Annotated in this window: 90 protein-coding genes and 1 tRNA gene (2 of these 91 cut by a window edge); 35 read left to right on the forward strand and 56 right to left on the reverse strand. The window is 55.9% G+C overall.

The features are described 5' to 3' along the window. On the forward strand, positions 1-61 hold the end of the coding sequence (locus tag OHL19_RS14515; protein ID WP_263358440.1) for a DUF4097 family beta strand repeat-containing protein. Its footprint begins 1616 nt before the window's first position; 61 of the gene's 1677 nt are visible here — the last part of the coding sequence; its start codon lies off the left edge, out of view; its stop codon occupies positions 59-61. A gap of 87 nt (positions 62-148) precedes the next feature. On the opposite strand, the gene cmk is transcribed toward OHL19_RS14515, so the two are convergent. The 4 genes from cmk to OHL19_RS14535 all read right to left on the reverse strand — a co-directional run bounded on the left by cmk (position 149) and on the right by OHL19_RS14535 (position 5563). Continuing rightward, positions 149-895, reverse strand: coding sequence for a (d)CMP kinase (cmk, locus tag OHL19_RS14520; RefSeq protein WP_317890578.1), 747 nt, complete (start codon positions 893-895; stop codon positions 149-151). A 9-nt stretch (positions 896-904) separates the two neighbouring features. Further along, positions 905-2851, reverse strand: coding sequence for a hypothetical protein (locus tag OHL19_RS14525; protein ID WP_263358441.1), 1947 nt, complete (start codon positions 2849-2851; stop codon positions 905-907). Between the two features lie 193 nt (positions 2852-3044). Further along, positions 3045-5108: a DNA mismatch repair endonuclease MutL gene (mutL, locus tag OHL19_RS14530; RefSeq protein WP_263358442.1), complete on the reverse strand. Its 2064-nt coding sequence runs from the start codon at positions 5106-5108 to the stop codon at positions 3045-3047. 218 nt (positions 5109-5326) lie between these two features. Further along, entirely contained in the window at positions 5327-5563 is a 237-nt protein-coding gene (locus OHL19_RS14535; protein WP_263358443.1) for a hypothetical protein, read from the reverse strand. Positions 5564-5990: 427 nt separating this feature from the next. Between OHL19_RS14535 and OHL19_RS14540 the strand changes: the two genes are divergently transcribed. After that, positions 5991-6779 carry an alpha/beta fold hydrolase gene (locus OHL19_RS14540; RefSeq protein ID WP_263358444.1) on the forward strand — a complete coding sequence of 263 codons (789 nt, stop codon included), beginning with the start codon at positions 5991-5993 and terminating at the stop codon, positions 6777-6779. 52 nt (positions 6780-6831) lie between these two features. Here the strand turns inward: OHL19_RS14540 and OHL19_RS14545 are convergent, their stop codons facing one another. After that, positions 6832-7803 carry an AraC family transcriptional regulator gene (locus tag OHL19_RS14545; protein ID WP_317890583.1) on the reverse strand — a complete coding sequence of 324 codons (972 nt, stop codon included), beginning with the start codon at positions 7801-7803 and terminating at the stop codon, positions 6832-6834. A gap of 299 nt (positions 7804-8102) precedes the next feature. Here OHL19_RS14545 and OHL19_RS14550 point away from each other — a divergent pair, with 299 nt between their 5' ends. Continuing rightward, positions 8103-8891, forward strand: a complete 789-nt coding sequence (locus OHL19_RS14550; protein ID WP_263358445.1) for a hypothetical protein — start codon at positions 8103-8105, stop codon at positions 8889-8891. Positions 8892-9019: 128 nt separating this feature from the next. Here the strand turns inward: OHL19_RS14550 and OHL19_RS14555 are convergent, their stop codons facing one another. From OHL19_RS14555 to OHL19_RS14600, 10 genes are all read right to left on the reverse strand, one after another. Next, complete coding sequence (locus OHL19_RS14555; RefSeq protein ID WP_263358446.1) at positions 9020-9388, reverse strand: VOC family protein; 369 nt, start codon at positions 9386-9388, stop codon at positions 9020-9022. Between the two features lie 61 nt (positions 9389-9449). Continuing rightward, the gene (locus OHL19_RS14560; RefSeq protein ID WP_263358447.1) at positions 9450-10001 is read right to left on the reverse strand and encodes a DUF4199 domain-containing protein; all 552 of its coding nucleotides are present in this window, start codon (positions 9999-10001) and stop codon (positions 9450-9452) included. A gap of 139 nt (positions 10002-10140) precedes the next feature. Next, on the reverse strand, positions 10141-10635 hold the full coding sequence (locus OHL19_RS14565) for a helix-turn-helix transcriptional regulator (protein ID WP_263358448.1): 495 nt from the start codon (positions 10633-10635) through the stop codon (positions 10141-10143). A gap of 220 nt (positions 10636-10855) precedes the next feature. Continuing rightward, positions 10856-12370, reverse strand: a complete 1515-nt coding sequence (gene pyk, locus OHL19_RS14570) for a pyruvate kinase (protein WP_263358449.1) — start codon at positions 12368-12370, stop codon at positions 10856-10858. Positions 12371-12662: 292 nt separating this feature from the next. Continuing rightward, positions 12663-13535, reverse strand: coding sequence for a YihY/virulence factor BrkB family protein (locus tag OHL19_RS14575; RefSeq protein WP_263358450.1), 873 nt, complete (start codon positions 13533-13535; stop codon positions 12663-12665). Positions 13536-13631: 96 nt separating this feature from the next. Beyond that, on the reverse strand, positions 13632-14342 hold the full coding sequence (locus tag OHL19_RS14580) for a site-2 protease family protein (protein ID WP_263358451.1): 711 nt from the start codon (positions 14340-14342) through the stop codon (positions 13632-13634). Positions 14343-14489: 147 nt separating this feature from the next. Then, positions 14490-15233, reverse strand: coding sequence for an acyltransferase (locus OHL19_RS14585; RefSeq protein ID WP_263358452.1), 744 nt, complete (start codon positions 15231-15233; stop codon positions 14490-14492). 106 nt (positions 15234-15339) lie between these two features. Then, positions 15340-17634, reverse strand: coding sequence for an Ig-like domain-containing protein (locus tag OHL19_RS14590; RefSeq protein WP_263358453.1), 2295 nt, complete (start codon positions 17632-17634; stop codon positions 15340-15342). Between the two features lie 379 nt (positions 17635-18013). Beyond that, entirely contained in the window at positions 18014-20164 is a 2151-nt protein-coding gene (locus OHL19_RS14595; protein WP_263358454.1) for a chitinase, read from the reverse strand. A gap of 130 nt (positions 20165-20294) precedes the next feature. Beyond that, positions 20295-21044: an SIMPL domain-containing protein gene (locus OHL19_RS14600; RefSeq protein ID WP_263358455.1), complete on the reverse strand. Its 750-nt coding sequence runs from the start codon at positions 21042-21044 to the stop codon at positions 20295-20297. 175 nt (positions 21045-21219) lie between these two features. On the opposite strand from OHL19_RS14600, the gene bglX reads away from it, so the two are divergent. Further along, positions 21220-23619, forward strand: a complete 2400-nt coding sequence (gene bglX / locus OHL19_RS14605; RefSeq protein WP_263358456.1) for a beta-glucosidase BglX — start codon at positions 21220-21222, stop codon at positions 23617-23619. 121 nt (positions 23620-23740) lie between these two features. Here bglX and OHL19_RS14610 read toward each other — a convergent pair whose 3' ends face one another. Beyond that, the gene (locus tag OHL19_RS14610; protein ID WP_263358457.1) at positions 23741-24916 is read right to left on the reverse strand and encodes an acyltransferase family protein; all 1176 of its coding nucleotides are present in this window, start codon (positions 24914-24916) and stop codon (positions 23741-23743) included. A gap of 261 nt (positions 24917-25177) precedes the next feature. Here OHL19_RS14610 and OHL19_RS14615 point away from each other — a divergent pair, with 261 nt between their 5' ends. Beyond that, complete coding sequence (locus OHL19_RS14615; RefSeq protein WP_396126791.1) at positions 25178-27034, forward strand: CRTAC1 family protein; 1857 nt, start codon at positions 25178-25180, stop codon at positions 27032-27034. 25 nt (positions 27035-27059) lie between these two features. On the opposite strand, the gene cydB is transcribed toward OHL19_RS14615, so the two are convergent. Together cydB and OHL19_RS14625 are read right to left on the reverse strand one after the other, a co-directional pair. After that, positions 27060-28100, reverse strand: a complete 1041-nt coding sequence (cydB, locus tag OHL19_RS14620; RefSeq protein WP_263358459.1) for a cytochrome d ubiquinol oxidase subunit II — start codon at positions 28098-28100, stop codon at positions 27060-27062. Between the two features lie 39 nt (positions 28101-28139). Then, the gene (locus tag OHL19_RS14625) at positions 28140-29489 is read right to left on the reverse strand and encodes a cytochrome ubiquinol oxidase subunit I (RefSeq protein WP_263358460.1); all 1350 of its coding nucleotides are present in this window, start codon (positions 29487-29489) and stop codon (positions 28140-28142) included. A 306-nt stretch (positions 29490-29795) separates the two neighbouring features. Here OHL19_RS14625 and hemG point away from each other — a divergent pair, with 306 nt between their 5' ends. Then, the gene (hemG, locus tag OHL19_RS14630; RefSeq protein WP_263358461.1) at positions 29796-31211 is read left to right on the forward strand and encodes a protoporphyrinogen oxidase; all 1416 of its coding nucleotides are present in this window, start codon (positions 29796-29798) and stop codon (positions 31209-31211) included. Here the strand turns inward: hemG and OHL19_RS14635 are convergent. Further along, a complete protein-coding gene (locus OHL19_RS14635; protein ID WP_263358462.1) occupies positions 31196-32404 on the reverse strand; it encodes a VIT1/CCC1 transporter family protein in 1209 nt (402 codons plus the stop codon). The two genes, hemG and OHL19_RS14635, sit on opposite strands and share 16 nt — an antisense overlap. Before the next feature lie 238 nt (positions 32405-32642). On the opposite strand from OHL19_RS14635, the gene OHL19_RS14640 reads away from it, so the two are divergent. The 6 genes from OHL19_RS14640 (at position 32643) to clpB (ending at position 39875) form a co-directional block, all read left to right on the forward strand. After that, positions 32643-33962, forward strand: coding sequence for a sugar MFS transporter (locus OHL19_RS14640; protein WP_263358463.1), 1320 nt, complete (start codon positions 32643-32645; stop codon positions 33960-33962). Positions 33963-34173: 211 nt separating this feature from the next. Next, positions 34174-35397 (forward strand): PP2C family protein-serine/threonine phosphatase, encoded by a 1224-nt coding sequence (locus OHL19_RS14645; RefSeq protein ID WP_263358464.1) that lies wholly within the window; start codon positions 34174-34176, stop codon positions 35395-35397. Continuing rightward, positions 35394-35843, forward strand: coding sequence for an ATP-binding protein (locus tag OHL19_RS14650; RefSeq protein ID WP_263358465.1), 450 nt, complete (start codon positions 35394-35396; stop codon positions 35841-35843). The genes OHL19_RS14645 and OHL19_RS14650 overlap by 4 nt, the downstream gene beginning before the upstream one ends. Positions 35844-35883: 40 nt before the next feature. Next, the gene (locus tag OHL19_RS14655) at positions 35884-36243 is read left to right on the forward strand and encodes an STAS domain-containing protein (protein WP_263358466.1); all 360 of its coding nucleotides are present in this window, start codon (positions 35884-35886) and stop codon (positions 36241-36243) included. Positions 36244-36600: 357 nt separating this feature from the next. Further along, entirely contained in the window at positions 36601-37092 is a 492-nt protein-coding gene (locus OHL19_RS14660; RefSeq protein WP_263358467.1) for an Hsp20/alpha crystallin family protein, read from the forward strand. A 158-nt stretch (positions 37093-37250) separates the two neighbouring features. Continuing rightward, positions 37251-39875, forward strand: a complete 2625-nt coding sequence (gene clpB / locus OHL19_RS14665) for an ATP-dependent chaperone ClpB (RefSeq protein WP_263358468.1) — start codon at positions 37251-37253, stop codon at positions 39873-39875. Between the two features lie 113 nt (positions 39876-39988). On the opposite strand, the gene prmC is transcribed toward clpB, so the two are convergent. The 4 genes from prmC to OHL19_RS14685 form a co-directional block, all read right to left on the reverse strand. Then, on the reverse strand, positions 39989-40840 hold the full coding sequence (gene prmC / locus OHL19_RS14670) for a peptide chain release factor N(5)-glutamine methyltransferase (RefSeq protein ID WP_263358469.1): 852 nt from the start codon (positions 40838-40840) through the stop codon (positions 39989-39991). Continuing rightward, positions 40840-41916, reverse strand: a complete 1077-nt coding sequence (gene prfA, locus OHL19_RS14675; RefSeq protein ID WP_263358470.1) for a peptide chain release factor 1 — start codon at positions 41914-41916, stop codon at positions 40840-40842. The genes prmC and prfA overlap by 1 nt, the downstream gene beginning before the upstream one ends. A gap of 292 nt (positions 41917-42208) precedes the next feature. Next, on the reverse strand, positions 42209-44344 hold the full coding sequence (locus OHL19_RS14680; RefSeq protein ID WP_263358471.1) for a CocE/NonD family hydrolase: 2136 nt from the start codon (positions 44342-44344) through the stop codon (positions 42209-42211). 65 nt (positions 44345-44409) lie between these two features. Continuing rightward, positions 44410-45336 carry a cation diffusion facilitator family transporter gene (locus OHL19_RS14685; RefSeq protein ID WP_263358472.1) on the reverse strand — a complete coding sequence of 309 codons (927 nt, stop codon included), beginning with the start codon at positions 45334-45336 and terminating at the stop codon, positions 44410-44412. Between the two features lie 246 nt (positions 45337-45582). Here OHL19_RS14685 and OHL19_RS14690 point away from each other — a divergent pair, with 246 nt between their 5' ends. Further along, on the forward strand, positions 45583-46269 hold the full coding sequence (locus OHL19_RS14690) for a dienelactone hydrolase family protein (protein WP_263358933.1): 687 nt from the start codon (positions 45583-45585) through the stop codon (positions 46267-46269). 38 nt (positions 46270-46307) lie between these two features. On the opposite strand, the gene OHL19_RS14695 is transcribed toward OHL19_RS14690, so the two are convergent. Continuing rightward, complete coding sequence (locus OHL19_RS14695) at positions 46308-46775, reverse strand: hypothetical protein (protein ID WP_263358473.1); 468 nt, start codon at positions 46773-46775, stop codon at positions 46308-46310. 435 nt (positions 46776-47210) lie between these two features. Between OHL19_RS14695 and hslV the strand changes: the two genes are divergently transcribed. Further along, positions 47211-47852: an ATP-dependent protease subunit HslV gene (hslV, locus tag OHL19_RS14700; RefSeq protein WP_449701830.1), complete on the forward strand. Its 642-nt coding sequence runs from the start codon at positions 47211-47213 to the stop codon at positions 47850-47852. Between the two features lie 32 nt (positions 47853-47884). Beyond that, the gene (gene hslU / locus OHL19_RS14705; protein ID WP_263358474.1) at positions 47885-49390 is read left to right on the forward strand and encodes an ATP-dependent protease ATPase subunit HslU; all 1506 of its coding nucleotides are present in this window, start codon (positions 47885-47887) and stop codon (positions 49388-49390) included. Positions 49391-49500: 110 nt separating this feature from the next. Here the strand turns inward: hslU and OHL19_RS14710 are convergent, their stop codons facing one another. After that, positions 49501-49944, reverse strand: a complete 444-nt coding sequence (locus OHL19_RS14710; protein ID WP_263358475.1) for a MarR family winged helix-turn-helix transcriptional regulator — start codon at positions 49942-49944, stop codon at positions 49501-49503. Positions 49945-50083: 139 nt separating this feature from the next. Between OHL19_RS14710 and OHL19_RS14715 the strand changes: the two genes are divergently transcribed. Both OHL19_RS14715 and OHL19_RS14720 read left to right on the forward strand, forming a co-directional pair. Continuing rightward, a complete protein-coding gene (locus OHL19_RS14715) occupies positions 50084-51961 on the forward strand; it encodes a TonB-dependent receptor plug domain-containing protein (protein ID WP_263358476.1) in 1878 nt (625 codons plus the stop codon). Positions 51962-52115: 154 nt separating this feature from the next. Then, on the forward strand, positions 52116-52463 hold the full coding sequence (locus tag OHL19_RS14720) for a VOC family protein (protein WP_263358477.1): 348 nt from the start codon (positions 52116-52118) through the stop codon (positions 52461-52463). 158 nt (positions 52464-52621) lie between these two features. On the opposite strand, the gene OHL19_RS14725 is transcribed toward OHL19_RS14720, so the two are convergent. Further along, on the reverse strand, positions 52622-53161 hold the full coding sequence (locus OHL19_RS14725; protein ID WP_263358478.1) for a hypothetical protein: 540 nt from the start codon (positions 53159-53161) through the stop codon (positions 52622-52624). 442 nt (positions 53162-53603) lie between these two features. On the opposite strand from OHL19_RS14725, the gene OHL19_RS14730 reads away from it, so the two are divergent. Next, positions 53604-54512, forward strand: a complete 909-nt coding sequence (locus OHL19_RS14730) for a hypothetical protein (RefSeq protein ID WP_263358479.1) — start codon at positions 53604-53606, stop codon at positions 54510-54512. 117 nt (positions 54513-54629) lie between these two features. Here OHL19_RS14730 and OHL19_RS14735 read toward each other — a convergent pair whose 3' ends face one another. From OHL19_RS14735 to OHL19_RS14750, 4 genes are all read right to left on the reverse strand, one after another. Then, positions 54630-55625, reverse strand: a complete 996-nt coding sequence (locus OHL19_RS14735) for a transaldolase (RefSeq protein ID WP_263358480.1) — start codon at positions 55623-55625, stop codon at positions 54630-54632. 131 nt (positions 55626-55756) lie between these two features. Further along, positions 55757-56566: a fumarylacetoacetate hydrolase family protein gene (locus OHL19_RS14740; RefSeq protein WP_263358481.1), complete on the reverse strand. Its 810-nt coding sequence runs from the start codon at positions 56564-56566 to the stop codon at positions 55757-55759. 44 nt (positions 56567-56610) lie between these two features. Further along, on the reverse strand, positions 56611-57855 hold the full coding sequence (locus tag OHL19_RS14745; protein ID WP_263358482.1) for a fibronectin type III domain-containing protein: 1245 nt from the start codon (positions 57853-57855) through the stop codon (positions 56611-56613). Positions 57856-57928: 73 nt separating this feature from the next. Next, positions 57929-58873: a TIGR01777 family oxidoreductase gene (locus OHL19_RS14750; protein ID WP_263358483.1), complete on the reverse strand. Its 945-nt coding sequence runs from the start codon at positions 58871-58873 to the stop codon at positions 57929-57931. Between the two features lie 143 nt (positions 58874-59016). Between OHL19_RS14750 and OHL19_RS14755 the strand changes: the two genes are divergently transcribed. Further along, positions 59017-59865, forward strand: coding sequence for a helix-turn-helix domain-containing protein (locus OHL19_RS14755; RefSeq protein WP_263358484.1), 849 nt, complete (start codon positions 59017-59019; stop codon positions 59863-59865). Positions 59866-59943: 78 nt separating this feature from the next. Here the strand turns inward: OHL19_RS14755 and OHL19_RS14760 are convergent, their stop codons facing one another. Beyond that, complete coding sequence (locus OHL19_RS14760) at positions 59944-60480, reverse strand: 5' nucleotidase, NT5C type (protein WP_263358485.1); 537 nt, start codon at positions 60478-60480, stop codon at positions 59944-59946. Next, positions 60481-61404 carry a zinc ribbon domain-containing protein gene (locus OHL19_RS14765; protein ID WP_263358486.1) on the reverse strand — a complete coding sequence of 308 codons (924 nt, stop codon included), beginning with the start codon at positions 61402-61404 and terminating at the stop codon, positions 60481-60483. A 61-nt stretch (positions 61405-61465) separates the two neighbouring features. Between OHL19_RS14765 and OHL19_RS14770 the strand changes: the two genes are divergently transcribed. The 3 genes from OHL19_RS14770 to OHL19_RS14780 all read left to right on the forward strand — a co-directional run bounded on the left by OHL19_RS14770 (position 61466) and on the right by OHL19_RS14780 (position 66544). Continuing rightward, on the forward strand, positions 61466-62470 hold the full coding sequence (locus tag OHL19_RS14770) for an amidohydrolase family protein (RefSeq protein ID WP_263358487.1): 1005 nt from the start codon (positions 61466-61468) through the stop codon (positions 62468-62470). 42 nt (positions 62471-62512) lie between these two features. Then, positions 62513-64162, forward strand: coding sequence for a DHA2 family efflux MFS transporter permease subunit (locus OHL19_RS14775; RefSeq protein WP_263358488.1), 1650 nt, complete (start codon positions 62513-62515; stop codon positions 64160-64162). A gap of 132 nt (positions 64163-64294) precedes the next feature. Then, positions 64295-66544 (forward strand): S9 family peptidase, encoded by a 2250-nt coding sequence (locus OHL19_RS14780; protein ID WP_263358489.1) that lies wholly within the window; start codon positions 64295-64297, stop codon positions 66542-66544. A gap of 321 nt (positions 66545-66865) precedes the next feature. Here the strand turns inward: OHL19_RS14780 and OHL19_RS14785 are convergent, their stop codons facing one another. The 3 genes from OHL19_RS14785 to OHL19_RS14795 all read right to left on the reverse strand — a co-directional run bounded on the left by OHL19_RS14785 (position 66866) and on the right by OHL19_RS14795 (position 69680). Continuing rightward, a complete protein-coding gene (locus OHL19_RS14785; protein ID WP_263358490.1) occupies positions 66866-67549 on the reverse strand; it encodes a MarC family protein in 684 nt (227 codons plus the stop codon). Between the two features lie 121 nt (positions 67550-67670). Beyond that, complete coding sequence (locus OHL19_RS14790) at positions 67671-68099, reverse strand: response regulator (RefSeq protein WP_263358491.1); 429 nt, start codon at positions 68097-68099, stop codon at positions 67671-67673. 615 nt (positions 68100-68714) lie between these two features. Then, the gene (locus OHL19_RS14795) at positions 68715-69680 is read right to left on the reverse strand and encodes a PhzF family phenazine biosynthesis protein (RefSeq protein ID WP_263358492.1); all 966 of its coding nucleotides are present in this window, start codon (positions 69678-69680) and stop codon (positions 68715-68717) included. Positions 69681-69961: 281 nt separating this feature from the next. Here OHL19_RS14795 and OHL19_RS14800 point away from each other — a divergent pair. After that, positions 69962-70037 (forward strand) — tRNA-Cys (locus OHL19_RS14800). A gap of 87 nt (positions 70038-70124) precedes the next feature. Here the strand turns inward: OHL19_RS14800 and OHL19_RS14805 are convergent. The 15 genes from OHL19_RS14805 to OHL19_RS14875 all read right to left on the reverse strand — a co-directional run bounded on the left by OHL19_RS14805 (position 70125) and on the right by OHL19_RS14875 (position 92972). Next, positions 70125-71981 (reverse strand): hypothetical protein, encoded by a 1857-nt coding sequence (locus tag OHL19_RS14805; RefSeq protein ID WP_263358493.1) that lies wholly within the window; start codon positions 71979-71981, stop codon positions 70125-70127. Then, the gene (locus OHL19_RS14810) at positions 71968-73356 is read right to left on the reverse strand and encodes an oligosaccharide flippase family protein (protein WP_263358494.1); all 1389 of its coding nucleotides are present in this window, start codon (positions 73354-73356) and stop codon (positions 71968-71970) included. The genes OHL19_RS14805 and OHL19_RS14810 overlap by 14 nt, the downstream gene beginning before the upstream one ends. A gap of 168 nt (positions 73357-73524) precedes the next feature. Then, on the reverse strand, positions 73525-74574 hold the full coding sequence (locus OHL19_RS14815; RefSeq protein ID WP_263358495.1) for a hypothetical protein: 1050 nt from the start codon (positions 74572-74574) through the stop codon (positions 73525-73527). A 315-nt stretch (positions 74575-74889) separates the two neighbouring features. After that, positions 74890-76038 (reverse strand): lactonase family protein, encoded by a 1149-nt coding sequence (locus OHL19_RS14820; protein WP_263358496.1) that lies wholly within the window; start codon positions 76036-76038, stop codon positions 74890-74892. A 51-nt stretch (positions 76039-76089) separates the two neighbouring features. Further along, the gene (locus tag OHL19_RS14825) at positions 76090-77619 is read right to left on the reverse strand and encodes an FAD-dependent oxidoreductase (RefSeq protein ID WP_263358497.1); all 1530 of its coding nucleotides are present in this window, start codon (positions 77617-77619) and stop codon (positions 76090-76092) included. A 59-nt stretch (positions 77620-77678) separates the two neighbouring features. After that, positions 77679-79292 carry an aminotransferase class V-fold PLP-dependent enzyme gene (locus tag OHL19_RS14830; protein WP_263358498.1) on the reverse strand — a complete coding sequence of 538 codons (1614 nt, stop codon included), beginning with the start codon at positions 79290-79292 and terminating at the stop codon, positions 77679-77681. A 112-nt stretch (positions 79293-79404) separates the two neighbouring features. Beyond that, positions 79405-79872 (reverse strand): RidA family protein, encoded by a 468-nt coding sequence (locus tag OHL19_RS14835; protein WP_263358499.1) that lies wholly within the window; start codon positions 79870-79872, stop codon positions 79405-79407. A 233-nt stretch (positions 79873-80105) separates the two neighbouring features. Beyond that, complete coding sequence (locus OHL19_RS14840; RefSeq protein ID WP_263358500.1) at positions 80106-80885, reverse strand: RraA family protein; 780 nt, start codon at positions 80883-80885, stop codon at positions 80106-80108. Between the two features lie 133 nt (positions 80886-81018). Beyond that, the gene (locus OHL19_RS14845) at positions 81019-81642 is read right to left on the reverse strand and encodes a response regulator (RefSeq protein WP_263358501.1); all 624 of its coding nucleotides are present in this window, start codon (positions 81640-81642) and stop codon (positions 81019-81021) included. Further along, the gene (locus OHL19_RS14850) at positions 81639-84647 is read right to left on the reverse strand and encodes a sensor histidine kinase (protein ID WP_263358502.1); all 3009 of its coding nucleotides are present in this window, start codon (positions 84645-84647) and stop codon (positions 81639-81641) included. The genes OHL19_RS14845 and OHL19_RS14850 overlap by 4 nt, the downstream gene beginning before the upstream one ends. A 169-nt stretch (positions 84648-84816) precedes the next feature. Then, a complete protein-coding gene (locus OHL19_RS14855; RefSeq protein WP_263358503.1) occupies positions 84817-86127 on the reverse strand; it encodes an MFS transporter in 1311 nt (436 codons plus the stop codon). Between the two features lie 72 nt (positions 86128-86199). After that, positions 86200-87540 (reverse strand): amidohydrolase/deacetylase family metallohydrolase, encoded by a 1341-nt coding sequence (locus OHL19_RS14860; protein WP_263358504.1) that lies wholly within the window; start codon positions 87538-87540, stop codon positions 86200-86202. Between the two features lie 181 nt (positions 87541-87721). Then, positions 87722-91084, reverse strand: a complete 3363-nt coding sequence (locus OHL19_RS14865) for a TonB-dependent receptor (protein ID WP_263358505.1) — start codon at positions 91082-91084, stop codon at positions 87722-87724. A 365-nt stretch (positions 91085-91449) separates the two neighbouring features. Next, positions 91450-91701 carry a hypothetical protein gene (locus tag OHL19_RS14870; RefSeq protein WP_263358506.1) on the reverse strand — a complete coding sequence of 84 codons (252 nt, stop codon included), beginning with the start codon at positions 91699-91701 and terminating at the stop codon, positions 91450-91452. Between the two features lie 203 nt (positions 91702-91904). Next, the gene (locus OHL19_RS14875; protein ID WP_263358507.1) at positions 91905-92972 is read right to left on the reverse strand and encodes a VWA domain-containing protein; all 1068 of its coding nucleotides are present in this window, start codon (positions 92970-92972) and stop codon (positions 91905-91907) included. A 187-nt stretch (positions 92973-93159) separates the two neighbouring features. On the opposite strand from OHL19_RS14875, the gene OHL19_RS14880 reads away from it, so the two are divergent. Beyond that, positions 93160-94515, forward strand: a complete 1356-nt coding sequence (locus OHL19_RS14880) for a VWA domain-containing protein (protein WP_263358508.1) — start codon at positions 93160-93162, stop codon at positions 94513-94515. A gap of 2 nt (positions 94516-94517) precedes the next feature. After that, entirely contained in the window at positions 94518-95390 is an 873-nt protein-coding gene (locus OHL19_RS14885; RefSeq protein ID WP_263358509.1) for a DMT family transporter, read from the forward strand. A gap of 155 nt (positions 95391-95545) precedes the next feature. Here the strand turns inward: OHL19_RS14885 and tatA are convergent, their stop codons facing one another. Next, positions 95546-95788: a twin-arginine translocase TatA/TatE family subunit gene (gene tatA / locus OHL19_RS14890; protein WP_263358510.1), complete on the reverse strand. Its 243-nt coding sequence runs from the start codon at positions 95786-95788 to the stop codon at positions 95546-95548. A gap of 181 nt (positions 95789-95969) precedes the next feature. After that, the gene (locus OHL19_RS14895; protein WP_263358511.1) at positions 95970-96416 is read right to left on the reverse strand and encodes a hypothetical protein; all 447 of its coding nucleotides are present in this window, start codon (positions 96414-96416) and stop codon (positions 95970-95972) included. A 90-nt stretch (positions 96417-96506) separates the two neighbouring features. Between OHL19_RS14895 and OHL19_RS14900 the strand changes: the two genes are divergently transcribed. The 3 genes from OHL19_RS14900 (at position 96507) to OHL19_RS14910 (ending at position 100189) form a co-directional block, all read left to right on the forward strand. Further along, a complete protein-coding gene (locus OHL19_RS14900) occupies positions 96507-97004 on the forward strand; it encodes a thioredoxin family protein (protein ID WP_263358512.1) in 498 nt (165 codons plus the stop codon). Positions 97005-97082: 78 nt separating this feature from the next. Continuing rightward, a complete protein-coding gene (locus OHL19_RS14905) occupies positions 97083-97448 on the forward strand; it encodes a PadR family transcriptional regulator (RefSeq protein WP_317890579.1) in 366 nt (121 codons plus the stop codon). Positions 97449-97471: 23 nt separating this feature from the next. Next, positions 97472-100189, forward strand: coding sequence for an ABC transporter permease (locus OHL19_RS14910; RefSeq protein ID WP_263358513.1), 2718 nt, complete (start codon positions 97472-97474; stop codon positions 100187-100189). A gap of 13 nt (positions 100190-100202) precedes the next feature. Here OHL19_RS14910 and OHL19_RS14915 read toward each other — a convergent pair whose 3' ends face one another. From OHL19_RS14915 to OHL19_RS14925, 3 genes are read right to left on the reverse strand one after another with little or no spacing between them, the layout of a single operon-like run. Then, a complete protein-coding gene (locus tag OHL19_RS14915; protein ID WP_263358514.1) occupies positions 100203-100988 on the reverse strand; it encodes a hypothetical protein in 786 nt (261 codons plus the stop codon). Then, a complete protein-coding gene (locus tag OHL19_RS14920; protein ID WP_263358515.1) occupies positions 100960-104643 on the reverse strand; it encodes a CHAT domain-containing protein in 3684 nt (1227 codons plus the stop codon). Before OHL19_RS14920 ends, OHL19_RS14915 begins: the two co-directional genes overlap by 29 nt. Positions 104644-104658: 15 nt before the next feature. Then, entirely contained in the window at positions 104659-105282 is a 624-nt protein-coding gene (locus OHL19_RS14925; RefSeq protein ID WP_263358516.1) for a sigma-70 family RNA polymerase sigma factor, read from the reverse strand. 294 nt (positions 105283-105576) lie between these two features. On the opposite strand from OHL19_RS14925, the gene OHL19_RS14930 reads away from it, so the two are divergent. The 5 genes from OHL19_RS14930 (at position 105577) to OHL19_RS14950 (ending at position 111555) form a co-directional block, all read left to right on the forward strand. After that, entirely contained in the window at positions 105577-106680 is a 1104-nt protein-coding gene (locus tag OHL19_RS14930) for a hypothetical protein (protein WP_263358517.1), read from the forward strand. Beyond that, positions 106677-107843 carry a DUF4129 domain-containing protein gene (locus OHL19_RS14935; RefSeq protein WP_263358518.1) on the forward strand — a complete coding sequence of 389 codons (1167 nt, stop codon included), beginning with the start codon at positions 106677-106679 and terminating at the stop codon, positions 107841-107843. Before OHL19_RS14930 ends, OHL19_RS14935 begins: the two co-directional genes overlap by 4 nt. After that, positions 107840-109051 (forward strand): DUF4350 domain-containing protein, encoded by a 1212-nt coding sequence (locus OHL19_RS14940; RefSeq protein ID WP_263358519.1) that lies wholly within the window; start codon positions 107840-107842, stop codon positions 109049-109051. Before OHL19_RS14935 ends, OHL19_RS14940 begins: the two co-directional genes overlap by 4 nt. 62 nt (positions 109052-109113) lie before the next feature. Further along, positions 109114-110145, forward strand: coding sequence for an AAA family ATPase (locus tag OHL19_RS14945; RefSeq protein WP_263358520.1), 1032 nt, complete (start codon positions 109114-109116; stop codon positions 110143-110145). Positions 110146-110151: 6 nt separating this feature from the next. Further along, a complete protein-coding gene (locus tag OHL19_RS14950; RefSeq protein ID WP_263358521.1) occupies positions 110152-111555 on the forward strand; it encodes a DUF58 domain-containing protein in 1404 nt (467 codons plus the stop codon). Between the two features lie 337 nt (positions 111556-111892). Here OHL19_RS14950 and OHL19_RS14955 read toward each other — a convergent pair whose 3' ends face one another. Continuing rightward, positions 111893-112861, reverse strand: a complete 969-nt coding sequence (locus OHL19_RS14955) for a stage II sporulation protein M (RefSeq protein WP_263358522.1) — start codon at positions 112859-112861, stop codon at positions 111893-111895. Here OHL19_RS14955 and OHL19_RS14960 point away from each other — a divergent pair. After that, positions 112860-113705, forward strand: a complete 846-nt coding sequence (locus OHL19_RS14960; protein WP_263358523.1) for an RDD family protein — start codon at positions 112860-112862, stop codon at positions 113703-113705. The genes OHL19_RS14955 and OHL19_RS14960 overlap by 2 nt on opposite strands. 918 nt (positions 113706-114623) lie before the next feature. Continuing rightward, positions 114624-115343, forward strand: the beginning of a protein-coding gene (locus tag OHL19_RS14965) for a TonB-dependent receptor (RefSeq protein WP_263358524.1). 2739 nt of this gene lie beyond the right edge of the window; the window shows 720 of its 3459 coding nt (coding positions 1-720); the start codon lies at positions 114624-114626; its stop codon lies beyond the right edge, outside the window.

Below are 115343 nucleotides of genomic sequence, written 5' to 3' on the forward strand. Positions count from 1 at the left end.
ACCGGGAGTGCCTCATCTCAAAACGCCCAAGGGACAAACCGAACAGCCTGTATCGCAGTAGTTCTAAATGCAAAATAAATGCCGAAGTTTCCCATAGGGGAGACTTCGGCATTTTGTTTTGAAGCGGCTTAAGAGAACTTTATGAGGATCAAGCCCTGGCCTGCAAGTGAATTTTTTCGGTAACGATTTCTTCCGCCCTGGCTACGACTTCGTCCAGTGTCAGGTGCGTTGAATCCAGCAGTACCGCGTCTTCCGCAGGCTTCAGCGGAGAATCGATACGGTTGCGGTCACGTTCGTCGCGTGCGTGCATCTCCTGTACTACTTCGGCAGCAGCTACTGTAACTTCAGTGCCCGTCTGCCCCATCTGGTCATAGCGGCGCAGGCCGCGAACCTCGGGTGCCGCGTCCAGAAAGATCTTCACATCGGCATGGGGAAAGACGACTGTTCCGATGTCGCGCCCTTCCATTACTACGCCGCCAGATGCGCCAAGCTCCTGTTGCAGTCGCACCATCCAGGCGCGAATCTGAGGATGCACACTGACGCGCGAAGCACCATCCGTTACTGCCGGATCGCGTAGTTTACCGGTGACATCCACTCCATCCAGAAAAACGCGGTTGCCTTCTTCTCCGGGTTCCAGATGAATCGTGGTTTTTGTCGATAGCGCCGCGAGACTCGGCAGATCTTCAAGGGAGATGTTTTCGCCAAGGGCTTTAAGCGCGAAGGCACGGTACATCGCACCTGTTTCCAGATTCAGGAGGCCAAAATATTGGGCAATGTGGCGGGCAATTGTGCTTTTACCCGCGCCCGCCGGCCCATCGATTGCGATGATGGGCCGGCGGGTTGTGGTGGTGGCTGGGTTGTCTTCAGGAGCGGGGTTCATTTGCTCAGCAATCACAGGTTTTAGTTATCCCCGCCGCTTTGCTGCAGCAGGCCGTGAAGAAGCGCTTGCCGATCTGGAGCGTGTTGCTGTCTGCGTTTTGGCAGCAGGCTTTGAACCAGCTTTTGCCGCAGGTTTAGGGGCTTGCTTCGCCTGTCCGGTAAAGCTATACCGCTTGGCTGCGCTGGCTTTGGCTCCGTTTGCCGCAGGCTTGGCGTTCTTGGCTGTGCCTGTGCCCCGGGGTGCGCTGTTTCCAGAGCTGAAACCGGAAGCAGACCGTGAGGTTGGCCGGGCTCCGGATTCGCTGCCGGACCGGGCGCTTGGCCTGGTATCGGGTCTGGCAGTTGGACGAGCATTCGCGGGACGTGCTGCAACCGTGCCTCGCGCACCATTGCCTGCCGAGTTATTGCCGGTAGAGCCATTACTGGCAGAGCCGGTCCGGCTGGGTCCATTATTGGAGCGCTGTCCTGCTGCTACCGGCTTGCCATGCGTCGGCTTCCCGTGCGCAGGTTTTCCGTGTCCAGAACCATTGTTGCCATTGAGTGGTTTCGCGAATCGAGCTGCGGTTCCGCTGCCGTTGTGGCTTGGAGCCGGGCGGCCCGAACTCGTTTGAGAGCTATTCGAGCTACGCGGTGCAGCGGCGCTCCGCGAAGCGTTACCGTTCGCTGAAGTTCCGCGTGCCGCTGGGGCCCTGCGACGATCCGCGGGCGCGCTTGAACGGGAGTCGTGAGAATTGCTGCTTCCACCGTGACTACGCTCGCGAGGATGAGGTGCATTTGCACTTCGCGAAGGACGCGGGCGCGGTGCTGGAGATTTGGAAGAAGAAGGATTGCTGCCGGCGGGACGCGTAGCAATGCGAGCCGCAGGGCGAACTATGGATTGGGCTATTGATTGAGCCATTGGCTGAGCTGTTGGTTGCGCTATTGATGGGGTAGCAGGCAGCGGCGGACGAACCGTAGCCGCGGGTGCCTCGGGCAGAGATGCCAAAGGCGCTGCGACTGCAGCTACTTCCTCAACCCGGTTTGACGCCAGGTTGACGACGAAATCTTCTACGGAATCCAGCTCATCTTCATCGCGGACTTGGCCGGGATAGGCTGGGAAGCCGTTGCTGATCTGGTAGCTGAGCGCGGTGGGGAACTCGGGCAGAGTTCCAGCCACGTAGAACATGGGAGAGTGGCCCATGGTGGTGCTGTGGACCTGGCGAGTCGCGGCCAGGCCGCGAACGACTTCGCGAATCTTGCTGCGCGAGGTCAGCGGGGACAGGAACAGTTCGACGTCTTCCATGGAGCCGGCAATCACGGCTTGTAGATAAATCGAAGCGAGGACCGAAATCGCGGTCACCTGCGAGGTCGATGCGCCTTCGGCAATCGCTTTTTGGAAGCGCTGACGCAGGGGCTGCCATAGAGCGGGCTGGCCGACTTCAGGAACAACGGGGATGATGCGCAGTTGTTTCCAGAGTTCATGAAGAGCGCGAAGCACAGCAGATTCAGTTACTTCGCGGCCAAGTGCGTCGCGAATCTGCGCCGCATTCATATTGGCGGAGTCCAACTGTTTGGCTGCGTGTACAGCCAACTGCGAAACCTGCCGTGAACCGGTCAGCTGTGGCGAACGACGCCAGTCGCGGTCCCCTCGCAGAGCATAAATATAGGGCAGAACCCATCCGGCAACCACATAATCGGGCTGATCGCCTGGCAGACCAGCGAGATTGAGCCGAACAGCGACTCCATCTGCTTCCAGACGAACCAAAAGGTTCTCTGCGGTCGTGATCAGTTCCAACGTGGGTTCGGTGGTTCGCTGGCCTGCAACGGCCTCGACAAAGGTAGGAGCGGTAAATCCTGCCTGCGCAGAACGAGGGAGGAAGATACAAAGTCCCGTCTCCTCGATCCAGGTGCGGACATCCTCAAGCGTAATGGCACCATGTCCGTTTTGACGCATCCTTTCGGCGCGCGCTGCTTCCAACTGCTCTACTGTCAAAGACTTACCTCATTTCCAGGCTGAACCGCTTCGGTTGTAATCTGCCTTGCCGATGTACCCGGATAAATCATTTCTCTGAACGGGATCAGCAAAGAAATGCCGGACATCGGTAAAGCGACAACAGAAACGATCTGGCGTACTTGCCGGGCTACCCCTCTCCCTTGGGAGCAGGAGCGCCACCTCTCATGAATCGTTAGATTCTCTGAAAGGCCCGCTGGATCTCTTTCCAAGAATACCTCAAAGCGATTGGACGTCCATGCGGACAACTGGTCGGATGTTCAGTTTTTGATAATTCTTTTAGCAACCAATCCATTTTTTGGGATTCCAGGGGGGTATTTACCTTGATTGCGGAGTGGCAGGCGATCGAAGCGGCGATGCGTCGGCGCAAAGTGGACATGTCCTCCTGGCGCCCGGTAACCTCGGCTTCGCCACCGGCCTGCTCGATTACTTCGGTGAGCATCCGCTCCAATTCGCGGCCTTCCAGACCGACCGGGGCTGCTTTTACGGCCAGGGTGCGTGGTCCAAATGGTTCGGCTTCAAAGCCATTTCGATCCAGTTCGTCGGCGATGTTGGCAAAGACGGCCATTTGCCAGGGTTGCAGATCCACCAGCAACGGCATCAGAAGCCGTTGGCGCTGCACAGATTCAACGTCCCGGCTGGCGAGGATTTTTTCGAAAAGGACGCGTTCGTGAGCCACGTGCTGGTCGATAATCCATAATCCCTCGTCGTTTACGGCCAGGATGAAGGAATCGCGAAGCTGCCCGAGGGGGCGAAGCGTGGACAGGCTGTTCAGGTTCGACTGCTCGCGGTGTACTTCGACGCTGGTGGTAAGTTGCGATGTATCAGACATTTGGGTCTGAGATTGGGTGACATTGTCCTCGCCCTGGGCAGGGATCAGCGCTTCTGCCATTGGGCTGAATAGAGCGGCGGCTGCGGCCTGCCAGTTCTGTTGCTGCGGGTCGAAGCGCCCGGGACTTTCATGGGGTAGAAACGGCAGGTTTCCCATGCCCGGCGAGGGAGCTGGCGGGACGAGCTGGAAGGCCGAATCCGCGGGGTAAATACCTTCAGAATCAAGCTCGGAGGGCTGCGCGAGGGCATCGTCTGGCTGACCCGGCAGGTGCGATATGGGCGGCGGCATCAGGGTTGGTGAGGCAAGCACAGTGTTGTCCAGAGCGGCTAAAAAGCCTGCGGTTGGACGTGATTTCACGAGAGCAGCTCGCAGGCTGTCGCGAACGAAGTCGTGGATCAGGTTTTGCTGGCGAAAGCGGACCTCCGTTTTCGCCGGATGTACGTTGACGTCAACTTCCTCGGGAGGCATTTCCAGAAAGAGCAGAACAACTGGAAAAGAGGTTGGCGGAATGATGTTGCGATAGGCTTCGCTGATGGCGTGCAGCAACAGGCGATCGCGAATAAGCCTTTTATTTATAAAGATATAGATTGAGTTGCGATTGAGCTTTTGCAGCTCTGGTTTGGAGTAAAAGCCGCTGATGCGTAGAAAGCCGGGGTCGCGTTTGGGTTCGTCAGGGTTACGTTTCCAGGGCGGCGGCTCGGGTAATCCGGCTCGCTCCAGCGCGGATTCTGCGGCTACGGGCAGTAATTGGCCGAGCGTTTCTGCGCCGAAGATCTGGTAAATCCGCTCGGCGGGGCGGGCTACGGGCGGGGCCATCAGGAGCGTATGGGTGGCGGAAAAAAGCTCGAAATGCTTCTCCGGATGGACAAGCGCGTAGTGGGTTACGAGAGCTGTTACGTGACTAAGCTCCGTAGATTCAGCGCGAAGAAATTTGCGTCGGGCTGGGGTGTTGAAGAAGAGATCCTGAATGCAGATGCTGGTGCCGACCGGAACGGCTGCGTCTTCGACACGGAGGATTTTGCCTCCGGCGATCTCCAGGCGGGTGCCGGCGGGGTCTTCGACTGTGGCGGTTTCGAGCAGGACCCGGGCGACGGAAGCGATGGATGGAAGAGCCTCGCCGCGGAAACCAAGAGTGGCAATCGAAAGGAGATCGTCTGCAGTTCGGAGCTTGGAGGTGCCGTGGCGTTCGAAGGCAAGCAGGGCGTCATCGCGGTTCATACCGTGGCCGTCATCGGTGATGCGGATCAGTTTGCGGCCACCAGCTTCTACTTCGACGCGGATGCGTGTGGCTCCGGCGTCGAGGGAGTTTTCCAACAGTTCTTTGACTACGGAGGCTGGACGGTCGACCACTTCGCCTGCGGCGATCTGGTTGGCCACGTGGTCGGGGAGAATTCGAATGCGGCCCATAGCATTTCAGAATATCGCAAGGGGAGGCAGATGGAGGATTACGAGGCAATCAACGTTGTTTACCGGATTCCATGCAACGTTGATTGCCTGATTTCTTATCTTGTTTGCGGAACTTAATCTAAATAAATTGCGGGACGGTTTGGATTCATTGCGAGATTTCTAACGTTAATTGCGCACGGCAATGCCTGCGATTTATCGCGCGGGTATTTGGGGCAAATTTAAAAGTGGAAGAATTTTTCGCGCAAAGCGTCTTCGTAAACCTTTTTGGCTTCCCTGGCCTTTTCGCGAGCTTCGTCTTCGGCGTCGGCTGCGTTTTCCCATTCGTCGATCTCGGCGAGGGAGTGATCGGCTATGGATGCGAGTGCTTCTTCGTGCCGGATGGAGGCTACCCATTCATCGACGGCAGCCTTGTAGTTGGTTTGCATCTCGTCCAATTCGGAAATTTCGATGGCCATGAGTTGCTTTGCCCTCCAGCGAATGAGTGTAGGAGCAGAGTGTGAAGGGATGATGTATCGGGGGATTTTTTCTGGGTGTTCAGGTTGGCATTCGTTTGAGTGTCTTTTGCACTTGCTGTTACATGCTTGCCCGCTGAGCCGGTGTAGGAGAGGGGCCGTTGATGATCGCTCATCACATGCTGACTTCCCGGTACTAATCCGTGTGACGTCTCGGTCACACACCGCCGACTCTCAGGCGTCTTCTCTCAATCGCGGAGACTTTTGAATGAAGAGAGGTTTGGCAAATGCGACCAGCCGGAAGAGCGAGATTCGGATTTTCAATCATGAAATCCGGAGCCTGCGGTATGGGCTATTTTCTGCTTGAAGTCTACTTTTGAATTCACAAGCATCGCAATGGTGCCCATAAACAAAAGGATTTTTTCCCGAAATGAAAATACTTATCGCCACTCTTGCTTCATCAATATTCGCCTTTAGCCCGATTGCCAAGGCTGCACAAAAGCCGACCATCGTGCTCGTTCATGGTGCTTTCGAGGATTCGCAGGTTTGGGGTCACGTGACCCCAAAGCTTGAAGCGGATGGCTATAAAGTCGTGGTTGTTGATCTGCCCGGACGCCCGAGTAATCCGATGGCTCCTGACAAGGTCAGCCTCGATCTATACCGGGACACTGTCGTCAAGGTACTGGGCACCACAAAAGGCCCAGCGGTTGTTGTAGGCCATAGCTTCGGCGGCATTGTTATCTCTGCCGCTGCTGAACGAGTACCGAAGAAGGTTAAGACACTTGTCTATCTGGCCGCCTACCTGCCGCAAGACGGAGATTCACTCGTTTCCATGGCGCAGAAAGATGCCGATGCCAAGATCGGTCCGCATCTGCAAATTCAAAAGGAAAAAGGGATCGCCTCGATTGAATATTCCTCACGCGCTGACCTCTTTGCGAACGGCGGTCCCGAGGCGCTGCGGCAGGCGATTCCAGACCTGATTCTCGATGAACCGCTGGCACCGCTCGCGACTCCAGTGAAGGTCACCGCCGCGAACTTTGGCAAAGTGGACAAGGTCTATATCCACACAGCTCTTGATCAGGTAATTAGCCCCTCGTTCCAGGCGCAGATGGTGGCCACCACTCCGGTACGTACGGAGTACACCCTTCAGACGGGGCACACACCCTTCCTCACCGATCCCAATGGCTTGGCCGATGCTATCGAGCGAGCCGCCCAGTAATAAGGCGCTGTCGATCAAACGCAGAAGAAGAGAATCAAAGCAGGCGGAGCTATCATAGCGCCGCCTGCCGTTTTTTTGCTTCGCTCGGGGCATATCCGAAGTGCGCCTTAAATGCTCGGCTGAAAGCCGCATCCGAAGTATAGCCGGTCTTGTATGCCACTTCCGTCACTTTTAAACGACTGCTGCGGAGCAGGTCGGCTGCCAGAGTGAGCCGCCATTGAGACAGGTATCGAAGTGGCGGCTCTCCGACAGCCCTTGTGAAACGTTCGGCAAAGATAGAGCGTGACATTCCTGCGATCTTGGCGAATGCTCGAACTGTCCAGTGACAAAAGGGATCAGCGTGCATGGCGTTCAACACACGTCCAATACCCTCTTCACTCAAGCCTCCGAGCCACCCCACACGATTTGTTTCGGTTGCCGCCCAACTGCGCAATGTTCGTATCACTATCAGGTCAATCAAACGAGAGATCATTAGGGAGGAACCCGGATCAGCCTGTTGTGCCTCTGAAACAAGGAAATGCGATACCGCTTCGAGCCAAGCGGGAGTACCGGCGTCACCGCAAGGGATATGGATAATGGGCGGGAGGGCCGACATCACTACTGGCAGAGGACTGCCTTCAAAACTGAAAAAGCCACCGATTATTTGAGTTGTGTTGCTATCCCCGCCGTGCCTTAATATAAGTTTCTCGCGGTCAAAATGTTCCGCAGCGATGGCTTCAATCTTTTCAACAGGAGAGCCCAGGACGTCTGTAAGAACATGGCCTTTTCCCAGAGGCAATAGAACTAAATCCCCTTCAGAAACTCGTGTCGGCTTTCCACCGGTTGGAGTCACCCACGCAGTTCCTGCCTTGACGAAGTGAAAGTGGGCTGCCCCGGGTTGGAATTGGAGCCCCCACGGCTCACCGAGGAATGCGGTGTACACCAATTCCCCGCGTAGGCGGATCAGGGTCAGCACCTCTGAGAGCAAGTCGTTTCGTGCTGCTGACATGCCGAAGTCTTGTGTTATTCGAGAGGATATAGTCATCGATGCGGAAACCAAATTCTACCCTCTAGCCTGTTTCGAGTCTGCAATATCTCGCTTTCTGGGGCGTGATGGGCGCAGCGCGGCGAGCGGGGTGTACGTCCACACCTGCTCAAAACAATCGTATACGCTGTATCCTGCTCCATCGTTATGTACAGTTACAGCGGCATCTGGATGTACTCTCATGTCAAGTACCAGTGATCATAACCGTAGTTGCCTGAGCACTTGGGCCTGTGGTATCTGTGTTAACTGATTTTAAATGAACAATTCTTTCACTCTCATCCGTGGAGACACTTTGACAGATGGGATACCCCTTGCAAAAGGAGAATAGAATGCGGCTTGTTACGCTAGGAAAAATCCTGTTCTTCGTACTTCTGTTTTTCCCGGCGGAACAGATTTTCACTCAGTCCACGTCCCCGGCTGCTGAAAGCCCAAATTTCGTAAGTGTAAAGATTTCTTCCTATGAGTTTGGAAGACGCGAATTGCAGTGGCTAATGAAACATCCCGAGTTGGCAACACAGGTTGTTGTTACTAGAGGGCAACTCCCGGGTAATAAACAGGTTAGTAGGAGTTACCAATCGACCTATCCTACCCTCGACATATACTCGTCGGCGGGTGTGCCTCTCTATTTCAGCGATTCCTCCGAATTAAATGTGAAGGTGATCGATGCGCTTCCTCAGGTAATCCCAGAACCGGACCTGAACCCCAAATATAAAGTCCGTCCCTCGCTGCGCGAAGCTCTATCCATGATTCCAGATATCCCGCGCAACGATCTGGCTACTCCGGCACAGATCGACTACACAATCTTGGCATTCATTTTGAACCGCACCGGAGATGATCCACTCCAGTCGAAAGATGTTAGCGCCAATCAGGCTCCGAAGAAGGCTATCCAAGTGCAGAACATGAACGCAAGTGGCCCAAAGATTCAAGTGATCAATGTTCCGAGTGAGCACCCAGACTTAGTCTTAGAGGCTGCCCGAAGGAATGCTCTCGCCAATCAAGCTCAGGAGGAAGCCATTCAGCGGCTGAAAACGCGGCTGAATGGATCCAGAATTCGAGTGATTGAAGTTCGTCGCATTATGGAGCAGTGAGATCGTTACGAAATCGGTCCTTTGGCAGTGGACAAAAGGCCGGCGTTTCGGACGGCAGGGGATGATCACTCGATACGAGACGATTTCTGTGGGTCAGTTTCTGAGGAGCAATCTGGGCGGACCAGGCATTATTCCGCTGTGATTGGCTGCCAGAGCTCGATGCGATTTCCTGCCGGGTCGGTGAGCCAGCCGAACTTTCCGAAATCGTAGCTTTCGCGTTTCGGGTCGACTGTGACACCTTCTTCTATCAAACGGTCCAGTACTCCATCGAGGTCGTCCACCTGGAGATTGATCATTGCTTTCTGGGCCGGGGGGAAGTAGGCGTTGTCCTGTTTGAAGAAGGAGAACACAACTTCGGGGTGTTGGGTCGGAGCAGGGAACGAGAAGGAGCCAGCTTCGGACTTTACCAGGCCGAGATGCTGTTCGTACCATTGATACAGCGTTTTTGGATCATCCGTTCGCAAGAATATTCCGCCAAAGCCAGTGATTGAAGCCATGCAATCTCCTATAGGAAACGGTTGTTCAAACCTACGTGTTTGGGGTGGAAGGCCTTTTTGACTATCTCATCATAACTGCGGGAGCGGCGGCGGGTTCAACAGGAATTTTGCGGCGGAGGATGGCAGCGGAGATGAGAGTAATGATCAGGCCGACGGGCAGGGGCTCGATGAAGGTGTAGGCCATGTTGATGAGGGGATTCTGGTAGAGCTGCTGAGAGTGCTGTATGGCAGCGACCTGCGCGGCGGTGGTGGCGGGGTCGAGTCCCGAGGATTGCACCTTGTGAATCTGCGCGGCGAAGTAGCTGTCCATAAAGTGGGGCATGAAGTTGAAGTAGACGATCTCCCACATGGCGACGTAGCAGATGGTGGTGATGAGGGTGATCAGGATGCCGCAGGTGAAGGCGCGGCCGAAGGAGATTTGGCCTGCCAGTGTGTTGTCGCGGTAGCTGCGGATGCCGAAGTAGACGAGCAGGAACGACGCCACCATCATGGTGTAGCCGAGAATCATGCTGTGGCCCGAGCCGATCTTGTCGGCGATGAGAAGTGAGCCGCCCATAAGGACACAGATGATGACGCCAGCGATGAGGCCGAAGGTGAGGACGGTTTTCTTCATTGTGAGGCTCCTGGTACCGATGAGGATGATGTCACGATGCAGTGTAACGGGGCTGGATGTCGTCATCCTTTTGAGTGATTTTGCAGGAATGGAGTGAAAATCCTGCTTTTTGATGACGCTGGCGTGCCGGGCGACGCTGTCAGGGCAAGAGGCCTAGTTCTTTGCTGCGCTGGACGGCCTGGGTGCGCCGGGCTGCTCCTAGCTTGTCGAAGGCGCGGGCGCAGTGTGTCTTGACAGTATTTTCGGAGATGAAAAGCTGCGTGGCGATCTCGCGATTGCTGAAGCCGCCGGCGACCAGGGTGAGGATTTCCAGCTCGCGGGCCGTGATGCCGAGGGTCTGCTGCTGGGCGGTATTGGGTGCGAAGGCGGCATTGGCAATGAATCTAGCGGGGGCATCCGCAGGGGATTCCGTAGGGACGAGTACTTCTTTCACCACGACTGTTTCACGTATAGTTTCGCGACTACGCGTGATGCGGAGGCCGAGCCAGATGCCGAAGGTCGCGAAGAGGATGGCGACGAGCGCGCTGTAGATCTCGACGGAGTGTTCGATGATGACGAAGCGGTATTCGGTGTATTGGAGGGTGGCGATGAGGAGGCCGCCGACGAGGCCGAAGATGAGGACGTGGCGCTTCATGATCTGGATGTGAAGAAGTATACCTTTGCCGCGGTGAGGGCGCTGCAAATATGGAGCGGCAGGTATGGGGCGTCCGCTGATGGGCAACCGCTTTTTGTTTAGGCGGTGGTGAAAATTTGTTATCCCACCCTTCCTGCTGAGGATGCAGGAAGGGTGGATAACCGGGATTTGTTCCAATTTTAGGGAAAGACCGGGGTGGTCTTTCGGATTGCGTTTTCGTTTAGGCGTCTACGGTGGTGGCTTCGGATTCTTCTGTCTGGCGGTAGACGCGGTCGCCTAGTTTATGGAGGCGCAGGAAGTTGGTACTGCCGGATTTGGTGCCGGTGCCGGCGATGATGGCTACGATTTCGCCCTTGGTGGCGTAGTGGTTCTGCTCCAGGAGGGTCTCGGCCAGCTCAACCATTGCTTCAGTCGTGTGGACCTTGGAGCAACGGATGGGGATGACTCCCCAGAGCAGGTTGAGGCGGTTGATGGTTACATCGACGGAGCTGAAGGCGTAGATGGGAGCGGCGGGCTGGTACTTCGACAGCTTGATGGCTGTGGCGCCGGTTTCGGTGAAGATAGCGATACCGCGTAGGTCGAGGTCCTGGGCTGCGTGGGCGGTGGCTTCGCAGATGGTTTCGGCTACGGAGAGCGTCTTGTGGCGCGGGGCGGTGATCAGGGAGCCATCGGATTTGTCGGTAGCGATATTCTGCTCGGCATCGGCGACAATGCGGGCCATCATTTTGACTGCTTCGACGGGATAGGCGCCCATGGCGGATTCGCCGGAGAGCATGACTGCGTCGGAGCCGTCGTAGATGGCGTTGGCAACGTCGGAAACCTCGGCGCGCGTGGGGCGCGGGTTGTCGATCATCGACTCAAGCATGTGGGTGGCGGTGATGACCGGCTTGCGGAGGTCGGCAGCGCGGCGAATGATGTGTTTCTGGATGGCGGGAACTTTTTCGGGAGGAACTTCAACGCCGAGGTCGCCGCGAGCGACCATGATGCCGTCGGTAACGGCGAGGATGGCTTCAAGGTTATCGATGGCCTGGGGCTTTTCGAGTTTGGCGATGATCCAGGTTGCTCCGCCGTAGTAGGCAACGCGCTCGCGGACCAAGGTGATGTCTTCGGCGGTGCGGACGAAGGAGATGGCGACGGCATCGACTCCGGCGCGCAGGGCAAATTCGAGATCGATATCGTCTTTTTCGGTGAGCGCGGGTACGCGGACGGCGACGCCGGGAAGGTTGATTCCTTTGTTCTCGCCGAGCTTGCCGCCGTTGACGATTTCGCAGACGACATCGCCGTCGTTGACTTCATGGACGCGGAGTTCGATGAGCCCGTCGGAGAGCAGGATGCGGGAGCCTTTTTCAACGTTTTCAGCGAGAGTCTTGAAGGTGGTGCCGACGAGGGCTGCGGTGCCATCGACTTCGCGAGGGGTGATGGTGATTTTTTCACCGGCTACAAGCAGGACCGGCTTGTGGTCAACGAGCCTGGAGGTGCGGATCTTGGGGCCTTGCAGGTCGGCGAGGATGCAGAGCGGCTTGTGCTCTTCGCGGCCGACTTTGCGAATCATCTGGATGAGGGAGAGTTTGTCCTCATGGGATCCGTGCGAAAAATTAAGACGGGCTACATCCAGTCCGGCGCGGACCAATTCGCGAAAAACGGGTTCGGTGTTGGATGCGGGGCCGAGGGTGGCGACGATTTTGGCATTTCTGTGAAGCACCGAATCATTAAAACTAAGGTCAGACGTGGACATCAGCAATACTCCAGAATTCAAAAAGCAAGTTGATACAGCATACTGCGCAGAAGAGTGCATTCCACAACTGCTCAGAGTCATTATTGTGCAGGGCAGGGCAGGAATGAGCATGCGCCTGTCCATGCAGAAAAACGGTTTATCGAAGGCTCTTCCGTATTGGCTCCAGCCCGCTCAATTGTACAGGAGCGTGGTCTGCGTCGATGCCGCCCGGACTGCGTTGGTATTCATCCAAATGCAATGTGGGTGGAGGATTCGGACGTGGTTACGGAGGCCGATCGGCGAGGGAATTGGGCTATATGAGGGGCGTTTGTCCGGGGAGTTTCTTGTCCCATACGGCTTGCCGTTCGCGGTAGAGAACGCCGTTAAGTTCGGCTCCGAGCAGGACGCTGAATGAGGTGATGTAGAGCCAGACGAGGGTGGCGATGCCGGTTCCGAGGGAGCCGTAGAGCATGGAATAGTCAGCGATGCGAGTGACGTACCAGCCAAAGGCCAGGGTGGCGGGGAACCAGAGCAGGGTGGCGGCGATGGCGCCGGGGATGATGCAGTGCCAGTGCTCTTTGCTGCGGGTTCCGAAATGGTAGAGGGTTCCGAGAACGGTAATGCTGGTTAGAGCGGCGAGGGTCCAGCGTGCGAAGCGCCAGAACAGCACGACGAGGATGAGTATTTCATGATCGGAATTGTTGATCATCCAGATTTCAAAGGAGTGCCCGAAGATGAGCAGAAGCGTGGCCAGCGAGAGGGGAACGAACGCTATCGGGAGAAGCATGAGGGCGCGGAGCTGTCGTTTCCAGAAGCACCAGGAGTCGCGGGGCAGGCGATAGGCGCGGCGAAAGCCTTCCATGATGGTGAGCATCATGCCGAGTCCGGCCAGGCTGCTGAGGGAGGTTGCGGAGAGCATGACCTGGAGGGAATAGGCTCGGCGGGTGACGAAGTAGGACTGCAACAGGGACATGGTGTCGGCCGGCAGGAACTGTTCGGCGGTGGTGCGGATGACATCCAGAAGAGCGTTGCCTTGCGGGACGAGCGCCAGCAGGGTGGTGAGCACGAGAAAAGCGGGAAACAGCATCAACATGCCGGAGTAGGCGGCGGCCTTCGCGGTATTCACCACGTCGTTTTGCCACGCCTGCCGTACTGCGCTGCGAAGATGTCGGCTGCGGACGCCCATAGTTGTCTCTCGAAGAGTACCGCAGGCGCGGAGGAGCGCACTAGTCGGATTGGCTGACGGGGTAGGAAAAGTAACTGGAACAGGTCTGCCGGAACTCTAGGCGCGCAGAAAAAGGGCGAGCAGGCCGTTCACTACACCCAGTGCCGGACCGATGAAGAAGCTCACTACGATGCGACCGAGGATGAAGATGAGGATGAATCCAAAACGGGCGATGGTGTCGTAGGTATTGAGTGAGTTATAGGGCAGCATGTTGCGGAGGACCGTACCGGCGTCGAGTGGCGGAATTGGCAGAAAATTGAAGAAGAAGAGTGCCAGGTTGACAACGATGGTGAGGTAACCGAGCAGCGCCAGCGCCTGCGGAACCGATGTTGTGCCGAGAATGACGCCGAAATGCATTGCGGCGTAAACGGCGGGTGCGCCGCCTGGAATGAGCTTCATCAGCACGACGAGCAGCAGGAATGCCCCGGCGACGAGAATCAGATTAGCGATTGGGCCAGCGGCGGCGACGAGGTTTTCATCGCGGCGGATGTGTTTGAAATTGCGACTGATGATTGGCGTCGGCTTGGCCCAGCCGAAGACAAGGCCGCCACCGAAGCCGATGAGTGGACCGAAGGCCATGAGCAGGGGAAAGAGAACGGTTCCGAAGGGGTCGATGTGGCGGACGGGGTTCATGGTGATCTGACCCTGCATCCGGGCTGTCTGATCGCCCAGGCGAGAGGCCATCCATCCGTGTGCGCACTCGTGAAACGAAAGTGAAAAAAGAAGAATTACAAACTCGTACAGCGCAATTACAAACTGAATACTCATATTTGCTGCTAATTTCTCCGGTGATCGGGAAAGCTCAGATTAGCACGGTGACACGGGGGCTTTCCTGATTCCAGATGTAATCTTTATGCCGGGCTAATGTGTTCCTATAGCCCGGCTAGCGCTGTGGATGATTACGCGACGATACCGTTACTTCGCAGTGCCGTGTGGACCGACGATTTCGCCGTCGCCCATTTTGGTTCCAGCTAGAACGGTGGTGTGAGCGCCGACGCGGGCGCGGGCGCCGATGGTGGTTTCGGCAAAGATCAGTTTGTCGTAGTCGTCGTTATCGTGGGTGTGGGTGTAGATGCGGGCGTAGTTGCCGATGACTGCTCCCTCGCCGAGGTGAATGGCGGCGCGATCGTCGAGCAGGGCGCGCTGGCGGACGATGACTCCATCGTCGATGGTGAGGTTGTAGCCGTAGGTCAGTTCGACGCCGTGGTCGATGCGTACGCCTTTGCCCATTTTGGCGAAGAGATGATGGCCCAGCATGCAGCGGAAGCGGATGCCCAGCCAGTGATTGAGGCCGATGGGCGAGCGGTCAAACATGATCCAGAACCAGAGCAGGGGCTTGCTGGCGGCAAAGCGCTCCTGATCGACGTCGGGATGGTGCTCGGCTTCGAGGGTGATGTTGCCGGGGTCGAGTGAGAGCTGGAGGACGTTGAGGGGAAGTTCGCTGGTGAGGGTGAAGTTGAGTTTGCCCCCGTGCGGTCGTCCCAGATAGAGCTGGAAGAGCTGGTCGCGGACGATCTCGGCGCGACGCTCTGCCGCCTGATGACGCGTGAACTCTTCATCGAGGTAGCCGAGCCAGCGACGGTAGACCTCCTCTGCTTCGGGGAGAGGTTGTGGGATGCGAGCTTGCTTATCGGTCGGAGCGTTTGTGAGTTCGGCCATACACATACGACGATACACCGGCGGGAAAGGATGCGGGGTGGGCAACTTTGCGGCTTTTCGATACGGCTGGCCTATCTGCATTGTCCGCTTTGGAGCGGACTTTTTGTTATCGGCTGGCGGTTGCGTTTTGGGAGGTGCGGTATGTGGCCACAAACTTGCCCGGAGCTGCGGGAAAGGCGGCGTAGGTCAGGCCTGCGATGGTGCGTGTTCCATGGCGGATTTCATGTCCGTTTAGTGACAGACTGGTTAAATTACCTGCGCTCGATGCCATTGGAAGAAGTACCTGAACGCCGTTGCCTCCGGTGCCTATGGCGGTCGCGAAGCTGAGCTGTCCCTGGCTCCATGTCAGATTTCGAAACGCGGATGCATTGCGGCCATCGAGCCACTTCAGCATTTGTGATGCCGTCACGATGGGTACGTGGCGCGCGAGAGCTGAGGATAGGATGGCGTCTGCTCCTTGAGATTTGGGCCAGTCATTGTGCATGTTCGCGGTGAAAACACCGTAGTATTCCGAGCTTCCCAGGGCATTGGAAAGCAGTGAATCCACAGTGTATGGATATATCTGACTGGACTCATCCGTCATCTGCGTCGTGGCCTGGTAGACATCCACGAGTGTGCCGTCCTGACGGGCGAAGCGCATGGGCATCCCCGATCCGGTAAACATGCCGGGACGATTCTGCACCCATTTCGGCGGCCAGTAATAGTAGTTGGTATCGAAGCGGATGCCGTGGATCAGCTCAACCTGCGGCTGTGTATCGTAGTCTCCCCAGGTGACGCAATCGGTTCTGTTACTCACAGGAGCTGGGACGCCAGGATATTCAGTCGCGAAGCCTTTGAGCTGTTGCGTGTACAGGGCATCCGCAGATTGCCGGATCACACTTCGAGAGATGGTTCCATCGGCTGCGGTGGTTGTCTTCGTGGGCCAGTCTGTGCAGGCGGTGTATACGTGAAGCCCGATTTCAAAGCCTTGTTCGGCGAAGGTGGCGGCTTGTGAGGGCGAGATGGATCCCACGAAGATATTGGACGTTGCGCGAACACATTCCCAGTTCTCGATAGAGCATCCGGGGGGGCTTTTCTTCAGGTAACTTCGAAAGCGGCCGACTGTTCCTCCTTTGCCGTGGTCGTCTCCGGTCATGACGATTACAGCTTTGAGTCCGCGTGGAAGATACCAGAAGTGAGGCAGGGGCTTTTTCTCTGCGTTCGTGAGGGTGATGATGTTTGCGAGCAGGCGCTGCTGCTCGTCTGCCTGAGGAATGGCTATCTGGGCGGGATCGACCCAATCCGGCTGCTGGTCGGTCTTGCTTGCTCCGTAAAAAAGATCGTCGGAGCGGACTGGAGGTATTCCATCGCGATCGATTCCGGACCAGAGTGGATTTCCCTGGCGGGTATAGACAATGGAGCGAGCGAGGTCATAGCTGAAGAGGACGACATTGCCGTGTCCGAAGCTGCGCATACAGGATGCCGGGTATGGGGTGGCAGTCTTTGCGTCGCGATACAGCAGGGCAAGCGGGGTGGCTTCGTGGAGGTCGTACAGATCCGCCGATCCGTGAAATTGAATTGGCTGCTTTACGAGGCCCGCGCCCATCGGTGTTTTCGAGTCGATCTTGATGTACGCGTCGTGTATGGAGGGCGGGAGGGCTGCGGGGTCGGCCAGGCTCAATCCGAAGCTTTCGACGAGCTGTTTCTCGGGGCGCATTGCAATGAGATTGCCTCCTGCGGAGACCCAGTCTGTTAGAAGACGGACCTGCGGCTTCGTGATTGGAAATTCTCCCATCAGGACGAGGTCGTATTTATTCAGCGTGGCGCTGTCGAGATGTGCGATGTCGGTGACGGCGAATTCGTTGAAGCCTTCGTTGCGCAGTATCTCCGCATAGTACTGGCTGAAGCCGTTGGTGGAGCTGGTGACGAGGAGAATGGGACCACCTGGTCCATCGGCTGGCGAGGCTGGGGGGGCGATTCCGGTGGTGAATTTCCAGGTGCGATTGGTTGCGAGTGCATGGCGGCGAATGTCCATCACTCCACCCTGTCCTCCACCCGGTACTCCGCCGGTGAGCGTGATCTGGTAGGTAGAGCCTGGGCTCAGAGCGGTGAGTGGAGACAACACGGCCCTGGGTGGTGAATCCTCATAGGCAACCATCGTGGGGATAATTCGGTTGCGGTCGTCACGAAGCTGGAAGGTCGAGGGATTGATCGTTCCACTCAACATCTTTCGGTTGAAGGTTATCGTGATGCGGGTTGTTGCATCGACACCGGCTTCATCTGCTGTGGGATAGACCGATATAGCAGTCGGCGGGGATAAGTAAGAATGTACGACGAAAGCTATAGCGAGCGCGCAGATGAGCAATCCTGTGGTGAGAGCGAGTGGGGTATTGATCCGGCGTGCTCTTTGAGGCAAGCTCACAGGCTTCTCCTTCAACTCATGGCCGCTAATCGATTACATGCTCTGGGGACGATAGCCATGAACCTGTTGGTGACGACGTTGTCTTGTTGGAGATGCTTCGCTTTAGGCAATCAAATAGAGCAATTTAACAATTCGCTGGTGCTTCCTGTGAGTCGGCGCTGTTCTCGCTCACGAGCCAAATCATGAGGATTGGCTGGTTTTCTGAATTCGACATCCCTTTGGATGCGTATCCTATATCGCAAGTATGTTTTTGGCAAGAAAGTTTGCGGCGCGGCTGAGGCTGCGCCCTTTCAAAACAAAGACTTTTGCAGCAGTAAGATTTTTTTATCGACCTGGGATGTTCATAAGAATTTCTATGAACATCCCAGGTCTTCAAACTTTATTTTGCAGCCGGGTAGTTGTGGAGCTGAGGGCCGACGGTGTTGGAGTACTCGTAGTTGTTGCGACGATCGTCGTCGATGGTCCAGAACATGGCGCCGATCATGCCGGGGTAGCCGTGGGGATTGCGTAGTTTGTAAGTGGTTCCGGCGGGGGCTTTGCCGGTGATGATGTAATCCATTGCCTGGTTGACGATGGTGGGCGTGGTGTCGGGAGTCAGGAAGCCGACAGCTACCTGGCTGGGCGGCAGAGGTGGGAAGAAGTGTTTAGGATCGCCGCCGACATTGAATCCGTGGAGCAGTAGCTCGGTCATGGCGGCGTGATAATTCACCGTACCGGGCTGATAGATTTCGCCATCGAGGCCCTGAAGCGGTGGAGTGTTGTAGTCCTGCACATCGATGAAGGAAAGGATGTCGCGGATGGCGTAAGTGATAGCGAGATAGGAACCGAACTGTCCGCCGTAGCTTGGGTAGCCGGAGGGAATCTGTGTGCCTTCGGGCACGAGGCTGATCATGAAGCTGGGGCCGAAGTGATCGTGAAGCTGATGCAGCGCTGAGATGAGATTCACGATTGACGGCGTGGTCGGATGCTGGAAGTTGGTGTCGCCGGGGTCGATGGAAAGTGAGGGACTTTCAAAGTCGATGTCGATGCCGTCGAAGCCATACTCGGAGACGATCTGGGTCACGGAAGAAACATAGTTCGGAACGCGGTTGGGATCGGCGAGTGTGAAGTGCTGACCTCCGCCACCGAGAGAGATCATGACCTTTTTGCCCTTGCTCTTCAGATAGGCGATATCGGCCTTGAATTGAGTTGGGTCGAGTCCTGCGGGCGTTTGAAATTTCATGGTGCCTTCAGGAGCGTCTTTGTCCGGAGTGGCGAAGGCTACGAGGATGATGTCCCATTGCGGCGATACTTCGCGAAGAGGAAAGGCTGTGCCTGCGCGGCCATAACCGGACCAGTAACCGATGAGCTTGTGACCGTTGCCTGCGGAAGTGAGGCCGCTTGCTGCGACTGCGGGCAGCGGAGCGGCGGGTTCCTCATCGTCTCCTCCTCTGTGTCCGCGTGCGGGGCATGGCTGGGCGGCTTCGGTAAGTGTGTTTGCGTCGGGGAAGCTGAATGTGCTGCCGAGGTCTTGCGAGGCACCTGTGTACCACTGAAGCAGGGCTACATTCTGCAGATGGTACGTAGTGGTGGCGGTATGGGCAAGGAAGCCCTTCGACGCGGGGATATTGTTTTTGGGGTTGGTATTGGTGGGTTCGAGCAGGAAGTAGGAGGAGGCGATATGTGTGCCTCCGCATCGGCCTTGATCGCCAGCAGGGACGTGGGCGAGACGCATCCAGGCGGGAACGATATTGCCCGGGGCGCCGGGGCTGCGATAGCCGCCTTCGAGGAGCGGATCATGGAGCGGGTCGTTGATGAATTCGGCGAGCTGCTGGGTTAGCGGCTGTATGTCGCTGTCTTCGACGACAGAGGGTGCCGCGTGGAGATAAGAGCTGAGGACGAAGGAGTTTCCGGTCGCGGAATCTACGCCATGCGTGCCCCAGGAGCAGCACTCGGTCGCGTCTCCATCGGAATAATACGTGGTGTTATGGGTGACGGCGATGACCAGCTTGCCATCCTGACGGGGAAGCTGCTTGAAGAGTTCCTTCTGAAGAAATTGAACATCGACTACGGCGAGAGATTGGCCGCTTTTCTGCGAGGTGAGAACGTAGCCGAAGCCGATGGGGATGGTGATCTTCAGAGGCTTTACTTCGGGCTTGTCAAGCAGGGTGTGCCACCCGCCCTGCCTGGGAAAGGTGGTGCGCAGCAGGGCGTCGGCATACTGCGTTTTTTCGCCGGGGGTGAAGGCGAATCTGGTGAAGATGGGGGAGCTGAGGATGCCGGGCACGTCGGAGGCTGCGTCCATTGCGAAGGGCTTGCCTGCGGTCTTTTTTGCCTCGAAGGAGAGCGTGATGGGGACGAGCACGGTAGGGATGGCAGTGGTGCCTCCCTGTGCAGGGTCACGGCCTACGAGGGTGTAGGAACTGCTGCCGATAGTGTGCTGAAAGGTGGGCACGGTGCCGGCGTTGGTGCCTTGCTGCGCGTGGGCGGCGGCAAATGTAAGCGGCGACAGGGCGAGGAGAACGAGCAAGCAAAGGGATTTGATTCTCATGGGTGGGTTCGGGACCTCCGCCTGCGATGGCTGGCGTTCTCTGATGGTAAATCGCATTCCCGGGAGTGGGCTGGAATCCCCAGTTTTCGCTGGATTGCAGCGGCAGGAATGGCGGGGCGGGAAACTCAGGTTATTCGATGGCAAAGACGGCGTAGACTGTGGCTTCTTCGCGGATCAACTGGGGGCGAATTTCAAGTGGGAGGGTGTTGGGGATTACAGATGCCATTGATACGCTGGAGTACATCTCCGGAATGTTTCGAGGCCTGGCGAAGAAGATTTTTGCGTTCGGTGTTTCGTTGCTGGCGTAGATGAGCGGGCCAAGTCTGACGTGCAGACCCTCTGCCATTTGAGTGGCGACTGCGCGAGCTTTCACCAGGGCGTTCGCTGCGGCTTTTGCCTGCAGATCTTTGCGTCCGGAGAGACGCCACTCGATGTCGCCGCCCTGATTTGCTCCGGCGGAAACCGCCAGATGAAGAACGTTTGCGGCGTTCTGCGGGCTTACGCTTACCTCCCAGGATTGCTGGAAGTGAAATTGTTTTTTAGCTCGGTCTTCGGCTGTATCCCGTTCGTCAAAGTTGTTATTGCGGTTCAGTGTCTGGGTCTTGCTCTCGATGCTTTTACTATCCACGCCTGCTTTTTTGAGGGCGTCCATGACAGCGTGGGAGATGCGGCTGGCTTCTGCGTAGGCGGTTTGCGAGTCCGGCGAGAAGACTTCAAAGCCGATGTTAACGGCGGCGATGTCTGCAGTTGAAGATGCCTCGTCCGAGGTGTTGATGGCAATCGTCTTGTTTTCCCGATTGATCTGGATTGTCTGTGCGGTGGTCAATCCAGGCAAAAACAGAACGAATGTTGCAACAGCAGCGCAGATTGTTTTCATCATCCCGGCCTCCTGCCCGTGCATTTGTGGGAAGGATAGCATTGCTTCCCTGATCCGGAAACAGATCCCGCGAATTGTCAATTTATGGAATTATGCACAATCGATTGCGTATTGAGAATTCTTTATTTTTTTAGGCGTCTGGTGCGGTCAGGATGTGAGGGTATAGTATGACTTCGCTATGAAAAAAACGATTGACTTCAAATTCCTGACTGTTCTTTTGCTCGGCATGATGACTTTTCCCGCTTCGCTTTGCGTGGCCCAATCGTCTGGAACGCATGATGTGCCGAATGCGCAACTGACGAATCGCGACCTGAATGCGCGGGTTGAGGCGCTGCTGAAGAAGATGACCCTGGAGGAAAAGATCGGCCAGACGGTGCAGTATTCGGCGGGGTTTGCCACCGGACCGGCGGGCGCGAAGGTGAGCTATGACGATCTGACCAGGAATGGCGCGGTGGGGTCGATGCTGAACGTGAATGGCGCGGAGCAGACGAACCACTATCAGCACATTGCGATGGAGAAGTCGCGGCTACACATCCCGATTATTTTTGGCATGGATGTGATTCATGGTGACCATACGACGTTTCCTGTTCCGCTGGGCCTGGCTGCGAGCTGGGACGCGAAGCTGGTAGAGGGCGTGGCGCGGACATCGGCGGTTGAGGCGCGCGCGGATGGTCTTAGCTGGGTGTTCTCTCCGATGGTGGATATTGCGCGGGATGCGCGTTGGGGACGCATTGTCGAGTCCTCTGGTGAAGACCCATATCTCGGTGCGGCGATTGCTCGCGGATGGGTGGCTGGATACCAGCAAGGGGACCTGACCAAGCCGGATTCCGTGGCGGTCAGCGTCAAACATTTTGCCGCGTATGGGGGAGCGATTGCGGGGCGTGATTACAACGCAGTGGACATGAGCGACATCACGCTGAGGCAGGTGTACTTGCAGCCGTACCGTGCTGCGGTTGAGGCAGGCGCGGCGACGATGATGAGTTCGTTCAATTCGTTGAATGGCGTGCCTGCGACGGCGAATCCTTACCTGATGACGCAGATTCTGCGCAAGGAGTGGGGCTTCGATGGGTTTGTGGTTTCGGATTGGGGAGCGGTTGGGGAACTGTTGAATCACGCGATTGGTCCGGATGGTTCCACGGTGGCGCGCAAGGCTCTTGTGGCTGGCGTGGACATGGACATGGAGGGCAATCTCTATGCCACGACAATTGCCGCGCAGGTGCGTTCGGGGAAGATTCCGGAGTCGGTGGTGGATGAAGCGGCTCGACGAATTTTGCGGGTGAAATTTGCACTGGGATTGTTTGAGCATCCGTATACGGCGGTGACTCCGGCATACGAGCCGACTGCCGAGAAACGGGCGCAGGCACGGGCGGTTGCCGATGAGACGATTGTGCTGCTGAAGAACGATCCGGTTGAAGGGCTGGGATCGTTGCTGCCGATTGCCAAGGCTGCGAAGACGGTGGCGCTGATTGGGCCGCTGGCAGATTCGCCGAAGGACATGCTGGGATCGTGGGCGGCTCTGGGCGATCCGAAGTATGCCGTTTCACTGCGCACGGCATTGACGGAACGGCTGGGAGACCGGCTGCTTTATGCGGTGGGATGCGGAGTGCTGACGGGCAAGGATGAAGAAGTGCTGCACCACGCTGCGTTTATCGATCAGCAGGCGGCTTCTGCTGCCAAGGAACAGCCCGCGATTGACGATACAAAGTCGATAGCCGAAGCGGTCGAGACGGCGAAGAAGGCGGACGTGGCGATTCTTGCTCTGGGTGAGAGTGCGGATTGGATGACGGGCGAAGCGTCGAGCCGGGCAGATCTTAACTTGCCAGGTCGGCAGGAGGAGTTGCTGGAGGCTGTAGCGGCTACTGGAAAGCCGGTGATCCTGGTGATGTTTACGGGGCGGCCGAGCACGATCAAGTGGGCTGGAGCGCATGTGCCTGCGATTGTTGAAGCGTGGTTCCCTGGGATGGAAGGCGGCCATGCGGTGGCGGATGTTTTGTTTGGCGATGTGAATCCTTCTGCCAAGCTGCCTGCCGGTTTTCCGCGCTCAGTTGGTCAGGAGCCGCTTTACTACGCACAGATGCCGACGGGTCGGCCTGCACATGGCGATCTGAGTCACTTGCCGACGAATGCGGCTGAAAAGTTCCTGTCACGCTATCTGGATGAGGAAAATTCAGCGCTGTTTCCGTTCGGATGGGGATTGAGCTATACGCGCTTCAGTTATTCGCAGCCAACAGTCAACAAGACGACGGTTACGTTGCACGATGTTGTGGAGGGACATGCTGCTGCGCTCACGGTTGGCGTGGATGTGAGCAATACGGGCAGCGTGGCTGGGACGGAAGTTGTGCAGCTTTATCTGCGTAATACTTCAGCTTCTGTGGAGCAGCCGGTGCGCGAATTGAAGGGCTTTGAGCGCGTTACGCTGAAGCCGGGCGAGACGAAGCATGTTGATTTTCCGCTGGGATTCAAGGAGTTGAGCTTCGTTAACGTGGAGAGCAAATGGACTGTTGAGCCGACTACGTACAAAGCGTTTGTTGGAGGCAGTTCGCTTGCCTCGAAGGAGACGAGCTTCGAGGTTCAGTGAGGAACGTTCAGTAGAAACGTTCAGCAAGGAACGGTTAATCTATTCCGATGCTCTATTCCTAGCAAACAAATCGGGGACTGCGATTCGCAGTCCCCGATTTGTTTTTGTTTGAGATAAGCGCTCAGACTTTGAGGAAGATGCGTTTGCGATACAGGATCCAGATGGGAATGAAGCATACGACGAGATAGGCAAACGAATAGGCAAAGGAGCCGAGTCCACCGTGGCCGATGGGGAGAAACCAATGCGTGTCGACCCACCCGGTAGCGTCGAAGGGCTTGCCATGAATCCAGCCAGCGACAGCGTTGATTGTGGTGCCAAGCAGCTCCGAGATCATGTAGACGGCGATAGCGTTGGAGCCGAGAACGATCCAGGGCCAGATCCATTTGCCGCGCCAGTCTTTGACTTCAATGACCCAGAAAAGCAACGCCAGTGCAGCGGTAGAGATGCCTGCGGCGACGAGGACGTAGGAACTGGTCCAGAGTTTTTTGTTGAGCGGAAACCAGATGGCCCAGAGAGATCCGAGGGCAATCAGCCCGGCGGCAGCACCGGCCAGTCCAGCAGCTTTGCCGGTGAGCGTGTGCTTTGTTCTCATCCACATGCCAGCTAACATGCCAAGCAGGCAGGTACCCATTGCGGGCAGTGTGCTGAGCAGACCTTCGGGGTCGCGCGTGATTTCATAGAGGCGATGTGGGAAGACGTGGCGATCGATCCAGGCGACCAGGTTGGCATCGCGATCGAGGAATGGGATGTCACGGCCGGGAAGACCGAGGCCAGGGACGGGCACCCAGCGCATGAGTATCCAGTAGCCGACCAGTGCGCCGACGATGATGGCAATCTTGTTTGCTGGTTTGCTGTTCCACAGGTAGAGCAAAGAGGCGATCAGGTAGCAGATGGCGATGCGCTGGAGTACGCCGTAGATGCGCCATGTTCCCCACGGGATATGGGGGAAGTGGAAGAGTACTTCTGCGTAGCCATTGATGATGGTTCCGAAGAGGAAGAGGATTGCGGCGCGGCGCAGGGTCTGCCAGGCGAGCTGCGTGCGGGTTGCGCCTTTGGCGAGTCGTGCTTCGAAGGCGAAGACTATGGATGCTCCGACCACAAAAAGAAAAGTGGGGAAGACGAGGTCGGTGGCTGTCATGCCGTTCCAGTCGGCGTGCTTCATAAATGGCCATGCGGTGCGGTCATCGCCGTTGTCGTTGACCATGATCATGAAGGCGATGGTGATGCCACGCAGCGCATCGAGCGATATGAGGCGCCGGACAGGATTCGGCGCAGGTGCTGTGACAGTTGCGGTCATGTAGTTCAGTTCTCCCTTATGTGAAGCGAACGTGGAGTGCTATGTTTGCGCGATTCGTTCTGGGGCGAAGCGGCCTGGCAAGTCTTGCATGTTCTTTGTATGTCAACAAAGCTATCGCCTCTGGGCACTCTTCGCAAGTGCGTTTTGGCTGGAGGGAGCCAGCAATCTAGTCCATACGGTACACTTTGCCACGTGAGAGTTTCGTCGTCGCAGTCTTGCATTCCATATTTACGCCTAGCCGTTTTGAATATCGCCGTGCTGATGATGGCGGCGGTTGGCGGCAGCTTGCATGCCCAGCCAGCGCAGGAGCAGACGAGCGGAGGTATGGGCGGCAACTCGACTGGAGCCGCGGCTAAGGCGGAGTATGACGCACAGCATCGCCCTATTACTGCGGGCGGATTCGTTGCGACAGGCCCGGTCATTTTTGCCGACATTTCGGATAAGTCCGGAGTCTCCAAATGGAAGCATGTCATGGGGACGCTGGAGAAAAAATACATCCTGGATGCGAATGGATCTGGCGTTGGATTGATTGACTACGACGGCGATGGCTGGCTGGATATCTACCTGGTGAACGGGTCGACATTCGATGCGTTGGATGGGAAAGAACCTTCGCCCCATGCCGCGTTATTTCATAACAACCACGACGGGACTTTTACGGATGTTGCGGCCAAGGCTGGAGTAACCAATGACCGCTGGGGCTATGGCGTGGCTGTTGGGGATTTCGATAACGATGGCTGGCCCGACATAGCCGTGGCTAACTATGGGAAGAATCGGCTTTATCGTAACAATCACGATGGAACTTTTACCGATGTTGCGGAGAAGGCCGGGATAACTCTGGGTAACTGGTCTGCGGGAGTTACATGGGGAGATTATGACGGGGATGGCCGCCTGGACTTATTTATCTCAGGTTACATCCATTTTGATCGGAACAATCTACCCGTCAGTGGAAACAAGGCTGTGGGTTATGCGGCGTGCAAGTTTCGCGGGGTGGTGGGTATGTGCGGCCCACGCGGGTTGCAGGGAGAACCGGACCATCTCTTTCATAACAACGGCGATGGGACTTTTACGGATGTAAGTGTGAAGGCTGGTGTTTCCGATTCCGGCCGCGCTTATGGATTTACGTCGATCTTTGTAGATCTCAATGGTGACGGCAAGCCTGACTTGCTGGTTGCGAACGACTCGGTGGCCAATTACTTGTATCTCAATAAGGGAGATGGAACGTTTGAGGATGCGAGTTATGTTTCCGGTTTCGCGGTGAATAAGGATGGTCGCGAGGTTGCTTCGATGGGCCTTGGTGTTGGAGATTACGAGAACAACGGTTTACTGGATATTATCGACACGGATTTTTCTGATGATTACAAGGTGCTTTTTCATAATGATGGAGATGCAAGCTTTACGGATATGAGTTATCGCGCGAATGTTGCGCAGGCGGGTATTCCTTTTCTGGGTTGGGGCGCGGGTTTTCTCGATTATGACAACGATGGTTGGAAAGACCTCATGATGGTGAATGGGCATGTGTATCCGTATGCCGGTGATCATGACTGGGGGACGAGTTATGCTGAGCGGCCTCTGCTCTTTCACAATATAAAAGGCGGCAAGTTTGAGGTTGTGCCGCCGGTAACTGGGACGGGGCTTGCGGATGTGATTCCGGCGCGTGGGGCTGCTTTTGGGGACTTATTCAATGACGGCAAGATCGATGTCGTGATCAATCCTATTGATGGGCCTGCCGTGTTGTTGCGTGACGTCAATGCGGACCATCATCATTGGGTGGAGTTGAAGTTGATTGGCGGGGGCAAGACTGCAACGAGTCCGGGTAGTCCGCGTGATGCTATGTGCGCCACGGTCTATTTAAAGCGGGAAGGCATCAGGCAACGCGAAGATGTGATGAGCAGCGGCAGTTATGTTTCGGCGAACGATCAACGGCTGCATTTTGGTCTTGGCGATGCGACTGACGCGGGCGTGGCGGAAATTCACTGGCCATCGGGCGCTAAGGAGTCAGTGAAGATTCCTGCGGTCGATCAGATTTTTATTATTACGGAAGGCGTGGGTATTACAGCTTCCCTGTGTGAGGGCAAGCCGTGCCCGGTGACATCGGCCGGTACATTGTCGAAGCACTGAGCACGGCTGCAAATATTCTTTAATATCAATGACCCAGCTGGTCCGTTCTGACTTTGCCGCGAAACATCCAGTAGACGAGGGTGAAGTATCCGATGGCGAGAGCCATCCCCAGGCCCCACCAGATCAGTCCTACCTGCAGCGCGTACGGGCCGCTGATGGCTCCGTTCAGAGTGATGTCGCGGCTTGCTCCTGTTGAGGCGGGCAGCAGGGTCGGGAAGAGTCCCCAGCAAGCACCGACAAGCATGAGTGCGAGATATGAGCCGGAGCAGAGAAAGGCACGTAGCGGTTTGCCTGCGCGATTCAAAATCCAGATGCCTGCGAGTGCTGCTAGTACGCCAACGGGTATTAAAAACGTGACTGGATATTTGTAGTAATTGGCGAGACTGGTGGGGCGTACGTGCATGGTGGTGAAGAGACTGACGATGGTGAGTAGAACGAGAACAATCCAAAGTGGCCTTACGATGCGGCGTGCGCGTGCTTCAAGGTCTCCTGAGGTTTTGATCGTGAGCCAGAGTGCGCCGTGAAGTGTGAGCGAGACGCATGCGACGAGGCCGCCGATGACGGTGTACCAGTCGAGAATGCCGGGATGAACACCGGGTTGCCAGTTGGTCCATAGAGGCAGAAAGAAGTATCCGTTAGCGTCTAGCGGCACGCCGCGAACGACGTTGGCGAGTGCTGCTCCGTAGAAGATAGTGAGCAGAAAACTGGAGAGACCGAAGAGGCCGTCGAGCAGGGATCGCCATACGCCGAGATCGAGATGATTGCGAAGTTCAAGGCTGATGCCGCGCAGCATGAGCAGCCAGAGAACGATCATCAGGGGCAGATAGAATCCGCTGAATGCCGAGGCGTAGAGCCAGGGAAATGCGAAGTAGAGTGTGCCGCCCGCTGCCAGAAGCCAGACTTCGTTTCCATCCCACACGGGGCCGATGGAGCGGACGGTGGTTTGCCGCTCCTGCTCGTCGCGTGCGAGGAAGAGATGCAGTATGCCCACGCCTAGATCAAAGCCATCGAGAACAACATAGCCTGTAATCATGATGGCTACAAGCCAGAACCATAGGAAGTTCATTGTATTCATTCCTTTCGACATACGAGATCGGCGTAGACGTCAGCTGGCTAATGCCTCAGCAGCGGCGGTGGGAGCGTGAGCGGGGCCGGTGTTGATTTCGCGATAGATGAGGACGATGAACAGGATCGATAGCAGGGAGTAGAGGCCCATGAAGCCGAGTAGCGTGAAGAGCGCATTGCTGGCGGAGACAGTTGGCGAGAAGCCTTGCTGGGTTCGCAGGAGTCCATAGATGAGCCAGGGCTGCCTGCCGATCTCGGCGGTCATCCACCCGGCGGTGTTGGCGATGTAGGGAAGCGGAAAGCTGAGTAACAGTGCCCAGAGAATCCATGTAGCGCGATATAACTTTTTTCTCCAAAGAAGAAATGCTGCGATAGCCATTACCAGCACGAAGTAAGTGCCTAGCCCAGCCATGATGTGGTATGCGTAGAACAACAACGGCAAGGTGGTTGGCCATTGATCGCGGGGGAACTGATCGAGTCCTTTGACCTCAGCCTTGGTGGTGCCGTAGATGAGGAAGCTTAAGACATCATTGACCACGATTGGATTGTCGATGAGGCCGGTATCTTCGTTGGGCTGACCCATGAGTACGATGCCTGCTCCACTCTCGGTTTTGAATTGTCCTTCCATGGCGGCCATAGTTGCGGGTTGATTGCGCGCGAGGTATTTGCCGTGCAGATCGCCGGTGGGAAAGATGATGGCGATTGAGGCTAACAGGCCTACGATAACTCCTACTTTGACGTAGATGCGCGCGTAGTGCTCGAAGCGTTTTTCGAGCAGATAGAATGCGCCAGTTGCAGTCATGACGAAAGCGCCGGTGATCACTGCTCCGCACATGTTATGCATGTATTGCAGAAGCGCCCAGGGGTTGAGGAGCAATCCGGTAAAGCTGGTGACTTCGTAGTGGCCTTGCTGTGTGAGGGTGTAAGCGACGGGATGCTGCATCCACGCGTCGGTGACGATGATGAAGAAACCGGAGAGCCATGAGCCGAGGAAGACGAGCAGCGCGGAGAACCAGTGCATGACTTTCGAGAGCCGCTTTTCGCCGTAGAGAAAGAGACCGAGAAAGGCGGATTCGAGAAAGAAAGAGAAGACGCCTTCCATGGCAAGAGGCTGGCCGATGACTCCGCCGGAGACACGCGAAAACTGCGCCCAGTTCGTGCCGAATTCAAACTCCATAGGGATGCCGGTGACGACGCCGAAGACGAAGTTAATGCCGAAAACACGGCCCCAGAAACGGGCTGCCTGATCCCAATATTGGTCACCGGTGCGCAGGGCAACTGTCTTGAGAATTACGATCAGCAGAGCCAGGCCCATGGTGAGTTGCGGAAAGAGATAGTGATAGGTGATGGTGAAGGCGAACTGGATGCGGTGCATGACTTCCTGATTCATAGGCCCCCTTGTCAGTGACTCGTTCGTAGCCGCGATGACTTAGTGTTCGGATAGCGGGTGGGCGTTGGCGGCAACGTGCGACTGCATCTGAGTTTTGCTTACTGAAGATCTTGCAGCGTGGTGATGCTGCACTCTTCGTACCACTCTCCGGTATCAATTTCCGTAACAGGCGGAAGGATCATTATGGACCTTATTGCGAGAGATTCATGTGATGCCAGTCACAATATGGGATGTAAGTCGAAGCGTTCCATGATGTAGTAATTTGAGGCGGTCGCTTACACTTAGGAAGTGAGGGCTGAGGTTTCGATGCGCATTGCAATCATTGGCGGCGGTATTGCGGGGTTATCTGCTGCTTATGATCTGGCGCAGGCGAAACAGGCTGGCGCTGCTGTTGAGTACGAGTTATACGAGGCAGATTCGCGGCTGGGTGGCGTGCTTTCTTCCGAGGCGATTGATGGCACGGTGCTGGAGCATGGGCCGGATTCGTTTTTGACGGAGAAGCCTGCGGCTGCGCAGTTATGCCGCGAGCTTGGGCTTGAGGCGGATCTTATCAGTTCGAATGATGCTTCGCGCAAGACGTTTATCCTGGTGCGCAATCGGCTAGTTGCTCTGCCAGATGGGCTGATGTTTCTTATTCCTACAAAGCTGATTCCTACTGCGCTGACGGGGCTATTCAGCCTGGGCACAAAGCTACGTATGGCACGGGAGTTACTGCTGCAGCCTAAGTCGCATAGTGAGGATGAATCCGTGGCGGCTCTGGTGAAGCGGCATTATGGGCAGGAGACGGTAGACAGGCTTGCCGATCCGCTGCTCTCTGGAATTTATGGAGGAGATGCCAGCCAGCTAAGTGCGCAATCGGTGTTGCCGCGCCTGGTGGAGATGGAGGCACGCTATGGTTCACTTACGCGGGCCATGCTGGCAGGGCGACGCGCGATGCGTGCGGCGCAGGGAAAATCCGGTGGTGCGAAGCCGATCTTTACGACGCTTCGGCACGGTTTGCAGCAGATGGTAGATGCGATGACTGCGAGGCTGGAATCGGACAGGCTGCATGTGAAGAGCCCTATCGTCGCGGTTGAGCGCGAGGGCGATGGTTGGCTGGTAAAGAGCCTGGACAGATCAGAGAGATTTGACGCGGTCATTGTTGCTACTCCGGCGTGGGCTTCGGCGATATTGTTGAAGCCGATCGATAGAGAGCTGGGCAGGGAGCTGGGCGAGATTCCATACACTTCGTCGATCACGGTCAATCTTGTTTATGACGAAGTAGAACTCGGGCGGCTTCCGAAAGGTTTCGGGTTTCTCGTGCCAGCGGTGGAGAAGCGTGCGCTGCTCGCTTGTACTTTTGTTCACCGCAAATTTTCCGGGCGTACTGCACCGGGGAAAGCTGTATTGCGGGCTTTTCTGGGCGGAGCTCACAACGAGGAACTGCTAGCGGAATCGGATGAGGCGCTGGGTAACCTGGTGCGCGAGGAGTTGCGCCAGATTCTAAGCATTACGGCTGTGCCGGAGCTGGTGCAGGTGCGGCGTTGGCGTCGGGCGATGGCTCAATACGCAGTGGGGCACAAGGCGCGATTGCGGCGTATTCGAGTACGCCTGGACGAGCTGCCGGGGCTGCATCTTGTGGGCAATGCTTATGACGGGATCGGAATTTCGGACTGCATTCGGCTGGGGCGACAGGCGGCGACAGAGCTGGTCGCTGCCTGCGAAAATTACGCGCCCAGATGACCCAGCCATAATCCAATCGCGTAGGTGACTGCGCCTTCGACGGCACCAACTGCGGTCATTTCAAATCCGCTGGCCCACCAGGAGCGGACGGTGATGAGGGATTTTGCTGCACCGACGGCGAAGTGCGCAATCAGCGAGATGATAGCTGCGGTGATCACGGCCGGCGTGCCGCTCATGAAGAAGAACGGGATTACGGGGATGATAGCTCCGACGGCGGTGGAGAGTGCGCCGGAGGTTGCGGAGACCCAGGGGACTTTCAGGCCTTCTTCGCTGGTGTTGAGGCGCTCGGCGGCCAGCGCTTTGAGTAACTGGTTGGTGTCTCCAGCAATGTGTTCGACTACGCGCTGAGAGTCTTCTTCGGGCAGGCCTTTGACCTGGTAGTAGAGTGAGAGCAGCTCGCGGGCTTCAGAGGGATTCATGGCGATGGCTTCGCGTTCGCGGATGACTTCAGCTTCGTATATTTCGCGTTCGCTTTTGGCTGCGAGGTAGGCGCCGGAGCCCATCGAAAGTGCGCTGGCGATCATGCCTGCGAGGCCTGCCAGCAGCACGTATTTCCCATTGCCAGCGGTAGCGCCGGAGACGCCGGAGACGATGCCGAAGATGGCGCCGAGACCGTCATTGACGCCGTAGATGGCGTCGCCGATCCAACTGCCTCCGATGGCGCGGCCTTTGTCGCGTTTGGCGAGCAGCTCTTCCAGCATCCCCTTGGCGTCGACGATCTGCTTGCCACCCTGGATGGCGTGGGAGCGGCCGCGGAGCAGTGAGCCCAGTTCGCGATAGTGATGTTTTTCGTCTTCGATGACGTGTTCGAGGATGGAGATGGAGGCTTCGTCGCCGAGGTCTTTCAGTTGGGTGCCATAGTTGGCTATGTGGCGGCTCTCTTCGATTTCGAGTCGGCGCAGGGCCATGAGCGGTCCACCGGCGCGGCTGGCGAGGGAGTCGGCGTTGCCGTGCGGGTTTCCGGTGTAGACGGGCTGCTTGCCGCCCAGCTCGGTCAACCGTTGTCCCCAGAGCGCGGCGTGTTCGAGCTCGGCGCTGGCGAGGTGGCGAAGTACTTGCGCGCGTACCGCGTCGTTTTCGCGGTCGGCGAGGGCGAGGTAGGTGTAGTAGCCCTCCATTTCGGCCTGCCAGTTGCCTTCGAGTGCTGCCAGCACCTTGCGGGCGCGGATGTTCTTTCGGGGATCGAGCGCCACGGTTCCTCCTGATTCTTCCTTGCAGCATAGCTGAAATCGGGCTGTATCCGTTAGAAGCTCAAAAGAGGAGTGTCCGCGCATTTCCCCCCGGTGATCTTTAACGTATAGTGTTCTGTGCAGTCAGTAGATAGGCGGTAGTCTTTCGTTTCGACGCAGGGGCCGCCTGACTCGCTAGACTAGTCAAGCAACCTGTTTTTTTTAGGCACACTTTTTCTTAGAAGCGGAGAACCGACTCACCATGGTCACAAAATCGCCCACGCAAACGGTGGCAAGCAGCGCTCCGAGTTATGTCGGTCCGTTTATTACCATTACGATTCTGTATTTCATCTTCGGGTTCATTACCAACCTGAATATGTCTCTGGTGCCGCATCTCAAGTCAGTTTTCGATTTGCCCTGGCTGGAAGCGGCGTTTGCTACGGGAGCATTCTTCACAGCGTATTTCGTCTTTTCGACGCCGACCTCGATGCTGATCGAGCGGATCGGCTACAAGCGGACGATTGTTGTTTCGTTGCTGTTGCAGGTGGTGGGCGCGCTGCTTTTCCTTCCAGCGGCTTCGAGTGCGAGCTTTCCGCTGTTCCTGACGGCGGTATTTGTGGTGGGTGCGGGCGTCGCGGCCTTGCAGACTTCGGCTAATCCTTATGTGTCGGCGCTTGGGCCGGAGCATTCGGCGCCAATTCGCCAGAATCTTGCCCAGGCATTTAACTCGACGGGCGGCATGATTGCTCCGCTGATCGCGGGCGAGTTCATTCTGAAGCACAAGACGCTGCATTCCTCCGCCGAGGTTGCGCTCATGTCGGCGCAGCAGCAGATGGCCTACAAGGTCAGCATTGCCGAGACGGTACGTTTGCCGTACATCATTATTGCTGCGGCTCTGGTGCTGCTGGCGATTGCGGTTTCGTTTGCGAATCTGCCGGCGATCACTGCGACGCGGGATTTTCGACCGGCGAAGGATGGGGATGCGCTGCTGAATCGCAGCATCTGGTCGTACCGGCATACGGTGCTGGCGGCTATCGGGATCTTTGTTTACGTGGGCGTGGAGGTTGGTCTGGCCAGCTTTATGGTCGGCTACTTCGGTTTGCAGGCTGTGGGTGGGCTCTCCTTTGCGGAAGCTTCCAAGTTGACGACGTTCTACTGGCTTGGGGCGCTCATTGGACGTCTGTTGGGTGCGTGGATCATGACCAAGGTCAAGGCCGGCAAGCTGCTGGGCATCTTTGGCATCGCTGCGACGATCTGCCTGTTGATCTCGATGAACACCACCGGGCAGGTCGCTATCTGGAGCCTGATTCTGTGCGGATTCTGGAACTCGATCATGTTCCCGAATATCTTTGCGCTGGGTATTACCGGACTTGGGCCGATGACGAGCAAGGGGTCTGGTCTGATCATGACGGCGGTTGTTGGAGGCGCGATTCTGCCAGTAGTGCTTAGCGGCCTGATCGACAAGTACGGCTTCTACGTCGCGGCGGCGCTGCCTGTTGTCTGCTATCTGTATATCGCCTTTTATGGGCTTGTCGGACACAAGCCTACGGGTAGTTCAGAAACCTCGCCTGTCGCTCTCTAATCGGGCGTTCTCTAACCTGGCGTTGCCGGGGGAAGTCATTCCCCCGGCGGCTAAAGCCGATTGATTGGATTCTCTTTCGGCGTGCTGAAGCCGCACCCTTTCAAAACAAAGGCTTTTGAATGCATCTGGAGAAGATGGTCTTCTCCAGGCTATGGGCGAAGACGCCCGGTTGTCGTCATGTTACATTTGTCTTCCACGGAGGATTCGCTGCATGGCTACGGGAATGACCCCGGCAACAGCCCAGACAAGCGAAGCTGGCCAGACAGCTACGCAGACGATGGATTTGCAGCAACAAGTGGCGCGATTGCAGGCGTTGCTTGAGGTTTCGCGCCAGGTTCATTCGACGGTTCATGAGTCGGAAGTGCTGGAATGCGTGCTGCGTATCGTGGTTCGCGAGCTGGAGATGGCGGGCGCTGCTTTTTCAGGGACAGAGCTGACGTATGGCGATGCTCCTCAGAAGTCAGAGGAAAGCGGTCTTCACGGCATCTATACCTATCCGCTGAACGATAGAGAAGGTAAGCGGATGACCGACCTGATCGTCTCTCCTCCGGACGGTCGCGAAATTACGCTCTATGAAGTGGACTTTCTGGAGGGGCTTGCGCTGCAGGCTGCGGTAGCCCTGGAAAATGCCCGCAACCACGAACGCAATCTGCAATGGGCGCGTGTGCAGCAGGATCTGGACGCGGCGCGGCAGATTCAGCGATCCCTGCTGCCGCAACAGATGCCGTCGGTGCCTGGATTTTCAGTCGCGGTTCGTTCGCAGACCTGCTACGAGGTTGGCGGGGACTATGTGGACATCATCACCATGCCTGAGGGTGGAATCATCATGGCGGTGGCGGATGTGGCTGGAAAAGGGCTGGCGTCGGCGATCATGGCGACCAGCTTTCGCGCGGCCTTTCGGGCGATGGCTATCACTGGCATCTCGCTCGATCTGCTGGCCACGCGGATGAATCAGCATCACTGGCTGGAGGGAGAAGAGGCGCGGCGACGGTATGTGACGGCGATCTTTCTGCGGCTGGACCCGAAACGCGGCGAGGTTGAAATCGTCAATGCCGGACATAATCCGGGGTTTGTCATCACTCCGGACGGAAAACAGCATCAGATAGAAGCAGCGGGTACTCCGCTGGGACTGTTGCCGGGGATGACTTACAACAGCGAACGATTGAGTTTTGCCAAGGGTAGCCGGCTGCTTTTCTACACGGACGGATTGACGGAAGTCTTTCTGGAAGAAGAAGAATTTGGTCAGGATCGGCTGTTGGCGGAGTTTTCTAATACTCCAACCGGCAATGCCGATGGTATTCTCGATGCACTGTGGGTAGCTATCCACGGATTTGCTGGCGGTGGACCCCAGGAGGACGACATGACGGCTCTTGTGCTGTGCCATCTGCCGACCTCTGAACGCGCCGAGTCTCAGAACGGGAAGGCATCCGCATGAGCGCGACACCCCGCACGACCACAGTCGAAGTTCGTTTGCCCTCACGATTGGGCTTTGAAAAGGTAGCCATGAGCACAGCCGCTTCGGTGGCCAAGCTGATGGGTTTTCGTGAAGAGCGGGTTGAGGATCTCAAGACGGCGATTGCCGAGGCCTGTATTAATGCCATTGAACACGGCAATCGGCTAAACGAAAAACTGTCTGTGGGAGTCGTACTCTCAGCAGGAACAGATGCGCTTGAGATCAAGGTGATGGACGACGGCAAGGGAATGGGTGCGCGTCCGACCAAGCCGGATATTGACCGCAAGATGCATGGCGAAGAAGACCCACGCGGTATGGGTATGTTTTTAATTCAGGCGCTGGTGGACGAGGCGGAATGGGTCGTCGGCACCAACGGCAAAGGCAGTTATGTCCGGCTGGTCATTCGCCTGGATAAAGAAGAAGCATAAATTCCGAAATCATAACCAGAAATACGGAGATAGAATTCCAGTGCAAACCGATACCAAGTCGCGAATTGACCAGGTCGGATCCCCAGCCGGCAACCCAGTGACTGTCCTTCGATTTGAAGGCGACATCTCCAGCGCGTCCAAGGAGGCCGTCATCGGTTCCTACCAGGGCCTTTCGAAAGCGACGGTCAAGACTGTTCTGCTGGATTTCACCAAGGTCGAGTACATCAACTCCAGCGGCATTGCGCTGGTGATTCAACTGCTGATGGAAGCAGCCAACGCAGGGCAGAAAGTGCTGGCGTTTGGGCTTTCACCGCATTTCCAGAAGGTCTTCACCATGGTGGGAATTACCAAATACGCCGGGCTGTTTCCTGACCAGGCGGCTGCGCTCGCGACTGTTTAAGACGGAACGAACGGGTCGCTGTCTTCCCGAGGCAGCGACCCTAAACTGCATATTTTAATAGATTTATCCTCTTTTACTTCTCCTTTTCTGAGTGCTATCTCTCCAATTTTCCAGATGGCAACCTGCGATGCTATGCCGTTCGTTGCGGCGCGAACTTGCGCTGAATTTCAGTAGAGCTTTCTGGTGTGCCTTTGGAAGCCTTTTGGGGTCAGCGAGTTGCGAAATGTTTAAAATATGAGTGAAAGACGCGCATGTTTTATGAATCCATAGTGCTATAGTTTCATCAGATTGTATGAGCGGCTGGGACTCAACTCTCAGGCCCCGCAACAAACCAAGCACTTGGAGGAATTCCCAATTATGTTTATTCGCCGTTTGTACCCTATTCGTGAAAATGCAGCGCTTCAGAGCCGCGTTAATTCGTTTTTTCAGGATCTCGCCAAGGAAGGTAGTGCGACTGAGAACGGTTCAGAGGTTGCTGGCACGTTTGTTCCCGCCGTCGATATTTATGACAACGGTGAGAAGGTAGTGCTCAAGCTCGAAATCCCAGGCGTGAAGGAAGAGGATGTGGATATTCGCATCGAAAACCAGACGCTGAGCGTTCGTGGGGAGCGCAAATATGAGGCTGAGGAGAAGCAGGAGAACTTCCAAAGGGTGGAGCGCCATTACGGCAGCTTCCATCGCTCCTTTAGCCTGCCGATCTCGGTTGACGCGGAGAATGTCGGTGCGACATATGAGGCTGGCGTGCTGAAGCTGGAGTTGAAGAAAAAGGCCTCTGCGCAGCCGAGGCAGATCAAGATTGGCGCCGTTGTTGGTGCTGCTGCCGGCGCTGCTGCTGGCGTTGCTGCTTAAAAAACGGGGCAGGTATCGCCTTATTGAAGGACTGAAACAGAACGTTGGTCTGGGATTGGTAAACCTGAAACTGGGATTGCCGATCCCGGCAATTTTTGAGAAGCAAAGCGCAAGGCCGCATGATCGAATCTAAATAGAAGCAAGAGGCGAAGAGAAGAATGGCTATTCGTTGGGACAAACTTACTGTTAAATCGCAGGAAGCAATGCAGCAGGCAATTGGGCAGGCTACCGAACTTGGGAATCCTGAACTGCAGCCGGTGCATGTGCTGCTGGCGCTGATGGCTGACCGCGAAGGCGTGATTTTGCCGGTGCTGGAGAAGATTGGTGTTCCAACGGAGCGCCTGGAAAGTGAACTGCACGCCATTGAGGAGAAACTGCCTCGGGTGTCGGGTACGCAGGGGCAGCCGAACCTGTCGAACAAGCTGAACAAGGCTGTCGAACAGGCATTCAAAGAAGCTGCGAATTTCAAGGATGAGTACATCTCGACGGAACATTTGCTACTGGGACTGGCCCGCGAAAAGGGCGATCCAGCGGTGGATGCGTTGTTGGGCGCAGGCGCGACGCATGACGCGATTCTGAAAGCGCTGACGGCGGTACGCGGGTCGCAGCGTGTGACGGATCAGAATCCTGAGGGCAAGTTCCAGGCGCTGGAAAAATACGCCAAGGACCTGACGGAGCTGGCGCGTCGCGGCAAGCTGGACCCGGTGATCGGGCGCGATGAGGAGATTCGTCGCGTGATCCAGGTGCTGAGCCGGCGAACGAAGAACAATCCTGTGCTGATTGGCGAACCGGGCGTTGGTAAAACAGCTATCGTTGAAGGGCTGGCGCGGAGGATTGTTTCTGGCGATGTGCCGGACCTGCTGCGGGACAAGCGCGTGATCTCACTGGATCTCGGATCGATGCTGGCGGGCGCGAAGTTTCGTGGCGAGTTTGAGGATCGTTTGAAGGCTGTGCTGCGGGAGATTGACGAGTCGGGCGGACAGATCATTCTGTTCATCGACGAGTTGCATACGCTGGTGGGCGCGGGCGCTGCGGAAGGCGCGATTGATGCCAGCAACATGATGAAGCCTGCCCTGGCGCGCGGAGAATTGCGGGCCATTGGTGCTACTACGCTGAATGAGTACCGCAAGTACATCGAGAAAGATACTGCGCTGGAACGGCGCTTCCAGATTGTGTATGTGGGCGAGCCGAATGTCGAGGACACGATTGCGATTTTGCGTGGACTTCGCGAGCGGTATGAGGCGCATCACAATGTGCGCATCAAGGACTCGGCGATCGTGGCTGCGGCTACGTTGTCGCATCGTTATATTTCGGATCGCTTTTTGCCGGATAAGGCGATTGATCTTGTCGATGAGGCTGCAGCTTCGTTGGCTATCCAGATCGGCAGTGTGCCTACGGAAGTGGACCAGTTGGAGCGTGAGGCCACGTCGCTTGAAATTGAGCGAGCGGCTCTGAAGCGTGAGACGGATGCGAACAGCGTTGCGCGACTGGCGGTGATTGAACGCGAGCTATCCACATTGAAAGAGCAGATCAATGGATTGCGGGCGCGATGGCAGCAGGAGCGTGGTGCGATCACGCGTATCAGCGAGTTGAAAAAGAACATGGAAGCGCTGCGCTTTGAAGCGGAAGAGCAGACGCGCAAGGGGCAACTCGATCGTGCGGCGCAGATTCAGTATGGTGACCTGCCACGCATGGAAGCTGAGCTGAAAGAGCTGAGTGCATTGCAGGATTCTGCTGCGGGGCACAATCGTTTGTTGAAGGAAGAAGTCGACGAGGAGGACATCGCCAGGATCATCAGTAAGTGGACGGGGATTCCTGTCTCGAAGATGTTGGAAGGCGAAGTGAAGAAGCTGGTGCAGATGGAAGGACGTCTGCGTGAGCGCGTGGTCGGGCAGGATGCTGCTTTGACGACTGTGGCAAATGCTATTCGTCGTTCTCGCGCTGGGCTGTCCGATCCAAAGAAGCCGATTGGCAGCTTCATTTTCCTTGGTCCGACGGGCGTGGGTAAGACGGAGACGGCTCGTGCCTTGGCTGAGTTCCTGTTTGACGATGAGCAGGCGATGGTGCGCATCGACATGAGCGAGTACATGGAGAAGCATGCTGTTGCACGGTTGATTGGCGCGCCTCCGGGGTATGTCGGTTATGACGAGGGCGGGCAGTTGACGGAGGCTGTGCGTCGCAGGCCTTACTCGGTAATTCTTTTCGATGAGATCGAGAAGGCGCATCCGGATGTGTTCAATGTGCTGCTGCAGGTGATGGATGACGGGCGATTGACGGATTCCAAGGGCCGTACTGTGGACTTCAAAAATGCAGTGTTGATCATGACTTCAAATCTGGGAGCGAATCTGCTCCAGCCTGAGTTGATCAAGACGGAGCATGATTACGATAAGGCTCAGGAGCAGGTGATGCGCGTGTTGCGCGAGCATTTCAGGCCGGAGTTTCTGAACCGTGTGGATGACATTGTTATCTACAAGCCGTTGGGTTCGGCGCAGATGCATCGCATTCTGGATATGCGTCTGGATGAGGTGCGCAAGCTGCTGGAAGGTCGGGCGATTTCGCTTGAGCTTACGGAGGCGGCGAGTCAGCTTATCCTCGCGACTGGGTTGGATGCGGCTTATGGTGCTCGTCCGTTGAAGAGGGCGCTGCAGCGGATGGTGCAGGATCCGCTGGCGATCAAGATACTGAACGGCGAGATCGAACATGGCTCGCACGTGCGGATCAACGTGGATCGCGAGAGCAACCATTTGAGCTTTGAAGTCATGGGCCGCGAGGCTATGGCGTAAAGCTTGATTGGTGCTGATACTTGAAGGGCCGGGCTTATGCCTGGCCCTTTTTTCTTGCCCTAAAAACCTTGCTCTAAAAACAAGGGAATTTGGGTGTCTGAACTGAGAGTGCTTTAGTTATGCTGGGCCACGGCTACGCGGAGAATGCCTTGATAGTCCGGAATGAAATGGATCTCTTCGTAGTTGCTGGCTTTGAGTAATGCTTCGATGGCGGGTTGCTGGCCATAGCCGATTTCCATTACCAGCCAGCCGCCGGCGAGTAGCTGTGCTCTTGCATCGGGGATCAATCGTTTGTAGATTGCGAGGCCGTCTTCGCCTGCGAAGAGTGCCGAGTGCGGCTCGTGTTGGCGCACTTCGATGGAGAGCGAGTCGTGATCCAGCGATGGGATATAAGGCGGGTTGGAGGCGATGATGGAGAAGCGCTGCTGGGCGAGTGGTGTGAGCAGGTCGCCTTCGAGAAAGTTGATTCTGTCGGCGACTTGATTGTCGGCGGCGTTCTGGCGGGCTATCTTCAGTGCGGCATCGGAGAGGTCTGTTGCAGTGATTCGGGCGGTAGGCAGGGCGTGTGCCAGGGCTACCGCGATTGCTCCGGAGCCGGTGCCGATGTCTGCTATCTCTGGGTTGGAGAGGTCGTTTGCCAGGCGTAATACTTCTTCGACCAGGTGCTCTGTCTCTGGTCTTGGGATGAGAACGCCAGGTGCGACGGTGAAGGATAGCCCGAAGAATTCTGCCTTGCCGAGAATGTATTGGAGGGGTTCGCCTGCTTTGCGGCGGGCTATCCATTCGTTCAGGATGGCGGTGTTGGTGGCCGAAATTTCATCGTCCCAATGGGCGAGGAGCCATGCGCGGTTTTGTTGCAGAAGATGCAGTAAAAGTGTCTCCGCATCCAGACGGGCGCGGTCTGGATGCGGGCTAGTCAGTAACTGAGCCTCGGCTTGAGAGACTGACTGACGCAGCGTTTGCATTACGCGGCCTGGGCGGAGTCGGCTTTGAGTTGCTCGGCCTGATAATGGCTGATCAGTGCATCGACGATGGATTGCAGGCGCCCTTCCATGATGAGGTCAAGCTGGTGCAGGGTAAGGCCGATGCGGTGATCGGTGAGGCGGTTCTGGGGGAAGTTATAGGTGCGGATTTTTTCGCTGCGATCACCGGAGCCTACCTGCTGTTTGCGCTCTTTGGCGAGGGCGTCATGCTGCCTCTGCATTTCGACTTCGTAGAGGCGGGAGCGGAGGACGCGCATGGCCTTTTCGCGATTTTTGATCTGCGATTTTTCGTCCTGGCAACTTACAACTGTGTTGGTGGGGAGATGCGTGATGCGGATCGCGGAGTAAGTCGTATTGACGGACTGTCCACCAGGGCCGGAGGAGCAGAAGGTGTCGATGCGGAGGTCTTTGGCTTCGACCTTGACGTCGACTTCTTCGGCCTCAGGGAGCACGGCTACTGTGATGGCTGAGGTATGCACGCGGCCTTGTGTTTCGGTGGCGGGGACGCGTTGTACGCGATGAACTCCGCTCTCGTATTTCATCTGCGAGTAAACGCGGTTGCCTTCGATGAGGGCGATAACTTCCTTGAGGCCGCCTACGGCTGACTCAGAGGAGGAGAGAATTTCAATCTTCCAGCGATGCTGTTCGGCGAAGCGCTGGTACATGCGGAAGACCTCGGCTACGAAGAGCGAGGCTTCATCGCCGCCGGTGCCTGCGCGGATTTCGACGATGACGTTCTTCTCGTCGTTGGGATCTTTGGGTAACAGCATGATTTTGAGCTCGGCCTCGATCTCTTCAAGGCGTGGCTCGAGCGCGAGCAACTCTTCGGTTGCCATGGCGCGGATTTCTTCGTCGACTTCCTGGAGCATGAGACGCGCTTCCGCGATGCCCTGGCTGACGCGGGTGTATTCGCGGAACTTCTCGACCTGGTCTTCGAGGTCGCGATGAGCCTTTGAGGTCTTGTGATACGCTTCGCGGTCGTTCTGGATCTCCGGCAATGCGAGCTGCTCGCCAAGTGCCAGGTAGCGATCCTGCATCTGTTCTAGACGGTCAAACATGGGTCACTCTCGTATTTCTTGGCCACTTGTGCGACTATCGGCCGCGATGTGGCTCACTCTGCTTAAAGTTCGATGATTGGATTGGGAAATTGGGCGCAGCACAAGATAGGCGGCGGGAGCCGCTAGAGAAGCGCCGGGATGGGCTGGTGGAGAGCCATCGGTCTCCTTTATTTTAGCTCAAAAATGGATTGACGATTTCAATTCCGTCGATTCTACGGTCGGATTTCATCTCCAGCCGTTCGAGTTTCCTGTTTCTGAAATCTAGTGAAGCCTGGCAAAATTTAAGGATGCGTTACTTCACGATGGGCAGCACTAGCTGAGATTTGTGTTTTTCGTCCGAATACACGGTTACGGTCGCTGGTCTATAGTCCTCAGGTTTAGCGGTCATGATGTTGGCGACGAAGGTTTGCGGGTTGCGGTCGTAGAGCGGGAACCAAGTACTTTGGATCTCCACGATTAGCGTGTGGCCTTTTTTGAAGACGTGATCTATGTCGTGCAGGCTCCACTGGAATTCATTGACTTCGCCGGGTTTCAGCGCGTTTGGCTTATCAAATCCTGTACGGTAGCGGCCGCGGAAAATTTCCATGTTGGTCATGAGTTGAAAGCCGCGCATGGTGGGATCGGGGTCGTCGTCGGGATACTGGTCGATGAGCTTGGCTACGAAGTCTCCATCGCTTCCGGTGGTGGAGGCGAAGATGTCGGCGATTACTTCGCCAGTGATGGTCAGGTCATGATCGAGGACTGGCAGCTTCCAGACGGCGACGTCTTTTCTATCGGTTGCGAAACGCTGGTCTTCGAGCATCCATGTGTACCATTTGGAGCCGGAACCGTAGGTCGGCTGGATAGGGCGGTGGCGGTAAGGAACGGGATTGGCGGGGTCGGAGAGGTAGCTTATTTTGCCTGGGGTGCAGGGCGATCCGGCGGCTATGACTCCGGTGCCGCTGAGGCAGAAGCTGGTCTTCGTCGCGTCGGCGGGAGGGAAGTGGGCGTAGCGCTTCCAGGTGTTCGATCCGGTCTGGAAGCTGGCGGTATCTTCAAGATCGAAACCGGGCTCGTCTTTCAGGTAGTGTGCGAAGAATTTGGCTTCGATCTGGGAGCGATATTCGTTGCCGATGGATTGGCCGTACTGAAGCGCGCCGAGATGCCGCGATGAGGACGACCATGATCCATGACGCCAGGGGCCGAGGACGAGGAAGTTCTTGTGATCGGTATCGTGGGGTTCGAGGCTGGCGTATTCCTCCTGTGGGCCATACATGTCTTCCTGATCGTAGTAGCCGCCGACGGTGAGGGTGGGGACGGTCACCTGGGTAAGGTGGTATTCGACGCCGCGAGAGTGCCAGAAGCTATCGTAGGCGGGGTGTTCGAGGAAGGCCTGCCAGGTGGGCAGTTTTTCTTTCACACCAGACTGCCGGATGTCTTCAATGAGCGAGCCGCGATGGAGGAAGTAGTCGTAGCCATCCAGCGTCTTGCCGTTGGCGTCTTTGTACTCCACGTCGGTCATTTCTTTGCTGGATTCGAGACTGTAGGCGTAGTCGTAACCATAGGTCTGGCGAAAGGCGCCGTTGTGAAAGAAATCGTCACCTTTCCAGACATCGATCATGGGCGCTTGTGGCGAGATAGCTTTGACGGCTGGATGGGGGTCGATGCCGGCCATCATGGATAGAAAGCCGGGATAGCTGGTGCCGATTACGCCTACGCGGCCGTTGTTATTGGGGATGTTCTTCAGCAGCCACGCGATGGTGTCGTAAGTATCCGTGCTTTCGTCAATGGCCTTGGGATCGTGGTGGTCGGCGAGAGGGCGCATCATTTTGAATTCGCCCTCGGACTTGAAGCGGCCGCGGATATCTGCGCCGACGTAGATGTAGCCTGCACGTGCCAGTTCTGGCCGCTGAGCAAAAAAGCTGGCTTCGGTGGAGTCATCCACACCGTAGGGGGTGCGCTGCATCAGGAATGGAACGGGAGTGGAGATATCTGTCGGCGTGAGGATAACGACATGCAGCTTGACTCCATCGCGCATGGGAATCATCTCTTCTCGGCGATCGTAGTGGTGGAAGAGATGATGCACGGCGTCACCGGTGCGGGTGAGCGTTGCGTCGAGGTCGCCATGCGTGCTGATGGTGAGTGTTCCGGCGCTGGCAGAGGGGGTAAAACGGTAGGTAATTTGAGGATTGCGAGAGGTGAACTCTGAGGCAGACAGGGCTGTAAGGGCGGACGGGATGCGCCGCTCGCTCTCGATGTAGAGCTTGCCGTCCTTTGCGTAGAAGCTCAGCGGAGTGTCTGGCTCAGTGGAGTCGGTATATTCGCCGGAGACGGCATCAAGCTGCGACGCGGTGAGCGTTACAGGGGAAGACTGAGTCGTTTGCGCCAGGGTTGGCAACGAGACTGCGGCAAAGAGAAGAGAAGTTGAGACCAGCCAATTCTGAAGCAAAAGCACCCTCCGGATCAGGGGTCAGATTAGCATGCTGGAAAGCGAGTGGATTGATTCGCTCTTGCTTAGTGCGAGTGACCGGCGTGGCTGTGGGCATGATCGTGGCCGGAGTCTGCGGCCATCTCATTGACGGGTACAACGCATCCGTGGGTGACTTCGCAGCCGTCGCACTCGAACTGGATGGTGGTGTGGTGAATATGGAACTTATCCTTGGCCAGGGCATTGATCTTAAGCAGGATGCAGTTGCTCTCCGAGGGCGGAATGTCGTTGATCTGTATATGGCAGGCGAGCGCATGGGATTGTGATCCGAGGCTCCAGACATGCAGGTCATGCACGTTGATCACGCCTTCAATTGCTTCCATTCCTGAACTGATTTGCCCGAGCGTAAGTCCTCGCGGCGTTCCTTCGAGAAGGATGTTCATGGTTTCGCGAACGATATCGACTGAGCTCCAGAGGATGAGCGCGGCAATGATGAGCGATAGGACGGGATCGATCCAGTTCTGGCCGGTAAGCAGGATACCGACGCCACCTGCGATGACTGCGGCGGTGGAGAGCGTATCTCCTGCCATGTGGACGAAGGCGCTGCGCATGTTGACGTCGCGGGCCACGCTCCAGAGCAGGGCGGCGATTACGCCGTTCATGATGACGCCAGCGGCGGCAACCCACATCATGAGCCGTGGCTGGACTACGACTGGCGCGCTCAGGCGATGGACTGCTTCGATTGCAATCCAGAGCGCGATCACGATCAACGTGGCCGCGTTCAAAAACGCTACGAGAACGCCTGCGCGCTGGTAGCCAAAGGTCTTGCGGGAGTTCGGTGGGCGGCTCTGGAAATAGACCGCGACAAACGACAGAGCGAGTGCGAGAAAGTCGGACATGTTGTGCCCGGCTTCTGATAGCAGGGCCAGGGAATGCGCCCGCAGCCCGGCAAGCAGTGTGAGCGCAACGTAGGCCAGGGTGGCCAGCATGGAGATCCAGAGGATCCTGCCCATTTTTCCCGACGGTGTGGCGTGGACATGCACATGCTCAGTGTATGCGCCCCGTGAGACAAGGGCAAAGTTATCGCGGCGTTGGCGCTGGACAGAGCCCCAGGTGGTCTTCGTTAAGTTGAAACAAATCTGCGAGAGAATACGTCTGCGAGCAGGTAGAACCAGTAGGTAGGACTAGTAGGTAAAACTAGCAAATAGAACCAGCTAGTAAGACTAACAAGTAGAACGAAGGAGAATATTTTGTCAGAAATGATTCAGATCAAGAGTGAAGCAGCAGATGGATTCGAGTTCGGTGCGCTACATGCGCAGCCGGTTGGAGAGCGCCGGGGTGGCGTGATCGTTATCCAGGAGATTTTCGGAATCGATCACTATATTAGCGAAGATGTAAGCCGCTGGGCGAAGCTGGGCTTCGAAGTCCTCGCGCCCTCGATGTTCGATCGGCAGAAACGAGGTTTTGTCGCGGAGCATGATTCTGCCGGCCTGACGGAAGGTGTGAGTCTGCACGGCCAGGCCAAAGTGGAAGATGCATTGGCCGATCTTGCTGCGTGTATCGCTTACCTTGCGCCACGCGGGCCGGTTTTCATCACTGGCTATTGCTATGGCGGAAGCATGGGATGGCAGGCGGCGGCACGGCTTGACGGTATTGCCGCGGTTTCCAGCTACTACGGCGGTATGATCGCGCAATTTGTCGATCTTGCACCTAAATGCCCGATCATCTGCCACTTTGGCCGGAAAGATCCGCATATTCCTGCCGACGGCATTGCTGCTGCGATCCATGCAGCGCAGCCGGGTGTTCCGGTCTACATATACGAAAATTCAGGGCATGGTTTCAACAACGATGGTCGCCCGGATTCCGATCCCACGGACGCGGCGTTGGCTCGCAAGCGCACCCTGGAGTTTTTCGTGGCAAACGGAGCGAATAACGGGGCGAAGTAAAGCAATAGGCAACCATTCTGCATGACTAGCCGGGTAGATTAGCCGACCTGGTGGCTGCGATGGTTGAACTCATCCTGAAGCGGGGACCAGATGTCGGGTAACCCTTCGCGCAATCCGCTCCACCGCTCGGCAACCAGGATGCTGTTTTCCGGGCTGCCGGGCTGGTAGCGGATGGAGCAGGGCATGCCGAGCTTGACCTGGGCGGGGTCGAGAATTTCGCGCAGAGGGGTGATGTCCTGCGAGCACTCGTAAATGACCCCGGAGATCTCGTAACCGTAGAGAAGCATGTCGCGCGTAGTGCCGTCTTCGGCGGTTACCTGGAAGCCGTCGAGCAGGGATCCGTCGACGATGCGACCGTAGCTGGCGAGTACCTGCCGTCGCTCATACTCCAGCTCATCGGCAGAGTGCCGGTTGCGTTTGAGCCACCAGAGCCCACCTGCCGCTGCCAGTGCAATGCCAGCTGCCACCGCCGCAATCTGCCATTCGCGAACTGAAATCTGAACCATGATGAATGGGCGAGCCCCGGACCGCCCGTTCAGAGAATACCGCAGCATCCCATTCTGAGGGGAGCTGCAAAAGTTGCATTGCAAGTCATTGGCCGATCGGAGCGGATTGCGCATCGAGGCGGTGAGCGCTTAGCTCTGTGCAGCACTTTCAAGATTGCTGCCATGATTGAGGTTGAGATTGCGGCCACGGGGCTGGTGTTGCAGCGTGTCGCAAAAGGGCTGGAGCAACTGGAACGGCTTGAGCAAATGCAGCAATGAAGCACTTTCAATCATAGCGATCTTGTTACTTAGTCGCCGATGGCGGAGCAGCAGATCCGTTCCAAAGCGTCTGAGGCAAGCTGCAGATGCCGCCTTTATCTGCGCTATACTGAAGGTTGCGTGTCTTTTGAGCCCTGTCTGAATAGAGGGCTGAAGGCAGGCAAGAAGGATAGTTTCTTGGCCTCGAAAACCGCTACCATCGCGAAAAAAACTGCAAGTCCTGCGGCGCCGGATGCCTCTCGCGCAGGCCGCATTCGTTCTACTACGGTTATCTGTGTTCGCCGCAACGGCTCGGTCGTAATGGCTGCCGATGGGCAGGTTACGCTGGGTGATCACGTGCTCAAACACTCCGCGAAGAAGATTCGCCGCCTGTATCAGGACAAGATTCTGGCTGGCTTCGCTGGCTCGACCGCGGATGCTTTTTCACTCTTCGCACGCTTTGAGGTAAAGCTGGAGCAGTATGCCGGTAACCTGGGCCGCGCTGCTGTTGAGTTGGCGCGTGACTGGCGTACGGACAAGATGTTGCGCAATCTTGAGGCGCTGCTGATTGTTGCCGATATCGGGCAGACTTTTCTTATCTCTGGTTCGGGTGATGTGATTGATCCGGATGAGTCGATTGCTGCAATCGGTTCTGGTGGAAGCTATGCCACAGCGGCTGCACGTGCGTTGCTTGAGAACACGGATCTCAGCGCCCGCGAGGTTGCGGTGAAATCGATGAAGATCGCAGGTGAAATCTGCATCTATACCAATGACCGCATCACGGTCGAGGAACTGCACCAGGAATCAAAAGAAGAGACGACAAAGGAGTTGCAGGCTTAAGGCTCACGAGCTGCCACCTGCCCGTTTTTCCTATGGCCATATACCTCCCAGGAACTGCCGAAGATCAGGATGTCGCGCTGGATGAATTGACTCCGCGCGAGATTGTTGCCGAGCTGGACAAACATGTTGTCGGCCAGCGCGCCGCGAAGCGTGCTGTTGCGATTGCGCTGCGGAATCGTACGCGCCGCCAGAAGCTGCCGCCCGATCTCGCTGAAGACATCATGCCCAAGAACATCATCATGATTGGGCCTACCGGTGTGGGCAAGACGGAAATCGCTCGCCGCCTGGCAAAGCTTACCGACTCGCCGTTTCTCAAGGTGGAAGCTTCGAAATTCACCGAGGTAGGGTATGTCGGGCGCGATGTGGAGTCTATGATTCGTGATCTCGTTGAGATTGCTATCGACATGGTTCGCGAAGAGCGTCTTGAAGAAGTAGAAGATAAGGCGGAAATGAACGCCGAAGAGCGGCTGCTTGATCTGCTGTTGCCTCCGCCGCCTGAGGCCCAGCAGCCGGTGCAGGAAGGCCAGCTTAGCCTGCCGGGATCGGATAGCTACCAGCGGTCGCGCGAGAAGCTGCGTCAGCAGTTCCGCGAAGGCAAGCTGGATGATCGCCAGGTGGAGTTGGATGTACGCGAGCGCAACTCTCCGCAGTTGGGAATCATCTCCAGCCAGAACATCGAAGACATGGATATGAGTCTCAAGGACCTGTTGCCCAACATCTTTGGCGGAAGCAGCAAGAAGCGCAAGATGAAGGTGAATGAGGCCTTTGAATATCTCATTCAGGAAGAGGAAAGCCGTCTCATCGATATGGATCAGGTGACGCGCGCGGCTGTGGAGCGTGTGGAGACCAGCGGCATTATCTTCCTGGATGAGATCGACAAGATTGCCGGACGCGAAGGCGGGCATGGCCCGGATGTTTCGCGTGAAGGCGTGCAGCGCGACATTCTGCCGATTGTCGAAGGAACGACGGTCAACACTCGCTACGGCATGGTGCGGACAGACTTCATCCTGTTCATCGCCGCAGGAGCGTTCCATGTTTCGAAGCCTTCGGATTTGATCCCGGAGTTGCAGGGACGTTTTCCAATCCGCGTGGAGTTGCAATCACTGACAGTCGATGATTTTCTGCGCATCCTCACGGAGCCCAAGACTTCGTTGACCAAGCAATGCATCGCGCTGCTTGAGACGGAGGGCGTGCGGCTTGAGTTCTCTCCGGAGGCGTTGCGCGAGATGGCGGCGTTCGCTTTCCGCGTGAATGAGACGACGGAAAATATCGGCGCCCGGCGTTTGCACACAATCATGGAGCGCGTGCTGGAAGAGATCAGCTTCCTCGCGCCGGATCTTGCGCGCGTGGCAAAGGACTCGGAGCAAGCCGACTCGATTGCCAAGGCCATCAAGGATGAGTCCACTACACCGTTGCCGTACCAGGAGCGTGAGACGCAGACCGGGACGGAAAAGGTCTTCCTGATTACGCCGGAGTACGTGCGGCACATGGTAGCAACCATTGTTAAGGATCAGGATCTTAGCCGCTACATTCTGTAGGCTGATTTCTGGATTTACCCTGTTCTCTTTTCTGACGAGTCGCACCGGCTCGTCAGAAAAAAACAGGATTCATGCGGGTGTTTTATTCTTCTATTTTTACTTTTCTATTTCTATTTTTCTATATTGAGCGCTTCGAGCGTACGCAGTGTCTCAAGCATCCTGCTGAGAGCTATTTTCCCAACGGTATCTTCAAATTCCTTTTGTAGTTTGTCGAATGTGCCGATGACGCGCAGGGCGCTTTTCTTTCCCTGTGGCTTCAATGTTAGAAGATAGGCGCGCGCGTCCTCAGGATCGATCTTGCGTTGGAGCAATCCTTTCGCTTCAAGCGATGATACGCAGTGACTTACATTGCCGCGCGTAGTGCCAAAGGTCTCAGCCAGCAAGGATGGCTTGACGAGATTGGGCGCTTCGAAAAACATGGCGGCAAGAACCAGCCCTTCGAGAAAGCTCAGGTTATCGTCAGCTAGAACCTGGGCAGTTAGAGATTCAAAGCGCCGAGCCGCCCGCTTGACTGCAAACATCGGACTCTGCTGGAGAAATGCATTGATGCGCATGAACTGTTGCTCCTTGCTGTTGCTCCTGATTGTTACCCTTCGATTGTTCAAAGTAGTTTACACGCTCAACTATTCATCGTCACATCAAATCATCATTGCGCTTCTAATTCTTTGCGTTCACCATGACTAAGTGCCTATATTGACATTGAGAAATCCAATTCGTTTTACTCTTGCTCTTCTGCTTGCGGCTGGTGTTCGAGTATGCGCCGCGCAGGATACACCTGCTCCACAACCCGAGGTAGCTTCGCATCCCGTACTTACGCAGCCAGTACTACTTCCGCATCCGGCGGAGACGATGGTGGTGCTGGGATCGCCGGTACCGGTGCCGTTGGCGGAGTCGCCCAGCGCAGTGCTGGTGTTGCCGCTGCGTCAGAATGAACTGTTTCTCGCAACGCCGCTCGATCCGTTGCGCAGCGACTCGTCTATCTTTTTGGAGCAGCGTGGAGCTGGTGGAGCGCAGACGGACGTAACTCTGCGCGGCGGCAGTTATGAGCAGACACTGGTGCTGTTGAACGGCTTCCGCATCAACGATAGCCAGGCCGCACATCATAATCTCGACTTGCCCGTTCCACTTACGGCGATGGATTCGATCCAGGTGCTGCACGGAGCGGGATCGACGCTGCATGGAGCGGATGCTCTGAGTGGTGTGGTCGATTTTATAACTGCTGCACCCAAGGCAAATTCCATCGAGGTCAACTCGGGCTTTGGCAGCTTTGGCAGCAATGAGCAGGCGCTAACGGCGGAGTTGTTACGGCATGCATGGAGTGACCGGCTTACGGGAAGCCATAATCTTTCGACTGGATTTATCACCGATCGCGACTATCGCAATGAGACTGCTGCAAATGAAAGCTGGCTTGGCTCGCGGCTTGGACTGAGTGATTTGTTATTGGCAACAAGTGACAGGTCTTTTGGCGCTGCGGGATTTTATGGGGACTATCCATCGTGGGAGCGGACGAAGGGATGGTTTGCAGGACTGCGGCAGGAGCTGGGCAGCGAGACTCAGGCGGCCTTTGCTTATCGCCGGCACACGGACGATTATGTGCTGATTCGGACCGACCCGGCGGTCTACGAGAACAACCACATCGATAGCTCATGGCAGGGTTCGCTACGCAGGACGATATCTTTTGCGGGCTCGTCCGTGGTGCTCGCGGGCCTTGAGGCGGATGGCGACAGTATCAACAGCAATAACCTCGGACAGCATGCGCGCAATCGTGGCGCGGGTTATTTCGATATTGATCTGCGGCCAACGAAGAGCCGTTGGAATCTCTCTGCCGGTGTTCGCGAAGAGGGATTTTCAGGCGGCCAATTTGTGGCCTCACCGCATCTGGCCGGGAGTCTGAGGATTGCGAATGCATTCAAGATTCGCGCCAGCGGCGGATATGGATACAGAATTCCAACGTATACGGATTTGTATTATTCAGATCCAACGACGATCGGCAATCCTAACTTAAAGGCGGAGTCGGCGTGGACGGGCGATGGCGGAGTGGATTGGAATGCCAACTCGCGACTTTCGCTGTCGATTACCGGATTTTATTCGCGGCAGCACGATGCTATCGACTTTGTTCGTGCCACACCCGAATTGCCGTGGGCAGCGGTGAACCTCAGTGGCTTGCACTTCGGTGGTGTGGAGTCGTCCGCGACATGGCTGGCTACGAAGAGGCAGACCATCCGGATTGCGTGGACCTCGCTGGTGGGCGCGCAGGATGCTTTGCATGGATTGCAGTCGGAGTATGTCTTCAACTATCCGGTGCAGAACGCGCATTTCGAATGGACCTCGGTTGTTGGCCACTGGTTTACTGTGCGTAACTCATTGCAGGTTGCGCAGCGGTATCAGCAGACGGCTTATCCGGTATGGGATGTTTCATTCACGCATGAGTCGGATGCACATGACACGATGCGGATTCGGCCTTACCTGCGGCTGGCAAATCTCAGCAATACTGGATACCAGGAGATTGTTGGAGTTGCGATGCCCGGGCGGTCGATTACCGGCGGTGTTTCGATTCGACTGGGCAACTAGAGCACGCCGGAAAAGATGTGGCTGCTGCGTCCAGCCATACCCGAGTTTTAATATTCGCGAGTCTTACACGGCCGCTCCGCAAGGCATCTTTTCCGCATCCCATAACGAGCACGCCCCGTCGCAAACGGGGCACAAACAGGGCAAGGAGAGATGCATGTCGACACCTGAGAATCATCACAAGATCAACTACATCGAGTTCACTTCGACGGATATTGAAAAGACGAAGAGCTTCTATTCTGCTGTCTTTGGATGGAGCTTTGAGGATTGGGGTCCGGAGTACATCAGCTTTACAGGGCTGGGCATCGATGGCGGCTTCGCGAAGGGCGATGTGAAGGCAGGCGGGCCCTTGGTGATTCTTTACTCCAACGATCTTGCGGCGACGGAGAAGGGTATCGTTGCTGCGGGTGGGAGTATTACTGTGCCGACATTTGAGTTTCCAGGTGGGCGCCGGTTTCACTTTTCTGACGGCGTTGGAAATGTGCTGGCTGTCTGGTCACGTTAGGCGAATTGAATGGGAATGATCGGATAGAACCCGATGCGTGTTGGGGGTAACATTGGCTTCTCCCATCCTTATGCGACAGGACTGCATAAGGATGGGCACGCGGAAACTTGCTGATGTCTAAATGCAAACGATCTGACCTGAAGGATTCTGACCTGGAGCTAGTTCACACGGGCAGGCAGGAAGCCGGGCTTTTGTTCTGTCAGCTCGTCTCGTACTAACTGCAGGCCGTAGATGCAGCGATCGAACCAGTCGGAGAGGCGCGCGAACATGGGCGCTTCTTCGGCGTATTCCGCTACGTCGAACTGGCTCACAATGTAGTAACTTTCCTTGCCAACCTTGACCAGCTCTTCAAAGCTTTGCTGACCGTGCCTTCTGCGATACGGGTCCATCGATTCGGGGTACATGCCGGATACGAACAGGGCATAGTCTCCGATATGTTTACGCACAGCGCGCTCTTCATCGAATGAGGCAGCCGTGCCGTGGACTGGATCAGCGGCGCGCACCATTTCTTCGATGGCGTTGATGGGCTTACCGTGTTCGTCGCGAACTTTGTACAGCTTCTTCGCTTCACTGAACTCGCACAGTAGATTCGCGACGTATCGGGTGATCGATGCATCGTGTATGCCGAGTTTTCCGGCATAGCTGTTGCGGACCATTTGCTGGAAGAAGGGTTCGAGTGGATGAGTCTCAGCTTGCATACACGCCTCCTGTTGCTCCGCTGGGCGCGGAACCGATCTGGGGTTGTGTCCGTGATCTGAGACCTAAGTTTCAGACCAAAGGTTCGCAAGTTGTGCAGTGCCGGATTCCGCATCAGAAACGGGATGCCCGTCACCGCCGATTAACCTTGTATTAACAAGGAGAGTATCGGAATCCCGCGAAATGGCAATAGCATATTGCGGCGTACCCTGCCACTTCAGAGGTACGGGTGCCACGGGTGTTAATAGTTGACGTGGATTCGGGCGAAAGGTCAGGCGAAACAATAGGTGAAAGAACAAGAGAAAGACCAGTGGCGTAGAGCTGGGCCTATAATTTGGCGCATGCAATTAGTGCAACTACCATCCAGACAAAGCTGGTTTGGTAGCAGGGTTTTGACGGAAAGATAAGACAGGAACATAAGACGGAAAGATTAAGACGGGGCACATGTCCAGGCATCCAAGTGACATGATCGGTGCGACGAGTCTTGCACTTGTGCGAGGACGTCCCATCCTCGCTTTGGCCGGGCTCGCGTGGATGTTTTTGATTTCATTCATCTTTGCAGTGCGGGCGAACGCGATGCAACCGGTTTGTGGTTTTCATTCCCGGGAGATTGCCGCGCTGACTATCGCGCGCGCCGGGTTGCTGTGTACGGATGAACCGGTAGGAGGAACGTGTTCGCTGGAAAATGGTGAAACGGGGGATGGCGTGACTGTCGAGAATCGTCGTGCGCTCAGGCCAAAGCTGATTGTGATCGGTTTCATGGGCGGCAATGTGAGTGCGGGCAATCTTGTGCATCGCGAAGCTCTGCTTACCCGGAAACTTCAGGCTGATTATCCCGACTCAATTCATGCTGCTATTTTTGCGAATCGACATGGAGATCGCGCGCTCCGCTCGGTGCTGCAATTGCTGGATCAGGACGGGGATGGGCATCTGAGTGACGAAGAAAAGCGGGCTGCGCGGATCGTGATTTTTGGGCATAGCTGGGGAGCGTCGCAGACGATCACCCTTGCCGATCGACTGAACAGACTTGGGATTCCGGTGTTGCTGACAGTCCAGGTGGACAGTGTGCAGAAGAGGAATCAGAATGATGCGCGAATTCCGCCAAACGTGCAGGAGGCGGTGAACTTTTATCAGACTGAGGGGATGCTGCGCGGGCGCAGTTTAATCGTAGCCAGCGATCCGACGAAGACGATGGTACTGGGGAATTTCGAATCGAGCTACCGTCAAAAGCCGGTTTCGTGCGTGGGCTATCCCTGGTATGCGCGGGCGTTTATGAGGCCGCACATCATGATTGAAAACGATCCTCTTGTGTGGGAGAGGATTGAAGCGTTGATCCTGGAGAAGGTTTCTTAGGCGGGGTTTATTGCGGATGGTTTTGTAGTGGATTCGGTATCCCATCCCTGTGCGATGAATCTGCACAGGGATAGGGCTACCGGGTAAGTTGTCGATGCCTGAGTTGAAAGCTGCCGACTACTTTGCGGCTACGGCTTCGAGTTCTGTGAGGCGCTTGGCAAGCAGGCCTTCGAGCTTTTCGAGCGCGGCAGAGAAGCCATCGATGCCTTCCTTGAGCTTGTCAGTTGCCATGCGATCTTCTGCGTGCATCTTGACGAAGGTATCGTGGTCCACGGTGATCTTCTGGATGTCGAGAGTCTTCGCTTTTTCTGGATCGAGCTTGCGTGGCAGATCGCCTTGCGTGTCAGCCAGTTCGCCGAGTAGCTGCGGAGAAATCGTCAGCAGATCGGAGCCGGCGATCTCCTTGATCTCGCCGATGTTGCGGAAGCTGGCGCCCATCACAACTGTTTTGTAGCCGAACTTTTTGTAGTAGTTGTAGATGGTCGTCACAGACTGAACGCCGGGGTCTTCTGCGCCCTGATAGTCCTTGCCGGTGTCCTTCTTGTACCAGTCGAGAATGCGGCCAACGAAGGGCGAGATCAGCGTTGCGCCCGCTTCAGCGGCGGCGATTGCCTGGTGCAGGCCGAAAAGCAGGGTCATGTTGCAGTGAATGCCTTCCTTTTCCAGGATTTCGACGGCCTTGATGCCTTCCCAGGTCGAAGCTATCTTGATCAGCACGCGGTCACGGCCGATGCCGGCTTTGTCATACTGCGCGATGATTTCGCGAGCCACGGTGACTGTTGCTTCGGTGTTGTACGAGAGGCGGGCGTCTACTTCGGTCGAGACGCGGCCGGGAACGATCTGCAGGATCTTCTTGCCGAAGGCGATGGCCAATTCTTTGAATGCGAGGTTGGCCACGTCTTTTTCGTTGGCGTTATCGCCCAGTTCCTTGCGGGCATCCTGCAGTACTGAGTCCACGATGGGCTGATACTGGGGCATCTGCGAGGCAGCGGTGATTAGCGAGGGATTCGTTGTTGCGTCCTGGGGGCGAAATTTTTCCATCGCCTCCATGTCGCCTGTGTCGGCTACGACCACGGTCATCTCGCGCAATTGTTCCAATAAATTTTTCGACATAAGACCCTCCAGGGATGTATTTCGTTTTGTAAGCAACGTATTGGGGCGAAAAATCGCCCCGTTGCCTGCAAGTGTACGCCTCTTTCGACGCTAATTTCTGCGACGAAGTGGCACTTCTTTACGCTTCGGCATCAGTTTTCATCTGGCTGTACCGAGTTGGAAAGAATGCCGAGGCCGGGGATGCTCACTTCAACTACATCGCCAGAGACGAGCGGCCCCACGCCTGCGGGAGTTCCGGTCAGCAGCAGGTCGCCGGGCTCGAGCGTGATGGCCGCGGTGATGTATTCGAGGAGCGCGGGTAGAGAAAAGATGAAGTCTGCGGTCGAGCCGTGCTGGCGCAGTTCGCCGTTGACACGGGTTTCGATAGTGAGTTCGCTGTTGATTTTCAAGTCGGTATCGACGATGGGCCCGACGGGGCAAAAGGTGTCGAAGCCCTTGGCACGGGTCCACTGGCCATCTTTTTTCTGCAGGTCGCGGGCAGTTACATCGTTGGCGAGCGTGTAGCCGTGGATGTATTCGTTGAGATCATATTGGTTGCGATCATCGCTCGCGCGCAATTTGTAAGCGCGTTTGGCGATGACGACTGCCAGTTCGCCCTCAAAGTCCACGCGCTCAGACACTTTGGGCATGCGGATGACTCCGCCGGGCGGCAACAGGGAAGAGAGTGGCTTGAAAAAGAGGAGTGGTTCGGCCGGGACTTCGTTGCCCAGCTCCTTGGCGTGGTCGCGATAGTTGCGGCCCACGCAGATGATCTTGGTCGGCGTAACCGGCGGCAGCAGATTGACTTCGCTCATCTTTATCGCTTCAAAAGGCGCGAGCGTTTCGTCGTCATTCTGGATAAGCATGGCGGAGAGATTGGCCACGATCCAGAATTCGCCGTTGCGCTGCTCAACTTGACCGAGCTGTGGTCCGTTTTCTGTCTCAAACCGACAATACTTCACGACTTGCTCCTCATCTTTACCGCTGAATTTCTGTTGCTGGCAGCTTACGGATTAGGCACCGACTCCGTGGTTTCGGTTGAATGCCTGCTTTCGTGGCCAGTCATGTCGATTGCGCTTACGGCATAGCGGTATGTATGGCCCGACTCGACTGTCATGTCCCGATAGGACGGCCCGGAGAGTGGCTGCGCTGGGGAGATACGTTCCCAGGCGCCATCCTTGTCGGCCCGGTAAACGATGTAGCCTGCCAGGTCGGCTTCGGTATCGGGCTGCCATGAGAGATCGATAACTTTTTCATCTCCTGCGAAGACGGCTGCCAGTCCGGATGGAACGGCAGGAGGAAAATTGTCCACGACATCGGCGCGGACCGGGGATGAGACTGCTCCCGCTAGTTCAATTGTGTGCCCGTCTGCATGTCCGTCTGTGTGACCATCTGCGTGCCCATTGAGAATCAGGCGATCTATTCGCTGCGCAGTGTATTCGTAGGACATGCCGAATTGGGCGGTGGCGTCGATGGCTCCGGATTTCTGCCCAGTTTGCGGGGATTCGACGAGCAGGTCACGTTCGGGAGCCTCGGGCGGAGTGCTCATCAGGCCGCCGCTGCCGGATTTCTTTTCTTTCGGTTGCGGGGTAAGCAGCTTGCGGTGCAGGCGAATGGCGGTCTTGCCAGCATCTGTACTGACTACTGCGATTGAATCCCAGTGAAGGGCAACTCCGTCGGCCCGCACCTCGGCTTTTAGCCCTGTGACCTCGGGCGGCGCGGTACCGGCCAGTATGACGGCTTCATTGGAGAGACCGGCGGAGCGTCCTTTACGATTTTTTAGTTCGACGAAGTAGTGAATTGTGCGCGGCGCTCCGGTGATTAGGCTGCCTTCGAGCGTTTGCTGGAATGTTCCCGCCGAGCCAGGTGCGAGGGAAAGAACGCCCTCCTGCTGGCACTGGGATGGCAGAGGATCGGGCTTGGCCGGGGCTTCATTTATGAGGCAGATATGTGTCTCAATCAGGCCCTGGATCAGGAGACGGTCGGTGGTTTTTTTGGGTGTCGTCCAATGCAGGGTCACGGTATTTCCGGCTCTCTCTGCGGAGAGATCGACGACGAGCTGGGGCAGTTTGAGCGATGGAGGCTGAGGCGCAGCGGGTGTGCCGCATCCGCTAATCAAACCGATACAGGTCAAACTGATGCAGGCCATGCCAAAGGCCAGGACGGTAGTCGCCCGCACTGCTTCCGTTTTACGCAACTGTCCCGTGATTTCTAAGCCCACGCTTTTCAACCCCATGATTTTTAAGCCCATGCTTTTCAATCTCGTGATTCTTAAGTTTATCGAAGGGAACCGGCTGGGGGTGTATGTTGCGGGACTTTGGACGCTATTCCTTCTGCAAAGCGGCAGCGAGTGCGGTTTTGAGCGTGGGATGTTGAAAGGCGAATCCAGCATCCAGCAGGCGGGTGGGAACGGCGCGGGTGCTGGAAAGCAACGCCTCGTCAGCCATTTGGCCAAAGGCGAGGCGCAGCGCAAAGGCAGGTGCTGCGAGTATGGCGGGTCGGCGCAAGGCCTGCGCGAGTTCGTGCGTGAACTCCGCGTTGGTTACCGGCTGCGGTGAGACGGTATTGAATGCGCCGGAGATGCCCGGGTTTCTCAGTGCGAACAGAACTGCGGCGACGACATCGGATTCGCTTACCCAACTCATCCATTGCCTGCCGTTTCCCAGCGGTCCGCCGAGTCCAAGCCGGAATAAAGGTGCTAATCGCGCGACGATGCCGCCTTTGCCGATAGCTACTCCAAAGCGCAGATGGACGACGCGAATTCCGGCGTCCAATGCCGGGCGGCTCGCTGCTTCCCAGGCGGCGCACAGTTCAGGGAAAAATCCAGAGCCCCTCGACGAACTTTCATCCAGAATTTCATCTCCACGATCGCCGTAGAATCCTGTTGCGGATGCCGTGATCAGGACTGCGGGCGGTTGATGCAGGCGGGCCAACGACTCGGCCAGCAGCCTGGTGGAGTTGACGCGGCTCTCGATCATCTCTTGTTTGTAGGCCTTCGTCCAGTGCTGGGACGAGACGTTTGCCCCCGAAAGGTGAATGGCGGCGGGCAGTTCTCCCAGACATTTCAGGCCATCAAGGCGTGTCAGGTCTGGGATGGTCTTGTCCTTTGAGGGGTTCCAGCCAAGTTCGTCGGCAGAGGTGGGCTGTCGCCTTACCAGCTTGAGCAACGAATGTCCCTGCTGGATGAGCGCCTTGCAAATCGCGCCTCCGAGCATTCCGGAAGCCCCGCTGAGGAGTATCCGGCCATGCGTTTCTTCACTTTTCGGCATTCCGCCTCCGTATGCATCATAAGATGCAGTGCTGGATCTCATGCGGGATTTGGGGCGATTGCGTGAGATGGGAAAGTTTTTTGACTCCAGCAACAGAATTTCTACGTTTTGCATCGTACTCTATGGAGGCGAAGTTATCTGCCATGACCGACAAAGCAGCTCCAAGCCTGGATCCTCTCAGCCAGGAACCTATTACTACCCAAGTCGATTCGGCAACTGCCGAACAATTTATCGCGGAAAAACATATCGGCGAACGTATCAAGCGGCTTAGGCTCAAGAAGTCCATGGGCCTGGTTGAACTTGGCCGCCATACGGCGCTTTCGGCCAGCTTCCTGTCGCAGTTGGAGACGGGCCGCGTGGTACCGACGTTGAGAAATCTGGCGCGCATCGCCATGGTTTTTTCCAAGGATCTCTCCTACTTTTTTGAAAGCGAGCCGCAATCCTTATTCCGTGTTCATCGCGTCAAGGAACGCGTTCGTCTACCGCAGACGGGCGTTGACGATCCTACGTACTACTTCGAGAGTCTGGCGTACATGGTGCCCGATCGCCACATGGATCCCTATTTTGCTGAATTCGTTCCGCTGAAAAAGGCCCAGGATATTCGTCCGCATGTGCATCCTGGGTACGAGTTTCTCTATGTCCTGCAGGGGGAACTGGAGATTCGTCACGGAGATCAGGCCTCAACGCTGGAGGCAGGAGACACGGTTTACTTTGACGCCAGTACGCCGCACGCATATATCTGCGCAGGCAAGGTGGCAGCAATGGCGTTGATCGTGACGATGCACCAGCCGCCTCCGGCACAGCCAGCGATGCATCTGCGCCCGATGGGGACCTCGATTCCATCCAGATCCATAGCGGGAATGCAGCCCGGAATGCAATCAGGATCGCAAGCGGGAACATCCTCCGGAGGACCGGTCAGGGCTGCCTCGTCCCCGCTAGGTACTTCATCTGGTACTCCGTCTGGTACTACGCCGGGCACTGTGGGCCGGTAGTTTTCTGATTTCCAGTCGTCAGGCTGGGAATCAGAATAGGGCACGCGGAGATTGTTTGCGGTTGAATCGAAAGTTCTTTTATCTTCCGAGATTTTCGAAGTAAGTGGCTACTTCCGCCCAGCTTGATACGCGGGCAAAGCCACTTACCCCGAGGTTGTGGGGCGCGGAAAAGAGGATGCCTGTGCCTTCAAAACGTGCCAGATTTTTGGGTGTATCGTCGATCAGGTAATCGGCGCGCAAAATTCCTTTGTCTCCGCAAAAGACGTAATGCGTAGGCGGCAGAAAAGGGAAGTGGCGTTGCAACCAATGGTACTTCGCATTGAACGATGTTGGAACAGACATCGCGGAGGTTGCGATGTAGACCTCGAAGCGGTTAGCCAGATCGCGCAGAACTTCCTGCGCTCCGGGAAAGAGCGGCAGGTCAGCAAAAAAATCCTCCGCATCGAGAATGGCGCGTAGCTGCCCCTGGCGATCGTACGCCACTACATCCCACAGACCCTTGCCTTGCAGATCGTCTATCTCGATTGCCTCGCCGAATGCGGCGTTATATCGCCGCAAATGCTCGCCGAGTGTATCGGCCATCACTTCATCCATGTCCACACAGATTCGGAGCAATTAGACACCCGTTCCTTTTCGCTTGATGCTGTTACCGCCCATCGCAGCGTCGTGCGCATTTTCCATCAGCACGCTCCGCGGAGTCTTGGGCGAGGCTGTCTCCGCCTCCATCGCGGGATCGTAATAGAGAATGCGATTGCAGGATTCGCAGGGGAGAACTGCTCCGTCTCGTAACTGATTCCAGACCTGGGGGCGAATGCCCATGCGGCAACCGCCGCATTGTTGACCGGCGGCCCGCGCCAGCCCGGTTCCTTTGGCCCCGGCGATGCGGTCAAAGTGCGTCAGCCTGGCTCCGTCGTCGAATTTGGCGATCTCTGCTCGTAAAGCTTCTCGCTCCAGCTTCAGGGCGGCTAATTGTTCGCGAAACTCCAGATCCTGTTCGGCCACACGGGCGCGAATGAGTCCAACTGTCCCGGTTTCTGTGTCGGCCAGCTTGCCTGCGAGAATTTTCGCCTTTTCCAGGGCGGCTTCCAGCACTTCGGTGTGCTCCATGCTGGCCAGTTCGCTGTCTTCTAGGCGGCTGACCTCTGCGGCGGCGAAGGCGATCTGGTGCTCCAGCGCCTGGGCCTGGGTCGTATTCTGGGCGCTGTCTAACTGGCTGCGAAAGCGCTCTGATTTGGATTTGTGACCGGCAACTTCCAATTCAATGGAAGCTCGGGAAAGCTCCTCGCGTTTGAGACCTGCTTCGGCGTCTGAAACCTGTTTTTGCGCCGCCTTCAGCATGTTTTCGGCGGTGGCTACCTCGCCGGGGAGAGCCTTGAGCGCCGTGGACAGACGGGCTCGTTCGAGCTCCACTGCCTGTAACCGAACCAGTTGTTTTGTCTCTTTTGTAATTTCATTCATGAGTGCCACAAAGTGTAACAAAACGAAGCCGCCGCCGCATGTGGCAGGCAACGCTGCGTTCATTTTGAAGCGATGCGGCATTCATTTTGAGGCACCTGCAACCGGAAAGAACCTTTGTCCCGCCTTATTCGTCCCATTCTGTATGCGAACTGTCACCCTCGAAGAACACTTTGTCACCGAATCATTTTTGCGCGCCGTTCGCGCCCAGGGCCTGAGCGCACCCGTACCTGCGCAGATGGTCCAGATGCAGGCCAAATTGCTGGATCTCGGGGCCGGGCGCGTTGCCGCAATGGATGAAGTGGGCATCGATTATCAGGTACTTTCGCTTGCGTCGATGGGCATCGATTCGCTTGATGCAGCCAGCTCCACTGCCCTGGTAGCCGACGTCAACGATGAACTCGCCGAAGCCACCCGAGCATACCCAACCCGGTTGGGAGGATTTGCTACTCTGGCGCTCAAAGATCCCACGGCTGCTGCCGCCGAACTGGAGCGATGCGTGAACCGGCTGGGCTTTCTGGGAGCGCTGATTGACGGCACAACCGATGGCCTTTTTCTGGATGATGCCCGTTTTCTGCCTGTTTTCGAGGCGGCAGTTCACCTTGGCATTCCAGTGTATCTTCATCCTGCGCCACCTCCTGAGCCGGTGCGACAAGCTTATTTTTCCGGATTGCCGGGCGAGCTTGGCTATTTTCTGTCGATTGCCGGCTGGGGCTGGCATGCTGAGACTGGCCTGCATACGCTGCGCCTGATCGTTTCCGGCCTTTTTGACAAGCTGCCGGAGCTGCAACTGATCATCGGCCACATGGGCGAGGGGTTGCCCTATGCGCTGGCCCGGTCCAGCGGAGTGCTTTCGCACGTCGCGCCCGATTTGCAGCGGCCAGTGGCCGACTATTTCAAGTCGAACATTCACCTTACGACGAGCGGCTATTTTAGCCAGCCGCCGCTGCGTTGTGCGTTGGATGTCGTCGGCATTGACCGATTGATGTTCTCGGTAGATTATCCGTTTAGCCCCAACACGCGTGGCCGTGCCTATCTTGAGAGTCTGTCGGAAATGCTGTCATCCGAGGATCTGGCAAAGCTGGCTCATGGAAATGTGGATCGTCTGCTCGGTATAGGTTCCGCCGCACCGGAGCGCGAACTCCTGTAGATTGTGCATCAGGCTTATGCAACCTCTATTATTGAGTCTTCCATGAGTGCAGCTTCTCAGACCTCTCCGATGCCCGTGAACGTCTCAAGTCCATCCACGACGACGGTCTGGAAGCCCCGCGCCAATCGCTGGGCAATCGCGCTTACGGTCACCCTGGCCACATTTATGGAGGTGCTCGACACCTCTATCGCGAATGTCGCGTTGCCTCATATCGCCGGTGGCCTGGGCGCCTCGGCAGATGAAGCAACATGGGTGCTCACGAGCTATCTGGTGGCCAATGCGGTGATCCTGCCTGCTTCGGCGTACCTGACGACATTCATAGGGCGTAAGCGCTTTTACATGATCTGTGTGCTGTTGTTCGGCATCAGCTCGGCGCTTTGCGGGCTGGCTCCATCGCTGCCGCTGCTCATCTTTTTTCGTATTTTGCAGGGAGCGGGTGGCGGAGGTCTGGCGCCCAGCGAGCAGGCTATCCTGGCCGATACCTTTGAGCCTAAGGATCGCGGCAAGGCTTTCGCTGTGTATGGCATTGCCGTGGTCTGCGCGCCTGCCATCGGACCCACGCTGGGCGGCTACATCACGGATAACTTTGACTGGCGCTGGATTTTCTTTATCAACATCCCTGTCGCCATTGTCTCGCTGTTTCTGACCAATCGGATCGTTGAAGATCCACCGCATATTGTTCAGGAAGTGAAAGCGATGCAGAAGAAGGGGCTAAACCTCGACTTCCTCGGCTTTTTCCTGTTGGCAATTGGATTCGGATCTCTGGAGTTTGTCCTCGACAAGGGGCAGGAAGACGATTGGTTCGGTTCCCGGATAATCACTTTCTTTGTTATCACCTGCGTGACCTCGCTGGTGACACTCATCCTGTGGGAGATGCGCCAGATTCGCACTGGCCAGAAGCCGATTCTCGACCTGACTCTGTTTCGCGGGCGGAACTTCTCCATCGCATTTCTGCTGATGTTTGTGCTTGGATTCTGTCTCTTTGGCAGCACTGTCCTGATTCCGCAGTTTGTGCAGTCGCTGCTTGGGTATACGGCGGAACAGGCCGGGCTGGTGATCAGTCCGGGCGGGTTGGGCATTATCCTGCTGATGCCGCTGGTCGGCTTCCTGGTGGCGAAGGTAGATGCGCGCATCCTTGTTGCTTACGGCTTTTTCTCATGCTCGGTTGCGTTCTTTGCCATGCTTAATCTGAACCTGGATGTGAGCTATGGCTACGTGGCCACGCTGCGAGTCTTTCAGGCGTCAGGCCTGGCTTTTCTTTTCGTGCCGATCAGCACCATATCGTTTGCCGGAGTACCTCCGAATAAGAACAATGACGCCAGCGGGCTTACAAACCTGGCGCGTAATATCGGTGGCAGCGTTGGCACTGCCTTTCTGGTTACAGTGCTTGCTCGTCGGGCGCAATTTCACCAGCAACGGCTGGGCGATCATCTGACGCCGAATACTGGAGCGTTTCAAAATTCAATGTCCCTGATGGGCCGGTATCTGCATGACAGGGCAGGCATGGCGTATTCCTTCATGCAGGGGCGTAGTATGGCGCAGGGCACTGTGATGCGGCAACTCGTCATTCAATCCACGATGCTGGCCTACCTGGATGTCATCAAGTGCTTTGCTATCGCCATGGGATGCATGATCCCGATCATCTTTTTCATGACCAAGGTAAAGGGTGGTCGCGGCGGCGGAGTCCACTAGCTCTCAACTCCGCTGCGATACACTTCCCTCATGGCAGGCGGGCAGATTCGGTTGTCTTTGCTGCCTCAAATCCCGCCTCGTACGTGCAGCCTGCAGGCGTTTTTATATTGTTGATTCAGGAGAAACCCCGCGTTGATTTCCGCCCGTTTTCGTTCCACCTTTCCGCTCCTTGGCGCACTTGCTCTCGGTGCCGTAACTGCGCCGCATGTTGACGCGCAGACCCCTACCCAGACCACAGCCCAAAGCACAACGAAGAAGCTCACGGTCGAAGAGATTTTTGCTCACGGCTCATTGTCCGGTGGCGCGCCAGAAGGCCTGACCTGGTCGCCGGATGGCCAGCACCTGACCTATATCGAGCGGGGAGAGCTACTGGACCTGGACCCGGCTACCGGCAAGCCAAGTACCCTGGTCAGCCGTGAAAAGCTGGCATCGCTCACCAGCAACACGGGCAACGAGAAGGATCGCGATCATCGCTCTCGTTACAGCATGGCGAGCTATCTCTGGGCGCCCGACTCAGCTCATCTGCTCTTCGACTCCAACGGCAGCCTCTGGCTCTATGACTTGAAGACCGGCACGGGCATCAACATTGGGTCCAGTGGAACTGGTTCAGGCGACGACCCTAAATTTTCTCCGGATGGCAGGCTGTTGTCCTTCATCAAGGAGGATGACAAGCAGCATGGCCTCTATGTGATCCACCTGCGCGAGCCGGGCACCCCTGTTGTAGCAACGGCGGTATCGACAAGTCCTGCTGTTTTGAATGGCAAAGTCGACTGGGTCTACGAAGAAGAGCTGGACGTACGCAGCAACTATTTCTGGGCGCCTGACTCCAAGAATCTCGCGTATTTGCAGATGGATGAGACCCATGTGCCCGAGTATCCCATCACCGATTGGATTCCCGTACATCCTACCGTCGACAAGCAGCGGTTTCCGCAGCCGGGTGATCCGAATCCTGACGTTCGCGTTGGCATCGTAGCGGCGCATGGCGGCAAGACAAACTGGATCAAATTGCCGATCAAGCCTGGCGATGATTACATCCCTCGCTTCGGCTGGGTCAATAGCAGGGTTGTGTGGGTCGAGACATTGACTCGCGATCATAAGCATTTGAATTTGTACTTTGCCGATATCGCCAGTGGTCAATCGAAGCTTGTGCTGGAACAGAGCGACGAGAAATTCTTCGACGAGCAATACGACGTCCATGTTTCGGACAAGCAGATTGTTCTCACGAACTGGCAGGATGGTCATACGCATCTCTATCTCTACAGCTATGACGCGGCCAATCCGCTTGCAGGGGCTGCGAAGCTGGAGCGCCAGTTGACCAAAGGCGACTTCGATGTGGAGGAAGTATTTCGCGTCGATGAGGATCGCAAGGCGGTTTACTATTCTTCGAACGAAGGCAATCCCACCGATGCACAGATCTGGCAGGTAAGTTTCGATGGGGAACGCAAGCAGTTGACGATGGAACCCGGAGTTCACACTGCGAGCTTCGCACCAAGTGGCAGGGCCTATGTGGAGCGCCACTCCACACGCGCAACGCCGACGAAGGTCAGCCTTTGCCAGTTGGACAGCAAGTGCAATCTCTTCTGGTCGACGAAGGCCATGGATACCTATCATCTGCGCGCTCCCGAAGAGTTGCAGGTCAAGGCCAGCGACGGCAGCATTCTCTATGCAACGCTGCTTCTTCCCGAGGGAGTAACAACGCCGGCCAGTGTCCCGCTCATATTGAATCCGTATGGCGGCCCAGGTGCGCAGAACGTCCAGAATCATTGGGGCGGCGATGGCCAGCTCTTTGATGAGTTACTTACGCAGCATGGCTTTGCCGTATTGCATACAGATGGCCGCGGCTCGGGTCATCGAGGCAAGGTATTTGCGCAGGCGGCATATCATAACTTCGGACCGGTGCAGTTTGAAGATCAACTTACCGTAGCGGACGCTGTTCTGGCGAAATATCCACAACTCGATTCCAAGCGGCAAGGCTGGTGGGGATGGAGCTGGGGCGGTACGTTTACGTTGTATGCACTTACGCATTCCGACCGCTTCCGCGCTGGAGTTTCTGTAGCTCCGGTGACGGACTGGCGTAACTATGACTCTATCTACACGGAGCGTTACATGAGCCAGCCTGCAGAGTTTCCGGCCGGCTATAAGGACTTCTCCGTCGTTAACTCCGCAGCGAATCTTAAAGGCCATCTGCTGATGATTCATGGCACTGGCGACGATAATGTGCATCTGCAAAACACCGTGCAGTTTGTGCAGCAACTTATCGTGAACAACATTCCTTACGACCTGCAGATTTTTCCGCGCAAGACACATTCCATTGCCGGTACTGAGGTTCGTCCGGAACTGTATAACCGCATCCTGATGCACTTTGAAGAGTACTTGAAGTAGCCCGCAGCCACGGGAGAAACATCGGCTGGCGAAGCAAAGTAAGTAAGTGAGTTATCCAACTTGAATACACCGGGCACGGACGAAGATTCAACTCGTCCGTGCCCGTATAACGTTAGGCGATTTTGAGCCGGCGATTCGATCTGGATAACGGTTCGATCTTCGGTGTCATTCCAAAGCCGCACTGATATAGCCGCCTAGATATGTCGGGATGAGCCATGTCGCGATGAGCTACGTAGCAATGAGCCATGTAGCGATAAGCCATGCTGCGATAAGCGAAAAGAAAAGATCAGTGCTGGGAGATCAAGCGCAGGTGTAAAGCTCCTAGTGGAGCGATTGAATATAATTCCGCACACCGCTGGCGAGTATCTGTACTCCGATGCAAAACGAGATGAAGGACGAAAGCCGCATGAGGACAGTCGTGCCGGACTTGCCAAGCATGACCGCAGCGGTACGCGCCCAGCGGTAGCAGATATACACGAGCAGCGCGATCACTGCGCAACCGATGATAGATGCAGCGAGAAGATAAGGAGAGATAAACGAGGCCGCGTGGAGCTCGTTCGGCAGATGCGCTCCCAGTGCTACGGCCACAGAGATGGAGCCGGGGCCAACTGTGATCGGCAGCGTATAGGGATAGAAGGCCTGATTCAAAACTTCTTCCTGATTCGGCGTGGCCGCGCTGTCTTTCTGCGCGTCCTTAGTCAGCAAATGCCAACCATTCGCAGCGACGATAATTCCCCCGCCGATCTGCACTGAGTAGAGCGAGATTCCGAAGAACGAGAGAATTTTGCCGCCGCACAGCATCGATACGAAGAGCAGCACGAAGCTGTAGACCGCGATTCGCTTGGTGAGCTTTCGCTGCAACTCCAAATCGAAGCTGCCCACCATCGTAAGGAACACGGCTGCACTCCCGATCGGATTCACAATCGGAAACAGTGCTGCAATTACCAGCACGGATGCCTCAATTAACGTCGAAGCGTGATTGTAAAGTCCGTCAAAAAAAGGCATCGAAAATCCTCAGAGGTAGAGTCCATCTCAAGTCTAAAGGCAAAACATCCACGTGTCAGGATTGCGAGCGGTTGCCTTTTTCATGTAGCGGGAATATGCGTAGGCTCAGCCGTTACGGGCCTTATGCCGTCAGCGGGTGCTGCATCGCAGCGCTTGAGAGCAAGGGCTGTACAGCCTTGCGCGGCCCACGCTTGCGAGCACTCATCACGCGGATGCGTTCGATCAGTTCCGCCGGAGTGCAGCAGCCCTTGGCGAGGAATGCGTCTGCCTGGTGTGTACGTTCGCCTGCGCGAACGGTGTCGCTGGTCAGGATCATCGGCACTTCAGGAGAGATCTCTTTCAAGCGGCCAATCAGCATGTTGCCGTCCATCTGGGGCAGTCCCAGATCGGTTAAGACAAGATCGATCTGCGTCGAGGAAAAAACGGAGATTGCGTCATGCCCGTTGATCGCGGTGTAAACACGATAGCCACGGGTTTCCAGTAGAAACTTGCGTACGGAGAGGGTTTGCTCGTTGTCGTCAACGCAGAGGATCGTCTTCTTTGGTCGCATGAGAGTTGGGGGTCTCCTTAGGGGGAACGTTTCTGGATTTTTGTCGGTGCGCTTTACGCGTTACGTGGCTGAAACATGTTTGGCAAATCTGCAATCGCATCCACGCACATGGCGATGGGGAGCGGATGGTACACAGTTACAAGAGCGCGGGTCGCATGTTTCGAGACATAGCTTTCCCGTCTGCGCTGTGGGCACAGTTTCGCTTAGCCTGTGGCTGAGGATGGTTCCAGCCCATGATGCTTAAGGCAGCGGCAAATAGAAAAACAGAACTACAATTGCCTATGGTCCAAGCAGTTTTGCCAGTGTCGTCCCGCTTCATTCTGATGAGGATTGCACTGACACAGCCTGCTTTTACCGTGAGACAAGCAGAGTATGTGTTCGTCTACTCAACGTCAGTTTGTAACTGAAAATTTGTTTATGAACCTTGGCAAGGTCAGCCTTCGTGTCCGCTCAACTCTTGCAACGTTTCCGAGATTACGGGTAGCGACACATGCGTGCAATGGAGAAGAATAGGCGAAAATCGGCTGTGAGAAACTTCTGGATTTCTGGGTAACTGGGTTACATGCCATGTTGGCAAGCACTTGCCGTGTGGACAGCCTGTTGAAAGCATGTGTATCACGGCAGGAAAAGCTGACCCTTTGCAACAAGAATAGTGCTACCGCCGACGCGTACATCCGTCACACGGATTTCTTTTGACGCAACATTCCTATTCGCTCGCAGAAAGATGTGGCTTGGTCGCTGCATCTCGACTCCCTGTCGCAGATGCACGGTTTGATCCGATGCCACCACGCCGTGCTTCACAAGATAGCTGATTGCACATCCAGCCGCTGAACCAGTAGCAGGATCTTCTCCGCCGCTGAACTGTAGCCGTGCCCGCCAGGCGAGTTCCGCAGGGCTTCCCGAGGCTGTGGGATCAATGGGGTCTTCCGGGCCCAGCACGTAGAACCAACGCGCACCACGGGCCTTTAAATAAGCCGCAGACTCCTGTTGTCGAACGCGCAGTTTCGTTAACCCCGCCGCAGAGCGCAATGGCACGATGGCAAAAGCGGTACCGGTTGAAACAACCTGAATGGGCCGGCCCGGGGCGAAGTCCTCAACCGCGAAGCCCGTGAGTGCGGCAACTTCGGCGTGATCCAGTTCCTGGCCAAAGGTGGGATCTTTTTGAGTCATCTCGCCGCGTACCGGCCACGCGGGCGCATCCGGCTCCTGCACGTCGAATCGAACCGGAACGGCTCCGACATTCAACGCCAGTGTGACCGTATTGGCCAAGACGCATTCCGGAGCGATCGAGCGTAACAGGCTCGCCGTGCCAAGCGTGGGATGCCCTGCGAATGGCAACTCCTCCTCGGTGGTAAAGATGCGGACGCGCACTCCTTCGCGCTGCTCCACACGGGGTTCGCGGCGTTCAACAAACGCGGTCTCGGAGAGATTTGTTTCGCGAGCGATTGCCTGCATCAGTTCAGTGGTCAGGTTGCCGGGATTGAGCACAACGGCGAGTGGATTTCCAGTCAATCGCGTCTTCGTGAAAACATCCAGCACAAAGTAATCCAAAGTTCCTATCGCTTCCGTCGATTTACTCAAGACTTGACACCTCCGGGCAATGCCTCTAGTCTACGAATAATCCGTGAAGCGCGCTGCAAAAGGTGCTTCGGGTGTCACTAGAGGTCGTAATGAAGATGTCAGCCCAAATCGCAACTTGTCTCCGCTGCTGTCGTTGCAGTGGTGAGCGGGCGTGTTGCCGGGGCTAGATTCAGAGTTAGAATCGAAACTCAACGCCCCACCCGCAACACCAGCGAGGTGGGATTTTTATTTAGAGTAGGCCTTACCCGCCATGTGTGAGTAAAATCACGATGGCAACCTGAGCACCGGTGGCGAAGTGGCTAACGCGCTGGTCTGCAAAACCAGTATTCATGGGTTCAAATCCCATCCGGTGCTCCATATTCTCAACACTTACGGTTATTTCGAAATTTTGGCCAACACGCGATAACGTAAGGTGCGCTCAAAACAACCCAAGTCGCGCTACCTTTATTTGATTTTTGCCAGCAGGCGGCCAGTCGCTCTTCGAAGCCGAGTAAAGATGCCAAGCTGACTTAGTCCACTTGCGCTCAACGTTCCCTCAGTCCAATAGCCGAGATCGCTGCTCGGCCTAAGCCAATCCGTCAGTCTGAGGCTGCGAGCGACCGGCTTCATTTCTGATCCAGTTTGCCCATCCACAAACAAAAAACCTTCGAAACTAAGCCCGTCTCCCCGGGTGGGCCGGCTGAGAAACCGCCTGAAATTTTCTACCGCCACTCCGCTGGACGGTACAACAGGGCGGCCGGCTGCTCGGCCAAGAGCGACGATATTCTCAAGAAACGCGTCGACCGTTGCGTGTTGTAGCGCGATCTTTTGTCGAGTCTCAGGCGGATATGCCTCGCCGAAAAGAGGGCGCGCCACGCCATGCGAGAATTCAAATCCCGTGGTTGTCGGATGATCTGCACTGAGCGCCGCCTCGAAAACATGGCGATATTGATCAAAGAAAGCCACAAGTTCCGGGTGCTCTGGAGCAGCGACGAACCCCCGAAGGTCGTCGCCTTGCGCCTGACTAAGGCGACGAGAAAGACAGAGATAAAGGCCTAGCATCCTCGTCGGCCGGAGTCCCGATTTATCCAGCAAGGTTCCGAGGGAGCGCTGCAGTCGCCCATTCCAGCCTACGTCCACCAGTGCAACATCGCGCCTTGCTGCAAAGCCCTCTTGCAGGTAGTAAGCATTCGCAGGCTCGAATGCGCGCCTGATACTTGCCGTGAACGCATCGGCAAACAGCGGGCTCCGAATAACCTCAGCGAGAAATTGGCGCTCTCGTAGGGGAATGTCATCATCAGGTCCAACTGTAATGCGCTGGGCTGCAGCACCCATGACAACATCCAGCGTCAGGCCAGCTCGTTCTGCGATCGTTCGGAGGGTTAGCTGTGGAGTGCCTTCAAGCAGCCAACTCTCAGCATCATCAACTGTCTTGCATCCGGGAAGATGGAGTGCCTGACGCGATGCATAGATATAGTGGCATCGAAGCTCCTGGCCGCTTTCTGCAACCAGCCTTGAGCAAATCCTAAAAGGCAGTTGCCCATCGCGAGCAAGAAAATACACGTCATGGATTCCTGCCTTCTCGCATGATCGCATGATCCAATGCACAAACGAATGAAGAAGCGGACCTATTACAGACGCAAACGATTCGATGCTCGCCCTGTCTGCTGGAGAGCTGTCGCTACGGATCAAGGACAGGCGGGTCGCACGGCTTGCGCCAGCGATTAGCGATGCATCACCGCCCTGCTTTGCCAACGCCATCTCATATGTGTTCAATGCCGCTTGCGCGAAGTGTTCAGCGATCAGCCCACTTCGGCGAGCTTGGCGAACGTCGGAAAATAGGTTGTCGCCAATATGCGACCGCAGCTCCGGATAATCCGTAGTTACTTTTTTCCATAGACCCCCGCCCGATTTATTCACGCCCGTCGCACCAGAAATGAGTACAGCGCCAGGCACGACGCCGGGGATGAACTGCTCCAACACTCCACGATAATGGTGCTCGTCGTGATACATGTCTGAAACGATCAAGTCTCCCATTTGGAATTGAGACGCTATTGCCGTCACGGGTGCGACCAAAGAGCGCTCGAACTCGAGTTCAAGTAAGCGTGCCTTCTCCTTCAGTTGCGAGGGGAGAGATAGGTGGTCGTAAATATCCGCATACGTAACCTCACCGCCAAGGGCTTCACGAGCTTTGGTTTCCGCTGCAATGCGCATCGCTCGAAACTCTGGGATGCCCAGTCGCTCGCCGACCAGCGAAAATATGTCCGCCGGATCTCCAACCAACCGGGTAACTAGCGTGTCATAAAAGTCAAAACTTTTCATCGACCGTAACTCGCTGAGCGGGCAGTCCGTTCTTGATGTAGCGTTGCACATACCAAAAGTAGGGGAAGCCGGTTACTAGAACCTGACTCACAATAGATCCGCAGATAACCCCCGGAATGCCGATTCTGCGGGTTAGGTAGACGGAAAGGACGATGTTCATGAAAGCCCCTATGACTGCAATGATCACTTGGAAGCGCACCACAGACAGTCCGTTCAGGAATACGGCCACGGTTGAGCTTATAGAGGACAGCACCCCCCACAGTCCCAGCGCCACCAGGAGAAATGTGGATGGATGGATACTTTGGCCAACCCATAGACGGATGATCACGCTACCAAAAGTAACCAGAACTGCACTTATCGCGACGGACACGCCAGTAACGATGAGGAGGGAGCGAAGGAGGGTTCTTCGAATCCAGGCATCGTCGCGCCTCTCCAATGCCTCGCCGTAGGCAGGCCATAGAGGCGCAACGATAAAGGAACTTGCCAGAGTTACCAGACTAAAAAGCCTGGATGGCACCGAGTACTGTGTCACCGCTTCCGGTCCCAGAATCCTCGCGATGACAATGTTATCCGAGGAAAAAGCGATCGCGCCCCCGAGTTGCAATATCAGAAAAAGAAAACCTAACCGCAGGAGGTTCTTCAGCACCACGGCCTTGACGCTCCGCCAGGATGGGAACAGCCACGGACGTCGAATGCAAAACTGGACAACGCTATTCAGCGCAAGAGCAAGAATCGGCGCACCGGCCATAGCCAGAACCAGAAACGACAGGGAGCCCCGAAGGTGGATGACAACGAGTAGAAAAAGGAGAGCGAAGATACTTCCAAAAGCAGCCCAGAGGTTGGCGGCAAGGCCCTCCTGATATCCAGCCTGCACACGACTGACAATTCCAGCGGGAATGCTCAGGAGAAAGCAGGCTGCGAACACGGCAACTGCCGGACCAGCCTCAGCCAAAGCTTGCGGTGACTGGACGCGGAAAAACGTCCCCCAGGGAATCCATGGGTAGGCAATGGCGAAGGCAATGCCTAGGCAAAGAGCTACGAGGGTCAGGAGAAAGAACGCGCTGGAAACATATTCCTTTGCCAGTTGCTGATCGTCTCTCCCATTCGCCTTGGCAATTCCATTCATCAGGCTGTTATTGATGCCAAGGTCGGAGAAGCCGAGAACCCCGATCACCGCACTGATCGTCATCCAAAGGCCGTACCGTTCCGTGCCCAGGTAATGAAGCGTCAGAGGAACGGACACAAAAAGCGTCAGCGCCATGACGGCCTTCACCATCCCAGACGAGATTGCCGTCAGGGCAGCACGACGGTATCTCTCCTGCGAGCGTCCTTCTGCCGTACCGGTCTCAAACGGCCGGAGGCGAAACAGTTTCATCGTACGCTTGATGCGAGAGGACGCGTTATTCAATGGGGCTGTTTTGTCCTTTAATGAGTCCGTATTCACGTGTTCCCAGAATCCTGACTCTATCCATGATCACGTCGCAAGTAGAAATTGTCGCGAAAGCAAGAAGGGCAAACGAGGAATCATGACGGTCGATTCGGTTTATCCGGCAGCAGCTTCCGTCATGGAACTGTTGGTGCTCTTGCCGAAATTGATTTGCTTCAGCCAATCGTCGCTATAAACAGGTCCAAGGTCGCAAATTCTCGCCGTCTTTCCAGTCTCTGTGTTCACAACGGGCATGTCCTTAATCACGTTCCATCGCTCCAGGCCACCAATGTAGGTCAAACTGCCTGCACGATCGATGGATTCGCGTACGGTCGAAGGCAGTTCCTGGATGTTCAGGATCGAGGTATCGACGAATCGCTCCGCGTAGTCCTCGCGGACGAAGAAAGCGTTGTTACCGGCGGAGTTGGTCCCGACAAAACGATACCCCTTCTTTAATGCAAGGGATTTGAGCGCGGCAAGGGACGCACCGTAGTACAGGTTGCTGAAATGCGCGTCGGTGCGGTGGAAGTCCGCTTTGTAGGGGATCGAGATCGGATGCAGATCGCCAAAGACGGCATTAAATTCGCAGATGCAGAGGATCGGGCGCATCACATTGATGACCTCCCAGATCCAGTAGTCGTTCCCATCCACGTCGATGCTCAACAAGCCCAGGTCATCGCTGAATCCCGAGCTGGCTATAAGTTGATTCACATTTTCCCGCGTGATGAAGGCCTGCTTCATTGTGAGTTCATACTTCCAGTACAGGCCGTCTTCGATGGCCGCCTGCCGCGCGTCGCCACGTCCATCCATGATAAACCCGCGCCAATTGCGATTCTGAAGCAGAAAGCGGGTGTTGGCCTCCCGGTATTTCTCAACGCCGAACTCGATGAAGGTGTGGTTTGCTTGAGGAATCGCGGCGCGCTCAATGAGCCAGTCGATGATCCCGTCCTCGCCCCACTGGGAGCTGACTTTGAACTCAACATCCTGCAACGAGGAGATCACCTTGAGAGATCGCACACGCAAGCTTATGTCTTTTCCAATAAGCAGTTGCGTGGCTTCTGCCGACGCCCTGAGTTCCCGCGTGGCCGATGATAAAAAGGGAGTGATCAATCTTCGAATCGCGGATTTAGGGGTCAACTTCGTCTTCGTCACTTGCTCAACAGACATTGCTTCCTCATGATCTAGCCTACCTAGCGGGCACAGGAATTCGGACGAACAGGAACGAATCTTCCCGTCTCGTCCAGGCTATGATCGGGTCCTATTGGTATCTAAACAACGATTCTGAACCAATAGTAACCACTCTAGCATCCGGCGAGATCGGCTGCCAGCAAAAAAAGAAAGCACGTCCCAACTTCCTGAAGACGGTATAGTAGCCGCCGCGCTTCCATTCGCAGGGTAGTGCGAATGAAACTCAAGTCATTTTTTATGTGCTGGTTATGGTCTAGGCAGGCTGGAAGTTAGATTGGGTGGATATATCCGAATCTATGCCCTTAATGCGATGCTGATGGGCGCATCGATCTCGGCTACCGCTGAGCTTTCCAGGAGCCGCCCGCTCGTGGGCGCAACTACTGCGTGCATCACGCGATTTCGTGTGCGATCAAGGGCAATCATGGCGCGGCCATCTGCGGTGGTGGCGAGTGCTTCGGGAGAGCCATCGGACCACTGTTGCGTCTGCGTCAGCCCGCCCGTTTGAGGATTGATCTGCCATACTGAAACCCCATCCGTGCTCGCGGCATAGAGGATATTTCCTCGCAGGTGGAGTCCATTTGCGACGCTGCTGGAAGGCATATTTACGGAGCTGAGAAGCCCCTCAATCCGCCCGGTAGAGATATCTATTCGATAGCCCGCAATTGAGCCTTGCAGCCCGTTGGCGGCCCCATTGGCAACATAGAACAGTGAGCCTGAATCATGTATCACCGCATGCCCAGGTCCGCTACCGGCAGCGGTCTGCACCTGCTGTCGACGCGCCAGCTTACCTTCGTGAATTGCAAACGCACTCAAGCGATCACAGCCCTCATCCGTTGCAAAAAGGAATCGTCCTGTGGGATCGAAGATCGCAGTATGAGGATGTGCCGAAGCCTGAAGCTGTGGATGAAGACCTGAACCCGTTTCCTTCAATCGGCTGCGTACCGGTTCAAGAGCCCCATCTTTTTTGATGGATAGCAGGTTGTACGCGCCTCCGCCATGCACGGCCACGACAAGAGAACTTCCGTCAGGAGAGATCGCGAGTTGTCGAGGACGCACCGCAGAGAGCGCCAGTGGCTGACGATTCAACAATGTAATCCGGCCATCGGAAGCAATCGCATAAGCCTCCACGCTGCCTCGCGGAAGCCCATCGGTCTCGTCAACCTGGTTGACAGTGTAAAGAAACCGGCCATGTGGATGAAGCGCCAACGATGCAGGCACACGGCTCGCAACGCGCTGTTGCAATGTCCAACGATTGCCGCTTACAGAGAACACGAGTAACTTGCCACCATGCGCAGCAGATCCCACATACGCAAAGCCAGGCGCGTCTTGATGCAATGAGAGCGCAGCGCTTGCGGGCAACAGAGTTCCGACTGCACTCGCTGCGGATGCGTATCCCACACCTTGCACAAAAGCTCTGCGGCTCCATCGCGTTGGCAAACTCATGTAAGCTCCTCGAAGAATAAAGACGTCGGCAGCCCATCTCCGGCGTTGCTGTTATGTGCGAATCGACATTGCGTGATGAAAGATGTTTCCTGGATCGTACTTTCGCTTCACGCCCTGCAAAAACGGATATAGATCACCATCGCCGAAGTACAGTTGCGGCCAGAAAGAATGCTCCAGCATATCGGAATCGGGATAGTTGATATAGCACCCCTCATATAACTCTCCAGGATATGGAGCACCGGCAAACTTCGCCGGGACATTCGTCCCTGAATACAAGGTGCTATAGAACTCTTTCAGCCACTTTACGCGCGCTGCATCTTCTTCAGCCCGCTGCCAATAGAACTGATATTGCAGCTTCATGATGGATGACCGCTGCCAGACAGCAGTCTCATCCATCAGATGTTTCTGATTGATTGCGCCCCCGTAAGAGTCGATGGCCACGACAAAGCCGCCAAGATCAACGTCAGGCAAATCACGCGTCAGATAGTCATAGATACACTTGGCTTCTTCGACGGTAAAGTTCTTCTTCATGTAAGTCGACTTATACTTGGCGCGCCCACTGGCTGAGCCGCCAGCTTCGTCTACAGCAGCTTCGATATAAGGTTTACTGCGCATGGGGCGCGGCTCCGCACAGGGAATCTGCGCCGCCTTTATCTGCACATGCGACCTGTCTCCAGGCCTGATTGCATCATTCGGGCGTGGCTTGCACTGCGCGAAGCGGTCCAGAAACTCATGCAGGATAGTAAGGTCAGTCGCAGTGCCGTCGACATTGCAGAACTGCACTCCGATCCCAAAGTGCTCCGACGATTTATGCGAAAGCGTCAGCACCGCAAAGAGGCCAAAGGTGTCGGCTTCTTTCCCGCGCGTCTCCCAGTAGTTGCCATAGGTTTGCAGGATGGAGGTGAAGCGCTCCTCGGTCATCGTCGCCCAGTCAAAGGACAATCCGGTATGCACGATGTCTTTCGGGGCTTGCGGGAGCTTGTCAAAATGAAAGCCGGTAATGATGCCGAAGTTGCCGCCGCCCGCGCCGCGACATGCACGGAAAAGATCCGGATCGTGTTCCTTATCGGTGTGCCGGGTAACTACTTTTCCCTTGTTATCAACGGTGAGGATATCGATCCCGGTAAGCCAGTCTGAAGTCACACCATGCAGGCGCGAAAGCAGCCCGTATCCACCGCCGCTGATGTGTCCTCCCGCGCCGACGGAATAACATGTGCCCGCGGGAATCGTAACTCCGTAGCGCTTATATAAATCGAGATAGATATCGCCAAGATGCTCGCCGGGCCCAATCCAGATTGGCTTTCCTTCTCCTGGCCGGCGACGGGGCGCAAGCAGACTTACGTCGAGAATCACTCCATCGGGATTGTTGACGACAAAGTCTTCATAGCAATGCCCGCCGCTACGCACAGTTGGCCGCATGCCTGCATCAACCGTGCGTTGCAATGCTTCCGCCAGATCCTCAACGCTTTCGCATAGCACGATACGGCTCGCATACTCGTCCTGTGAAGCAGGCCAGCGCAGGTTGCGACTTTTCTTCAGCGATTCGTAGCGTGCGTCTTGCTGCGTAACTGTGATTGCCATAGCACTCCCGATTCAGAGCTATCTCATGACTTCAATCGAGTTGTATGCAAGTAAGAGGTCTAGCTCTTGACTGCAGTCCAAGTGGCTTCGCCGTACTCTCCCATATGCACCGTGCCGCTGATCGAGCTGCCGGAGACAACGCCGTGGAAAGCCCAGGGAATTTCATTGCCTGAGACTTGCATGTTGCTCGTCAGCTCCACATGATCTGCATGCATCGTGCCTTTAAGATCGGCTTTGTAGTTTTCGCCGACCTGGGTGCCACTCAGCTTGTCTCCATCCTGGCTTAAGGCGAAATGCTGTTCCCCTGTGCCTCGGCTGTAGTGAATTGAAACTGCCCAATCCCCGGCAATCTGTGCCACTGTGCCTTGTGGAATAACTGGATTTTCATAATGTCCCGGATGCGTGAGTATCTCATAAATCGCGTCGGCAACGATGCGATCCTGGCCTGGAGCCATCATGTAAGGCATGATGGATATCGAACTTTGCATGTGGTCTGGCCGTCGTCCTGAGCCGCCCTCCACAAGAATGCGCGGTGTGCCTTTATCCAGCCGGTCTACCAACTCGGTTCCAGTAATGCCAAGCTTCTCCGCATCCCAATGGATCGCGAGGCGCGGGGAACGATTGGATAGATCTTCCGCTTCAAGATACTGCGTTTTAACGGAGGGTAGAGCCTTCACCTTGCTCTCGATCGTCCCCAGCCATGAACGCCACTCGCGTTGCTCCGCCTCATGATCGCGCTTATACCACTGGCGCACTGCTGCGAGCATACCCATGATCTCTTCTTTGCCAACCTTAAACGCACGGCCCCAGTTGTGATGCGGAGCGGCATTGAACCAGGCCGCTTCGACAAGATCCTTTTGCCCCAGGAGCAAGCCTGCGGCTTGTGGCCCTCGCATGCACTTGCCGCCGGAGTAACCTACCAGCGTGGCGCCATGTGCGAAATGAATGTTGGGTACCAGCGGCTCTTCCGCAGCCGCGTCCACAAAGACGGGAATGCCCTTTGTTTTGGCTATCGAACAAATATTTTGAATGCTGAGTGGGCCTTTTTCTGTAGAAGGACTGGAGAGAATGTAAATCATCGCCGTCTGGTCAGAAATCTTTGCGTGCAGCTCTTCTTCAGAATCAACTTCGACAATTTCCACGCCGCACATGCGCACGCCAAAATCATAGGGATTGCGCGAGTGCTTCGGAATAATTACCTGGGACTTGGCCTTCTTATAGGGTAGCGCCTGTGTACGTTCCGGGTCTGTTCCGGCAACGCAGGCCACAGTCGCCAGCGCAATCGCTGCTTCGCAGCCTGTGGTTACAATTGCCGCTTCAGCACCGGTAAGCTTCGCGATTTCAGCGCCGACGGCAGGCATCAGCTCATCGAGATGGACGAAGTAGTTAGACGCCTCCATCATCGCTTGTTTTACCTGCGGCAGTGAGCTTGAGCCGGTGATGATGGTGAATGTTCCACGCGCATTCAGAATCGGCCGCACGCCAATCCTGGTGAAGAGATTATCGCCGCTAATCCCTTTGCTGGTGGCCGGTCCGTCTGTCGATTGAGCCGCAGCTTCTGTTCCGGAGCCTAAAATTGCGGTCAAAGGAGTAGCTGCCGACAGAGCGGTCAGCATTCCCGATTGCTTCAGAACATCCCGCCGCGAAGGGCGAACACTGCGAAAAAGCGACATGGACCAGCCTCTCAATTTGTCTTGAATGCGATGACACTTGCTTTAAGAGAAAAGGGCCGGTATTGCAATCAAGTTCCGGCCCAGTTGACTTACGCTCGTAAGCGATGCGCGTTTAGATGTACGCGATCAGATCGATTTCCACCAGTGAATCACCGGGGATTCCACCGGCTGCGGCAATCGTCGTCCGCACAGGAGGAATGCTGCCCCAGCGGCCTTTGTAAACGGTGTTCATACGCGGCCAATCCTTGATGTCATTCAGATAGACATTGACCTTGAGCACTTTGTCCATAGACGATCCTGCTGCAGTCAGATTCTTCTCCAACTCATCCAGTACATGCTTGGTGTGCTCTTCAATCGTGCCTTGAAAGTGCGCTCCAACACCGGCCAGAAACAGCAGGTTGCCAAAGGAAACGGCACCACTGAACAAGGGAGTTTCGCCTTCCTTCGGTGGAGGATAGCTCTTCTTCTCCATCTTGGCTGTCTTGGCCGAAGCCGTTTCACTCAGCACCGCTGCTCCACCTACTGCTGCGGCAGCCATGGCTGCATTTTTAAGAAGACCTCGTCTGGACGTCTGTTCCATTTTGCTTGGCTCCTTTAGCTCTGTTGATTCCTGCTGCTGTTGGTGATGTCGAAGAGTACACTCATTCAGGCCGCTGAGACAGATACTCATCTGTCTTACTCCCGGAAACTATCAGGACCAATATCCTGTCTTGATGTCCTGCCTTAATGTCTTACCCATTGAAGGTCCACGCATTCAAGTCCTGCTCATTGAAGTCCTGCGCATTCAATGAACGTGTGCGCGTTGCCGCGCGCCTATATCCGTCCGAATTGCTTCACTGCTTCCACAATCGAATGATACTTTTCGATATACGGATACATTGAGTGCTCGCTCTCGTCCAGATGCTGCGCCAGCACCAGTATTTCCGCAGCTTTATCACGAGGCACCACGACCACGCCATCCTGATCGGCCACGATGATATCGTTTGCGGCGACTTTCACGCCATCGCAAACGACTGGCACGTTGATTCCGCCGAAACGATAATGGCTCACGGAAGTTGAAGGCACAGGCCCGGTCGAGTACACGGGAAATCCAATCCTCTTCAATTGCGGCAGATCGCGTACGCCACCATCGACGACTGCGCCTGCAAACCCGCGTGAAAACATCGCCGTTCCCATCAGTCCACCCATGCCTGCAATGTCCGCGCCATCTTCCACGGTCATCACGTAGACTGCTCCAGGCCCACCGGAATCGATAGCTTTCAACATGCCCGAGAGCGCGTCGGGATCATGGTTTTCATCCTTGATCAGCTTGACTGTCAGCGCGGTGCCGGCAAATTTAGCAGGGAAGATCGACTGCATCCGGTGCGACATATATCGCTTCTCGTGCAGCAGTTGTTCTATGGCATCAGAGACGGAAGCGGCTTCAACATGGCGGTATGCCTCAACCATGCCCGCGGGATCTTTTGCATAGTCATCTGCAGTTTTTGGCGCATCGGCATTCACCAAACGCGTAACTGTGAAGATACTGCCTACGACGATTGCCAGGCATCCAAGTAAACGGCTAAGCCTGGACGAAATTATCCATCGCCTCAAAACGATTACCCCCATCAACTGCGTCCGCTATCTTGCAACAATCATCTGTCGCGGAGTGCCTATAGCTCTAGGACAAAATACCTACGCAGATGTCTCTTCCCGTAAAAAAATTCCTGCACTAACCTAATTCATCTCAATCAAGATGCACAAGCCCACGTTGAAAGGCGTAGATCGTTGCCTGGGTTCGATCTCTCGCGCCAAGTTTGTCCAATACGGCAGACACGTGGATCCGTACCGTTTTTTCTGCGATGTGCAATGCTTCCCCGATCTCCCTGTTCGACTGCCCCTGCGCAATGCACGCCAATACCTCGGACTCGCGGGGTGTCAGGTCAGACTCCGGAATGCGTTCAGCCAGCCGGTCCAGCGCAATTCGCGGCAGAAATCTTAACCCACGATCAACATTGCGAATGGCATTGATCAGATCGTCTCCGCTCGCGTCTTTGGTCAGGTAGGCCATGGCGCCCGAACGCACCGCGCGATAAATATCTTCGCTACCCTGGTAGTTTGAGAGCACCACGACGCGTACATTCGCAAATTCGCCGCGCAGCCGCGTCAGTACCTCAAATCCGCTCACGCGTGGCAGGCGCAAATCGAGCACGACGACATCGGGCCGCAGCGATTTGTACATCGCCAGGCCTTCTTCGCCATCCGATGCTTCACCCACTACGAGGATTTGCGCGTGCCCTGAGAGCACGGAATGCAACGCCATGCGCGCCAGAAAATGGTCTTCGACCAGCAGTACTCGTATCTGCTTCATATTCCAATCCAGGGCACGACGTATCGTCCTTCTGCTTTCATGGTCTGCGGAGTCATGATCTGGAGCGAATGAAAGGTTACATTCACCGAGACATCTGTTCCACCGTTGAGTGAGCTTTGCACACGCAACACGCCGCCTACTTTGCGCGCACGTTCTTCCATTACCGCGATTCCAAAGTGCCCGACCTTGGATGTATCTCCACGAAAACCGCAGCCATCATCGCGAATGAGCAACTGAAGTGCGCTTGCCTCATAACGCAGATGGACTGCGATATGTGTAGGGGATGCATGCTTCATTGCATTCAAAACTGCTTCTTGCCCGATCGACATCAGATGATGCACGTATGCGGGCGCCAGCGGAATCTCTTCGCCTTCCACGCGAAGCGTGATCTGGATGCCGTCTCCCGGATCATGCGCGGAGATGGTTCGCGATAAAGCGTGCGAAAGGATATTCGTCATCTCTTCCGTGTCGCGCAGATCCCAGATAATTCTTCGCGCCTCGGCCTGGCAGTGCGAAACCATGCTGCGGGCAAGCTCGCATGATTGTGCCGCGGGAGTATCGGTAAGCTCGCTCGTGCGAAATAATTTGGATGTTGCCTCAAGCTGCCAGGAGATCGCAGCAAAGCCCGCCATCAATGTGTCGTGGCATTCCCGAGCAATGCGATTGCGTTCCTCCAGAACCACGCCGATCTGTCCTTTGACGAACCGTACACGCTGCCGAAAGGCCTGTATCGCGAGAATGCCCGCGAGAAGAAGCATAGCCAGATAGAAATACCACGTCTGATAAAAGTGGCTGCGCTGCCTCACCTGCACAGTGGTAGTTACCGCCTCCCACGGCTCGCCGCTTCTGCGCGCCTGCAATGCAAAACTATAACTGCCTGAAGGCAGGCGTCGATAGCGAACACTGCGTGAATGTGTCGTGATCCAATCGGCATCATAGCCTTTGAGTCGATAGCGAAACTCAATATGCGACGGATTCGAAAGTTCAATCACATTGAATAGAAATGTTGCATCCGGCTGCGACGGGCTCATCACAATGTGATCGCCCTCCAGGGCATGCGCGGGATTCATATCATCGGTCAGCGTCCAGCCCAGCGTGGGATGAATCGGATGCGTATGCACCAGGTTTTCTGCCACATCCGTTGTGTGCACAAAGCCTTTGGAGGTGACAAACCAGAGGGTGCCATCCGGTGCTCGCGCCGCCGCTGGCAGAGACGTGCCGACGCATTCACTCGAACGCATTCCATCTTCGCGACCAAAGAATATGGGTGCGAGCGAAGACTCGCGTCCATCCGCGACATCATGCAGCGCTGCAACTTTTACGCGAACAATGCCGCGAATCGTGCCCAGCCAGAGATGTCCATCGCCATCTTCAATAGCCGTATTGATCGGGAGCATAGGCACTTCGCTTTTTTCGCCCAAAGACTGCAGGTGATCTTCGCGAAGCAAAGACAGGCCACCTGCTTTGGTGCCGATCCACGTATAGCCAAGGCTGTCTCTGGTAATCGAAAGTACATGCGCATTCGGCAGATTTGTAATCTGCGTTGAGCGGCCATCACGCACACGAAACAGGCCGGTACTGGTTCCGACAAGGACCGATCCGTCCTGATCTTCCAGCATGCTTGTGATCAGCTTTGTATCCAGAAACAAAGATCGCTTAGCCTGTGGTTCTCCATCGGCAAAATACAAAAGCCCGATGTAAGTGCCAATCCATAACCCACCTTTGCGATCCACGAGGATAGAACTGACGGCATTACCAGGCGATTCTGTTCCAAGCAAATAATGGCGGTATGCGTGACCGTCATAGCGATAGAGTCCATCGAACCAGGTGCCAATCCATATCTGCCCATGGCCGTTTTCAGCAATGGTGCGAATCGGCGTCATAGCGGACATGCCGGGCGGCGTAGCATTGAGCGTTCGTCCATCATGAACGCGAAAGAGGCCAGCGCCCCACGTGCCAAGCCAGATATCGCCATGACTATCAGAGAAGACGTTAGCCGCAATAGTCGCCGATAAGCTCTCTGGTTCCGAATACGGCGCGAAGGCGGCCTTTCGCCATCGACTCAGCCCACCCGTCTGCGAGCCGATCCACAGGTTTTGTTCCCGGTCCACAAACATGGAGCAGATCGAGTCATCTGTCAGCCCATCTTTTGAACTCCACGAGTCCACGCTGAAACTCGCGCCATTCGAGCGAATCCGTCGTACTCCGCCATGCCGCGTTCCTACCCATATATTGCCGTTTGCATCGCTGAGAATGACAGTTACCGGGCTTGGAATGCGGGCAGCAACAATCTCCGAATAACCACCGTGAATGCGTGGGTTTAGTTGCACCATTCCATTCATCGTGCCAACCCACAATCGATGCTGCAGATCGCGATAAACGGCTACGGGGCGTCCCATGCCCACAGTGCGTAACGGATACGGCTTCCACGTGTCACCCTCAATTTGAAAGAGTCCGTTGGAGGTGACAAAGAGCATGCCGCCGTAATCGTCTTCCGCAAACGGCGTGGTGATATCGCCGGAAATCATGCCCGCTTTTTCAAAAGCTTTTAGTTCGTTATGCTGGTACCGTTCGATGCCATTTTGCGTGGCGATCCACAGCGCTCCTTTGGCATCCTCGTAGAGATTGCGGATGCGCTCATTCATGTGCCCGGCGCGTTCGCTGATGTCGATGAGAGTTCCGTCAGCGCCATAACGCAATAGGCCGCGACCATCCGTGCCGATCCAAAGCGTGCCGTCCTTGGTTCGCAGAAAAGCATTCACTGCTTCGCCATCGGAGCTGCGTGGAACAGGGAAGCTCTCAAAGCGGCGGCCATCAAATGTCGAAAGCCCCGATGACGTGGCCAGAAGCAGGCGTCCATCCGCCTGCTGGTCAATCATTCGAACGTTGTTTTCAGGAAGCCCATCTTCAACCTGCCAGCTCTGTTTCTGAAACTCCGAGAGCCGCAGGACTGGCGGAGGAGCGGTGGGGGATGCTCCGAAGATGGTTAAAGTGCCGCATATCATTGCGATCAGGGATACGCAAAGAAGCCGGAACCGCGCAAAACCTCTCCTCAACCATCTGAGATCACGCGAACACGGACTTGGAACGGGAGAGGTCATGCTGACTGAGATATTAATTGACGATTACAAACTCGTGTTCAATAAAATAATCCAGTCGCCCTCGCCCGCAGCTCTAGGTTGTTTCCAGCGGCCGCTCCGGATGGACAATCAGCCAGAAAAATGCGCCAATAACCGCAAGCGTCGCTGCTACTCCAAAAGAGCTTGTCCATCCAAATCTTTGCGCAATCCAGGGGGTCAGGGATGCTGTTACAGCGCCCCCGATCTGTCCGCCCATATTCACAATGCTGGAGAAAATTCCCGAGCTACGCCCCGCAATATCCACCGACACTGAGAAGAACGAGCTCTGCGAAAGATACAGCGCCCCAGCGCCGCCCGCGAGGATAACTGCTGCTAGTGCAGGACTGTGCACACGCGACCCCAGTACGAGGAAGCCGGCCGTGCAGAACATTGCTACCCCTGCCGGCAGGCAGCGGCCAATCCGCAGACCGTAAAGGCTCGTCAGTAGATCACTTAGAGCTCCGCCGAGCAGGCAGAAGACAGTCATGGAGATGAAAGGAAGCATGGTGAAAAGAGCGCTCGCCTTTAGATCCAGCCCCCGCACTCGGGCCATATACAGGAAGAACCAGCTAAAGTAGATCCACGCGATATATCCAAAGCTGAAGTAACCGATCATCAGCGCCAGCAAATCACGTCGCCGAAAAATTGCACCCCACGATATATGCGGAGCCTTGTCCTTGCTGGAGTTCGCGGAGGCATCAATCGTCTCGGATGGGGTCGATCGGATGCCCTCTTCGATAACGCGCAGCTCTCCACGCGAAACCCACGGATGTTCCTCTGGAGTATCACGAGCGGTAAACCACCAGACCAGTCCCGCCACAACACCGATTACCGCGCTGAACCAGAACGCGGCTCGCCATCCATGTCCCGTGATCAACCAGGTAAGCAGCGGCGGCGTCAAACCACTCCCTGCGCCTACTCCGGCAAAGATCAAACCGTTTACAAAGCCGCGTTCTCGCAGTGGAATCCATTGAGCCACAAATTGATTGGCCGCCGGATACACAACGGACTCACCAGCCCCAAGAGCAAAGCGAATCGCAATCAGCACAGCCACCGCATGTGGCATGCTTGAAGGCAGCAGCGCGGTTAATTCGGTGGCTACGCCCCACCACAGCACTCCGAACGCCAGCACGCGTCGCGGACCATAACGCGCCGCCAGCCAGCCGGCAGGTATCTGAAAACCCGCATAGCCAATCAAAAACGCCGAAAAGATCCAGCCGAGATGCTGATTTCCAAGGCCATACTCGGCACTTATCTGCAAACCAGCGATTGAGATATTGGTGCGGTCAAGAAAGGCAATGCCGCTTAAAACAAAAAGCAAAATGGCAAGCAGATATCGAACACGCGTGCGACGCTCCACTAACATCCAAGCTCCATTTCCATACTGTTCTCACGCTTGAAGCGTCTTCGTAATTTCTGACCTGCTTGCCACTTCGTTCTAGTGCTGAGTTCCGGCGTCGATAGTCTTCGCAGGTCTTGGCCGCTCAGAGAAAGCGGTCCATTTCCTTGCCAAACGATCATCGCTGGTAGAGGGCACATTCCACAAGTCCGCGGAGATGCCGTTCAGGTCATAAACTACTTTTCCCGCACGTACCGTCAATTGGCAGATCAACTTTTCTTTTCCGAGCAGCTTCCTGTCGAACATGTCCACAAATCCAAAGTTGCCGTGCTCGACGCTCAGTACAGCAATGTCAGCAGGAGCGCCAACCGACAGATTGCCCAGCTCTTCCTGCTTGATCTCGCGTGCCGGATTCCAGGTCATCTCCGTGAGCACTTGCGGAACAGTCTGCCCCATGGCCAGCATCTTATCGGCAACGTTAAGCATGTCCTTCATTCCCGCATTCATGCTGTCGATGTGCAGATCTGTCGAGATGGAGTCGGGCGCGAAACCGCCTTTGTATATAGGCAGCGCAACACTCCACGCAAACGAGCCGCCACCGTGGCCCACGTCAAAATAAATACCACGCTGCCTGCCGATTAGCAGTGCTTTGCTGGCCTTCTTCGTCACAGGATCCTGTTCTCCGCGTAATCCGGAGTAGCAGTGAGTGTATATATCTCCTGGCCGCAAAACCCGCGATAGTAACTCATACAACGGCCGCTCAGGCCGATTGGAACCGTAGTCAATCATCACCGGAATGTTGGCAATCGTCCCAGCCTTCACAGCTTGCTCATAGGGCTTCCACTCGCCACCGGTAAAGTGAGCACTCTTGATTCCAACTACAACACCCGGATACTGCAACGCCACCTTCGCGGTCGCTTCCCCATCCATGTCGTCGAGGTTGTCTTCATACTTAGGACCACGCATGCCTGCGCCGACGATGTTGAGCTCCGCCAGTACGCGGGTCTTCGAACGATCGATCACTCTGTCTTTAAAATCAGGAAAGCTTCGCCACCCGGAACTGCCCGCATCCACCACGGTTGTCACACCGGAGCGAAGGGTAAATCCATCAGGATAGACGCTGTTGTCACCTGCGTAAGAACCGCGTTCGCCCGTACCGGCATAGGCATGCACGTGAATGTCGATAAGTCCGGGCGTCACGTAATAGCCTGCGACATTCACCGTTTTGATCGCATCTTTTTCGCTCAAATGCGGTGCAACGTTAGCGACCCTTCCATCCTTCACCGCCACGTCTTCAACAGTATCGACATGATTCTTAGGATCAAAGACGTGTCCGCCTTTCAAGATCAAATCGTACTGCTGTGCTTGAGCCACACCCGCAACGAAAACCACACTCCCGACAATGGTCGCTGTCAGCAACCGCATTTGACTCAACCGCATTGATATTCTCCAGTGTTGATTAATGAATTATTCTCATGCATCTCAACGCTAAGACGCATCGGAAGTAGAGAAAGCCGCGTCCCGATCATGGCTTTACTACTTGGATCTCAAAGTAAATGCAGCCGTACGAGATGAATATTCGTAACGGCTGCGAGTATAACAATTCATCCGGTTAGGCTAACTAGAAAATCAATTTTCCAGCCAATTGAATAGCACGAGAGCTGGATTGTGTTCCAGTCACAGTACCAAAACCCTGGTAGGTTCCAGGATTGTTGGGGTCAAATCCCTGTTCAATTTCTGAGTTGGGATTGGATGCGCTGGGATGGTTGAACAGGTTCGCTGCCTCAGCCCGGAATTGGAACTTCATCCGCTCCCAGATTGGAAAGCTCTTGAACAATGAGAAGTTGACGTTGCTCATGCCAGGCCCATGCAGCGGATTTCTTTCCGAATTTCCAAAGGTGTACGGAGCCGGAATCGAAAAGGCCGTTGCATCGATGCACGACGTCAGGTTCCCTGAAATATAGTGGCTCAGACCGCAGCTTGCGCGAGCGGCATGAACATAGTTAGGTCGCTGAGTATTTCCATTGGGGAGGCTGATGTTGGCTTGATCGAAGCCCAGGTTAACGTTGAAAGGCTCACCTGTCTGCAGGGTCACGATGGTGTTCGCTTGCCATCCGCCCAGAGCTGCGCGCTCGATCGCATTGCCCTTAGGAAGGGTGGGCAGGGCATACGTCGCAATGCCGACGAGGCGGCTACGGATATCCCAGTTGGAATCGCCGTAGTCCAGGCCGATGTTGTATTGATCCATCGTCGTTCCGCCATTGTTTGAGTTGTCGGAAATATCCAGATCGTGGCTCCATGTATAGCTCAACATGCCTGAGAGTCCATGCTTGGCCCGTTGACGAAGGATCGCAGTAAATCCGTTGTAGTGCGAATACTCATCATTCTGGATTTTGCGAATACGCCCAAAGAGCTGGTTAGGGCGACGAGAGTTGATATCGCCAGGCCCCGGCGTTGGAGTGTTGTCGTAGAAGTCACGATCGAGATGCAATCCATGAGATCCGAGATATTGCAATTCCATGCCCGCGCCTTGCCACAGTTCGCGGCCAACGGTTAGGTTCCATTGATAAAGGGTTTGCGTGGGCAGGTATGGTCCCATCGTTACAGCGTTGACGTAGGATCCGGGGACGCCTGCAACAGGCGATTCGCTGGCCGCACCGGGTGTTGGATTTGTAAGTGAAAGCAGGTTACCCGCAATGGTGTTGTAACCCACGGTAGCTGACAGCGGATAGTTTTGTGTTGTCAGCGTGTAGGTGTTCAGTTGGTTTGCGTTGTAGTACATGCCAAATCCACCACGGATAACCGTGCCAGGCTCCACTCGATAGGCAAAACCAATACGTGGCGCCCAGTCGTTGTGGTTCGGTCCGTTGAATTTGAACCCTTTGGCCGGGACGAAACCTGCCGCGGTTGTAGCTGTGCCTGAGGGAATCAGCGCAGTTTCGGATGCATTCAAAATACGCGCGTAACCATTCAAGCTGTAAGGCACTGTAGGCAACTCATATCGAACGCCATAATTCACCGTCAGTTTTTCGAATGGGCGCCAGTTATCCAACACAAAAAATCCATCGCGCCATTCCCCGACAGATCCCTTCGTTGGGAAAATAGGAGTCGTCGAGTTCTGTGCGTAACCAAGCACGAAATCGGCGGCGCCATAGCCGGTACTTGTCGAGCCCTGTGTGCCAGTTACGCCAGGCTGGAAGTTGAATACGCCGCGTGCATCGTTCGCTGCTTCACGTCCGATCGTTAACTTGCGCAACTCCACGCCGGCCATCAGGTTGTGCTTACCGAAGGTATAGCTCAGCTCGTCATAGCCATCGAGTGTGCGGTCATCCTGATACCAGTTGGCACTGGAATTTCCCAGCCCGTTATAGCTGTCGATGTTGAACGTAGGAATACCAGGGTTGTTGTATTTGGTGTCGGAATCAAAGCCAGGAATACCGAGCTTGGTTCCAGCGTCAGGAAGATTGTTCACTGCGAAAAAATCGAGGCTGTTGGAGATCACCGTATTGAGACCAATACGAAAATCGTTGATCAGGTTCGGAGTAATGAGATGCGTATAACCAATAGCAGTGTTGCGCGTGTTGGTAGGGCCATAGGATGCACTTGACGGAAAGATCGACCCACCAACGACATTCAGATTCTGCCAGTGATAGCGCACGAAGAGCCGGACATGTTCCCCGATGTTTTCATCAACGCGATCCAACGTTTGCGAGATCGTCAGATTGTTGGGGAAGTATTCGAGAATGTTATTTTGTGTGCCATTCTGCGTAGCTCCAGCGAGATTTGGCGTTGGAGACAACATATAGCCTTCAAGCTTCTGGGCGATTAGTCCAGCCGGGGTATTCAGTTCTGCTGCCGGAATTACATTATTGGGATAGTAAGCGCCAGTCGTTGGATCAAACAGGCATATCTGCACACCGTTGTTGGGTACGCATTTTCCCGTTGTCGTGTTGTAGCCGCCCAATGCGGAGAAGTCACCAGCTCGTTCGGCGGAGGTCAATGTAGAAGAGATGCCAGAGGACTGTTGAACCTGGTTGATCTTTTCGTATGAGCCAAAGAAGAATGTTCTGTCACGACCGCGATACACCTTCGGAATGAAAACAGGCCCGCCAACATCAAAACCATATTGGTTGTAGTGCTGTATCTGTTTGGGGCTGTCCACCGGATCGGTGAATTGGTGCGCATTTAACGAAGTATTTTGCACGTAATCATAAACTGCACCATGAATATCATTCGTTCCCGATTTACTGACCATGTTGATGTGCAGTCCAAGATACGAACCATACTGCGCTGGATAATTGCCGCTCTGCATCTGTACTTCCGAGATCATGTCCGAGCTGGGACGAGCAGGCGCGAGGCTGATCAGGTTGTTCATGATCGATACGCCATCGAGGCTCAGGCTGTTCTGAATTTCGCGTTGGCCGGCGCCGATAAAATCTTCGCCAGGAGGCACGCCAGAGTAGCTGCTCGATGGGCCAATCATCACGTTTGAGGCTGTCGCTGCGACCTCCAACGCGTTGTGGCCGATCAGGGGAAGGTCTTCGACCGCTTTAGTGTCAAAGGTTTCGCCAAGCGTCGCATCATCGGTCGAGATCGGAGGGGAACTCGCGGAGACAACGATCGATGTGCTCGTGGAGCCGACTTGCAATTTGAAGTCAGTACGCACCGCCTGATCGATGGGCACAATCTTGCCCGTCTGCGTTAGGGAAGCAAACCCCGATTCCTCAACGGTGATGTCGTAGGTTCCAGGAGCGATAAAGGTGATTGCATAGTAGCCTTGCCCGTTGGTTGATCCGGGATAAACAACCTTGGTGTCATGGTTAATCGCAGTGACCTTTGCGCCAGTAACCGGCGCGCCGGATGCATCCACGACATTGCCTACCAAGGATGTATTGTTGGCAACCTGGGCCGACAGATTCGGACTCAGGATCGCTGTTCCTAACAACATCAAGAACGACAAACACAGAAGAGAAATACGCTTCATATACTTGGTGCCTCCTCAAATTTTGAAATTGAACAAGTGTTTGAAACGATTGAGACTGAGAGTCTCTTTAGGTCCATTGCGTCCGCACGATTGCCACAACGCGGAAGATGGTTTTTGGAAAACGTTCCAGCCACGGGAAGTTGGAACTTGACGATGATTGAATATCGAGTAGCGATTGCTGTCATGAGGCAGCTAACCAGTCTTTCTACAGGTCAAATGTCCTAGAGGTTCGCCGCGAAACCCAAACCAGGACAGCACAAATCGCGGCTACTGACAGTTTTCTATTGAGGGGTATTTCGCGGAAGCCAGCCGATAATCTAGTTATAGAAAAGCATGTAAGTTACAGAGCAAAGCACTAACCATTGCTATAACTCAGTTATAGGTCGCGGGAGTCGAATCTGCGCATCCTGGAGAAATAACCGCATACGCAGCGCTTCCGCTCTTTGCGTTGCAACCAGGCGCCAATGCCTGCGAATATGATCTCCATTTTCAAGCTCAGCCAGCGCCAGCTCGTCACTCATTGCATCACGTTCCAGCCGCGCAATGCGCGCCTCAAGCGTCTGCCTGAAGCGTGGGCTGATCTCATATGATTTGCTGATTTTACTGCCGGTTGTCATCTTCAACCCTCGCGATCGAAGCACCGAAACTGCCTTGGAAGGCAGTTCGAGTACTCTCTCGATCTATGCCGATCTTAGGGCGTAAAAGGTTGCCGCGCCAGATTACGCACTCGCGAAACTGTCGATTGCAGCGGTAAGTATTACTGTCGCAAGATGAGACATCTATTCAGAGAAGTTATGTACTTCCGTGTTTCAGAAAGGACTTACTCCGGCGCCAGTGCGTAATATCCTTTGCGCACCTGGATTTTGAGATTGTCTCCCTTGCACGCCACGGCGATCTTGCGATAACTGCCGTCCACTTTCTCATTGGTCGGAGTGTAAGAGGCCACATATTGCGTGCGGAGTTCATCCTCGATCTGCTGGAAGGCGGTCTCGAGTTTTTTACCGTTGTTACCCACGTCAATCATTCGGCCGCCAGTCTCTTCGGCCATCTTCTTCATGGCTGAGTCGCCGTTAAAGCCAAAGCCACCATAAAATCCGCGGTCCGCGATCATGATCACATACACAATCACATTTGCTTTTTGCGCGGCCTCGATCGCTCCAGCGAGCTTTACTTTGCTGCCCTGATCCTCACCGTCGGTCAGAATGATAATCGCCTTGCGCCCCGTCTCACGGCTCAGCTTCTCGTTGGATGAGAGATACACCGCGTCATATAGAAGCGTGCCTTTCGGAGCGCCCTGCGTCGGCACCGGCCCCTGTCCAATTCCAGGAATTCCTGCCGATCCATTGCCGCCTGCGGTATTGATTTCGGCCTTGTCCATGGCGCGTTCCAGCAGGTGAGGACTGTTGGTGTAGTCCTGCAGCAGGTCCACATCCACATCGAAGCCGATCAGAAACGCTTCGTCCTTGCTCTTCAGCACGCGAGAAAGAAACTGGCTGCCGGAATCCTTCTCCAGCGGCAACACATGCTGCTGGCTTCCGCTGGTATCCAGCAGAATGCCCAGGGTCAACGGCTGGTTCACCTCCGCTTGAAAATTCTTGAGCTTCTGCGGCGTCTTGTCTTCCTCGACCGTGCAGTCGTCTTTGGACAGATGAGGAATGAGCGCCCCATTCTTGTCCTTCACCGTGAAATAGAGGCTGACCAGGTTCACGTTTGCTTTGAGGGTCGCGACAGGCTGGTTCTCGTCCTCTTTGGGAGCGGGTGCGTTGCTCACCGGGGCTTCGTCCGGGGACGGCGCAAGTTGAGCGAGCCCAGAGGTCGCTGAGCCCCCCAGAAGACACATCAGCGCAACTGCACCAAGCCAATTTCGCCGCATATTCAATAGACGCATTTTCAGCCCTCGAGGGAAGCATACCTGACGGATTTGAGACCAGTAGGGCCTTGGCGCGTCTGATAATCTGACGGATGCAGCAGGTATAAGTCAGAAAGAGAGGTCAGGCGTCAGGCCCACCTTTCTGTGCATCCAATAAATTGCACGTTCGAACGACGCAGCTTGCTGCGAAAAAAAAGGAAACTCTGTGAATCGTCGCTGGACTGTACTTCCTTCCGTAAGAGTCACTTGCGCACTGGCGCTGGCCCTCGGACTATCGCAACTTGCCACCCTCCACGCCCAGCAGTCGACCCACCCAGATGTGCCTGATGCACCCACTCCGCAGGCCCCCGCACCCATGTCTGACGTCAAGGGAGTCACGCCGGGTCTAGGCACTCAATCGGAGCCGCAGCCGGCACCCGCCTCCAATCCTACGAGTTCATCCGCTGGAACCTCCGAGCCGCAGTCCGCACCGCCTGCCCCGTCCGCTCAGGCGCCTGTCCCGAATACACCGGATGACGGACCAGCTCCCGACTTGCCGGCTGCTGGCAAGGGTAGAGATGAGGTCGGGATACTTTTCCGCACCTACACCAACTTCGTTGAAGTTCCCGTGACCGTCAAGGATTCCAAAGGTCAGCTCGTCGCGGGCTTGGATTACCGGGATTTCCGCGTTTTCGAAAATAATGTCCAGCAACACATCAGTCTTTTCACGGTTGATCCTGCCGCGCTCTCAGTCACGTATGTGATCGACCAGAGCGTAACCGCCGACGTGATGAGCAAAGTAAACAATTCCCTGGGAGCTATCCAGGGTGCGCTTACGCCTTATGATGACGTATCCGTTTTCACCTATAGCAATGGAGCTAAAGAAGTTACCGGCTTTACCGGCGCGCAGAGCCATCTTCTGACCGCCGTTCTGGCAATAACCCGGGCAACCGGACGCGAGGAAAGCATTCCCGTCAACTCCGGCCCGTTGGCTGGCTGCCCAATTACCAGCAATGGCGCATGCGTCGATCCCAACATTCAGCAGGGCCGCAGCGCTGGTGGCGCGGATTATATGAGCATTCCGAAAGAGATTCACACGCTGAACGACGCGATTCTGCGCGCTGCCGTGGCTCTTTCAACGCGCCCCAAGGGCCGTCGCCGCATCATTTACGTCGTCTCAGACGGTAAGGAATATGGCAGCAAGGCGTCCACCAAGGAAGTAATCAAGTATCTGCAAACCAACAAGATAGCCGTGTATGCAACAGTTGTCGGCGATTCCGCGCGTTGGGGTGAGGGCTACCTGAGCCGCTTCCATATCCCTTTCCAGATGAGGGATAACGTGCTGCCTCAATACACCCAGGCTACCGGTGGCTCGCTCTATGCGGAAAAGAGCACGAACGACATGGAAAAGAGCTACGCGCGTCTGGCCGAAGAGGCTCGCACGCAGTACACGCTGGGTTATATCAGCCACCAGCCAGCTATCGATGGCAAGTACCGTACCATCGACGTTCGCGTCAATCGGCCCAATGTCGATGTGACCGCCAAGCCTGGTTATTACCCCACGGCCCAGGACGCTCGCTAGGCGTGCCCGGCTTCATCACGGGTGGGGGCTCCGCCGCCTCAGTCAGTTTAGGGCTGGCGGCAGCCACCACCTGGGGCGGCTCTGACTTTGCTGGTGGCTACGGATCGCGCCGCAGTTCTCCGCTGCTTATCGTAGCCTCCGGCCATTCCATTACGCTGCTTGTCCTGCTGGTCGTTTGCGGCATGGGCCACCTGCCCTTTCCTCATACCACTCAATTCCTGCTGGGAGCCATCGGCGGGCTCGAAGGCTCACTGGCCCTCGCCGTCTTCTACCGCGCGCTTGCGATGGGTGCCATGGGCCTCACAGCGGCTCTCACCGGCCTGCTCACAGCGCTTGTCCCGGTAATCTTCGCACTCTGGAGCGAAGGCCTCCCACGCCCCATCGCCATCGGAGGCCTGTTCCTCGGCTGCGTCGCCATCTGGCTGATTGCCCATTCTCCAGGTCATGGCACGCCACCCCTGGCACTGATCTTCGGAGCAATCTCCGGCACCGGATTTGGGCTTCAGCTCATTTTGCTCAAGCTGGCGTCGACTGACGGTGTCATCTGGGCGCTTACCTCGGCCCGCATCGGCGGAGTTCTAGGGATTCTCGTCGTTCTACTCTTCGTACTGCCTCGCGAAATTAAGGCTGGCTCCGCACAATGGTCGGGTTTCTGGTGGATGGGCATCATCGCCGGAGGATTGGACACCATCGGCAACGCGGGCTACACGCTGGCCGCGCACAACGGTCGGCTCGATGTAGCCGCCATGGTTTCGTCCCTCTATCCAGGATTCACCATCCTCCTGGCCGCCTTCATCCTCCGCGAACGACCCACCGGCCGCCAGACTCTGGGGATGGTCGTAGCGCTGGTATCGGTCGTCCTGCTGAGTCTTTAATTCAAAGAAAAAAAAGAAACAAAAAGAGGTACAGCGTTAGCCGTACCTCTTTTGGCGTTAGAGAGAGACTCCTCAATCAGAAAAACTGAGGCGAATCACTGGCGGGTATCCCGCCCAAAATTGTCTTGCGGCAGTCCGGGAACTACTTCAGGGGACTACTTTTGTTCGATCGGAGCCGAAACAGGCTGTACCGGAGCGCTGTTCTGAGCCTGAACCGGCGGAGTCACCACGTGGTTCTGAGCCGTGTCATTCCCACCAGCATTTTTAATGCCGTCCTTGAAGCCCTTGAGCCCCTCGCCAAGACCCTTGCCGAGTTCCGGCAGGCGCTTTGCGCCGAACAAAAGAAACACGATTACGCCAATAACCAGCAGGTGTGTCGGTTGAAAAAGCTCGCCCATGATATTTCCTCCGCGGAGAGAAACTCCGCCTCTCGTCTCAGAGAGTCTTGCAAAAAGTATTGTCGCACATGCATGAAACGGCTGACCACCGTTCAAGCCCTGTGGACTTTCATAAACCCAATATATTCAACAAACGCTTCAGCGGGGCGAATGGATTGCCCAACACATCAAATTTTGACTCCTAATTCACCTGCGCAGGCTTGCCCAGCCGCTCCGTCACCATATCGAAGAATGCAGCAATACTCTCCGTATCGCCCATGGTCAGCCGCCGGTAGACCTTCATCAGCGGAAACAACCGCGAACCACGGACCTCCACCGCAGGTACGGCTGCCATGCCACCCGGATACTGGGTCATCTCCCAGCCTCCCGCGTAGCGCCGCCTCAGCACCTCGCCCAGGTAACCACCCCATAGACGTACTTCGTAGTCATAGTCGAGCTCGGAGCCTGCTTTTTCTGCCATCTCAGACAGTACCGCCTCAAACGCCACCATCGAGTCGGAGTTGTAATCGAGCCTCTGGTGATATTCTTCGCGAGCAATTGCAACCGCTGCATCGGCATACGCCGCCATCATCGCATCCAGATCCGGATACGTCGCTTGATCCAACCGTTTACGTCTGTCATTTGCCACCTGATTAGCTTAGTCCTTTCGCGGAGAATTCCCAACCACTGGCGCAAAGCGCTCAATCGCGTAAAAATAAATTACCGAGGTTTGTAGCCAATGAAGTTCCTGAAACTCTTTACCGTTATCCTGTCGCTGGCATTGTTCACCGTGCCGTCTTTTTCTGCCGAGAAGGAAATTTACCCCGCTCCCGAGCAGGCCAAAATCGATCTGGCTGCAGCTCTTAAAACCGCCAGAACCACGCACAAGCGCATCCTTCTCGACTTTGGTGGCAACTGGTGCGGAGATTGCCATGTCCTGGATATCTACTTCCACGACCCCTCCAATCTACCGATTCTGGAAAGCAATTACCTCTTGGTGCACGTAAACATCGGCCGCATGGACCAGAATGTCGCTATAGCCGATCGGTACCAGATTCCGCTCGCAAAGGGCGTCCCCGCATTGGCCGTCCTGGATGATCACGGCAAACTTCTATACAGCCAGAAAACCGGCGAGTTTGAAGCGATGCGCCGAATGCAGTCCAGCTCCGTAACCGACTTCCTGGTCCATTGGAAGCCCACCAAGCCCGGTTGCAGCGCAGTTCAAATCAACTGCTGATCCTATGCTGACCGGCAGCAATTGAATTGACTCGTCTATAACCGGCTCGCTTGTTTTAATTGACAAGAAACTCCGGGATTGTCTATTCTCCTCCCTAAGATGATTAGGGAAAAAGAAAATGATCCCGGCCAGCTCATCCAGGGCACCCTGGAGATGCTGATCCTCAAGGCTCTCGCCCGAGGGCCCGCGCACGGCTATGCCATTGCTGAGTGGATTCACCTCACCTCACATCAGGTACTCAAAGTCGAAGAGGGTGCGCTCTACCCGGCACTCCATCGATTGCAGTTGCGTGGCATTTTATCCGCAACCTGGGGAGCGTCCACGAACAACCGTCGTGCCAAGTTCTATCAGTTGACAGCTCTCGGCCAGAAGCGGCTCAATGCAGAATCGCAGCGCTGGGCGCGGCTTTCCGCCGCAGTCGCTTTTGTTATGCAAGCTTCTTAAGCAAGCATCGTCAGGAGAAACCCATGCCAGAAGGACTCCACAATTTCCTGCTCCGGCTTACCTCTCTCTTCCGCAAGTATCGGCTCGATCGTGAGATGGCAGAGGAGTTGGAGTTTCATCAAGCAATGCTGCGCGACAAAATGCTCAGCCAGGGCATATCACCGTCTGAAGCAGATGCAACCATGCGCCAGACCTTCGGCAATCCAGGCCGCTGGCATGAGCGGCTGCGTGAACTCTGGCAGTTCCGCACACTCGAAAATTTTCTCCGCGATGTGAGTTTCTCCGCGCGCCTGCTGCGAAAATCTCTCGGATTCACCATCATCGCCGTCCTTACTCTGGCGTTGGGCGTAGGTGCGAACACCACAATATTTTCGCTCATCAACGGTCTGTTGCTGCGTCCTCTTCCTGTCCCTCATAGCGAACAAATGATGGTTCTCTCCACCCATCAGCGCGACGATAAATCCCGCGCTAAATACAGCTTCAACGCTCCATATCTGCGCAGTCTTGAGCTTCGGCAGCGGAGCGGCCAGTTGCCATTCACAGATGTATTCGGCTATTTCGGAACGCTTTTCCAGGTCAAAGGCAACTCTGGAAATGAAGTAGTGCGCAGCGTTATGGTCAGTGGGCAGTACTTCAATGCGATGCAGGTTCCGCCTTTAATGGGCAGGTACCTCACGCCACAGGATGATACCGCTGGCGGCAATCCCGCGGGCTTGGCAGTCGTCATCAGCGAGCGCTTCTGGCAGAGATGGTTCAATCGCGCGCCCGATGCCGTCGGGCGCAAGCTACTCATCTCCAATCAGGTATTCACTGTTGTCGGGGTTATGCCTAAGCGGTTTACGGGAGCAGACCCAACGCAGAGCCCGGACCTGTTCACGCCCCTGGCCGCTGAGCCGATCCTCGATGCGCCTTACAGCATGATTGATAGCGCCTATCACGCGTGGTGGCTAAACATCATGGCTCGCGCAAAGCCGGGCACATCGATCGAGCAGGCCAATGCTGCCGTTGCGGCGCTTTCCAGCTCCATCATTCATGACTCGGGCGATGCTGATTTCGTAACAAATGCAATCAAGGATCAAGTGCGCTTTTCCGCCGAGTCCGGTTCTCGCGGATTTAGCTACTTTCGTTCGATGTTTCAAAAGCCGCTGGAGATAGTGTTCGTCATGTGCGGCGGCATTCTGCTGCTGGCCTGCATTAACCTCACCAGCCTGCTGATGGCGCGCAGCGCGGCACGTGAGCGTGAACTCGCCACCCGGCTTGCCATGGGAGCTACGCGTCGCAGGCTTGTTCAGCAGTTGCTCATCGAGAGCCTGATGATCGCAATGATCGGTACGGGAGTTGGACTTGCCGCAGCTCCATTTCTCAGCCGCATGCTTGCCGCCATGTTGCTCAGTGGAGCAGGCCAGCGCGCTCAACTTGATACTTCACTTGACGTGAGAGTACTGTTCTTCGCGGCGATCATTGCTGTCACCACGGCTGTTCTGATCGGGCTCGTTCCCGCACTCCGCTCTACTTCAGGCAGCCTCAGCGATCACATCAAAGATGGCCAGTACGCCCGCCAATCGCACCAGCGAAGAGCCATCCTGCCTCGCATCCTCATGGCTTCGGAAGTATGCCTTGCCCTGATCCTTGTGGCAGGCGCAGGTCTGCTCGCCACCAGTGTGATTCGACTCTATAAAGTCGGTACAGGATTCGATCCGCATGGCGTCGTCAACATCGCTCTTAGTATGGACAAGCAGCCACTCGATGGAGAAGCGCTCACGCGGCTTTACCAGCAGATCGCCGAGGGACTCAGCCGTCAGCCTGGTGTCAAAAGCGTTGGCTTCGTCGACATTCTCCCCTTGAGCGGAGCAAGTGAAACGGATGACTATCCTGACATTGCAGGAACAGAACACATTGTTTTTGGGAGTCGCATTGGCGCGGATTACTTCCATGCGATGCGCATTCCTATCCTCGCCGGGCGAGACTTCACCTGGAGCGACACGATTGCTTCCGGTTCAAAAATAATTCTGAATGAATCCGCTGCCCGCGCTCTCTTTCCTGATCGATCCTATCGCTCTGTGCCGGGCGAAAACATGCCAGGCAGTCAAAAGAAACCTGTCGAAATCATCGGTATCGTCGGCGATACCAAGTACAACGATCTACGCTCACCTGCCCCGGCCTCTGCATATTCGCCGATGACACAGAGCCCCATACATAAAGGCTCCTATACTGCCGTCATCCGTATCGAGGGCCCTGCTGCTCCGTTCGCCGCGGCCACTCGCGACCTGACTATGCGGCTTGCTCCGGATATACCTGTCCCCGTGATGACGACCATGTCCAGCGTCGTCGATGACTCCATCACCGCCGAGCGGATGATGGCTATCCTCGCGGTCTATTTCGCCGCCTGCGCGTTGCTGGTGACCGGCATCGGCCTTTATGGAACACTCTCTTACGCCACGGCAAGGCGCACCTCGGAGATCGGCATCCGCATGGCTCTGGGAGCAAAGCGCGTGCAGGTGGTGACGCTTGTATTTCGCGAAAACGCAGCAGTCGCGCTGGTCGGATCCGTCGCGGGCCTGGCTGCAGCTTTCTTCGCCTCTCGCGTACTGGCGAGCTTCCTCTATGGAACATCCGCCCGCGATCCCTGGGTGCTCGGTGGATCTGTATTAGCCCTGGTCGCTATTGCCTGCGTCGCTTCGTTGCTGCCGGCACTGCGCGCCGCTCGCATCGATCCCATGGCCGCCATTCGCTGCGAATGATGGCCAGCTTGATTTAAACCACAATAATCGAATGCCCACAGCCGATGACGTGGTTCATAAGGCGAGTCCGGTATGGCAACGGAGCAGTTTCCGCGAGGTGCAGATTCAGTCCTGCCAGTTTCGCTATGGAGTCGATTGCCCGTCGCTCGTGCAGGAGACTTGACTGATACGGAATTTCGCCGATGACGATCAGCGTTCCGCCTTGAGAGATATTGGTTCGTAAATAGTCTCTGGATTCTTTAGATGCCCCATAGAAGTCCGCGCCTGTAACACCGTTATACGATAGCCGGTGCAATGAGGCCGTGATCTCTCCGGGCGCTGGCGCATCGGCACCATGAAATAGCTTTTCGGTCACCTTCACGAGCCTGTGTGAAGACCACGCAGAGATCTGGCCCACAATGGTGATGGCAACATCCCAATCGCTGCTCAATCTGCGTCCCGGCTTTATCTTGTGGTTAGTGTCGGGAATGGACGCAGTGGAGAAGTCACGCTGCTTTCCCTTCTGCTCCAACTCGATGGAATAACTATGTGGATCAAGCAGTGAAAAGCTCTCCGGATCAGGCCACCGTTCGCATGTGGGAGCATCGAGTTCGGCATCCGTAAACAACACACCCGGCAAAAACACAGCGCCAATGGGGTGATCGTTACGCGGAGAAAATATCTCCACCCCGGTGATATTGCCGCCGCTGGTTGCAGGAACAAACAATAGCGGTCCCGCAAAAACAATATCCATTTGCGCTTTGGTTGCGGATACCTTGCTCTTCTTTGATTTATGGATGACTTTGGTTGAGGCTGGCACGCAAAGATCCTTTCAACTGCGGCGTTTCATAACCAGTGGCATAATAGGCGCCCCAGTAATAAGGATTGTTGTATTGGGGCTGAGAAGAGATGGCCTTTCTAGCTGAAGTCAAAGCCATAGCCACACTGCTCCCCTCTGTAATCTTTTGATAAAACATTGTCATTAAGGGAACTGCCGCTCCCGAATCGATCTGCCAGCGTGTCGCCACTATCTCAGGGACGCCAAGCGTACCCAGCGTCTCCACCACATCCTGCAGCGGAAGATTCGAGGATCTCTCCTGTCCCCCCGTAGCGCAGGCCGAGAGGACAGCCAGGCGGCAGGCGCGCGGTGGATATTGGCGTAGGAGCGCTGCATCGAGCCATGGCTTTGCTTCCTGGGATGAAGCGGCCAACAGCAACTCCGTTCCACTCGGCGATTGCACCGCATGACCCGCAAAATGCAGGATGGTTGCCGAGTTCAATTGGCTTGCCACCTGTGCGCGTGTCGCATCCCTGCCCAATAGAACCTGAGAAGAGTTAAGAAAGCGAGTAACAGCTCGTGCTTCCTCAAGAGCCTCGGGCAGAGGTGCCTCACCCTCTGCGGAGACAGAGGCTCCAATAATCAATGGCCGCGCGGTGATTTCAGCGTGGCTTCCTTTAGCTGCCCGGGCATTGTCGTGGTCGTCTGCATAAGAAGAATCAGCAAGAACCGAACGCGACTCGGCCAAAGGATAGGCAAGCCCCAGCGTCCCCGCCGGTGTTGGAAGAACGGTCCAGGAGAGATTTGCCAGCTCGGGATCGGGCTCTACAAGCAGGGTTGCGTCCGCGCTCATTTTCGCGGGCAGGGATGGTAGCAATCCCCCTGCAAGCCGGATACCAAGCGTGTTCGCGGTACTCAAAGTCGTATGCGGAGAACTAATCGCACGCTCCAGAATCTGTGCTGCATCCAGGACATCCCGCCGCCGCAGAGGCTTCTCGTCCCAGGTGATTTTGTCTCGGTCCATGCGATAGATCAGCACCCGGTCCAGTAGCAGAATCTGCCCGGTCAAAATGCTGTCACCGAGCTGGCGTTGTGCGGCGAGCACCCGGGATTCTTCGCAGTCCAATGCTCCGGCCGAGCACTGTGTAATGGGCAGCCTTCGGGATCGTAGGCGAAAGCGCTCCCAGAGCGCCAGGATACTTATCGGCGTGCGCCCCTGCGCCAGCCAGGTTGCAGCCAGCTCCGCATACAGATCATGATCCATCTGGGCGTGTTCGGCGTCTGTTGCCAGGTCTCCTCTGCGCACGCGCTTGCCTTCGCTGCTGCGGATATCGGTTTCGATAGTGCTGTTGGCCTGCTCAAAATGCCCCAGCGCAAGATCCAGTTGCCCACGCGCGCCGGCGTACAGCCGTGCAGCCCAGGAATCAGTTTGAACTGAGCGATGCTGAGCAGCTTGATCCAGCAGTCGCCCTGCAGGCAATAAGTCTCCACGCTCCAGCTCAGCGCAGGCCAGCAGGATTTGCGATTGGCTTAAATCAACACGTTCTATCTTGCCGTCGACGAGCTGGGTGCTTTCCTGATCGGCCAGTTTGAGTTGCCTCCTGGCATCTCCGATGGCTCCGATTCGCATGTCGGCGTTCGCCAGCTCCATATGCAGCAGTGACAGATAATGTCTATTTCCCAAAATCTCGGCTAACTCTTCCGTTTCACGTGTAAAAAGCTCTGACGAATACGCGTGTGGTGAATCTCTTTCTGTATAAAAGAGGGCCACAAAAGTCTGTAGAACTCGCATCGGGGGAGCGTCTTTTGCATAGAGTTTGCGCAGTGCCTCCAGGGTCATGCGTTCACCAGTCTCACTGTCTCCTGTGAGGAGAGAATCAGATGTTGAAACCTCTGTTCGCGCCAGCATAAGCGCGTAGTTACTCCTCCTGGATAGATCTATTGCTTTTAACGCTAAAATGCGTCCATCTGCTCGTGTCTCAGGAGTGTCATCGCAAATGTGCTCCGTGATTTCCTCCTGAGCTTCAATCCACGGATATCGGCTTCTTCGCTGCAACTCTGCAGGCTGTTTGAGAGCCCGATTCGCATAAAGCAGGCAACTAGAGAAATCCACCTGACGCTGCAAACCAAAAAGATGTTCGATCCCGGCCCGCTCTTCGCCTGCCTGAACTGCTACTTTCATTGCACTCGTAGACTTAGGGAGAGATGCAAAGAGAGTTTGAGCCTGCTCTGCCAGCCGCGCCCCGTCAGTCGCCGCTCCGCCGGCATTGTCATCTGTGGCCTGCCCAAGCAATTCCAATGCCTGGGTATAGAGAGCCGCCGTGGCTGGGGAAAGGGAATTGATGCCAGGAGAGAAAAGATCGTTAAGCCAATAATCGTGATGCTGTAGTTCTAAAGAATTCGATAATGCTTTAAGAAGCCGCCGTGCAGCCCTGCATTTCTCCTCATTGCATGGAGATCCCCGCGATCTATCCGCATCGCTCACCGCAACCGGATAAGCCATCCTGGTCAGCGTATGTAACTGCAAAGTGGATAGTTCTTCATCGAGATCGGCAAGCTGCTGCGCATTACCTGCCAGGGCGTCCATAGCCTCCGGTGTCGTCAGCATATTGTCGATGCGGGTCTGATGCGTCTTGAGGCGGTTCAGCGTCTTTTCGAGAGCGGCAAGTTTGCGCCTGCCCTCCGCTGCCCAGTGGGCATCGCGTTCGACAGTAATATAACGATTCCAGACCTCGACAGCGTTCATCATCTGGCCGCGATCTTCCATCACAATTGCTTCGTTAAATAGAACCACGGGGTCAGTCGGAGCCAGTTCATCCGCGCGCCGCATGTAATCCAGCGCAGTCGAACGATCCGATTCGCTGCCCGAAACCAGGCCACGCTGGTAGTAAGCCGAGGCAGCATCCGTAAGCAACTCCGTCGTTACCGGACCGTTCGCCAGCAGGCGATCCAGCGTGTCCGCCGCAGCGTCGTATCGCTCCTCCAGCACATCTGCCCGAGCCTGCAACTCAAGCAGCTTCGCGTTGTTCGGATCCTTTTCCAACTCCCGCGCCAACCGTGCTCGTGCATCCAGCAGCGGCGCAGATTCGTGGCCTGCCTCCGCTCCGCGCGTATGACTACCCACACGCAACACGGAGTAGGTTGCACCCGGAATCCTCAACTCAAGCGTTCGTGATTCCGAATATGCCTGTGCCAACAGGCGTTCAGGGGATGTCGCTCGCTCATGCCACAAAAAGATCGCAACCCCGAGAATTGCCGCCGCGACAGCTCCCACAGCCCACCAGATGCTCGGCTTCCCGCTCGATTTCGCCTTCGGCTTTCCGCGCCTGGGAGTAGCCGCCAACTCTCGGGCCGTTCTCTGCTGCCACTCAGCCCGCGCCGCTGCCAGTTCGGCAATCGCAATCGTCTCTTCTGCGCTTGGGTTGCCTTCCTGGCTCTGGATGCAATGCGCGAGTATCGGGCCGCAGGCGTCGCAGCCGCTGGCATGCACAAGCAGCCGCGTTGCTTCCGATTCATTCACATTGCCCAGCGCCACACCTATAAATTCTTCAGCTTTAGGACAGGCGCTGGCGACACCCTCCGCAGGCGCAGACTCCCGCTCTCCGGCAACTTGCCCCACTTGCGGAGCGGTATCCAGAAACCGAAGCAGTGTTTCCTTCGGGAACTGCAGCGGATTGTTACTTTCGTTTTCGCTCATCTGGGCGCCATACAGTCAATCGCAACAATTTCCTAAAAGCTTTTTAGGCTCGCAATTTGTGCTGGAGATAGTTTTCCCCAGCAGTAAATCAGGATTTGGTTGGCTAGCAAGAATCATATCTCGAAGTAACTTGGTAAGCCGCCGCAACGCACTCTCCACTCCCTTGGGAGTTAGGCCTATCGCCGGGATGCGAGATATGGCCTCTGCTGCGAGTCCCTGCCGGTAATATAGCCAGAAAAGGGTGCGATCCCGGTCACTCACAGAGACGGCATCCCTTCGCAGAAGGTCATCCAGCTGTGCCATCAGGATCGGCCATTCGGCTCCTGCGGAACGTGTGTCGGCGATCTTCTCAACCATGGCTTGAGCGTCAAGGGACACCGTTTGCATTCGGCCACCACGCTTCTCCGCCCGGATACGGCGGAAATAATCGGTGCCCACGGAGGCCGCAATCATGCGCATCAATTTCAAAAACGAATCATGCCCTCGATCCTCAAACTCGCGCAGGATTTTGCGATCATCCTCGCATATTTTGAGAAAGACTTCGTGCACAATTTCAGTCACGTTAAAGCTGGAAGGATCTCCCCAGGCATAGGCCACACGGCGTGCTGCCAGGGCCACAGTCGGCGTCACCAGACGCACAAACTGCTCCCATTCCGGGGCCTGCGCAGAATAAGCACAGACGCGAGCTAATCGATTTGCAAGCGGGTCTGACACAGTTGATACGTAGAGTTTATCGCAGACCCCCGGTTTTCGTATTGATACAAAAACCTTATAACTTGTTTCTGATTTTCCCCATAGCTCTACTCGTTTTGGAACGTTGCTGTGCTACCATCCGGCGTAACCCACTTGACCGCAAGTTGGCCGGGGCTGGCAGGCAGTCCACGGTGGAAAACAGCTTCCCTGCAACCCATTCTGTACGCATCAGGAGCAATCATGGCCGCCAGTACGCGACCGCTGAATCTCGGTGAGATACTTGATCGCACCATCCAGCTCTATCGCAACAACTTCCTGTTGTTTGTAGGGGTCTCCGCCGCTCCCACCGCGATTTCAGCGCTTTTTTCTGGATCCGCGAGCATCTTCCTGATCGGGCACCTTGCCGAGCTCAAGCCCACCGCACCGGATTTCATGAAGATCTGCCTGCAGGTCCTGGGATTTCTGATCGTGGGAATGCCGCTCATTTTTGCTGCGTACGCAGTGGAGATCAGCGCTACAAATTACGCGGCATTAGCCATTACGCAGGGCGACACAACCACCATCCGAGCTTCCTACGGCAAGGCCTTTCAGCGCTTCTGGCGCTATGTCTGGTTGCTCTGCCTGGAAGTTTTGCTCGCCTGGATTGTTCCTTACTGCGTCTTTGCCGGAATTGTCGTCGTTGGCGCAATCGTGGCTGCCCTGGTCTTCAAATCCGGACCAGCCATGGCGCCCGCAGCGGCAGCTCTCTTGGCTTTTCTCTTTATCATCCTCGCGCTCGCGGTTCTCGTCACCTGCATCTGGATCTGGCTGCGGTTTTCTCTGGCATTTGCCGCTTCTGTTGCAGAGAACACATCCGCCTGGCTCTCCATCAAGCGCAGTAGCCTGCTGAGCAAGGGCACAAAGGGACGCATCTTCGTTCTCTGCCTGCTGCTTTACATCCTCAGCCTGGCAGTCAACTTCGCACTGTCTATTCCCCTTGATATTTTGATCTCGCTTGCGTCGGGAAAGTCCTTCAGCTTTACCCATCCTTCGCCAGCCATCGCGACCCTGATCCAGGTCGTGAATCTCTCCGTTGGCTTCCTGGTGCAAACCATCGTCGCCCCCATCTACAGCATTGCCCTCATGCTCTTCTATTTCGACCAGCGCACCCGGCAGGAAGGTTACGATATCGAGCAACTGATGACCCAGGCTGGCTGGAAAGATCTGCCGCCAGTAGCTCCCCCGGAGTTGCCAATCACGCAACCCTCCGCCGAACCCGCCGTCTCAACCGCATTGCAATCTGAGCTCCCGCAATCCATCCCTGAGGCCCTCCCGCAATCCCTTCCGGAGGAGCCTCTTCCGTGATCCGTACTCGCGCATTGTGGTGGATGCTTCTGGCAATCCCGGTTCCAGCGCTGTTTCCCGCAGCAATGGCCGCCGCCACGCCGCCATCTGACCCAATCGCGCCGTCAATCTCGATGACGGCCTTCCGCACTCAACTCGAATCCCTCGACCGCCTGGTAGCCGCCTGTCAACAATCCCTGCAATCCGCGCAGTCGACGGCTGCCGCCCACTGCAGCGGCGATCAAGTCGGCCCCGACATTCAGGTAGCGCTGCCCTCCGGCGCTCGTCCGGTCCACTACGGCTGGCTCCGCGACCTCCTCAACGAAGCCGCCAAACCGCCCGTAAAACAAGCCGCAACCAAGCCAGCAAAGGATAAGCCAAAATCATCTTCCGACTCCGACTCCGACGCTGACCCCGATACCGATACCAGCAGCATCGGCCTTGATCCAGCCCCTCTAACCCCAATGACCATAGCCCAACGCCTCGCCGCCGCACGAACCCGCCTGCAGCAGGACTGGGCAATTACGGGCAAAATCGCAAGCACGCCCGCTACAGACTCCCCGCAGCCCACCCATTTCAATTCCTCCAAAGAGCACGCAGTCCTGACCCGAATCCTCGCTGCCAGGGAGTACCAAAGCGCCGTAATCGGCCGCACTCTGAAAGACCGCATCCTCGAAAAAATCGGCAATTGGATCGACAAGGTCATCGGCAAACTCGTCGAGGCCGGTTCCAAATCCAAATGGATCGGCCTCACTGCCGAAATCGGCTTCGTCAGCCTGCTCTGCGTCCTGCTCGTCTGGTTCCTCATCCGCATCGAGCGCCAGGGACGCTTCAGCACCAGTCTCTTCCGCTCCACACCCGGAGGCGCCGCAGCCTCTGCCCGCGACTGGCAACTCTGGCTGCAGGACGCAAGGCAGGCCGCCGCCCAGGGCAAATGGCGCGATGCCATTCATCTTCTTTACTGGGCCAGCATCTCGCGCCTCGAATCCAGCGGCCAATGGCCCGCAGACCGCGCCCGCACTCCCCGCGAATACCTCGCTCTGCTCAATCCCGAAAGCGCCCAGCGACCTACGCTAACCGCTCTCACCCGCAGCTTTGAACGCACCTGGTACGCAGGCCATACCGCCGCCGAAGCCGACTTCCGTCAGGCCGAGCAACTGGCAGGCCGCCTGGGAGCGCAATGAAGATATTCGCCTCTCTCGACGCAAAAGACCGCCGCATGTTGCTTATCCTGCTGGGAGGAATCGCCCTGCTGTTGATCTTGCTCGCTGTCCTCACTCCCCGCTCCGACCCCGATAAAAACCCCGTCCCCGACAGCTATCTCACCGGTCGGCATGGAGCCCGGGCAGCCTACACGCTCCTGCAGCAAAGCGGCTACGCCATCCAGCGTTGGGAGCAGCCGCTCAGCGAACTCGCCGCCCATGCCGACCCCGGCACCATCCTCATCCTCGCCGAACCCAACTCCTACGAAGATGAGGACCGCGCCTCGATCCGCACCATTCTTCAAAAAGGCGGACGCATCCTTGCCACCGGCCTTCGAGGCGGCCTGCTTCTTCCCGGCAACGCTGTCGAACCAGCCAAAGGCATCTCCTTCGCCGCCTGCGAAGCCCAGCCAGAAGGCCTGCAGCCTCTCGCCGGCACCGGTCCCATCTGGATACTTCCGCGCGCCGGATGGAAGCTCACCAATCCCGCTGTTCAGGTCGCCTACACCTGCGCCAACCAGCCCGTCGTCGTCGAATATCCATCCGAAAAAGGCCATATTGTCTGGTGGGCCAACTCCACCCCGTTAGAGAACAGCTCCATCACCCGCGGCCACAATCTTGAGTTGCTCCTCAACTCCGTCGGCTCTCCCGAAGGTCATCGCATCTACTGGGACGAATCCCTCCACGGCCAGGCCCATACGCCCTGGGATTACACCAGCGGTCCCGTCTGGCCTCTGCTGCTCTTCGGCTGCATCGGCCTGGCCTTGCTGGTGATTCTCAGCTACAGCCGCCGTCGTGGACCGATCCGTCCGCTGCCCGCCAGCCCGCGCACCACGCCTATCGAATTTCTCGACGCTCTCGGCAGCCTCTATCGCGCAGCCGGAGCTACCAGCACCGCAACGCAAATCGCCTGGGATCGCTTTCGCTCACAGACCGCTCTGCTCTGCGGCCTGCGCAATCACAAACCCGACGCCCGCGAACTTGCCCAGGCCATCGAACGTCGCTTCGGCTCCATCAGCATCAGCATGGAGCCCGACCTGGTTGCCGCTGAAGAAGCCTGCTCGAACGACGCTCTCAAGCCCCGCGAAGCGCTGGCCATCGTTCAAAGCCTGCGCCGTCATGAACAAACCTTGCGTGCGCAAACCCTGCGCGCCGCCAGCACCATCCGCATTAGCGGCAACGCCACCTAGACAGACAATTTAGCCAGACAATTTACGATCAACATAAGTCAGCGCTCCGGAGATATGCCAAGATGACCGAGGAAGTAAATCCAGAACTAACTACAGAAGTAACTTCCGTGTCCGCTTCGGAAACAACGCAGGCCAACGCCGAACTTCACGCCACGCGCCAGCTACTCGTCCACGCTCGCACCGAGCTTGGCAAAGTAATCGCCGGTCAAACGGAGGTTATCGACGAGGCCCTGATTGCCCTCTTATGCCAGGGACATGTCCTGCTCGAAGGCGTACCCGGCATCGCGAAAACCCTCATCGTCAAAGCGCTCTCACGCCTGCTGGGTCTCAGCTTTCATCGCGTGCAGGCCACTCCCGACCTCATGCCCGCCGACATTCTCGGCACCACGATTCTTGTGCAGGGCAGCAGCAGCTTCACCTTCCACAAAGGAGCCGTCTTCACAGACCTGCTCCTTGTCGATGAAATCAACCGCATGCCTCCACGCACCCAGGCTGCCCTGCTTGAATGCATGGAAGAGCGCCAGGTCACAACCGATGGAGTAGCTCGTCCGCTGCCGGATGATTTCACCGTCTTTGCGACGCAGAACCCAGTCGATTTTGAAGGCACCTATCCGCTCCCCGAGGCCCAGCTCGATCGCTTCCTGCTCAAGACCCGCGTCAACTATCCCAGCGAAGCCGACGAACGCCACATCCTCGAACTCCACCTCAACGCGCACGGCGCCCTCCTGCTGGATGTAGCCCGCATCACGCCCATCCCCGCAGGTCTGCTCGCCGCCGCGCGCAGAGAAGTGCAGTCCACCCGCATTGAGCCCGAACTGCTCACCTACATCCTCGCTCTAGTTCGCCGCACACGCGAGTGGCCCACGCTCATTCTCGGAGCCAGCCCTCGCGCCGCTATCAGCCTCATGCGCGTCGCCCAGGCCATAGCCGCGCTTGAAGATCGCAGCTATCTCGTTCCGGACGATGTAAAGCGCGCCGTGCCGCCAGTCATGCGCCATCGCGTCCGGCTCAAACCAGAGGCCGAGTTGGAAGGCTTCGACTCCGACCGCATTCTTACCGACATCGTGGCCGCTGTTCCAGTACCGAGAGCCTGAGTAGGAATGCTCCAGCCCTCACTCCATCCCGTTTCCGTGCAGGCCGCGTGCCAGCCGCACAGCCGATTCGCATTCGGCCTCAGCATTCGTGTGTTTACCCTGTTGGGCCTGGGTTTCCTCTGGCTCATTCCCGGCTATTACATTCCACGCCTTGCCTACGGCATGTTGCTGTGGGATGCGCTCGTTCTCATCGCCGCACTGCTCGATGCCTGGCGTCTTCCCGCTCCCGCCAGCATTACTGTTGGCCGCGCATGGCTCTCTGCTCCATCGCTCGGCAATAGCGTGGAGATTGAGCTAAGCATTCGGCACCAGAACTCGCTCGCTCTCGACTGCCAGCTTACGGACGATCTTCCTGTCGAGCTTATCGAAACACCGGCCATTCACAAGCTCCGCGCCTACCCGCGCAATGCAGCCACGCTCCGCTATATCGTCAACCCGCGTGAACGTGGCGATGTTGAAGCAGGAGCCATCTATCTTCAGTACCGCAGCCTGCTTGGATTGGTTTCACGCTGGGCAATCGTTCCGGTCAGCCAGCCCGTCCGCATCTACCCTGAACTGCGAACTGCGGAAGACCAGCAACTCTTTCTCGCGAAGAGCCGCCGTATCGATCTTCAGCTTCGCCAGATGCGTCATCGCGGCCTCGGTCGCGAGTTTGAGAGCCTGCGGGAATATCGCCTCGGCGATGACCTTCGCGATGTCTGCTGGACCGCTTCCGCGCGTCGCGGCGATCTCGTAACCCGCCAGTATCAGGCAGAACGCTCGCAGTCTGTCTGGATCGTTCTGGATACGGGACGCCTCCTCCGCGCCCGCGTGGCGGATGATTCTGCGGGCAGGCAATCCAACCATTACACCAAGCTCGACTACGCCTGCTCCACTGCCGTAGCACTCGCGCAGCTTGCGTTGTACTCAGGTGACCGTGTGGGCCTGCTCGGCTATGGTCGTCGCATCCAGCAGCAGTTGCTTCCCAATCGAGGAGCGGGCCACTTGCGCCAGTTTCTGGAGTCGCTTGCCCAACTGCGTGCCGAGCCCAGCGAAGCGGATCATCTGCGCGCGACTGCGATTCTTGGCCGGCTTCAACCGCGCAGATCCCTGATCCTCTGGATCACGGATCTCGCTGAATCCTCCATGCGCCCAGAAGTCATCGACGGCGCAGCCCAACTCCTGCATCGGCACGTAGTTCTCTTTGTAGCTATGGCGCAGCCGGAAGTCGCAGCCATTGCCCGCGCTGTTCCCAGCAATGTTGAAGAGATGTTTCGCTCAGCGGCCGCACAGGAGATGGCCAGCCGCCGCGAACTGCTCCTGGCTCGCCTGCGCGATCAGGGTGCCATCACGATCGACACTTTGCCCAACCAGATGACTGCCAGCGTCTTGAACCAATACCTATCCATAAAAGAACGAGCCATACTCTAAGCTCATTCTCTACCGGCGAAGGCAGATCTCATGGCAGGAACACACCTGTCCGCATGAAGTTCGCCGGCCATTTCAAAAACATCCGGCATACGTATTTAACCTGTCTCCGCCTAGCTCAAATCTCTGCCTGGCTCAAAACATGCATCAACTTGAAAGGTGCATCGTAACCATAACGGAAGGTAATTGTACGCAGCACATAACTCGATCGATAACATCGAGTTACATAAAACCATATTGCTCCACGTGGAACAATTCCCAATTCTCCGTGGAGCAATCAAAGTTCTGTGTGGAGCAAGGAATGTTCCACGTGGAGCAATTTGGTGTTTTGACGAGATTTTTACTTAGCAGCAACAGCAGGAAGCGGTCTGAAAAGCCAGATCAACAGCAGCAAAAACAATCCAGCGCCAACCCCAAACTTGAGCGCCACCGGAGCTGCCGATGGAGAAAAGAATCCCTCCAGCGAGCCCGCAATGATCAGCAGCGGAATCACTCCACAAACCAATTGCGTAGCTTCGACTCCAGCCTTCGCGACAGAATCCTTCCACCTGTAAATCCCAGGAAAAAGCATTCCATATCCAAGCCGAAGCCCGGCTCCGCCAGCAATCACAATCGCAGGCAGTTCAAGCGAGCCATGCGGAACAACAAAGCTCCACAGAGGAACGGCTATGCCCGCTTGCTGGCAGGCGATTGCCACCGCGCCCAGCATCAGCCCATTAAAAAACATGATGTAAACAGCACCCACTCCAAACAGCAGCCCACCCGCAAACGCAGAAAAAGAGACAGAGAGATTGTTCGTCATAATGCCGCTCGCCGCCTGCGGAGCGACGCTGACGATCGAGTGCGTCCACATCTCGTGATGCTGAATACTATTGATGACGATCGGCCCCAGAATGGGGTTTGCAAAGCGCGGGTCGGCAAGAGTAAACACCACCGCAATCAACGTCGCAGCCAGAAGAATCACCATGGAACTGAAGGTGAACGCGATCTGCTGTCGAAAGACTCGCGGATACCCATCGCGAAGAAAGAGAAGCAAAGTCCTCCAACTCGACTTGCGGCTGGAATAGATAATATGGTGAGCACGAGCAAGCAAATGATTCAGTTGTCCGGCCAATGCAGCCGAAGTCGAGTCCTGCCTCAACGTGGAGAGGTCGGAGGCGGCTTGCCTGTAGAGCAGCGCCAGCTCCTGCAGTTCGCTGCGGGAGAGCCCCTTCAGCCGAGACTGGTCGGCGGTCGCGACGAGCGCCGTCAATCGCTCCCAGTGCGGCTTGCGTTTCTGAATCCAGTGATTGGAAAGGACTGTTGTCATGGAGCCTGAATGGGACCAGCTTAGCATCGATACCCCGGAGTTGGTGGCTATCGAGATGCCTGTCGCTGGAATTGGAAGCCGTTTTGTTGCCTTGCTGGTCGATTACCTGATCTGGGTAGCGGCCATTGCTGTGCTCCTGATTTTGATAGCGCTGGTCGATCCCAGCCTGTCGCGTTTCAGCAAAATAGGCGAGAAATGGGCATCGGCACTTTTCATCCTGGCCCTGTTTCTTTTGTACTGGGGATATTTCACGCTTTTTGAGGCGTTCTGGAATGGACGTACGCCTGGCAAGCGCGTGGCCAAAATTCGGGTGATTCAGAAATCGGGGCGGGGTATTGGTCTGTTTGAAGCCATGACCAGAAACCTGCTGAGGATCGTGGACCAGTTTCCCGGAGTTTACGCTGTCGGCGTCGTATGCATTTTTCTCAATAAAGAGCATCAGCGGCTGGGCGATCTGGCGGCCGGAACGCTGGTGGTGCATGAGCGGGAAAATCTGGAAGCATCCGGGGCAGGTTCAAGCGGACGGACTTTTACTGCTGGCATGTTCGACGCACCGACGGCTTTTTCTGAGCAGGCAACAGGAACAATGCGAACGATCAAGCCGAAGGACTTTGACGTGGCCGCAAGTGGGATTCAACGCCTTGGACCGTCGGATCTGGAATTGCTGGAGGGATTTTTTGCGCGCCGATTGGATTTCAGTATGGAAATGCGCGCATCGCTGGCGCAGCGAATCGCGGATGGGATTCTGGCCAAGACGGGATTGACGATGCCCCAGGGAGTCAGTGTGGAGACTTTTCTGGAAGAAGTGGCGCGTCAGCTTCGTGATCTGGTTCGGATCCAATGATGGCAGATACGATGCTTCATCCCTGTGGAACGCTCTCAAAGCAGCCTCGAAATGAAAATTGAATTGTAAGGCTTTTCATTCGAGGCTATCTGTCACGCGGAAATGCGTTTGAGCTAGACATACGATTGTCTGTTAGAGGACTTAGGGTAACTTTTGAGTTTTAGACTTAGGAAAAAAATATTCGTAAACGGTTACATATCTAAGTGTTTCTGGTGATGATACCTCCCCGGTTTTGATGTGTTGACAAAAGTCCTTGCCGAAGCATTAAATGCGAAGCGGTTCGCTACTGCCTATTGCTGAGCGCTTCTAATTAAACGTTTGAGCGCAAGCTGCTGTACGAATGCTGTGCTGGGGTTCTACTGGCTCGGGGCGAGTGGAACTTTCTGGCTGAAGGCTGATATGTCAGGGCGAATGGACCGGGGGCGTCTCTTTAGCTGTCTACAAAATTCGGGGGATTTTGTAAGTATGTCGTCCGGTTTTCTGTAGTCACGTTTTGATTTAAATTCTCGAGCTATTTTGTGCTTGACAACCGATATGCCTTTCGCCTTGAATGCTGTGGCGTCCCAGAGTGATTGTTTTTGCGTTGCCTAGTAAATCGCTTCACTAAGGAACTTGGCTTGTTTGATAAATCGGTTCACTGGAGAATTTTTGTCATTAGTGAATTCACACTGCAACTCTTTGCCGATGTTATTGATGAGCGGAAGTAAGTGGTAATTCGTGTGAACAAGGGGCAATGCATGCCGGGGAGCGTAAGACGGAAATGTAAGACGGAAATGCAAGGCAGGGTAAGTCCAGAGTTGAGAGTCCAGAAGAGACTTCACAGATCGATCGATAGCAAGACATTTTATGAGCGGCTTCATTCCTAAGAACAACGATCGAAGCAAAACGAAAGAGAACCAACTTGAAAAGGAAGGTCACATGAGACTCGCGAGATTTAAATTTCTCATCGTGCCTATGTTCTTACTGTTCGCATGCGTCGCAGCAATGGCGCAGCAGAACTCCGAGATTGTAGGCACAGTCACAGACCAAACAGGAGCCGCCGTTCCGGACGCCAAACTGGTGCTCAGGCAAACGGAGACAGGCTTTGTCTATAACAACGTCAGCAATGGTTCGGGAGGCTTTGTATTCCCCGGCCTGAACATCGGCACCTATACTCTGAAGGTCACTGCCAAAGGCTTCCAGACTTCAACGACCAATGGTCTTATCCTGAACGTTTCGCAGACGCTCGGAGCGGACGTGAAACTGACCATCGGTTCGGAGACAACAGAGGTATCCGTTACCGCAGATGCGTTGGCAGTGCAGGTGGATTCGAACACGGTCGATACGCTGATTAGCGGCGACCAGGTTACAGAGATCGCGACGGAAAATCGCAGCATTCAGGCTTTGGCAGCGCTAGGCCTGGGCGTCAGCTCAAACCTTCCAGATAACAACACGCCGACTTCGGTAGCATCGAGCTCAAGCATCACAGTTAACGGACTTCGTCAGAGCCACAATATCTGGCTCATTGACGGTGGTGAAGCCGATGATCGTGGCAGCGCAGGCGGCCCGGACATTCAGCCCTCAGCAGACGCCATTGCGCAGTTCCAGGTGCTGGCCAGCAACTATCCGCCAGACTACGGTATCTCTTCAGGCGCGACG

The organism is Acidicapsa ligni (genome assembly GCF_025685655.1).
GTDB classification, from domain to species: domain Bacteria; phylum Acidobacteriota; class Terriglobia; order Terriglobales; family Acidobacteriaceae; genus Acidicapsa; species Acidicapsa ligni.

Coding starts and splice junctions, on each gene's coding strand:
- mutL (WP_263358442.1), bottom strand. CDS start 5,108: ATGGGCCGCATTCGAATTCTCCCCGACCACGTGGCCAACCAGATCGCC.
- OHL19_RS14535 (WP_263358443.1), bottom strand. CDS start 5,563: ATGGCCATCGAAATTTCCGAATTGGACGAGATGCAAACCAACTACAAG.
- OHL19_RS14540 (WP_263358444.1), top strand. CDS start 5,991: ATGAAAATACTTATCGCCACTCTTGCTTCATCAATATTCGCCTTTAGC.
- OHL19_RS14545 (WP_317890583.1), bottom strand. CDS start 7,803: ATGACTATATCCTCTCGAATAACACAAGACTTCGGCATGTCAGCAGCA.
- OHL19_RS14550 (WP_263358445.1), top strand. CDS start 8,103: ATGGGATACCCCTTGCAAAAGGAGAATAGAATGCGGCTTGTTACGCTA.
- OHL19_RS14555 (WP_263358446.1), bottom strand. CDS start 9,388: ATGGCTTCAATCACTGGCTTTGGCGGAATATTCTTGCGAACGGATGAT.
- OHL19_RS14560 (WP_263358447.1), bottom strand. CDS start 10,001: ATGAAGAAAACCGTCCTCACCTTCGGCCTCATCGCTGGCGTCATCATC.
- OHL19_RS14565 (WP_263358448.1), bottom strand. CDS start 10,635: ATGAAGCGCCACGTCCTCATCTTCGGCCTCGTCGGCGGCCTCCTCATC.
- pyk (WP_263358449.1), bottom strand. CDS start 12,370: ATGTCCACGTCTGACCTTAGTTTTAATGATTCGGTGCTTCACAGAAAT.
- OHL19_RS14575 (WP_263358450.1), bottom strand. CDS start 13,535: ATGGGCGTCCGCAGCCGACATCTTCGCAGCGCAGTACGGCAGGCGTGG.
- OHL19_RS14580 (WP_263358451.1), bottom strand. CDS start 14,342: ATGAGTATTCAGTTTGTAATTGCGCTGTACGAGTTTGTAATTCTTCTT.
- OHL19_RS14585 (WP_263358452.1), bottom strand. CDS start 15,233: ATGGCCGAACTCACAAACGCTCCGACCGATAAGCAAGCTCGCATCCCA.
- OHL19_RS14595 (WP_263358454.1), bottom strand. CDS start 20,164: ATGAGAATCAAATCCCTTTGCTTGCTCGTTCTCCTCGCCCTGTCGCCG.
- OHL19_RS14600 (WP_263358455.1), bottom strand. CDS start 21,044: ATGATGAAAACAATCTGCGCTGCTGTTGCAACATTCGTTCTGTTTTTG.
- bglX (WP_263358456.1), top strand. CDS start 21,220: ATGAAAAAAACGATTGACTTCAAATTCCTGACTGTTCTTTTGCTCGGC.
- OHL19_RS14610 (WP_263358457.1), bottom strand. CDS start 24,916: ATGACCGCAACTGTCACAGCACCTGCGCCGAATCCTGTCCGGCGCCTC.
- OHL19_RS14615 (WP_396126791.1), top strand. CDS start 25,178: ATGATGGCGGCGGTTGGCGGCAGCTTGCATGCCCAGCCAGCGCAGGAG.
- cydB (WP_263358459.1), bottom strand. CDS start 28,100: ATGAACTTCCTATGGTTCTGGCTTGTAGCCATCATGATTACAGGCTAT.
- OHL19_RS14625 (WP_263358460.1), bottom strand. CDS start 29,489: ATGAATCAGGAAGTCATGCACCGCATCCAGTTCGCCTTCACCATCACC.
- hemG (WP_263358461.1), top strand. CDS start 29,796: ATGCGCATTGCAATCATTGGCGGCGGTATTGCGGGGTTATCTGCTGCT.
- OHL19_RS14640 (WP_263358463.1), top strand. CDS start 32,643: ATGGTCACAAAATCGCCCACGCAAACGGTGGCAAGCAGCGCTCCGAGT.
- OHL19_RS14645 (WP_263358464.1), top strand. CDS start 34,174: ATGGCTACGGGAATGACCCCGGCAACAGCCCAGACAAGCGAAGCTGGC.
- OHL19_RS14650 (WP_263358465.1), top strand. CDS start 35,394: ATGAGCGCGACACCCCGCACGACCACAGTCGAAGTTCGTTTGCCCTCA.
- OHL19_RS14660 (WP_263358467.1), top strand. CDS start 36,601: ATGTTTATTCGCCGTTTGTACCCTATTCGTGAAAATGCAGCGCTTCAG.
- clpB (WP_263358468.1), top strand. CDS start 37,251: ATGGCTATTCGTTGGGACAAACTTACTGTTAAATCGCAGGAAGCAATG.
- prmC (WP_263358469.1), bottom strand. CDS start 40,840: ATGCAAACGCTGCGTCAGTCAGTCTCTCAAGCCGAGGCTCAGTTACTG.
- prfA (WP_263358470.1), bottom strand. CDS start 41,916: ATGTTTGACCGTCTAGAACAGATGCAGGATCGCTACCTGGCACTTGGC.
- OHL19_RS14685 (WP_263358472.1), bottom strand. CDS start 45,336: ATGGGCAGGATCCTCTGGATCTCCATGCTGGCCACCCTGGCCTACGTT.
- OHL19_RS14690 (WP_263358933.1), top strand. CDS start 45,583: ATGATTCAGATCAAGAGTGAAGCAGCAGATGGATTCGAGTTCGGTGCG.
- OHL19_RS14695 (WP_263358473.1), bottom strand. CDS start 46,775: ATGGTTCAGATTTCAGTTCGCGAATGGCAGATTGCGGCGGTGGCAGCT.
- hslU (WP_263358474.1), top strand. CDS start 47,885: ATGGCCATATACCTCCCAGGAACTGCCGAAGATCAGGATGTCGCGCTG.
- OHL19_RS14710 (WP_263358475.1), bottom strand. CDS start 49,944: ATGCGCATCAATGCATTTCTCCAGCAGAGTCCGATGTTTGCAGTCAAG.
- OHL19_RS14720 (WP_263358477.1), top strand. CDS start 52,116: ATGTCGACACCTGAGAATCATCACAAGATCAACTACATCGAGTTCACT.
- OHL19_RS14725 (WP_263358478.1), bottom strand. CDS start 53,161: ATGCAAGCTGAGACTCATCCACTCGAACCCTTCTTCCAGCAAATGGTC.
- OHL19_RS14730 (WP_263358479.1), top strand. CDS start 53,604: ATGTCCAGGCATCCAAGTGACATGATCGGTGCGACGAGTCTTGCACTT.
- OHL19_RS14735 (WP_263358480.1), bottom strand. CDS start 55,625: ATGTCGAAAAATTTATTGGAACAATTGCGCGAGATGACCGTGGTCGTA.
- OHL19_RS14745 (WP_263358482.1), bottom strand. CDS start 57,855: ATGGGCTTAAAAATCATGGGGTTGAAAAGCGTGGGCTTAGAAATCACG.
- OHL19_RS14750 (WP_263358483.1), bottom strand. CDS start 58,873: ATGCCGAAAAGTGAAGAAACGCATGGCCGGATACTCCTCAGCGGGGCT.
- OHL19_RS14755 (WP_263358484.1), top strand. CDS start 59,017: ATGACCGACAAAGCAGCTCCAAGCCTGGATCCTCTCAGCCAGGAACCT.
- OHL19_RS14765 (WP_263358486.1), bottom strand. CDS start 61,404: ATGCCGCATCGCTTCAAAATGAACGCAGCGTTGCCTGCCACATGCGGC.
- OHL19_RS14770 (WP_263358487.1), top strand. CDS start 61,466: ATGCGAACTGTCACCCTCGAAGAACACTTTGTCACCGAATCATTTTTG.
- OHL19_RS14775 (WP_263358488.1), top strand. CDS start 62,513: ATGAGTGCAGCTTCTCAGACCTCTCCGATGCCCGTGAACGTCTCAAGT.
- OHL19_RS14785 (WP_263358490.1), bottom strand. CDS start 67,549: ATGCCTTTTTTTGACGGACTTTACAATCACGCTTCGACGTTAATTGAG.
- OHL19_RS14790 (WP_263358491.1), bottom strand. CDS start 68,099: ATGCGACCAAAGAAGACGATCCTCTGCGTTGACGACAACGAGCAAACC.
- OHL19_RS14805 (WP_263358493.1), bottom strand. CDS start 71,981: ATGAAAAGTTTTGACTTTTATGACACGCTAGTTACCCGGTTGGTTGGA.
- OHL19_RS14810 (WP_263358494.1), bottom strand. CDS start 73,356: ATGAAACTGTTTCGCCTCCGGCCGTTTGAGACCGGTACGGCAGAAGGA.
- OHL19_RS14815 (WP_263358495.1), bottom strand. CDS start 74,574: ATGTCTGTTGAGCAAGTGACGAAGACGAAGTTGACCCCTAAATCCGCG.
- OHL19_RS14820 (WP_263358496.1), bottom strand. CDS start 76,038: ATGAGTTTGCCAACGCGATGGAGCCGCAGAGCTTTTGTGCAAGGTGTG.
- OHL19_RS14825 (WP_263358497.1), bottom strand. CDS start 77,619: ATGGCAATCACAGTTACGCAGCAAGACGCACGCTACGAATCGCTGAAG.
- OHL19_RS14830 (WP_263358498.1), bottom strand. CDS start 79,292: ATGTCGCTTTTTCGCAGTGTTCGCCCTTCGCGGCGGGATGTTCTGAAG.
- OHL19_RS14835 (WP_263358499.1), bottom strand. CDS start 79,872: ATGGAACAGACGTCCAGACGAGGTCTTCTTAAAAATGCAGCCATGGCT.
- OHL19_RS14845 (WP_263358501.1), bottom strand. CDS start 81,642: ATGAAGCAGATACGAGTACTGCTGGTCGAAGACCATTTTCTGGCGCGC.
- OHL19_RS14850 (WP_263358502.1), bottom strand. CDS start 84,647: ATGATATGCGGCACTTTAACCATCTTCGGAGCATCCCCCACCGCTCCT.
- OHL19_RS14855 (WP_263358503.1), bottom strand. CDS start 86,127: ATGTTAGTGGAGCGTCGCACGCGTGTTCGATATCTGCTTGCCATTTTG.
- OHL19_RS14860 (WP_263358504.1), bottom strand. CDS start 87,540: ATGCGGTTGAGTCAAATGCGGTTGCTGACAGCGACCATTGTCGGGAGT.
- OHL19_RS14865 (WP_263358505.1), bottom strand. CDS start 91,084: ATGAAGCGTATTTCTCTTCTGTGTTTGTCGTTCTTGATGTTGTTAGGA.
- OHL19_RS14870 (WP_263358506.1), bottom strand. CDS start 91,701: ATGACAACCGGCAGTAAAATCAGCAAATCATATGAGATCAGCCCACGC.
- OHL19_RS14875 (WP_263358507.1), bottom strand. CDS start 92,972: ATGCGTCTATTGAATATGCGGCGAAATTGGCTTGGTGCAGTTGCGCTG.
- tatA (WP_263358510.1), bottom strand. CDS start 95,788: ATGGGCGAGCTTTTTCAACCGACACACCTGCTGGTTATTGGCGTAATC.
- OHL19_RS14900 (WP_263358512.1), top strand. CDS start 96,507: ATGAAGTTCCTGAAACTCTTTACCGTTATCCTGTCGCTGGCATTGTTC.
- OHL19_RS14910 (WP_263358513.1), top strand. CDS start 97,472: ATGCCAGAAGGACTCCACAATTTCCTGCTCCGGCTTACCTCTCTCTTC.
- OHL19_RS14920 (WP_263358515.1), bottom strand. CDS start 104,643: ATGAGCGAAAACGAAAGTAACAATCCGCTGCAGTTCCCGAAGGAAACA.
- OHL19_RS14930 (WP_263358517.1), top strand. CDS start 105,577: ATGGCCGCCAGTACGCGACCGCTGAATCTCGGTGAGATACTTGATCGC.
- OHL19_RS14940 (WP_263358519.1), top strand. CDS start 107,840: ATGAAGATATTCGCCTCTCTCGACGCAAAAGACCGCCGCATGTTGCTT.
- OHL19_RS14945 (WP_263358520.1), top strand. CDS start 109,114: ATGACCGAGGAAGTAAATCCAGAACTAACTACAGAAGTAACTTCCGTG.
- OHL19_RS14950 (WP_263358521.1), top strand. CDS start 110,152: ATGCTCCAGCCCTCACTCCATCCCGTTTCCGTGCAGGCCGCGTGCCAG.
- OHL19_RS14960 (WP_263358523.1), top strand. CDS start 112,860: ATGGAGCCTGAATGGGACCAGCTTAGCATCGATACCCCGGAGTTGGTG.
- OHL19_RS14955 (WP_263358522.1), bottom strand. CDS start 112,861: ATGACAACAGTCCTTTCCAATCACTGGATTCAGAAACGCAAGCCGCAC.